At 66.4% G+C, this 105719-nt stretch carries 93 protein-coding genes and 7 pseudogenes; 52 read left to right on the forward strand and 48 right to left on the reverse strand.

Features of this window, described 5'->3' with window-relative positions; all coding sequences use genetic code 11:
- The 8 genes and pseudogenes from G9373_RS12395 to G9373_RS12430 form a co-directional block, all read left to right on the forward strand.
- Positions 1-243: pseudogene (locus G9373_RS12395) on the forward strand (alanine dehydrogenase); the annotation flags it as partial.
- 178 nt (positions 244-421) lie between these two features.
- A complete protein-coding gene (locus tag G9373_RS12400; RefSeq protein WP_167115314.1) occupies positions 422-1897 on the forward strand; it encodes an amino acid permease in 1476 nt (491 codons plus the stop codon).
- 53 nt (positions 1898-1950) lie between these two features.
- Positions 1951-3054 carry an alanine racemase gene (gene alr, locus G9373_RS12405; protein ID WP_346842822.1) on the forward strand — a complete coding sequence of 368 codons (1104 nt, stop codon included), beginning with the start codon at positions 1951-1953 and terminating at the stop codon, positions 3052-3054.
- A 447-nt stretch (positions 3055-3501) separates the two neighbouring features.
- Positions 3502-3984 carry a DUF1931 family protein gene (locus G9373_RS12410; RefSeq protein ID WP_005575215.1) on the forward strand — a complete coding sequence of 161 codons (483 nt, stop codon included), beginning with the start codon at positions 3502-3504 and terminating at the stop codon, positions 3982-3984.
- Between the two features lie 187 nt (positions 3985-4171).
- On the forward strand, positions 4172-4594 hold the full coding sequence (locus G9373_RS12415) for a hypothetical protein (RefSeq protein ID WP_043794287.1): 423 nt from the start codon (positions 4172-4174) through the stop codon (positions 4592-4594).
- Positions 4595-4865: 271 nt separating this feature from the next.
- Positions 4866-6335 (forward strand): amino acid permease, encoded by a 1470-nt coding sequence (locus G9373_RS12420; protein ID WP_133983912.1) that lies wholly within the window; start codon positions 4866-4868, stop codon positions 6333-6335.
- Positions 6319-7758 carry an FAD-binding oxidoreductase gene (locus tag G9373_RS12425; RefSeq protein WP_240960473.1) on the forward strand — a complete coding sequence of 480 codons (1440 nt, stop codon included), beginning with the start codon at positions 6319-6321 and terminating at the stop codon, positions 7756-7758. The genes G9373_RS12420 and G9373_RS12425 overlap by 17 nt, the downstream gene beginning before the upstream one ends.
- A 13-nt stretch (positions 7759-7771) precedes the next feature.
- Complete coding sequence (locus tag G9373_RS12430; RefSeq protein WP_005575223.1) at positions 7772-8113, forward strand: HNH endonuclease signature motif containing protein; 342 nt, start codon at positions 7772-7774, stop codon at positions 8111-8113.
- 28 nt (positions 8114-8141) lie between these two features.
- On the opposite strand, the gene upp is transcribed toward G9373_RS12430, so the two are convergent.
- From upp to G9373_RS12445, 3 genes are read right to left on the reverse strand one after another with little or no spacing between them, the layout of a single operon-like run.
- Complete coding sequence (gene upp / locus G9373_RS12435; protein WP_005253200.1) at positions 8142-8771, reverse strand: uracil phosphoribosyltransferase; 630 nt, start codon at positions 8769-8771, stop codon at positions 8142-8144.
- A gap of 20 nt (positions 8772-8791) precedes the next feature.
- Positions 8792-10057, reverse strand: a complete 1266-nt coding sequence (locus tag G9373_RS12440) for a URC4/urg3 family protein (protein ID WP_133983914.1) — start codon at positions 10055-10057, stop codon at positions 8792-8794.
- Entirely contained in the window at positions 10054-11325 is a 1272-nt protein-coding gene (locus G9373_RS12445; protein ID WP_167115316.1) for a GTP cyclohydrolase II, read from the reverse strand. Before G9373_RS12445 ends, G9373_RS12440 begins: the two co-directional genes overlap by 4 nt.
- A gap of 356 nt (positions 11326-11681) precedes the next feature.
- On the opposite strand from G9373_RS12445, the gene G9373_RS12450 reads away from it, so the two are divergent.
- A complete protein-coding gene (locus G9373_RS12450) occupies positions 11682-13067 on the forward strand; it encodes a DUF2252 domain-containing protein (RefSeq protein ID WP_005253197.1) in 1386 nt (461 codons plus the stop codon).
- Positions 13068-13300: 233 nt separating this feature from the next.
- Here G9373_RS12450 and G9373_RS12455 read toward each other — a convergent pair whose 3' ends face one another.
- Complete coding sequence (locus G9373_RS12455) at positions 13301-13480, reverse strand: hypothetical protein (RefSeq protein ID WP_133983916.1); 180 nt, start codon at positions 13478-13480, stop codon at positions 13301-13303.
- Between the two features lie 545 nt (positions 13481-14025).
- Positions 14026-14331 carry a hypothetical protein gene (locus G9373_RS12460; RefSeq protein ID WP_167115319.1) on the reverse strand — a complete coding sequence of 102 codons (306 nt, stop codon included), beginning with the start codon at positions 14329-14331 and terminating at the stop codon, positions 14026-14028.
- A gap of 214 nt (positions 14332-14545) precedes the next feature.
- Here G9373_RS12460 and G9373_RS12465 point away from each other — a divergent pair, with 214 nt between their 5' ends.
- The 3 genes from G9373_RS12465 (at position 14546) to G9373_RS12475 (ending at position 16950) form a co-directional block, all read left to right on the forward strand.
- A complete protein-coding gene (locus G9373_RS12465; RefSeq protein WP_005253195.1) occupies positions 14546-15184 on the forward strand; it encodes a TetR family transcriptional regulator in 639 nt (212 codons plus the stop codon).
- Positions 15185-15240: 56 nt separating this feature from the next.
- On the forward strand, positions 15241-16341 hold the full coding sequence (locus G9373_RS12470; protein WP_054245818.1) for an ionic transporter y4hA: 1101 nt from the start codon (positions 15241-15243) through the stop codon (positions 16339-16341).
- A gap of 78 nt (positions 16342-16419) precedes the next feature.
- On the forward strand, positions 16420-16950 hold the full coding sequence (locus G9373_RS12475; protein ID WP_005253193.1) for a hypothetical protein: 531 nt from the start codon (positions 16420-16422) through the stop codon (positions 16948-16950).
- A gap of 36 nt (positions 16951-16986) precedes the next feature.
- Here the strand turns inward: G9373_RS12475 and G9373_RS12480 are convergent, their stop codons facing one another.
- A complete protein-coding gene (locus G9373_RS12480) occupies positions 16987-17514 on the reverse strand; it encodes a PadR family transcriptional regulator (protein ID WP_005253192.1) in 528 nt (175 codons plus the stop codon).
- Positions 17515-17617: 103 nt separating this feature from the next.
- Here G9373_RS12480 and G9373_RS12485 point away from each other — a divergent pair, with 103 nt between their 5' ends.
- Entirely contained in the window at positions 17618-18100 is a 483-nt protein-coding gene (locus G9373_RS12485) for a DUF1707 domain-containing protein (protein ID WP_005253191.1), read from the forward strand.
- Between the two features lie 40 nt (positions 18101-18140).
- Here the strand turns inward: G9373_RS12485 and G9373_RS12490 are convergent, their stop codons facing one another.
- On the reverse strand, positions 18141-18851 hold the full coding sequence (locus G9373_RS12490) for a tyrosine-protein phosphatase (RefSeq protein ID WP_120661113.1): 711 nt from the start codon (positions 18849-18851) through the stop codon (positions 18141-18143).
- A 215-nt stretch (positions 18852-19066) separates the two neighbouring features.
- Between G9373_RS12490 and G9373_RS12495 the strand changes: the two genes are divergently transcribed.
- The 4 genes from G9373_RS12495 (at position 19067) to G9373_RS12510 (ending at position 21213) form a co-directional block, all read left to right on the forward strand.
- Positions 19067-19393 carry a hypothetical protein gene (locus G9373_RS12495; RefSeq protein WP_065491265.1) on the forward strand — a complete coding sequence of 109 codons (327 nt, stop codon included), beginning with the start codon at positions 19067-19069 and terminating at the stop codon, positions 19391-19393.
- Positions 19394-19490: 97 nt separating this feature from the next.
- Positions 19491-19685, forward strand: a complete 195-nt coding sequence (locus G9373_RS12500) for a hypothetical protein (RefSeq protein ID WP_005253188.1) — start codon at positions 19491-19493, stop codon at positions 19683-19685.
- Positions 19686-19690: 5 nt separating this feature from the next.
- On the forward strand, positions 19691-19942 hold the full coding sequence (locus G9373_RS12505; RefSeq protein WP_005574284.1) for a hypothetical protein: 252 nt from the start codon (positions 19691-19693) through the stop codon (positions 19940-19942).
- A gap of 548 nt (positions 19943-20490) precedes the next feature.
- Positions 20491-21213 (forward strand): DUF3105 domain-containing protein, encoded by a 723-nt coding sequence (locus G9373_RS12510; protein ID WP_005253186.1) that lies wholly within the window; start codon positions 20491-20493, stop codon positions 21211-21213.
- 292 nt (positions 21214-21505) lie between these two features.
- On the opposite strand, the gene G9373_RS12515 is transcribed toward G9373_RS12510, so the two are convergent.
- Together G9373_RS12515 and G9373_RS12520 are read right to left on the reverse strand one after the other, a co-directional pair.
- Complete coding sequence (locus G9373_RS12515; protein ID WP_005253185.1) at positions 21506-22477, reverse strand: nucleoside hydrolase; 972 nt, start codon at positions 22475-22477, stop codon at positions 21506-21508.
- A 94-nt stretch (positions 22478-22571) separates the two neighbouring features.
- Positions 22572-22937: pseudogene (locus tag G9373_RS12520) on the reverse strand (peroxiredoxin).
- Positions 22938-23341: 404 nt separating this feature from the next.
- Here G9373_RS12520 and G9373_RS12525 point away from each other — a divergent pair.
- The gene (locus tag G9373_RS12525; RefSeq protein WP_241769437.1) at positions 23342-23983 is read left to right on the forward strand and encodes a poly-gamma-glutamate hydrolase family protein; all 642 of its coding nucleotides are present in this window, start codon (positions 23342-23344) and stop codon (positions 23981-23983) included.
- A 4-nt stretch (positions 23984-23987) separates the two neighbouring features.
- On the opposite strand, the gene G9373_RS12530 is transcribed toward G9373_RS12525, so the two are convergent.
- Positions 23988-25244 carry a serine/threonine-protein kinase gene (locus G9373_RS12530; RefSeq protein WP_005253183.1) on the reverse strand — a complete coding sequence of 419 codons (1257 nt, stop codon included), beginning with the start codon at positions 25242-25244 and terminating at the stop codon, positions 23988-23990.
- Positions 25245-25409: 165 nt separating this feature from the next.
- On the opposite strand from G9373_RS12530, the gene G9373_RS12535 reads away from it, so the two are divergent.
- Positions 25410-25598, forward strand: a complete 189-nt coding sequence (locus G9373_RS12535; protein WP_005561621.1) for a hypothetical protein — start codon at positions 25410-25412, stop codon at positions 25596-25598.
- A 23-nt stretch (positions 25599-25621) separates the two neighbouring features.
- Here the strand turns inward: G9373_RS12535 and G9373_RS12540 are convergent, their stop codons facing one another.
- The 6 genes from G9373_RS12540 to G9373_RS12565 all read right to left on the reverse strand — a co-directional run bounded on the left by G9373_RS12540 (position 25622) and on the right by G9373_RS12565 (position 35778).
- Positions 25622-26983, reverse strand: coding sequence for a hypothetical protein (locus G9373_RS12540; protein ID WP_005561622.1), 1362 nt, complete (start codon positions 26981-26983; stop codon positions 25622-25624).
- Positions 26984-27062: 79 nt separating this feature from the next.
- Positions 27063-29144 carry an ATP-binding protein gene (locus G9373_RS12545; RefSeq protein WP_054245822.1) on the reverse strand — a complete coding sequence of 694 codons (2082 nt, stop codon included), beginning with the start codon at positions 29142-29144 and terminating at the stop codon, positions 27063-27065.
- Between the two features lie 95 nt (positions 29145-29239).
- Positions 29240-30355: a CapA family protein gene (locus G9373_RS12550; protein WP_054245843.1), complete on the reverse strand. Its 1116-nt coding sequence runs from the start codon at positions 30353-30355 to the stop codon at positions 29240-29242.
- Between the two features lie 89 nt (positions 30356-30444).
- Positions 30445-30834, reverse strand: coding sequence for a hypothetical protein (locus tag G9373_RS12555; protein WP_005561626.1), 390 nt, complete (start codon positions 30832-30834; stop codon positions 30445-30447).
- A 148-nt stretch (positions 30835-30982) separates the two neighbouring features.
- The gene (locus G9373_RS12560; protein ID WP_054245823.1) at positions 30983-34021 is read right to left on the reverse strand and encodes a serine/threonine-protein kinase; all 3039 of its coding nucleotides are present in this window, start codon (positions 34019-34021) and stop codon (positions 30983-30985) included.
- A 353-nt stretch (positions 34022-34374) separates the two neighbouring features.
- Positions 34375-35778, reverse strand: a complete 1404-nt coding sequence (locus tag G9373_RS12565; protein ID WP_133983929.1) for a sensor domain-containing diguanylate cyclase — start codon at positions 35776-35778, stop codon at positions 34375-34377.
- 135 nt (positions 35779-35913) lie between these two features.
- Between G9373_RS12565 and G9373_RS12570 the strand changes: the two genes are divergently transcribed.
- A complete protein-coding gene (locus G9373_RS12570; RefSeq protein ID WP_169694192.1) occupies positions 35914-36396 on the forward strand; it encodes a hypothetical protein in 483 nt (160 codons plus the stop codon).
- 24 nt (positions 36397-36420) lie between these two features.
- On the opposite strand, the gene G9373_RS12575 is transcribed toward G9373_RS12570, so the two are convergent.
- Genes G9373_RS12575 through G9373_RS46375 form a run of 3 tightly spaced genes read right to left on the reverse strand, consistent with a single transcriptional unit; the run spans position 36421 to position 38378 of the window.
- Positions 36421-37698, reverse strand: coding sequence for an ATP-binding protein (locus G9373_RS12575; protein WP_054245826.1), 1278 nt, complete (start codon positions 37696-37698; stop codon positions 36421-36423).
- Positions 37691-38167 (reverse strand): hypothetical protein, encoded by a 477-nt coding sequence (locus tag G9373_RS46370; protein ID WP_240482701.1) that lies wholly within the window; start codon positions 38165-38167, stop codon positions 37691-37693. Before G9373_RS46370 ends, G9373_RS12575 begins: the two co-directional genes overlap by 8 nt.
- Complete coding sequence (locus tag G9373_RS46375) at positions 38136-38378, reverse strand: hypothetical protein (protein ID WP_240960474.1); 243 nt, start codon at positions 38376-38378, stop codon at positions 38136-38138. The genes G9373_RS46370 and G9373_RS46375 overlap by 32 nt, the downstream gene beginning before the upstream one ends.
- Before the next feature lie 289 nt (positions 38379-38667).
- Between G9373_RS46375 and G9373_RS12585 the strand changes: the two genes are divergently transcribed.
- Positions 38668-39582, forward strand: coding sequence for a hypothetical protein (locus tag G9373_RS12585; RefSeq protein WP_133983932.1), 915 nt, complete (start codon positions 38668-38670; stop codon positions 39580-39582).
- Between the two features lie 45 nt (positions 39583-39627).
- Positions 39628-39945, forward strand: coding sequence for a hypothetical protein (locus G9373_RS12590; protein ID WP_005571758.1), 318 nt, complete (start codon positions 39628-39630; stop codon positions 39943-39945).
- Positions 39946-40023: 78 nt separating this feature from the next.
- On the opposite strand, the gene G9373_RS12595 is transcribed toward G9373_RS12590, so the two are convergent.
- Positions 40024-40938 carry an exodeoxyribonuclease III gene (locus G9373_RS12595; RefSeq protein ID WP_005571759.1) on the reverse strand — a complete coding sequence of 305 codons (915 nt, stop codon included), beginning with the start codon at positions 40936-40938 and terminating at the stop codon, positions 40024-40026.
- A 156-nt stretch (positions 40939-41094) separates the two neighbouring features.
- Here G9373_RS12595 and G9373_RS12600 point away from each other — a divergent pair, with 156 nt between their 5' ends.
- Together G9373_RS12600 and G9373_RS12605 are read left to right on the forward strand one after the other, a co-directional pair.
- A complete protein-coding gene (locus G9373_RS12600) occupies positions 41095-42669 on the forward strand; it encodes a hypothetical protein (protein ID WP_133986700.1) in 1575 nt (524 codons plus the stop codon).
- Positions 42659-43312 (forward strand): DUF305 domain-containing protein, encoded by a 654-nt coding sequence (locus G9373_RS12605; RefSeq protein ID WP_054245827.1) that lies wholly within the window; start codon positions 42659-42661, stop codon positions 43310-43312. Before G9373_RS12600 ends, G9373_RS12605 begins: the two co-directional genes overlap by 11 nt.
- 265 nt (positions 43313-43577) lie before the next feature.
- On the opposite strand, the gene G9373_RS12610 is transcribed toward G9373_RS12605, so the two are convergent.
- The 3 genes from G9373_RS12610 to G9373_RS12620 form a co-directional block, all read right to left on the reverse strand.
- On the reverse strand, positions 43578-44096 hold the full coding sequence (locus G9373_RS12610) for a hypothetical protein (protein ID WP_005253169.1): 519 nt from the start codon (positions 44094-44096) through the stop codon (positions 43578-43580).
- The gene (locus G9373_RS12615; protein WP_005253168.1) at positions 44093-44854 is read right to left on the reverse strand and encodes a ParA family protein; all 762 of its coding nucleotides are present in this window, start codon (positions 44852-44854) and stop codon (positions 44093-44095) included. Before G9373_RS12615 ends, G9373_RS12610 begins: the two co-directional genes overlap by 4 nt.
- Positions 44855-45280: 426 nt before the next feature.
- On the reverse strand, positions 45281-46003 hold the full coding sequence (locus G9373_RS12620; RefSeq protein WP_133983934.1) for an SDR family oxidoreductase: 723 nt from the start codon (positions 46001-46003) through the stop codon (positions 45281-45283).
- Positions 46004-46385: 382 nt separating this feature from the next.
- Here G9373_RS12620 and G9373_RS12625 point away from each other — a divergent pair, with 382 nt between their 5' ends.
- Positions 46386-47888 (forward strand): carboxylesterase family protein, encoded by a 1503-nt coding sequence (locus G9373_RS12625; RefSeq protein ID WP_005253166.1) that lies wholly within the window; start codon positions 46386-46388, stop codon positions 47886-47888.
- 340 nt (positions 47889-48228) lie between these two features.
- Here the strand turns inward: G9373_RS12625 and G9373_RS12630 are convergent, their stop codons facing one another.
- Together G9373_RS12630 and G9373_RS12635 are read right to left on the reverse strand one after the other, a co-directional pair.
- Positions 48229-48609 carry a hypothetical protein gene (locus G9373_RS12630; RefSeq protein WP_182624870.1) on the reverse strand — a complete coding sequence of 127 codons (381 nt, stop codon included), beginning with the start codon at positions 48607-48609 and terminating at the stop codon, positions 48229-48231.
- A gap of 85 nt (positions 48610-48694) precedes the next feature.
- The gene (locus G9373_RS12635; protein ID WP_166680588.1) at positions 48695-48844 is read right to left on the reverse strand and encodes a hypothetical protein; all 150 of its coding nucleotides are present in this window, start codon (positions 48842-48844) and stop codon (positions 48695-48697) included.
- 668 nt (positions 48845-49512) lie between these two features.
- On the opposite strand from G9373_RS12635, the gene G9373_RS12640 reads away from it, so the two are divergent.
- Both G9373_RS12640 and G9373_RS12645 read left to right on the forward strand, forming a co-directional pair.
- Positions 49513-49887 (forward strand): hypothetical protein, encoded by a 375-nt coding sequence (locus tag G9373_RS12640; protein ID WP_005571763.1) that lies wholly within the window; start codon positions 49513-49515, stop codon positions 49885-49887.
- A 151-nt stretch (positions 49888-50038) separates the two neighbouring features.
- Positions 50039-50539: a helicase associated domain-containing protein gene (locus tag G9373_RS12645; protein ID WP_005242081.1), complete on the forward strand. Its 501-nt coding sequence runs from the start codon at positions 50039-50041 to the stop codon at positions 50537-50539.
- 54 nt (positions 50540-50593) lie between these two features.
- Here G9373_RS12645 and G9373_RS12650 read toward each other — a convergent pair.
- Positions 50594-50770 (reverse strand): annotated as a pseudogene (locus G9373_RS12650) (carboxymuconolactone decarboxylase family protein); the annotation flags it as partial.
- A 97-nt stretch (positions 50771-50867) separates the two neighbouring features.
- On the opposite strand from G9373_RS12650, the pseudogene G9373_RS12655 reads away from it, so the two are divergent.
- Positions 50868-51283: pseudogene (locus G9373_RS12655) on the forward strand (diguanylate cyclase); the annotation flags it as partial.
- A 380-nt stretch (positions 51284-51663) separates the two neighbouring features.
- Positions 51664-52677, forward strand: a complete 1014-nt coding sequence (locus G9373_RS12660) for an alcohol dehydrogenase catalytic domain-containing protein (RefSeq protein ID WP_133983936.1) — start codon at positions 51664-51666, stop codon at positions 52675-52677.
- 30 nt (positions 52678-52707) lie between these two features.
- Here the strand turns inward: G9373_RS12660 and G9373_RS12665 are convergent, their stop codons facing one another.
- From G9373_RS12665 to G9373_RS12680, 4 genes and pseudogenes are all read right to left on the reverse strand, one after another.
- The gene (locus G9373_RS12665; RefSeq protein ID WP_037202753.1) at positions 52708-53139 is read right to left on the reverse strand and encodes a DUF5313 family protein; all 432 of its coding nucleotides are present in this window, start codon (positions 53137-53139) and stop codon (positions 52708-52710) included.
- Between the two features lie 50 nt (positions 53140-53189).
- On the reverse strand, positions 53190-53666 hold the full coding sequence (locus tag G9373_RS12670) for a MarR family transcriptional regulator (RefSeq protein WP_005571768.1): 477 nt from the start codon (positions 53664-53666) through the stop codon (positions 53190-53192).
- Positions 53667-53742: 76 nt separating this feature from the next.
- A pseudogene (gene hemQ / locus G9373_RS12675) lies at positions 53743-54387 on the reverse strand (hydrogen peroxide-dependent heme synthase); the annotation flags it as partial.
- 54 nt (positions 54388-54441) lie between these two features.
- Complete coding sequence (locus tag G9373_RS12680) at positions 54442-55269, reverse strand: sulfurtransferase (protein ID WP_005571770.1); 828 nt, start codon at positions 55267-55269, stop codon at positions 54442-54444.
- Between the two features lie 106 nt (positions 55270-55375).
- Between G9373_RS12680 and G9373_RS12685 the strand changes: the two genes are divergently transcribed.
- Positions 55376-57058, forward strand: a complete 1683-nt coding sequence (locus G9373_RS12685; RefSeq protein ID WP_133983938.1) for a nitrite/sulfite reductase — start codon at positions 55376-55378, stop codon at positions 57056-57058.
- A gap of 104 nt (positions 57059-57162) precedes the next feature.
- Here the strand turns inward: G9373_RS12685 and G9373_RS12690 are convergent, their stop codons facing one another.
- A complete protein-coding gene (locus tag G9373_RS12690; RefSeq protein ID WP_005253133.1) occupies positions 57163-57489 on the reverse strand; it encodes an ANTAR domain-containing protein in 327 nt (108 codons plus the stop codon).
- 175 nt (positions 57490-57664) lie between these two features.
- A pseudogene (locus G9373_RS12695) lies at positions 57665-58118 on the reverse strand (methyltransferase).
- Positions 58119-58215: 97 nt separating this feature from the next.
- On the opposite strand from G9373_RS12695, the gene G9373_RS12700 reads away from it, so the two are divergent.
- On the forward strand, positions 58216-58674 hold the full coding sequence (locus tag G9373_RS12700) for a hypothetical protein (protein ID WP_167115322.1): 459 nt from the start codon (positions 58216-58218) through the stop codon (positions 58672-58674).
- Between the two features lie 50 nt (positions 58675-58724).
- On the opposite strand, the gene G9373_RS12705 is transcribed toward G9373_RS12700, so the two are convergent.
- From G9373_RS12705 to G9373_RS12730, 6 genes are all read right to left on the reverse strand, one after another.
- Positions 58725-61262, reverse strand: coding sequence for an excinuclease ABC subunit UvrA (locus tag G9373_RS12705; protein WP_167115325.1), 2538 nt, complete (start codon positions 61260-61262; stop codon positions 58725-58727).
- Between the two features lie 128 nt (positions 61263-61390).
- Positions 61391-63616: a thiamine pyrophosphate-dependent enzyme gene (locus G9373_RS12710; protein WP_133983944.1), complete on the reverse strand. Its 2226-nt coding sequence runs from the start codon at positions 63614-63616 to the stop codon at positions 61391-61393.
- Between the two features lie 58 nt (positions 63617-63674).
- Positions 63675-64841 carry an FAD-binding oxidoreductase gene (locus G9373_RS12715; protein ID WP_005571347.1) on the reverse strand — a complete coding sequence of 389 codons (1167 nt, stop codon included), beginning with the start codon at positions 64839-64841 and terminating at the stop codon, positions 63675-63677.
- Between the two features lie 157 nt (positions 64842-64998).
- Positions 64999-66147: a Glu/Leu/Phe/Val dehydrogenase dimerization domain-containing protein gene (locus G9373_RS12720; protein ID WP_054248523.1), complete on the reverse strand. Its 1149-nt coding sequence runs from the start codon at positions 66145-66147 to the stop codon at positions 64999-65001.
- 36 nt (positions 66148-66183) lie between these two features.
- Positions 66184-67740 (reverse strand): aldehyde dehydrogenase family protein, encoded by a 1557-nt coding sequence (locus G9373_RS12725; protein ID WP_065491298.1) that lies wholly within the window; start codon positions 67738-67740, stop codon positions 66184-66186.
- Entirely contained in the window at positions 67741-69189 is a 1449-nt protein-coding gene (locus G9373_RS12730; RefSeq protein ID WP_005571352.1) for a VOC family protein, read from the reverse strand.
- A gap of 170 nt (positions 69190-69359) precedes the next feature.
- On the opposite strand from G9373_RS12730, the gene G9373_RS12735 reads away from it, so the two are divergent.
- Positions 69360-70277, forward strand: coding sequence for a LysR substrate-binding domain-containing protein (locus tag G9373_RS12735; protein WP_167115328.1), 918 nt, complete (start codon positions 69360-69362; stop codon positions 70275-70277).
- A gap of 29 nt (positions 70278-70306) precedes the next feature.
- On the opposite strand, the gene G9373_RS12740 is transcribed toward G9373_RS12735, so the two are convergent.
- Positions 70307-71437 carry a helix-turn-helix domain-containing protein gene (locus tag G9373_RS12740; RefSeq protein ID WP_167115331.1) on the reverse strand — a complete coding sequence of 377 codons (1131 nt, stop codon included), beginning with the start codon at positions 71435-71437 and terminating at the stop codon, positions 70307-70309.
- A gap of 296 nt (positions 71438-71733) precedes the next feature.
- Here G9373_RS12740 and G9373_RS12745 point away from each other — a divergent pair, with 296 nt between their 5' ends.
- On the forward strand, positions 71734-73158 hold the full coding sequence (locus G9373_RS12745) for an amino acid permease (RefSeq protein WP_005253123.1): 1425 nt from the start codon (positions 71734-71736) through the stop codon (positions 73156-73158).
- 141 nt (positions 73159-73299) lie between these two features.
- Here G9373_RS12745 and G9373_RS12750 read toward each other — a convergent pair whose 3' ends face one another.
- Entirely contained in the window at positions 73300-76149 is a 2850-nt protein-coding gene (locus G9373_RS12750) for an FAD-binding and (Fe-S)-binding domain-containing protein (RefSeq protein WP_167115334.1), read from the reverse strand.
- 51 nt (positions 76150-76200) lie between these two features.
- On the opposite strand from G9373_RS12750, the gene G9373_RS12755 reads away from it, so the two are divergent.
- A complete protein-coding gene (locus G9373_RS12755) occupies positions 76201-76929 on the forward strand; it encodes a GntR family transcriptional regulator (protein WP_167115337.1) in 729 nt (242 codons plus the stop codon).
- 103 nt (positions 76930-77032) lie between these two features.
- On the opposite strand, the pseudogene G9373_RS12760 reads toward G9373_RS12755, so the two are convergent.
- A pseudogene (locus G9373_RS12760) lies at positions 77033-77200 on the reverse strand (YetF domain-containing protein); the annotation flags it as partial.
- A gap of 265 nt (positions 77201-77465) precedes the next feature.
- Here G9373_RS12760 and G9373_RS12765 point away from each other — a divergent pair.
- The 8 genes from G9373_RS12765 to G9373_RS12800 all read left to right on the forward strand — a co-directional run bounded on the left by G9373_RS12765 (position 77466) and on the right by G9373_RS12800 (position 84953).
- Positions 77466-77735, forward strand: coding sequence for a Rho termination factor N-terminal domain-containing protein (locus G9373_RS12765; RefSeq protein ID WP_005253118.1), 270 nt, complete (start codon positions 77466-77468; stop codon positions 77733-77735).
- Between the two features lie 81 nt (positions 77736-77816).
- Complete coding sequence (locus G9373_RS12770; protein WP_167115340.1) at positions 77817-78230, forward strand: VOC family protein; 414 nt, start codon at positions 77817-77819, stop codon at positions 78228-78230.
- Between the two features lie 132 nt (positions 78231-78362).
- On the forward strand, positions 78363-78950 hold the full coding sequence (locus G9373_RS12775; RefSeq protein WP_037202772.1) for a TIGR03086 family metal-binding protein: 588 nt from the start codon (positions 78363-78365) through the stop codon (positions 78948-78950).
- Between the two features lie 122 nt (positions 78951-79072).
- Positions 79073-80554, forward strand: coding sequence for an AMP-binding protein (locus tag G9373_RS12780; RefSeq protein WP_167115343.1), 1482 nt, complete (start codon positions 79073-79075; stop codon positions 80552-80554).
- Positions 80555-80654: 100 nt separating this feature from the next.
- The gene (locus G9373_RS12785; protein WP_054248750.1) at positions 80655-82523 is read left to right on the forward strand and encodes a DUF3556 domain-containing protein; all 1869 of its coding nucleotides are present in this window, start codon (positions 80655-80657) and stop codon (positions 82521-82523) included.
- Complete coding sequence (locus G9373_RS12790; RefSeq protein ID WP_167115346.1) at positions 82520-83953, forward strand: NAD(P)/FAD-dependent oxidoreductase; 1434 nt, start codon at positions 82520-82522, stop codon at positions 83951-83953. Before G9373_RS12785 ends, G9373_RS12790 begins: the two co-directional genes overlap by 4 nt.
- A gap of 2 nt (positions 83954-83955) precedes the next feature.
- Positions 83956-84708: an enoyl-CoA hydratase-related protein gene (locus tag G9373_RS12795; protein WP_307866344.1), complete on the forward strand. Its 753-nt coding sequence runs from the start codon at positions 83956-83958 to the stop codon at positions 84706-84708.
- 98 nt (positions 84709-84806) lie between these two features.
- Entirely contained in the window at positions 84807-84953 is a 147-nt protein-coding gene (locus G9373_RS12800; protein ID WP_155756079.1) for a hypothetical protein, read from the forward strand.
- Here G9373_RS12800 and G9373_RS12805 read toward each other — a convergent pair.
- The gene (locus G9373_RS12805; protein WP_005560865.1) at positions 84931-86241 is read right to left on the reverse strand and encodes a helix-turn-helix domain-containing protein; all 1311 of its coding nucleotides are present in this window, start codon (positions 86239-86241) and stop codon (positions 84931-84933) included. The two genes, G9373_RS12800 and G9373_RS12805, sit on opposite strands and share 23 nt — an antisense overlap.
- Before the next feature lie 346 nt (positions 86242-86587).
- On the opposite strand from G9373_RS12805, the gene G9373_RS12810 reads away from it, so the two are divergent.
- From G9373_RS12810 to G9373_RS12830, 5 genes are all read left to right on the forward strand, one after another.
- Positions 86588-87424: an NAD(P)-dependent oxidoreductase gene (locus G9373_RS12810; protein WP_167115349.1), complete on the forward strand. Its 837-nt coding sequence runs from the start codon at positions 86588-86590 to the stop codon at positions 87422-87424.
- Positions 87421-88224: an enoyl-CoA hydratase gene (locus G9373_RS12815; RefSeq protein WP_167115351.1), complete on the forward strand. Its 804-nt coding sequence runs from the start codon at positions 87421-87423 to the stop codon at positions 88222-88224. The genes G9373_RS12810 and G9373_RS12815 overlap by 4 nt, the downstream gene beginning before the upstream one ends.
- Positions 88225-88519: 295 nt before the next feature.
- Complete coding sequence (locus tag G9373_RS12820) at positions 88520-90028, forward strand: protein adenylyltransferase SelO (RefSeq protein ID WP_167115354.1); 1509 nt, start codon at positions 88520-88522, stop codon at positions 90026-90028.
- A gap of 256 nt (positions 90029-90284) precedes the next feature.
- Entirely contained in the window at positions 90285-91028 is a 744-nt protein-coding gene (locus G9373_RS12825; RefSeq protein ID WP_167115357.1) for an alpha/beta hydrolase, read from the forward strand.
- A gap of 309 nt (positions 91029-91337) precedes the next feature.
- A complete protein-coding gene (locus tag G9373_RS12830) occupies positions 91338-91859 on the forward strand; it encodes a hypothetical protein (protein WP_064080730.1) in 522 nt (173 codons plus the stop codon).
- Positions 91860-92057: 198 nt separating this feature from the next.
- Here G9373_RS12830 and G9373_RS12840 read toward each other — a convergent pair whose 3' ends face one another.
- The gene (locus tag G9373_RS12840) at positions 92058-93278 is read right to left on the reverse strand and encodes an FAD-dependent oxidoreductase (RefSeq protein WP_167115360.1); all 1221 of its coding nucleotides are present in this window, start codon (positions 93276-93278) and stop codon (positions 92058-92060) included.
- A 609-nt stretch (positions 93279-93887) separates the two neighbouring features.
- On the opposite strand from G9373_RS12840, the gene G9373_RS12845 reads away from it, so the two are divergent.
- A complete protein-coding gene (locus G9373_RS12845; protein WP_167115363.1) occupies positions 93888-94421 on the forward strand; it encodes a hypothetical protein in 534 nt (177 codons plus the stop codon).
- Positions 94422-95138: 717 nt separating this feature from the next.
- Here the strand turns inward: G9373_RS12845 and G9373_RS12850 are convergent.
- Positions 95139-96329 carry a PIN domain-containing protein gene (locus G9373_RS12850; protein WP_167115366.1) on the reverse strand — a complete coding sequence of 397 codons (1191 nt, stop codon included), beginning with the start codon at positions 96327-96329 and terminating at the stop codon, positions 95139-95141.
- Positions 96330-96338: 9 nt separating this feature from the next.
- Entirely contained in the window at positions 96339-96794 is a 456-nt protein-coding gene (locus G9373_RS12855; protein WP_169695366.1) for a helix-turn-helix domain-containing protein, read from the reverse strand.
- 627 nt (positions 96795-97421) lie between these two features.
- Here G9373_RS12855 and G9373_RS12860 point away from each other — a divergent pair.
- On the forward strand, positions 97422-98027 hold the full coding sequence (locus G9373_RS12860) for a hypothetical protein (RefSeq protein ID WP_120661090.1): 606 nt from the start codon (positions 97422-97424) through the stop codon (positions 98025-98027).
- 130 nt (positions 98028-98157) lie between these two features.
- Here G9373_RS12860 and G9373_RS12865 read toward each other — a convergent pair whose 3' ends face one another.
- Together G9373_RS12865 and G9373_RS12870 are read right to left on the reverse strand one after the other, a co-directional pair.
- Entirely contained in the window at positions 98158-98991 is an 834-nt protein-coding gene (locus G9373_RS12865; RefSeq protein ID WP_169695365.1) for an NmrA/HSCARG family protein, read from the reverse strand.
- A 272-nt stretch (positions 98992-99263) separates the two neighbouring features.
- Positions 99264-101027, reverse strand: a complete 1764-nt coding sequence (locus G9373_RS12870) for a helix-turn-helix domain-containing protein (RefSeq protein WP_183102263.1) — start codon at positions 101025-101027, stop codon at positions 99264-99266.
- Positions 101028-101146: 119 nt separating this feature from the next.
- Between G9373_RS12870 and pruA the strand changes: the two genes are divergently transcribed.
- The gene (pruA, locus tag G9373_RS12875) at positions 101147-102802 is read left to right on the forward strand and encodes an L-glutamate gamma-semialdehyde dehydrogenase (protein ID WP_120661089.1); all 1656 of its coding nucleotides are present in this window, start codon (positions 101147-101149) and stop codon (positions 102800-102802) included.
- A complete protein-coding gene (locus G9373_RS12880; protein WP_005567766.1) occupies positions 102802-103782 on the forward strand; it encodes a proline dehydrogenase family protein in 981 nt (326 codons plus the stop codon). The genes pruA and G9373_RS12880 overlap by 1 nt, the downstream gene beginning before the upstream one ends.
- Positions 103783-104023: 241 nt before the next feature.
- On the opposite strand, the gene G9373_RS12885 is transcribed toward G9373_RS12880, so the two are convergent.
- On the reverse strand, positions 104024-104326 hold the full coding sequence (locus tag G9373_RS12885; RefSeq protein WP_005265032.1) for a hypothetical protein: 303 nt from the start codon (positions 104324-104326) through the stop codon (positions 104024-104026).
- Positions 104327-105123: 797 nt separating this feature from the next.
- Here G9373_RS12885 and G9373_RS12890 point away from each other — a divergent pair.
- The gene (locus G9373_RS12890) at positions 105124-105585 is read left to right on the forward strand and encodes a MerR family transcriptional regulator (protein ID WP_167115369.1); all 462 of its coding nucleotides are present in this window, start codon (positions 105124-105126) and stop codon (positions 105583-105585) included.
- Positions 105586-105719 lie beyond the last annotated feature (134 nt).

Consider the following 105719-nt stretch of genomic DNA (forward strand, 5'->3'; position numbering starts at 1 on the left):
GTGTATAAGAGACAGGTCTTCTACTGCGTCGCCAACATGCCCGGCGCCGTCCCCCGCACCTCCACCTACGCCCTCACCAACGCCACCCTCCCCTACGTCGCCGCCCTCGCCGACAAGGGCTGGAAGGAGGCCACCGCGACCGTCCCCGGACTCGCCGAGGGACTGTCCACCCACGACGGACAACTGCTCTCCGAAGAGGTGGCCGCCGCCCACGGCTACACCGCTCACACGCCGGCCGCCTAGCCCTCCGCCGGGGTGTGCGGACGCACCGCACCCCTGTACGGCCACAACATCATCGGCCGCTCGCGACGACACCACCGGAATCGATCTGGGCGATGACCCGCGCCGCCTCGGGCCGCCCCCTCGATGTCGACGTCGATGCCGGGGTCCGGTCGCGGCCGCGATCACCGAAGGAGTGCACATGACAATTCCCGACCACCAGCACCTGACGAACACGAGTACGCACCCGAGTCAACTCGCGACTCCCGAGCCGGAGGGCTACGCCCGAGGGTTGAGTTCGCGGACGATTCAAATGATCGCGATCGGCGGGGCGATCGGCACCGGCCTGTTCTACGGATCGGGCGGCGCGATCGCACAGGCGGGTCCCGCGTTGATCCTGTCCTACCTCGCCGCGGGCCTGGCGATTTTCGTGGTCATGCGGGCACTGGGCGAGTTGCTGACCTACCGACCGGTCTCCGGCAGTTTCGCCGAGTACGCCCACGAGTTCCTCGGCCGGTTCGCCGGGTTCGCCACCGGCTGGACCTATTGGGCGGTGTGGGTGAGCACCTGCATGGCCGAGATCACCGTCGCCGGCAAGTACATCGAGTACTGGTTCGACATCCAGCCGTGGATCACCGCCCTGGTCGTGCTGACCGTGCTGTTCGGTGCGAACTTGATCTCGGTGCGGCTGTTCGGGGAGGCCGAGTTCTGGTTCTCCGCAATCAAGATCACCGCGATCGTCGGCATGATCCTGATCGGGATCGGGGTGCTGACCATCGGATTCGGTCACGCCGCCCACCCGTCCGTGACCAACCTGTGGGCCGACGGCGGGGTCTTCCCGCACGGTTTCGGCCAGTCCCTGATGACCCTGCAGATCGTGCTGTTCGCCTACGTCGGCGTCGAACTCGTCGGGGTGACCGCCGGGGAGGCGCGTGACCCCAAGAAGACGCTGCGCAAGGCAATCAACACCCTTCCGGTCCGCATCGGCCTGTTCTACATCGGTGCGCTGCTGGTGATCATGTCCGTCGCCAGTTGGCGCAACTTCCAGTCAGGGAAGAGCCCGTTCGTCGAAGTCTTCGAGCAGATCGGAATCCCGGCAGCGGCGGGCATCATCAATTTCGTGCTGCTCACTGCCGCACTGTCCTCGTGCAACTCGGGGATCTACTCCACCGGCCGGATGCTGCGCAGCCTGTCGCTGCGCGGGGAGGCACCCGCCAGGGTCGGCACCCTCAGCTCCCGCGCGGTGCCGTTCACCGGAATCAGCCTCTCCGCGGGTGTCATGGTCCTCGGCGTCGTCGTCAACGCCGTCCCCCCCGACAAGGCCTTCACCTACATCACCTCGGTGTCCACCGTCGGCATCATCTTCGTCTGGGCCGTCATCCTGGTCTGCCACATGATCTACCGGTCCCGCGTCACCGACGGCACCCTGCCGGCCAGCGACTACCGCCTACCCGGCGCACCGGTCACCACCCCCCTCGCCCTCGGGTTCCTCGGCCTGGTCGTGGTCCTGCTGTTCTTCACCGACAGCGGACGCACCGCGCTGGCGGTCGGCGCCGTCTGGGCGGGGTTGGTCTGCGTCGGCTACGCCGCCCTGACTCGACTGGCACCAGCAGGACGCGGCGGCTCCAGCAGCCAGCATGCCGCCGAACAGGGCACCCGATCCGGGGGCACGCAATGATCCCGGCCCGGCAGGCGGTATCCGGCGTGCCCGCCCCGTAGTCGGAAGCCGTCATCGACCTCGACGCGATCGCCCACAACATCCGGATCCTGCGCGAACACGCCGGTAACGCCGGTCTGATGGCCGTCGTCAAGGCCGACGGATACAACCACGGCGGCGCAGCCGTCGCCGCGGCGGCGCTGGCCGCCGGAGCCCGCGAGATCGGTGTCACCACCATTGCGGAGGCGCTGCAGCTGCGCCGGGCCGGCATTGCGGCGCCAATCCTGTGCTGGCTGAACACCCCCGAGGTCGACTACCGAAGCGCCGTCGAGGCGAACATCGAGATCGGGGTCCCCTCCACCACGCATCTGCTCGCCATCGCCGCGGCCGCCTCCGCGATAGGGAAACCCGCGACGATCGCGATCAAGGTAGACACCGGACTCAACCGCAACGGCGCCTCACCCGAGGAATACCCCTTGCTGCTCGACGAACTCATCCGGCTCACCCGCGAGGGCACGGTCCGGCTGCGCACGATCTTCTCCCATCTCGCCCACGCCGATGAGCCGGGCAACCCGGTCCTCGACAGCCAACGCCAGCGATTCCTCGACGCGATTGCGACGGCGCAGGCGCGCGGACTCGAACCGGAAGTCGTGCACCTGGCGAACTCGGCGGCCACCCTCACCCGACCAGACCTGCATTTCGATCTGGTCCGACCGGGAATCGCCGTCTACGGGCTGACACCGATCCCCGAACTGGGGACCTTCGGGCTGATCCCGGCGATGACGGTCCGGACGCGGGTCGCGTTGGTCAAGGAGGTCGCGGCCGGCGAGGGAGTGTCCTACGGGCACGGCTGGATCGCCCCGCGCGACACCGTCGTTGCCCTGCTGCCCGCCGGCTACGCCGACGGAATCCCGCGCGCTCTCGGCGGGAAGTTCGACGTGCTGCTCGGTGGCGTCCGACGGCCGGGAATCGGCCGGGTGTGCATGGACCAGGTGGTCGTGGACCTCGGCCCGGACGGCGGCGGCGTCCGGGAAGGCGACCACGCCGTGTTCTTCGGCAACGGCCGACGCGGCGAACCCGTCGCACAGGACTGGGCCGACCCACTCGGCACCATTCACTACGAGGTGGTCACCGGACTGCGAGGGCGGATCATGAAGCGATACATCGGCGGTGGCTGAGGCCGGCCACCAGTTGCTGGTTCGGCAGTGTGATCAGGCGTCCAGGTTCACGAGGGCGCTGGACTACCTCTCGGAAGGCCTCGGGGGTGAGGGCGCCGATCGGTGAGCCTGGCTTCCGTGCTGGCGCGGACGCGTTCGATGACGGTCAGCTCGGGCAGGACCACCGGATGCCGAAGTTCCTGGGTTCCTCGACGGCGACGAGAAAGTGCAGGTAGGGGCGGACGTGGTCGGATCCGGTGCCGATGGTGGTGTTCACAGGTTGCCTTTCCGGGTGGCTTGGCGTGGTCGGAGGGGACGCAGGACGTCATGCCGGACAATGAGATTCAAGTATTCTCCGCGGCCCCAAGGCCGCCTGGAGATCCTCCGTCCCGCCCGTCGTTTCCGACCGAGCGCCCTGTGCGCGCGGTTCGTCGGAATTGTGACCGCATCCCGGGGGATGATCACCTCATGGAACGTGCGGAGGCCGGAAGCCACGGGACGCTGATGACGTTCGACCAGTTCGCGGATATCTTCCGGGACGTCGCCAGCCTCGGCGTCGTCAGAGACGATTTTCACCGGTTCGACGACGTCGTCACCGCGAAACTCTACGACCTGATCCTCGTCGCACAGGAGAGCGCGGCAGCCCAGCACCGGCACGTCGTCGAACCCACCGACCTGCCGATCACCCGAGGGTTACAGGAGAACATCGGATTGTTCCGCGAGCTCGGCCCCGGCCTCCGGGTAGACCCGATCGTCAAGCGACTGTCCGACTACCCGCCCCTCGACGGCATCCTCGCAACCGAAACTCGATCGGGGCTCCCCGACATCACCGGCGGACTCAGCGTCGCCCTCGCGCGCACCTTCCGCACCGTCTACCCCGAGTTGAGAACCGTGCGGGCGCGAACCACGCACTGGTCGGTGATCAGTACCCTCGTCGACCTCTATCTCTGACCTCCCAACCACGGCAGGCCACTGTCTCTTCATGCATTCGGAACACACCCCGGGGTGCAGAAATCCACCCCTGGAGGGATGGCCGCCCACCCCTTCAGGGGGCGTTGCCGGCCCCCAGTTCCGGCGAAGACTGGTGTTCGCCCACAAGGGACGCGGAAATTCACACACCACACTCAGGAGCAACGCAATGAACTCGACGAAGACACGCATCGCCGCAGTAGCCGCAACGGGCGCCGCCCTCGGACTGGGAATGTTCATGGCCCAGAGCGCGACTGCCGTCGCCGCACCCGCGCAGTCGACGTTCCCGCAAGTCGTCTCCCCCGAGTCCGGACTCTCTCCCTACAAGGTCGACGTCAGGGACCGTATCGGCTGCGCAAACGCATGGCCCATGGTCGCCTGCGACGCCCCCGACGAGGACGTGCCCCCGCAGGTGACCCTCGTCGAACCCGGCACCACCCTGGTCGAGCCCGGCGGCACATCCCTCTACGGACCCGCCGCCGCTTCCGTGAACTCCCAGCAGGCCGCCACCATCCACCAGGTCAACTACCCTCTCGAGCCCGACGACGGAGTGATCTCCCACTCGCTCGATCCGGACATGCCCTGGATGTGACATACGTTCGTGGCTGATTCACTCAGGATCTCCAGCAGAGTCTCACGGCCGCCGGTGCCATTGGCCCCGGCGGCCGAGACGTGTGCGATGACGTGTGCCTTCCGCATCTCGGAGTATTTAGAGAGACGAACCATCGATGACATCCGAATCCATGAGGTGGAGGATGAAACAGACCGGTCTCGCTCTGATCGTGGAACGGGTCTCGTTGTGACGGGTCGTTTCAAGCGAATCGACTTCTCCGCAGTTCCCGAGTGAACGTGAGGCGGCCGAGATGACGGCAGAAAACGTGATGGGCGCACAGAGCGCCGATCAAGAATGTGAAGACTGCGGCTACAAACCGGAACTGAAGCGAACTCTGGGCTCCTTTCAGGTGTTCGCTGTCTCGTTCGCGTTCATCTCGGTGGCGGTCGGGATCTTCGGCACCTACGACGACGTGCTTCGAGACGCGGGGCCGGTGGGGATCTGGCTCTGGGTCATCGTGGCGTTGGGGCAGACCCTCGTTGCGCTGGTGATCGCCCAGTTCGCTGCCCGAATCCCACTCAGCGGCTCCTCCTACCAATGGGCCTCACGGCTGGCCAACCCGAAAGTCGGCTGGTTGTTCGGTTGGCTGACCTTCTGTTACCTGGCGCTCGGCGTGGTGACGGTCGACAATGCGATGGCAAGCAGCGCCCTCATGCCACTGTTCGGCATGCAGCCCGACGAGGGCACGGCGCGCATGATCACGCTCGTCGTGGTCCTTGTTCAGGCGGTGCTCGTCGTGTTCTCCACGCGCCTCGTCGGCTTGATCACGTCGGGCGCGGTGGGGCTCGAACTGGTGATCGTGGTGGTGCTGGCGATCGGGCTCTTCGTCGCTGTCGCAATCTCGGGCGAGGGCTCGGTCGGCAACCTCACCTCGCGCGGTATCACCGAGGGCGCCCCCAACTATTTCGCTGTCGGCGGCGGGTTGATGGCTGCGATGATCATGGGGCTCGCCACACTCGTCGGCTTCGACTCCGCGGCGAATATGGCTGAGGAGGCCAAGGATCCGTTTCGCAGCGTCCCGCGCGCGATCGTGGGATCGGTCGTGGCGGCGGCGGTGCTGGGACTGGTGTTCCTGATCGCGCTCACGATCGCGATCAAAGATATCCCCCGGGTGAGCGACAGCGACACGCCGGTGGCGGCGATCCTGCGCGATCAGCTGGGTCCGGTGATGGAGAGGTCGCTGCTGGTCGCGATCGCGTTCGCATTCTTCGGCGCCGGGATGGTGACCCTGGCCACCTGCTCGCGGATGGTGTTCGCGATGTCGCGCGACGCACGTTTCCCTGCTCACCGGCTGATGCGCCGAGTCAATCCGCGCACGCAGACACCCATTCCGGCGACCATCCTGATCGTCGTCGTGGGGGTCGTCCTCATGGCCGTGCTGCCGGGTGGCGCCCTGCTGGAGTTGCTCACGGTAGGGACGGTCATCTCGGCAGTTCTCTACGGCGCGATAATCGTCCTCTATCTGGCGGTGCGGAGACGACTGGATCGGAAGGCGGGTGCGTTCGATCTCGGGCGCTTCGAGTTGCCGGTCGCGATCAGCGCGCTGGTGTGGTCGGCTGTCGTGTTGTTCGTGATCGTCTCGCCCTCGACTGCTGTGACCTCGATCCTCATTGCGGTCGGCTTGCTCGTCGCAGGCGGGTTGTACTTCGGCTACCTGTTGATATTCAAACGCGAGGTACTGGACACCGAGCCAGGAGACGCCGATGTCTTCTCACACTGACCGAGAGGTCAAGCCCCTGACTGCCGCGACCACCATGCTCACCGGTGACGTGGTGCGTGCGGGCGACTCCGGTTACGAGGCGGCGCGGGTCGGCTGGAACCGCCTGTATTCCCGCTACCCCGAAGCCATCGTGTTCTGCTGCGACACACAGGACGTGGTCCACGCGGTCCGCTGGGCACGCACGGAGGGCATCGCCCTGCGTGCCCGCAGCGGTCGCCACAGCCTCGAGGGCTGGTCGTCGATCGACGGCGGGCTGGTCGTGGACGTCAGTCGGATGAAGAGCATCGTGATCGACGAAACGGCGCGCACTGCGACGGTCGGGACGGGGCTGACGCAGAAGGAGACGGTCGCGGCGCTCGGGCAACGCGGCTTCGTCGTTCCGACCGGCTCGGAGGGCGGCGTCGGTCTCGGTGGGGTGATTCTCGGGGGTGGCTTCGGCCTACTGACCCGAAGCATGGGTTTGGCCTGCGACAACCTACTCGCAGCGGAGGTCGTGGTAGCCGACGGCTCACGCTCGGCGAAGGTCGTGGAGGCGACCGAGCACAGTAACTCCGACCTGCTGTGGGCGTGCCGTGGTGGAGGCGGCGGCAACTTCGGCATTGCGACGTCCTACACGTTGAGGCTGCACGAGCTCTCGAACGTCACATTCCTGGTCGCGAGGTGGACCGGTCACGGCGAGCTGGGCGCCCTACTTCGCGCGTGGCAGCGCGACGCGCCGGTCGCCGACGAGCGGCTGACCAGCGCGCTCGAGGTGGATTCGACCGCGGTCGAGCTGTCTGCGCTGCTGTACGGCGGTTCATGGCGAGAACTCGAGGACCAACTGCGCCCGCTGCTGACGATCGGCGACCCCGACGTGACTGTGACGGAGGACGCCTGGCCGACCGTGTACGGCGACGTCGACAGGGGCCCGGATGACGTCGCCCTCTGGAAGTTCTACTCGCATTTCGTCACCCAGCCGTTCCCCGACGAGGCGATCGATCTGATCGTCCACTACATGGGCAACACGCCCAGCCCGCCGAGCAACTTCTTCTGCACGAGCTTCGGCGGGGCCGTCCGGCATGCGCCGCCCGGCGGAACCGCGTTCCCTCACCGCGACGCACTGTTCTACTGCGAGCCGGGTGCCGCCTGGAACGACCCCGCCCTGAACTCGACGGCACTGGGCTGGGCGGCCGACTTCTGGCGCGCGTTGCGCCCCTACGGTGACGGCGCCTACGTCAACGTGCCCAACGCCGCCGCGGCGGACTGGGAACGTGAGTACTACGGCGCCCACCGCGAGCGGCTGCGCGAGGTGAAGGCCAACTACGACCCGGAGAACGTGTTCAACTTCGAGCAGAGCGTCCCCCTGTCACCGGCTGACCCGTCCCGCGTCCTACGCTGGGGCGATGGCGGTCAACCGGAGTCGCAGGGCCAGGGGCGCCCGTAAGCGCAAGCGTCGGATGGAGAGTGTCGAGCACGATCTCACCGCCGAGCAGTGGAGTGCACTCACCGAGGCGTGGGGCGGCTGCGCGTACTGCGGCGCGACCGACAAGCCGCTGCAACGCGACTGCGTGCAGGCACTGTCCCGCGGCGGGCGTTACACCCTCGACAACATCGCCCCGGCCTGCGGCTCGTGCAACGCCAGTAAATGCAACGACGAAGTCACCGGCTGGCTGCGGCGCAAGCGGCTTGACGAGCGCGCCTTCCTGTTGCGTCACATCGAAATCAAGACAGCACTCGCGCTGCGGTTCCCCACGCAACCGGGCACCGAACTCGAGGCGCCGGAAATCACCGGCCCGTAATCGCAGACCCGTGTGACGACCGCGTCTACTACTTGGTGCCGAAGAGTCGGTCGCCGGCGTCCCCGATGCCGGGCAGAATGTACCCGTGCTCGTCGAGTTGGCGGTCGACGGCGGCGGTGTAGATCGGGACGTCGGGGTGCGCCTTGTGCAGGGCGGCAACGCCTTCGGGGCAGGTCAGCAGGCAGACGAACTTGATGGATTTGGGACCGCATTCCTTCAGCCGCTCCACCGCCGCGACGGCGGAGTTGCCGGTGGCCAGCATCGGGTCGATCACCACCACGTCGCGCTCCAGCAGATCGCCGGGCATCTTGAAGTAGTACTCCACGGCTCCGAGGGTTTTGGGATCGCGGTAGAGACCGATATGGCCGACGCGCGCACCCGGCACAATTGTCAGCATGCCGTCGAGGATGCCGGTACCCGCGCGCAGGATGGAGACGAAGACCAGTTTCTTGCCGTCGATGACCTTGCCTGTCGTGAATTCCAGCGGTGTCTCGACGTCAATCTCCTGCATCGGGATGTCGCGGAGGACCTCGTACGTCATCAACGCGGAGATCTCGTTTGCCAATCGTCGAAAGCTGTTGGTGGAAGCATCCTTACGGCGCATCATCGTGAGCTTGTGCTGCACCAGCGGGTGGTCGATCACGTGTACCGTGCCCATGTATTCGTCCTCGTTTCGTTCTAGAAGACCGTGCCGTCGCTCACGACGTTCAGCGGCGGCAGCCCACCACGCGAGCGCTGTGCCAGCGCACGGCCCGCCGCCCAGGTGCCGCCCTCCAGGACGCAGGCCAACGGCATCGCTCGGGAATCCACGCCCAGACGTGCGCGCACCAGCGGGGCCAGCTCGTCCAGGAGCGCTACCGTCAACGCGCGCCACTCGACCACCAATTCGTCTCCCGCCGTCCAACTTTGCGCAGCCCACGCCGGATCGTGCAGGCGGAGCACGCCGGTGTCGAGAAGCAGACCGCCGTTCCGGTACTCGGGCAGGCCGGTCAGCTCGTCCAACCCGACCACCTCGACACCGGCCCACTGGAAGGGCTCGAGCAACGAATAGCTCAGCCACTGCGACAGTTTGTGAAACGGCATCCAGCCCTGGGTCAGGCCCGGACCGGCCACCGCGGCGTGGCGCCAGCAGTCGCCCAACGGCTCCGCGCCGATGGCGTTGCCCGCCGGCCAGATGCCCGACAGCGACGTCAGGAGCTGCGACAGGATGTCGTGGGCGGCGACCGTCGCCGGGGCCGCACCCTGCTGGGCGACCAGAAGGTCGAAGAGGCCACCCGGCCGACCCTGCGGACCGAACACCTCGGGCTGTGCGGAGAGCGCCTCGCCCAGCCGTCGCAGCAGCAGCACGCGACCGTCGAGGCCTACCAGCGGATTGGACGGGCCGGCCTGGAACACCTCGGCCAACCGGTCCGTGTCCAGACCACGCAGTCCTGCCGCATCGACCTGCAGCGGGTGCGCCGCGTCGCTCGAGAACAGGCCGCCCAGGAACGCGTGCCAGCTCGCGACGCCCAGCCCCTCGGAACGGGCGAAGCGCTGCCCGCCGGCAACCTCGTGGTAGTGCCAGTCGGGTCCGGCTCCTGCATCGAGCAGCACGCTGACCACGGCCAGGTCGATCATGGCGCGGGCGCGGCCCGGTGCATCCAGCGCGGTCAGCCGTGCATCCAGCTCGGCTTTACGGTCGACGCCGCCGGCTTCGAAATGGCGCCAGCGGCTGTGGTACGGGATCTTCAGGTCTGGATAGCGGGCACGCGTGACGTCGGCGACCTCGGCAGCGGCCGTCTGCAACGCGTAGTCGTCGACGTCGAACCAGAGTGAATCGCCCTCGCGGGCACGGGACAGCAGCTGTCGCGCGCGCTCCCGCACGGCCGACGTGGTACGCAGAGCCGCGACCGCGCCCTCGGCCCGCCCGGTGTCCAGGGCAGGACCGACGCCGATCACGCTCATCCGTCCAGCTCCCGGCCCTTGACCTTCGCCAATTCGTCAGCGTCCGGCACCGCGCCCGGGGTGAAGTAACCGGCGGCCATCTTGGCGTCGATCTCCACTCGCGCGTCGGCCGGGATCAGACCCGCGGGGAGGTCCACCCGCTCCACGACCTCGATACCCGAGCCGGTGATGGCGTCGTACTTCATGTTGCTCATCGACACCAGGCGGTGGATCTTTCTGACGCCCAGCCAGTGCAGCACATCGGGCATCATTTCCTGGAAGCGCATGTCCTGCACGCCGGCCACGCATTCGGTGCGGGCGAAGTACTGATCGGCCGTGTCGCCGCCCACTTGGCGCTTGCGCGCGTTGTAGACCAGGAACTTTGTCACCTCGCCAAGCGCACGGCCCTCCTTGCGGGAGTACGCCACCAAGCCCACGCCACCGCGCTGCGCACCCTGGATGCACTCCTCGATCGCGTGCGTGAGGTACGGGCGGCAGGTACAGATGTCGGAGCCGAAGACGTCCGAGCCGTTGCACTCGTCGTGTACGCGTGCGGTGAGTTCCACGCCAGGATCGGCAAGATCACGAGCGTCGCCGAAGATGTACACGGTCTGACCCCCGATCGGGGGCAGGAACACCTCGAGGTCCGAGCGCGTCACGAGTTCGGGATACATGCCGCCGGTCTCCTCGAACAGCACGCGGCGCAGATCCGTCTCGCTGCAGTGAAAGCGCTCCGCCACACCCGGCAGGTGCCAGACGGGCTCGATGGCCGCCTTGGTGACCAGCGCAGCACCGCTGGGCAGCAGGAAGCGGCCGTCCGGGTGCAGGCGACCCTTCTGGATGGCCTTCATGACCTCCGGCAGGATCACGTGCGCCTTGGTGACTGCGATGCTGGGGCGGATGTCGTGACCGGCCGCCAACTCGGCGGCGAAGACCTCGGCCACCGTGGCACCCCACGGGTCCAGGCTCACGATCTTGCCGGGCTCGCTCCACTGCGGGTACGGGCCGATGATGTTCGTGGGCGCGGTGTTGGTGAGGTCGGCCTTGTGATGGCGCGACAGCGCGCCCGACGCCACCGCCAGTGCCCGGTAGATGCTGTACGAGCCGCTGTGCGTTCCGATCACGTTGCGGTGGGCGCGGTTGGTGGTGGTGCCGACCACCGGTCCGCGCTCGGACGCCGTGGGTGCTCCCCAGTGGATCGGCAGGGCCCCGACACCGCCGCTGTGTGAGGTCAATCGGATGTGGCCGCCGGCAGAGTCGGGCGTGGCGGCGACGGATTCAGCGGACATGGCGTTCCTCCGTTAAGGAAGGCCCGGCGGCACGGCATGCCGCCGGAACGTGTCTCCGGCGCCGGATGCTGCCGACCACCGGAAACCGAAGCATAACCACTCTGTCGCCACAATGTCGTGTGGTGAAGACGGGGACCTGTCCAGGCGATACGGCAGCATGAGCGAACCGAATCGCGAGGCCCATCCTTCGCAGGTCACCGGCGTCATTCGCGCGTTCTGAACTGCCAGGGCCCGACCTCAGGCGGACCGGCCCGCCGTCGTCGCCCAGTACCACCAGCTAGCCGATCCCATCGCGCGCGCGACGGGATGGCGCCGACGAGCGGAAAGCCTCGAGGACCTGGGATAGTGTCGCCGAGGTGACGAAGAATCGAGCGCGAACCGTCGACCTGCGAACCCAGATCGAGGCGGACGACGTCTTCGCGCGTGGCGACGCGTTGCAGGCCACCGTGCCGTCGAGTGCGCACGGGAGCGCCGCGGTCGGCGCTGGACGGCCGGATGTGCTCGATTTCGTCGAGGCCAGTAACCAGGGGAGGCTGGCGAATCTGATTCCGCTGCGAATCGGTCGAATGATCGCCTCCCCGTTCGCGTTCTTCCGCGGCGCAGCCGGCCTGATGGCGGCCGACCTCGCCACCTCTCCGGTCACCGGATTGACAGCGCAGTTGTGCGGTGACGCCCATGCGGCCAACTTCGGCCTGTACGGGACACCGGACGGTCAGATCGTTATGGACATCAACGATTTCGACGAGACCCTCCCCGGCCCGTGGGAGTGGGATCTCAAACGCCTCGCCGCGAGTCTGGTCCTCGCCGGACGTGAAGGCGGTGTGTCCGAGAACGGTTGCATCGAGGCCGCCGAAGATGCCGTCAAATCGTATCGGCGCACCATCCGCGATCTCGCCGAACTGCCATTCCTTCAGTCCTGGAATGCGCTGCCGGACAAGTCGGTGCTCGAGCGGGCCAAGGCCGACGCCCTGCTCGACGACTTCGACAAGGCCGCGCAGAAAGCGCGACGCAATACCAGCGAGAAGGTGGCGGCGAAGTGGACCGCCCACCTCGAAGATCACGAGACCGGGATCCGCCGGCGACGGTTCATCGACGACCCGCCGGTCCTCACCCACGTCGACCGCGCAACCGCCGATGCCGTGACCGATGGTCTGGAACTCTATGTCGAGTCACTGCGCGAGTCCCGCAGGAACCTGATCGCCCGATTCGCCGTGTCCGACGTCGCGTTCCGGATCGTCGGAACCGGCAGCGTCGGTCTGCGCAGCTATATCGCCCTGCTGCACGGTAATCGGGACGAGGTGCTCGTACTTCAACTGAAACAGGCCCGGCCGTCCGCACTGTCGGCGTTCCTACCGGTCGACGAGCCGAAACACGAGGGCAAGCGGATAGTGCACGGCGCTCGGCTGGTGCAAGCGGAATCGGACATCCTGCTGGGCTGGACGACGATCGACGGCCTCCCCTACATCGTGCGGCAGTTCCGAAATCTCAAAGGGGACATCGATCCCACCGGTCTCGAGCAAGACCATCTCGACGACTACGGCCGGCTCGCCGGCGCCCTGCTCGCGCGTGCACACACCCGCTCGCTCGATCCGCGGGTGCTCGCCGGTTACTTCGCCAGCGACACGGAACTGGACGAGGTGATCGGGCGATATGCCGTCAGCTACGCCGATCAGACCGAAGCCGACCACGCAACACTGGTCGCCGCGGTGAAATCGGGGCGAATCGCTGCCGAGCCGGCCTGATTCGGCACGCAAGCACCACGAGCAGCTGGTGGCGAAACCGAGAGAGGCCGCCACTCCCCAAGATACGAGGCGCAGGTGCACCTCGTATCCACCCGAGCCGAAACGCCTCGGATTCGTGAGTGTGAGTGGCGACCTCTTTCGTCGCAACGAGAACGTACCTCGCACCTCTGACATGAATTCCAATGGTGGCCGGCCGCGGCGAGAAAGGAGGGACAAGCAGTTGGTCAACTCCCCTACGGCACGTTGAAGATGCCTCTTGCTCCCACGTACTCGACCAGGTTCCCCATGGCGGAGGCGGTAACAACCCCGGTACCGGTGTGGGCAAACCCAGGCTTGTCCTTGGTCACGGAAGCAACACCCGATGTTCCGTTGGACAGGTTGGTCCAGGCAACCCACAGCACGACGGATTCCATGAGTGCTGGGTCGTGAAACGTCACGACCCCCGGCGCATCAGCCGTAACCGCAAACGGGACGTCGATACAGGCGGGGAAGCAATAGCCGAAAGTCCCTGAAGCCCACACGCGGGGTATCTGAAACGGCGTCGACACCGGCGCCGCTGTGGCCGCACCAGGACACCAGACCAGTGGAGTTGCGGCGAGACCCACAGCGAGAACGGCCCTACGCAGAGACCATCGGCGACGGTTCATTCACACGAGCCTCTCGTCCGTGAAACTACAACTCGGCATCCTCTCCGACGCAAGTACTTGCCTCATCGTAGCGATCGTTCCTGGTCAGCACGCGGAAATACCGGCAAACGCGTTGGTCCGACGCGCCTGGGTTGAGACTGCCGCGTACCTGCTCGCGCAGATGCGCCGGGACGTGCCACGCCCCACTGATTGCAGTGGGACCGGACCGCAATCGGCACTGCGTTCAGGGCGGCGGCCTTGCGACGCACGCTCGATCGCCCCAGATATTCGACCCAGGAAGTGCACCGCATAATCTCCACCTGGTCGGCTCACTACTGATGCGAGTGCGAGCCCTTCGCACGTGCCGCAAGCAGGCTCTCACAGGACTCTGCGGCGGCAGAGCGCCGTCGCCGCCAGATCGTCCACCGGACGGACAGGGCAAGCACACGCGGCACGACGAAATACACCGCCGTGGGAACGACGACACCGGTGAGCGACAAAGCCCGCAACCAGGTCGGCCAGGTGGCCGTGATCGGACCCGACAAGGTCATGACGGTCATGCCCACCGTGACGAGCGGGAAGATCGACACCCAGGTGACGACCACCCGCAAGTGGACGGACGCGGCCCCCACCGGCATGAGATCCCGAGGGCGCCCGTCGGCCCGTTCCGTTCGTGGAGGCCGGCGCTTCGTGGTCGTCGGAGCGAGATATTCGACCACTGTCGATGCGAGAGCAAGAGATTCCATCCTGAGTAGCCCTTCTCGTAACTCCAACTATTCAGTTGCCGTTCGACCGTAGGGGCTGGACATGCGGATTGCAACCAGACAGTTGGAGTTGTCGTAGGATGCAGCCGTGGCGTGGGATACCGAACGAACCAAGCGACTTCTCATCGAGGCCGGAGTTGCAGAATTCAGTTCGTTCGGTCTGGCCGGTGCTCGTGTCGATCGGATCGCCGAGAAAGCAGGCGTGAACAAAGAGCGCATCTACCAGTACTTCGGCAAGAAGGAAGCGTTCTTCAGCGCGGTCCTCGAACATGAACTCGCAACCACGCTGGCCGCTGTCGAACTGTCCGGTCACGGGGTCGCCGCCATCGCCGACTACGCCGGTCGCCGATTCGACTACCAACGCGAGCACCCCACCTTCACCCGTCTGCTGTTCTGGGAGGGACTCGAACTCGAGGCACCCGTCGCGGAAGCATCGCGACAGAAGCACGCTCAGGCGATCGTCGCCAGCGCACGGGAAGCTGTCCCCGAACTTTCCGAGAGCGACGCCCAGGAACTGCTCATCACCGTGATCACGCTCGTCGACGGCTGGGTAGCTCTCCAGACCGCAGACCGGCTGTTTTCGACACCTCTTCCGCGTGGTCGCGACCGGGACGCGCGCCGACGCGATTTCATCGTGATGACGGTTGAGGCCGCCACGCGGGCCGCACTCACCCGAACCCCCGTCGGCCCGGACCCAACTCGCCGCCGGCTCGCCGCGGATGGGTGATGCGCGGGTTCCGCATTGCGGTCCACCCGAGCGGATGGAGCTGGCAAGGTCTAATCATGGCGTTCGGGTGGCGGTCGGTCACTGCGGAGTGGCCGCTGGTGATACCACCGGTCTCCGTCGCGGTACTGGGACTGACGTGGGGCCGAGACATCGGCACCGTTCTGGTGCTCGTCGTGGCGGTGGTGCTGGTCGGTGCGGTGCTGGCTGCCGTTCATCACGCCGAGGTGGTTGCGCACAGAGTCGGCGAGCCGTTCGGATCGCTGATCCTCGCTGTCGCGGTCACCGTCATCGAGGTCGGATTGATCGTGACGTTGATGATCTCGGGTGGCCCGGCGACGGCCTCGCTTGCCCGCGACACGGTATTTGCTGCGGTGATGCTCACCGTCAACGGCATCATGGGGTTGTCGCTGTTCGTCGGCTCACGAAGGTACGGGGTCGCGCTGTTCAATGCGGAAGGTACCGGCGCGGCACTGGCGACCGTGGCGTCACTGGCTACCTTGAGCCTGGTGCTGCCGACCTTCACGACGAGCCGGCCGGGCCCCGAATTCTCCTCGGCTCAATTGATATTCGCGGCAGTGGCGTCGCTGGTTCTGTACGGGATGTTCGTCATCACCCAGACCGGACCGCATCGGCACTTCTTCCTGCCCGTCATCGCCGACGAACCTGTGAGCGTCGACGACCGGAACGCCGCACCCCCGACGGGCAGGATGGCGGGCATGAGCCTCGCCCTGCTGGTGCTGGCTCTGTGCGCAGTCGTGGGATTGGCGAAGGTCGAGTCCCCAGCGATCGAGGACGCGGTCGCAGATGCCGGATTGCCGCAATCCATCGTCGGCGTCGTCATCGCACTGCTCGTACTCCTGCCGGAAACCCTCGCCGCGGTGCGGGCGGCGCAGAGAAACCGGATCCAGATCAGCTTGAATCTCGCCTTGGGATCGGCGATGGCCAGCATCGGGTTGACCATCCCCGCCATTGCCGTCGCCTCGATCTGGCTGGACGGCCCACTCCTGCTCGGTCTCGGTCCCACCCAGGTCGTGTTGCTCGCCATCACCGTGGTGGTGGGCATGCTGACGGTGGTCCCCGGCCGTGCCACCCGACTCCAAGGTGGCGTCCACCTGGTGCTGCTGGCTGCCTACGTGTTCCTTTCCGTCAACCCTTGACCATCGTCCGGCGCGTCACCGCTCGCGGAGTCATCACCAGCGAGCCTTCCCGATATGCGGTCGGGTAAGTTTCCGCGCATGAGAACCGCATCGTGGGTCAGCGCGGCGGCTGCGGTGCTGTTCGGTGCCACCACTGCCGCAGCGTGGCGGAAGGCAACCCTCGCCGATCAGGCCAGGCGCGAGGCCGAGGCTGCGCTGGACGCGGCGCTCGAGCAGGTCACCGTGTTGACCCGGATCGCCGAAGCCGCGCAGCGAGCATTCCCACAGCCGCAGGACGTCCAGTTCGAAGTCCAGCGGATCCGTGGACCCGTCGACCGGTTCCGGCTCCGCAACGTCGGAACCGGCACCGCCACCGACGTGCGGTTCATCGTCGATCCCGCCGAGGAGCAGAACCGCCGGATTCCCACGCCGCAATGGCTGCAGGAAGAACCCGTGACGTTGCTGCCGAAGGAAGGGGCCGACTTCGCCGCGAGCGCGCTGTCTCCCGTGGGCGGCTCGTGGCGAATAGTCTTTCCGGCCTTCGTCACCGTGATCTGCGACGAAGCCGGCCCTCCACGACGGGTGGACCTGCCGACCGCTGTCGTTGCCGAAGACGGCGTGATCGGCTGACTCTCCGAAACCCGCACCCGGCGAACAGCGGGGCCGTCAGCGACTTCCCTGTCCCAGACGGTTCCCGACGCGATCGAACCACTCGAGTACCGCACGTTCGTACACGATCCCGAAGTCCAGTGTGGCCAGCGCAAATCGGTTGGATCCGTGCACCGCGGCGTCACGCTCGTATTCGGCGAGCTGACTCTCGTGCGCTGCACGGTGCGAGTGCAGCATCGCGGCCAACCTCTCGGGCGGAAGGTGCGCGCCGAACGCGACGGTGAGCAGCATCGGATAACGGATGTTCTCCGGGCCGGGGTCGCGCTCGATCCACTCCGCGAACGCCCGGCGACCGTCCTCGGTGAGGGTGTACGGCTTGCGCTCGCGGGCGCCTCGCTCCCCCGCCTCGATCAACCCGGCACGCTCCATCGCGGCCAGCTCCCGGTACACCTGGCTGGTCGTGATCGACCAGAACTTGCCGATGCGTTCCTGTGCGGTCACCACCAGGTCCCATCCGGTCTTGGATCCCTCGTGCAGGAATCCGAGGAGCGATGCCGCAGTGGCGTTGAGGGGGCGTTCGGCCATGGCACGGTCCTTCGCATAGTCGGGGGTTGACATTCCACTGTGGCATATCGATCATGGTAGTAGCGACATTCCACAGTGGAATGTCATCGCTGAGGAGGGTCCGATGCAGAACGCGGACAACATCCGGATATCCGATTCCGAACGCGAGCAGGTCGTCGGTGACCTCGGGCGGCACCTCACCGCCGGGCGACTGACCATCGGCGAGTTCGACCAGCGGGTGGCACAGGTATATCGATCGACCACCCAACAGCAGGCGCATCAGGTGTTGCGTGATCTTCCGCCGGCACCCCAGGCAGTTGCCACCGCCCGGCCCGGGGCACCGACGACCCGCCCCTCGCGTCGCCGCATCCCGGGTCACCAGCGGATCGAGTGGCTCGCCTGGCTCGCCGCCGGTGGGATCAACATCGCGATCTGGGGCATCGTCTCGCTCGCAACCGGCGTCATGATCTACCCCTGGCCGATCTGGGTGATTGGCCCGTGGGGGCTGGTGCTGCTGGGCAGGACACTGCTCGGCCGCGAGGGCGGGTGCAGCAAGATCACCGATGCTCTGCACGACGAGCGGATCAGAGTCGTGGTGGGTCGCTGAACGCACGCGGAACGAAGGGCGTTGGGCCCCGGTCCGTCGGTCACCCGGCGAAGCGCGCGATCCAGAGTCGGATCGTCTCGTTGGTGGCACCGTGCGCCCGTAGCCACGCGCGCACACCACCCGGGCGGGCGTCCCAACTGGCCAGGACACCCTCGATGGCCTCGGGGACGACACCTCGGAGATCACGGTCGTTGGGATGCGCCTGACCCAGCTCGGGAGCGAAACGGGTGATTCGGGTCAGGACGGCGCCCATGTGCTCATTGGTCGCTTCGTTGTCGGCGACGATGTCGTCGGGTTCGACTCCGGCCGTACGCAACAGCAAGGCCACCGCGACGCCGGTGCGGTCCTTGCCTGCGGCGCAGTGCAGCAGCACCGGGCCCGGGGCGGTGGCTGCCACCTGCAGGACGTCCACGAGTCGCTCCCCCGGGTTGGTCAGAATCCCGAGGTAGATGTCGGCGAGCCGGGCACCCTGGTTCGGCGCTGCGACCTCGGCATCGGACAGCAGCGAGATCTGGTGCACGACAGTTTTCTGCGACCGCAGCGGATGCCCCCGTGTCGCGTATTCCCGGGGACTGCGCAGGTCGACGACGGTGCGGGCCGGCCATTCGTCGACCGCAGTCGGGCGGGCGTCGCCCGGTGCCGGCAGAGCGCTGCGGTAGAGCACCCCGGACCGGGTCCGGCGCCCCTCGGCGAGCGGAAGGCCGCCGAGGTCGCGCAGGTTGGGGAGGACATCGAGGTCCGTGACGGTCATGGAGCTTCCTTCCAAGGCGAGAGGCCGTGACCAGGCCAAACGGTCCGTGTCCCCGCCGGACGCGGGCTGCGAGGACCAGAAGATAGGTATACCCCCCGGTGATTCGGCCGATGCGCCATGTCCCCGCAGTGGGCGACGATGTGACCTGTCTCATACCCACGAACCGGGGTCGCCCGTTGGTCCGACGCCGCCACTGACGGAGGGTGCTCGCACCGATGAATGCAGAACCGATTACCTGCGGTAACTACGTCACGGCGACCTTTGCGCGTGATTTCGTCGCCGAGGGATTCGACCACGACGCTGTCGAACGCATCCACAGCGGTCTGTTCGACGAGTGGAGTCACGCCCTTGCTCAATCGGGTCTGTTCACCAACCGAACCGTCGCGGCCGCGCTGCACTCCTGGCAGGACGATCCACACTCCCTCCTCGACGCCCTGCTCGCGAACGCGGACGAGATGACCCTCAAGCGCTACGACCTCGTCTGGGAGGCACTGGAACGCGCCCACGTCGGTTCGGCCGAGCGCCTCTCCGAATACGCATGACGCGGCCGCCGGCGGCCGTGGCGCCGCGAAGTCCACCGCAGCCGTTTTCACCCCCCACTTTCACAGACACCACCGACCACACCGACGAACGAGAACAATGAGCACCAACACGTATCCCACCATCGAAACCATCCGCATCGGGCAGTCCGGTCACGAATGCCGCTACTGCGGGCACGCCGTCGCGAAGGACGGCCCAGGCTACCGGCACACCACTACCGGCCAGTACCGCTGCGATCCCGCCAGTCGAGCATTGAACGAAGCCCGTCTGTCCAACAGCATGGTTCGGAGCTGAGCACGATGAACGTGCAAGCGATGCAGGTGAGCGCGGCACCCGAGGGGCTCGGCCGGTACCGAGACGCGGTCGATGCGCTTCGCGCCTTCGACAGTCCCGGCCACCGAACCGACCCCCACACGGCACTGCTGTTGGACAGTCTCACCGATGATCTGATCGAGGCAGCCCAGACGGCCGCCTGGGGCGACACGGTTCCACAGCACGACATCTTCGCAGTGATCGACACCGCGATCTCCCGCCCACGCCCGTCACTCTGAATCTCCTATGCCACGAGAGTGGGCAGTGACGGTCAACTCGATTCCACTTCCCCGCCTGATGGTGTCGTAGATCGGGCAGGACGTCGCGAACTTCGCGGCCAGTGAGTCGGCCGTCGGCTGGTCACCCCGTGAATCTCGATGCGCACTTCGGTGAAGTCGGAGCGGGAGCGCACCATGAGTCCGTCGCAGGACGCTGCCCGAACGATTCCCGCAGTCCGTCGGCGACTTCGGTTGCAGTGCCGATGAATCCACCCTTCGACACGACCGCCGTAGCCCTTCTCTGCTGGTCATGGCCTTCGACGCCGATCCGTCGGTAAGCCTGGCGCTACACAACGAATGGCACAGCACGCTTCGCAGCGCGGCTCACCAGAGGAAGCACAGGCTTCCTCCAATCTGCAGCAGATCGAAACGGAGCACCGAGATCCTGACCGCCGTGCAGAGCGGCGACGCAGAACCGTCGAGGAACCGGGCGTTACCTCACCTTCTACTACCATGCTTCACAGATGGGGATGCGCGGTCAGGGCGCCCGGTGAGACGAAGGATCGGCAATGACGAACGACCGCAGCGTGGACCCGAAATCTCGACTGTCCCCAGGACTGCGGCGGCGCCTGCCCTGGCTGCTGCTCGCCGCCGTGGTGGTCGTCGTGGGAGCGGTCGCTGTCGTCGCCTACGCGTTGACCTCCGGAGCCGACGAGGGCCGCGAAGCCCACGGGTTCTCGCCGAACGCGGACAATCCTGACCCGTCACTGGGAATCGAAGGGATCGTCACCGTCGACTATCCGCCCGCCGCCCATGTGCAGGCACCGCAACGAGTGGCCTACGACCAGAGTCCACCGTTCGGCGGCGCCCACGACCAGTACTGGGCAACGTGCACCGGCATTGTCTATCCCGAAGCCATCCGCAGCGAGAACGCCGTCCACTCCCTCGAACACGGCGCCGTGTGGGTCACCTACGACCCGGACCGGCTGGACGACGACGACATCGCGGCGCTGGCAGAGAACGTCGACGGCGCACCGTACACCCTGATGTCGCCGTACCCCGGTCTCGATTCGACGGTGTCCCTGCAGTCGTGGGGTCACCAACTGAAACTCGACGACGTCCACGATCGCCGCATCTCCGACTTCCTCACGGCCTTGCGACAGAACCCGAACACCTACCCGGAACCGGGGGCAACTTGCTCGACGGTGCGGGGTGGATTCGATCCGGCCGACCCGCCACCGTTCGATCCGTCCGCACCGGGTGCGGATGCATTTCCGGTCGACGGTAAATAGTCGCTTCAGCGAACGTTTCCACACCACTTCGCACGCGACTGGGATCCTGCGGTCGAAGCCGAAAATTACCTACCCGAAAATGTGCTCCGTGTGTCGATATCGCGATCGCCGATTCGACGTATCAGTAGGAGCACATGAGGAGGTGAGAGCGATGTTGGCGGCACATTTGTTGTCCGGCCTGACCAGTGAAGAGGTCGATCTGATCGTGGCGGAGGAACTGCATCTGCTCGGCGCCTCCGCATGAGGGGCGTCGACGCCGTGTCGAATACCGACCGGTGACGAGCGGGCACTGCTAGACGGTGCCCGGTCGGGGGATATCAGCTTCGAGCGTGGCGGCGATCCGCGTCCTGATCGAACGGTAATCGAGGTCGGTCACGAATCGGTGTGCCGGCCCCCGTACTGGAGTGACGCCCCACACGGCGGCGCGGCCGTCCTCGTGGATCACCCGGGGTCGGGCGTCGGTGGCGGACAGCACGACCGGGGGGTCGAGCATCACAGCGGCTGCGACGGAATCGTGTGCGGTGTAGATCGGATCCTCGGCACGATATGTGCTGGTGCAGTAGCGGTGATAGTCCTCGGTGATGTCACGGACGAAGGTCGCCGTCTTTCCCACCTCCGAACGAGCAACGAGATCGGCCCAGGCCAATCGAAGTCGGCCGGTGACATTCATTCCCACCCACGTAATCTTTCCAGGCGCTGCAGAAACCACCGTCGCCGCGACTGGATCATGATTGGTGTTGGTGTCACCTTTCTCGAGAAACTGTGGTTGTACTGCGGCCTCGACGTCTCTACGAGAGGCGGGTCCCATCCCGCCCATGATGGTCACCGAACGGTAGCGGGTCAGGACACGTGGCTCGCGCGTGACGGCGGCGGCGATGTTGGCCAGCGGACCCAGGCACAGCAGGTCCACCGCACCGGGCCGGTCCGCGGCGACGCGCAGCAGTTGATCGACGGCGGACTCGGGCGCCGGGCCCACGCCGGGTCGTGGCCGGTATCCGCGGTCACCGAGTCCGTCGAGTCCGTGTGGGGAACTGGTGGCAGGTGGTGGCCCGGGACGTGGTTGTCCGATGCACACCGGAACATCGCGTAGGCCGGCGACGGACAGAACGGTGAGGGCGTTCCGCGCGGCCTGCTGTTCGGTGCAGTTCCCGAACACTGTTCCCACACCGATGATCTCGGTTCCGGAGTGCTGCGCGATGGTGAGCATGGCGAGGGCATCGTCGACGCCGGTGTCGGTGTCGACGAGTACGTAGCGGTCGGTCACTCCCGGTCCTGTGTTCCGTGATCCATGATCGGATCGACTCGATTACATTCGCGCGCAGTGTAACCGGACCCCGGCCCCCGGCTCGTTCCGCCGGTCAGTAGCTGAAGGTGACCACCCCTTCGTCGCCGATCCACTTCCACATCGGCACCGTCCCGGCGAGTTCGGCATTGGATACCAGTGCGTCCTTGTCGAGGTGCTTGGCCTCGAAGCAGATCGGACACACCATGTAGATGCCGCCCGCGGTCTCGAATCGTGCCGCCAGATCGGGAAGCGGCGGACAACCTTCGCAGGCCACGCCCTGAATCGTGCCGTCGAGCGCGAGCCGTACCGCTTCCTTCGTGAGAAACATCGGTGTCTCGCGCTATTGTTCTGCCGCACCGACCGCGACCAGAAACGCAACCGTCACCTTCTCGGCGTCCTCGAGACCGGTGGTGAGACTGACCACTGCCTTATTACCCATGGATTCGAGTCTTCGCCGCGCGAGGACTGCCGACAAGGGGGCTCATCGAGTCACAGGACTCGCACGTCGAGATCGGTGGCGGTTGCCTGTTTCGACCGCACCCGCAACTGATTCTCGCCTAACCTGAGAACGTGTTCGAACAGCGTCCGTTTCAGCAGGTTTCGATGACGTTACGCCTCGCAGTCCGTCACGATGGCTCTACCAGCGCATCCGCCGACGAACGTATCGGGATTCACCCGCGGATGCTGACCGGGATCGGAGCCCAGCCGCGTCAGCAAGCTCGTGTGAACCATAGGGGAACGACCGCGCTGTTCACACTGATCCCAGACGACGATACGGAAGACGACACCATCCGGATAACGGAGGGGGGCTGTCGTCGGCTCGGCGCGGAGCCGGGACAGACGGTGATTCTCGACCCTCGGTGCATCGCCACGGCGATGACCGAGGAAGAGGCCGAAAAAGAGGGTGAGTTCATCGAGCGGCTCGAAGACGACGGGCGACATCACCGTCTCGTGGTCCTGGCACCGCACGGTGGCGCCATCGAAACCCGAACGGATCAGCAGGCTGAACAGGTCGTCGCTTCGCTCGGATCGTGCGATTCGACGCTGTGGGCGTGTAAAGGCTGGCGACCGGTGGGCAACGCATATCGGGCTTGGCACATTTCCTCGAGCGATCTCAGCGTGCACAGCTTTCCGCTTCTCCGCTCCCTGTCCGCGAGACGATTCCAGTGGGCGCTGTCGTTTCACGGCTACCGAGGAAACGACGTCCTCATCGGCGGCCTCGCGCCCGCGCCTCGCAAGTCGGACGTCCGGGACGCGATCGCGAAGGCACTCGACGGAAGCGGAATCTGTGTTCGGCTCGCCGAACCCGGAGAACGACATAGCGGTGAATCCCCATCCAACCTGGTCAACCGCCTCACCATCGACGCCGCCGGCGGAATCCAGATCGAACAGTCCCGACCCGCGCGGACAGTGCACGGCCGCGCGATCGCTGCAGCTGTCAGCGAGGTCTACGACACCTGGATCGCCACCGACAACTGTCGGTGAGACTTCACGGGCCCGCGGGAGCCCAGCACGGCCCGTCCGGGGGCGGGGTGTGCTCGTAACCCGGGTAGCACGGCAGCACCTCCGGGGCAGGCGCGGGCGCAGGTGCCGGTGCCGGCGCATTCGCCGGTGGCGAGCCGGGCGGGAGACACGGCCCGTCCGGGGGCGGGGTGTGCTCGTAACCCGGGTAGCACGGCAGCACCTGCGGAGCGGACGCTCCCGGAGGCGGTGCAGGTGTCGGCACTAGCGGTGGTGATTGCGGTGCCGGTGCCGGTGCCGGTGCGACCTCCTCCTGAATGGGAGCCTCCGCCACCGGCGCCTGAGTCGGTGACGGTGCTTGCACCGGCGGCACCTGCTCGGCAGCGGTCGGATTCGCCGTGGCGGTCGGTGACGACGACGGCGATGCCGGCCCGGCCGCGCTCGACGACGGCGTAGGGACGGCGACCTGTGGCGATGACGCTCCCGACCCGATGATCACGCCACCGACAATCGCGGCAGCGATGATCGCGGCGAGCGCAAGTCCCGCGGCCACGAGACGGCGGTTCCGGGCGATCGGCGGGGTCGCGGGAGTGGGATCGGCGGCAGGCTGTTGCGGTGGCACCGCGACGCGAGCGGCAGCGGCCAACTCGCCCGCCGACCGATAGCGCCGCGCGGGGTCGACCGCCGTTCCGCGTGCGATGACGGCGGCCATCCCGACAGGCGGCGTCGGGATCTCCGATGTCGGGAACACCTCGCCGGTGAGGCACTCGTACAACACACAGGTCAGGCCGTAGACGCCCGACGCGGCGCCGAGAATCACGGGGAGCCCGACGTCGGTGAGCTGGATCAGTCCCCCGTCCTGCACGACGACGTTCGCCGACGACACTTCCTGCTCGACCAGCCCGGCCGCGCGCACTGCCTCCAGCGCCGACGCCAGCTGCTCGACGACGCCGACCGCGCGCGATACGTCCATCGGTCCGGTGGACTGAAGGAGCGTCCGCAGGTTCGTGCCCTGGGTCGGCGGCGTTGCGAGAAAGAGTCGGTTGCCGATCTGCCCGAAGTCGTGGATCGGTACCACGTGCGGGTTCCGGATGTGGGCCGCGATGCCGGCTTCCCGTTCGAACCGATCGCAGAATTCGTCGTCCTCGGTTGCGTCCGGCGGCAGTGCCCGCACCACGACATGACGGAACGTGACGGTGTCGAACGCCGCCCACACCTCGCCGCTCACATCGACCGTCAGCGGACGGTCCAGCCGGTACTTGCCGAATAGCGTTCCAGCTTGCATTGCCACTCTCCGCGCTCGAAATTGCCGCGTCTGCGGAACTGTGCACCCGAAATTCTAGGCGGTGCCGGCCACAGGGTCTCGTTGGAGCCGGGTAGTGTGCTCGTATGCGCAGAACGCACCTAGGCTAGCTCCGGTCCGGGGCCGCCCCGACTCAGGAGAAACCTGATGCGTACTGCATTCTGCAATACCCTCTTTCACGTATTCGATCACCGGATCTGTTGTGGCCGGATTCCCGAATGGACCGCACACGTCGGTCAGCCGTGGGACACCTACGACGTCGCACCGTGGAATCTGTACAACGCGATCTGGCGGATCCAGCACTGGATTCGCAGCGGCGTCGACGCTGATCGGTGACCTTGTTCCGCTCTTCGGCGGCGTCAGATTTCGAGTCGGGCGCCGCCCGGGTCTGGGTGCCACACGTTCTGACGCAGGACTCGCAGTAGGGTCCCTGGGCTCATCAGCCGCTCGGGACGATCGATCAGGGCGGCGACGCGGATGAAGGCGGTAGCGAGCACGGGATCGTGCTCGGCGGCTTCGTGCAGGCGCGTGATGTAGGCATTGCCGATCCGCATCTTCGGGCTGCGGTTTCCCATCACTTCCGGGAAAGCCAAGTCCCCCCCGACCGACATCTCCCACGGAACGTCGATCACCTTCGCGACATCGCGAAAGAAGCCGCGTGCGTGTGGCTCGGTGCCTCGCTGCAGGTGACGATGCAGTGTGAGCGCCTCGAGCGCCGCCACGGTCATCCCCTGCGCATAGATCGGGTTGAAGCTGCACAGGCTGTCCCCCGTCACGAGGAAGCCTGCTGGGAGGATCGACAGTCGTTCATACCGTCTGCGGACACTCGCCGGAAACCGGAAGGTCCGGGCTCGCTCGAGCGGTTCTGCGTCGCGGATCACCTCGAAGAGGTCGGGGATCCGCAGCGACCTGGCAAAGTCGAGGTAGCCGAACGGATCGGTTGGCGGATAATCGCCGAGCATCCCCATCAGCGTCACCAGGAAGCGGTTTCCCTCGAGCAGCTGTAGCGCGCCCCCTCGCGGAGAATCGGGTGTCGGACCGATCACGATCCCTCGGTCGTCGCCCAACCCCGGCGCCGGGGCACGGTAGATGCGGGTAGCGTAGCCGAGGCCGACGTGCACCCTGTCCTCGTCCGGGCGTCCGAAGCCGAGATCCGCCAACCACATTGGGGCACGCGAGCCCCGTCCGGTCGCGTCCACCACCAGGTCGGCGTCGAGGATCTCCTCGGTACTGCCGTCGGCCCGCCGGAGAACACGGGCTCCGGTGACGCGAAGGCGGTCGGGTGTCGTGGTGATGCCCGCGGCATCGCAGCGGTCCATGATGGTGACCCCTTCGAGTTCGCTCACCCGGGCACGCACGTAGCCCTCCAAGAATGGCCGGCTGGCGCTCACGACGGTCATTCCGCTCACCGGCTGCGGAAATCGGTGCCCACTCAGGCACCACCGCACGTCACGCAGGTTGTCCAAGGTCGGCACCCCCAGCGCGACCAGGTCGTCGGTGAAGCCCGGGAACAGCTCCTCCAAGATCTGCTGGCCTCGTTCGATCAGCACGTGGGTGTGGCGGCCCTGCGGTACGCAGCGGCGCGGCTCGGCTGTGCCCGGGAGGTGGTCGTGATCGACCACGATCACCTGTGAATACGCTTCGGACAGTACGCGGGCCGCAAGTAAGCCGGCTATGCCGGCACCGAGCACGACCGCTCGGTGTCCGATCTGAATTGTCATGGGAGCCTCCTCGATTGCATACGAGGAGAATGCAAGCAATCGGTGCTCGATCACCAGTCCGAATACTGCTCATTCGTGTTCACTGCGGGTATCCGTAGACGTCCCGGTCCCATAACCACGAGACGATCCGCGCGACACCCTGTGTGAGGTGGCGCCGATACGTGCTGAACGGCACTCCGAGCACCCGGGCGGCGGCCTCCTGGGTTCCGGCCGGGCGCAGGTACGTCCGGTCGACCGCGTGCAGCAGTCTGTCGTCGCGTGGGTTGTCGGCGAGCGAATCCACCGCGTCGCGGAGCACGCTGTCGAGTTCGGCAACGCCCGGCTCCCCATCGCTGCGGTCGCACACGACCCGGGTGCGCATCAGCGGGTTTCGTCGGAGCAGGTCGGGGCGGTGCCAGTCGTGCAAAGCCTGCCGGACCGCCTGCTCGAACTCGGGTTGAGAAAGTACCAGCAGGTCCGGCGTCGGACGCGGAGGTGCGGAAGGACTCTCGGACAATGCGCGCTCGGTGACCCGCTCGAGCCACGCGTCGACCGGGACACGACGGAAGTCGTGTGCGAACAGCCCGTACCTTCGGACGCCCACCTCGAAATCGGCGCCCTCGGCGCGCGGAAGGTCGGCGACCGCGAAGTACTCGTTCCACCGATCCGGTTCGGCAAGTGTGAGGAAGTCCCAGGACAGGCTCGGTGTGCACAGGTACCGCTGCATGGTGATGATCGGAATGGCGTTCATCGTGGGCGACGGGTCCTGATAGGTGTCGAGGTCGACGACGAACCGGGTCTGGGTGACGGTCTCCCCCGTTCGCGGAGGTGAGTGGCCGCAGGCGAACTTCCAGGCCGCCGCAGCACCCGGATCCGACGCCAGATCTTCCGCGGACGCGAGGCTCAGATCGATGAGACCGAAGAACCCGCGGGGCGCACCGTCGGGACGGCGCACGATGTAGAACCCATCGGGCTGGCATTCGTACCAGGCGGCCGCTATGGCCGCCGCCTCCGCACCCTCGTGGAGTCGGGTGAACTCGACGATCGTTTCGCGATCCGCCGGGGAAGCGGGTTCCGGGTAGTGCCGACCCCACGATTCCCACTCCACCGGGGACAGGATCCCGGGCAGATTGCGAAACACGAACTTCAGGTCGAAGATCACGCGCTGCTGTTCGCGCCCGGTACACGACAGAAGCGAGCGGCGAATGTGCCGGCACACGCGGTGGAAGACGTCGGTGTAAGCGTCGAGGTCGCGCCACCGCAGGTCCGCGTCGATGACGTCGCGGGCCATATCGTGCGGGGCCAGGCCCTCCGGGCCTGCGTCGACGAACGACAACTGCCGCAGCCACACGAACATCGCGTGCGCGTCCTCGAGCCCGAGGGCGTCGCGCAGCAGTGCCTCGGAGGTCACCCGCGCGAGGGCGCACACCTCGAGTGCCCGCCGATGCGCGGGGCTCGGCACCACCGCGATGAACCGCTGCATCAGCTCCGCCATGAGGTCGGGGGTCAACGGATCGGCCGACACCTCGCCGCCGCGGGATGCCACGTCGGCCAAGAGCGCCAGCGCCAGCGGATGGCCGTGCGTGGCCCGGCAGATTCGTTCGTGCAGCGGTGGCGGCACCGCCACTGCCCGGAGAAACTCTCTGCTCTCCTGCGGAGTGAGATTTCGGAGGGACACGACCCGCAACAACTCGGACCACGCCGCGTCGGAACGCCATTCGCAGCTGGGCGGTGTCCGGGCCGCGATCACGGTGAGCGCCGTTGCCGGTAGTCGCGGTAGCAATTGCGTGCGCACCCACTCGTCGATCGGCGTCAGAACCTCGTATGTGTCGATGAGGATGCACAGTCGTTCCCCCGCCCGCGCGATCGCGCCCGTGTCAGGCACATCGACGGCCTCGCCCAACGCGGCCAGGACAGCCGACGGAGACGGCGGAATATCGCGCCCGTCGAGCCGGACGACCGACGCGCCCGTTTCCGCCACGATCTCCGCGAACTCGTCCAGCAACGTGGTCTTCCCGATCCCTCCGGGGCCGTGCAGGAACAGCACGGACAACTGCGGATCGGCCGACTCCAGTCCGGCCCGAACCAATTCGCGCTCGACCCGGCGCCCGACGAAGGTCCGCCTGCGCCTCGAATTCAGGACGTCTCCGAGCGGTATCGAGGACTGTGCCGTGCCCTCCATACGTCCAATCTAGGGGCAGTGCCCTTCAGACGAAACCTTGGTGGGATCCGCTCAACGATGTGCGCAGCGCACCCCGCTGCGTACACACCCGCCACTTACCAGTTCGCGTGCCTCGCGCGGGCGACGAGGACGTCGTCGCCGGCATCGATGCGGGTGCCGAAGCCGCGACTGATCCCGTCGAGGACCCGCCGCAGCCATTCGGTGTCACCTGTCGACGCGCGTTGCAGTCGCATCTGCCGGGATTTCATCGGAACCATTCGCAGCTCGCGCAGTTCGTGGGTGGGCGCGTCGAGGGTCACCAGGTAGAGCAGACGCAGATCGTCGCGGAAGCGTTCGTGTCCCCCGATGCCCTCGTAGTCGTTGATCAGGTCGCCGCAGCCGTACAAGATCGGATGGCCTCGGTAGATCTCGACCGGCCGCGGGTGATGAGACGAGTGCCCGAAGACCACGTCGACGCCACCGTCGACGAGCCGATGCGCGAACTCGACATGCGCATCCGGCACGTCGTATCCCCAGTTCGAACCCCAGTGCACAGAGACCACCACCACGTCCGTGTTCCGCCGTACCAGCCGCGTCCGGTCGAGCACACGGTCCGCCTCGGCGCAGGTGGGTTCCGAGAGGTACGCGACACCAGGCCGGCCCCGGCGGGCGGCCCCGTGCGGCGACATCCCGCTCGACGACATACCTGCTGCCCAGATCAGCAGCCGACGCCCCGGCCCGGCCGCCACGACCACGGGACACCACGCCTGCGCCACGGTGCGCCCCGCTCCGACGGTCCGCACGCCGTTGCGGGCCAGCACATCGAGGGTCTCCACGAGCCCATCGGGACCGAAGTCGAGCAGGTGATTGTTCGCCAGTACGCAGACGTCGATCCGCGCAGCGGTGAGCACCCCCACGTTCGACGGATGCATTCTGTAGTTGATTCCTTTGGACGCGAAGCGGGCACACGCGGTGACGGACGTTTCGAGATTGACGATGCGAACGTCCGGCTCCACCGCGTCGAGGACGCGCAACGCCTCACCCCACGGCCACCCGAACCCGACGGGGCGGGGGATCGAACCATTTCGCTTCTCCGCCAACGCCACGTACTCGCGTGCGTCGCGGACGCAACGCTCCCGCAGCTCCGGGTCGCCGGGAAAGGGGAGGATCTGGTCGACTCCCCTACCGGTCATCACGTCGCCGGCGAGGAACATCCTGATGGTGTCGGACATCGAAATCCTCAGCGACAGCACGAGTACCAGGAACATGCGCGGAGACCGACATCACGACTCAGAGAATGCACCCGTCGCTCGCGCTGTCTTCAGGCACGAGCGCCGGCTCGGTCGAGCTGAGAGACCCGTTGCGGACTCAGCTCGAGGATGACACCGATGTCACGCACCGAGAGACCCGATCGGCGCAGATGCGCCACCGCGGCCCGCGAGGCCCGCGCTGCACATTCCTGCGCGTGGGCGGCGGACTCGACCTGCAGGTGGGCCGCTCTGGCCTCCATGAGCGCAGCCGAATCCCCGATCTCGTAATCGAGGAGCACCTCGACGTCCTCGACCGGCACATCCTCGACCAGATGCACGGCATCCGCCACGATCGCAGAAATCTGATCGAGCCGCCGTGCTCGGGCGAGAGCCGCCTCGACTCCCGGGACCTCCACCACCCACCAGCCGCCACAACGGGTGGCCTTCGCCGTCACCTTCATCACGAACCACTTCCTACCCGGCCCGCATCTCGTGCGAAACTCGCCCCTCCAACGACAAGTCTAGTCCCCCTCGACTGAGCAGAACTACACGGACAGAGGACCTTCAGTGTGCATGACCGCTGGTGGAACGACCCGTCGATACCGGCACTCACCAGAAATCCAGTGCCTGTGCAGTCGCGGTGGACTCCGCGTGGGTGGGCCGTAGTGCACCGCCGATGGCGTAGACGGTGTGACCGACCGTCGCGACGGACATCCCGTGAGCCCCGGTGGGCATGGGCGGCAACGGTGACCAGGTCCCCGAGGCCACGTCGTAGGCCTCGACCGTCGACAGCACCTTGGTCGGTTGTTCGCCACCGACCGCGACGATGCGGCCGTCGATGAACGCAGCGCCGAGCCCGCCGCGAGGAGTGGGCATGGCGGGCAACGTCGTCCACGTGTCCGCGGCGGGGTCGTAGCGTTCGACCGCGGCGGTGTTCTGGTCCGACGCCAGATCCCGCCCGCCGATAGCATAGAAGTACGTACCGTCCGACACCGCGGCCAGGTGTTCCCGTGGTGTGGGGATGTCCGAGACGGTCGTCCACTTCGTGCCGTCGAACACTTCGGTCGTCGCCACCAGTTCGCCGTCCGCCTGTCCCCCGGCGACCACGATCCTGTCGCCCACCACGGCTGCGGCACCAGCCGCCCGCGGCTCGTTCATCGGCGCCAGATCCACCCACTTGCCATTCCGAAGCGCGAGCACCCGGTCCGACGTCGTCCCGGTGAGGTTCGGACCTTTCGGCACCCAGCCTCCGAGGATCACCAACTCGCCCCCGTACTCGACGGCCATCGCGTGATTGAGGGGGACCGGAAGGTCGGGACCCGCCTTCCAGGTGTCGATGGCAGGGTCGTTCCCCTCGACCTTCGGGGTCGACCCCGCATTGTCGAGGCCACCGAGCACCCAGATCGTGCCGTCCGCGACCGCCGTCGCCGTCTGCTGACGGGCGATCGGCGCATCCTTCAGCGGACGCCACGCCGGCGCCCATTGAGTCTTGCGTGGCGCGAGTTGCAAGGCCTCGGACACAGCGGTCGATTCGGCGTGTGTCGGTTTGATACCGCCGCCGACGGCATACACCGTGTCGCCGACCGCGCCGACCGCCATCCCGTGCCGCGGTGTGCGCAGAGCCGGCAATTGCGACCACGTTCCCGCGACCACGTCGTAGGCCTCGACCGTCGACAGCACCCGAGTCGGTTCTTCACCACCGACCGCGACGATGCGGCCGTCGATGAACGCCGCACCGAGGCCGCCGCGAGGAGTGGGCATGGCGGGCAACGTCGTCCAGGTTCCCGCAGCGGGATCGAATCGTTCGACCGCGGCGGTGTTCTGGTCCGACGCCAGATCCCGCCCACCGATGGCATAGAAGTACGTGCCGTCCGACACCCCGGCCAGATGCTCCCGTGGTGTGGGGACAGGCGCGACGGTCGTCCACTTCGTTCCGTCGAACACCTCGGCCGTCGCCACCAGTTGGCCGTTCGCCTGTCCGCCCGCGACCACGATCTTGTCGCCGACCACGGCCGCGGCACCGGCCGCCCGCGGTGCGTTCAGCGGCGGCAGGTCCACCCACCGACCGTCGCGCATGGCCATCACCCGATCGGAGTCGACCGCGGTCAGGTTTTGACCTTCCGCCTTCCAGCCGCCGATCAGTACGGGCTCGTCGTTGTAGGTGACAGCCATCGCATGATTGAGCGGGACCGGAAGGTCGGGGCCGGCCTTCCAGGTGTCGATGGCCGGGTCGTAGCCCTCCTGCTGGGTGGAGACGCCGTTGTCGTCCAACCCACCGAAGACCCAGATCGTCCCGTCCGCGACCGTCGTTGCCGTCTGCTGGCGGGCAACACGGGCATCCGCGACCGGTCGCCACGCCGCGGTCGGGTCGACGGAAGGAGACGCGCCGGCGTCCTGAACGGTCGGTCCTGCGGTGCCGGGTCCGGTGGTTTCTCGAAGCACGAGGTACCCGCCGCCGGCCAGCACCAGCGCGACGACCAGTGCGAGCGCGGTCAGGACCGCGCGCCGACCTTTGCGGGATTCTCCGATGCTGCCCGGACCTCCGGCCGGTGGCCAGGGCGGCGGGCCCGTCGGCGGCCAGAGCGGCGGTCCCGAGGGATGAGGATCAGGTTGGAGTTGCTGGGTCGGTTCGACCCACAGACGCCGGCCGCTGTCCGGACCTTCGTACCGGATTCGGCGGTATCCATCGGCACCGGACTCCGACCGGTGTGTCTCGGTCGTCTGCGCGGTCTCCAGGGGTGCAAGCGCCATCGCGTCCGAACGCAAACCGATGTGTCGCTGAGCGGCTTGGAGTTCGTGTCCGAACTCCTCGGCGGACGCCGGCCGAGCAGCGGGATTCGTCGCCATCGCCCTCTCGATCACAGTGCACACGCCGTCCGGGATGCCTTGGGCGCGCAGGTCCGGCACCGGCTGGCTGCTGATCCTCACGAACTGCGCCACGAGTTCCTCACCGGTCTTCCGCTCGAACGCCGCCCTCCCCGCGATCAGCGAGAAGATCGTCGCGCCCAGTCCGTAGACGTCGGATCTCGCCGTCGGCGACTCCCCGTTGAGCACCTCCGGCGCGGTGAACGCCAGTGACCCGGTAAACCCGCCGGTGGCCGTTTCGTACCCGCCGGCGATGTGTGCGATGCCGAAATCGGTGAGCTGCGGCTCGCCGTAGTCGGTGAGAAGGATGTTCGCGGGTTTGATGTCGCGATGCAGCGTGCCGGTCCGGTGCGCCGTCTCCAGGGCTCCCGCCAACTTCACCCCGATGCTGATCGCCTCCGGCCACGGCAGCGGACCTTCCCGGCGTATCTGGACCGCCAGTGAATCGCGCGGGTGATAGTGCATGACGATGTACGGGCGACCGGTGTCGGTCACGCCGACCTGCAGTATGTTGACGATGTTCGGGTGGCCGGAGAGCCCACCCATCGCGTACCCCTCCCGCAGGAAGCGCTCGCGGTTCTCGGGGTCCAGGTCCGACGTCAGCACCTTGATCGCGACGATTCGACCCAGCGAACGCTGCAGGCAGCGGTAGACGACACCGAATCCGCCCCGGCCGACCTCCTCGGCACCGGCGAACCCGGCAGCGTCCAACTCGGCCACGATCCCGCGGCCCACCGCACGGACCGGCGCCGCCTGGGTCGCGTCAGGGTCGAAATCGGCCATCGGGCGCCTCAGTTCCTTTCGACATCCACGACGATGTCGCGGTTGGGCCCGCCGAGTAGGGCAGGCTTCGTGCCGACGTGCACACTCGGGTACATCGCATTCACCTCTGATGCAGGTCCAACCGACACGCCGATGCGGTTACCAGCAGTCGACGACTGCGAATATCTTTCTGTCACAAGGGCGAAGCGCGGTGTCATTTCGTCGGATGTCGACGGGATCCGCCCTGTCCAGAAAGTATTCGACGGGTCGAGGTCCGCGTCAAGATGACAATTTCCCCGCCCTAGGGTGCCTATCGGCAGTCACGACTTCATGTCACGTCGGCGACAGCGCACAAATCGGGTTCTGCGGCAGTCCTAGAAGGGGCCGCCGTAGAACGCGTAACTGCCCGCCCCCGCAGCCTTCGCCCGATACATCGCCGAGTCTGCCCGGCGGACGAGTTCTTCACGGGTGCACTCCGGATCGGAGAGTGCGACACCGATACTCGCACTGATCGGCCAGTCGAGAGATCCTGCCCGGTTCAGGTCGGCGACGCTTCCGGTGATCCGGGCAGCAATCGCCACCGCTTCTGCTGCGCCCGCGACGTGCTCACACACCACCACGAATTCGTCACCGCCGAGGCGGGCAACGGTATCGCCCGGACGCACCGCCGACCGCAGATGCCTGGCGAGAACGACCAACGCGTCGTCGCCGCCGGCATGGCCGAGGCTGTCGTTGACGATCTTGAAGTCGTCGAGATCGACCAACAACAGCGCAACGCGCGTGCCACCGCGCGGCGCGGCGTCCAGGGCGTCGTCGAGCCGGCGTCGGGCCAATGCCCGGTTCGGTAACCCGGTCAGCGGATCGTGCAAGCTCTGGTACACCAATGCGGCTTCGGCCTCGATGCGGCGGATCGCGGCGGACAGCACCGCCGTCACCGAGCGCAGGAAGGTCAGATCACGGTCGGTGTATTCGCGGGGACGACGACTGTGCGCGGTCAGCACTCCCCACACCGCTTCGGCGCCGATCGGAACGCACACCCCACTATGCAGCCCGCGCCTGGTCATCCCGACAGTGGAGAACCGGGTCTCGTGGACCCGATCGGCGCACACGATCACTGCCCCGCTGGCGGTGGCATACCCGGGTTGTGAGCCCCTTCCCGGGGCGAACGTCGTCGGCGAGGGCTCGGGTCCCCGATAGGCCAGCACGGCGAGTTCGCCGTCGTCGGACATCTGCGCGATCGACGAGCACTGCACACCCATCAGTGCGGCGGCCGCACCGGCCGCCGCGAGGAGCTCGTCGAGGTCCCCGCCGACCGCGAGTTGGCTCAAGTCTGCGATCGCCTGCTGCTCGCGGGCCCGGTACGCGGACTCCGCCAGAGCGCGGTGCAAGCGTTGTTCGTCCTCTTCTGCGCCGCGGCGATCCTGCGCAATCGAGGCGATCAGCGACGGCCCGGTGCGCGTGTGCTGCAGCACGAATGTCGAGATCAGCATCGGGATCGGCTCGCCCGTCACGAAATGGCGGAATTCCGTCAGCCCGTTCCACTCCCCCCGCTCGACCAGCGCCGACTCCACCTCACGGGCCTGCACGAGGCCGACATCGGTGAACAGCTCCGCCGTCGTCCGCGCGTACGCGTGCACGGCATCCCCTAATCCGAGCAGACCGACACCGGCGGGATTGACATACACGATTCGCCCGGACACGAATTCGGACACGAACACCAAGGCCGGAGTGTGTTCGAGGACCGCGAGCAACATCCCCGAATCCGGCAGAGCCTCCATGGGTGCTCCCTCCCCTGCGAACCTTCCTCCCACACCCGCCTGTGACCTCCTCCACGATAAGCGGCGTCGGCACCGCCGCGGCGGTGCGGGCGTGGCACGTTGATTCTGCCTCGGTGTAGGTGCACGATCGTGGGCATGCGCAGAGCGCGTTGGCCGGCATTCGCGCCGCCGGCAGCGAGTGGGACCGCAGTGCACGGTCCCACCATCCTCGCGTCCAAAACTCACATCACCCTCGACTTGCTCGGAATCGTCGCCTTCTCGTCCGGAATCCATGTCCGACTCGCGCTGACTGCGACCGGGTGCGCCGCCGAACGTGCGCATCACGAGACACGATCGCTGTCCGATCCCACCGATCCCGACACCCAGTGGTCGTATCTGTCGGTCCTGCTGCAGCTGGGGTCCGTGGCGGGCGAAGCCGACCCCTACCTGCCGCGATCCGGTTCGCCGCTGAACTGGGGTGGGGTGCCCGCGTACCGCACGGAGCCGAATTATTGGCTCGGTACGTGTACACGGCCGCACGACATCATGATCTCGGCGGGGTGGCCGGAGATCGGTCTCGGCCCCACCTGTGTCACGGCCCTCCTCGAAGCCAGTCCGTCCGCTGTCACATCCGACTGATCGTGAAAGCGAAGCCCGGCTCTGCTAGAGCGCCGAGGTCGTGAGGGCATCGGGTGCTGTCACGATCTCGAACGGCATTTCGATGTGCGCAACCGTCCCGGATCGAGGTCCGGGGTGGACGGAGAAGCTGCCTCCGGCCGCGACGACACGGAGTTCGTGCGATGTCAGTCCGATGTGGCCTCTGCTGAGGCTTCGGTCGATCGCCTCACGGGAGATGCCGCACCCGTCGTCGGTGACATCGAGGACCGCATGCTCACCCCACCGCGCCAGCTCGACCCGGACGGTACGGGCGTGCGCGTGTTTCACCACGTTGCTGAGCAATTCGCGTGCCGCACTGAACAGCACATCATCAGCCGTGGTGCGAAGATCGTCGACCCATTCCGAGGTCAGAAGCTCCACGTCGAAACCGCCACGTGCCTGGGCGGATCGGGTGATGTCGCCGAGAGCGCGAGCGAGACCGACACGATCGAGCACAGTGGGATGCAGCTCCGAGACGGTCGCCCTGAGCAGGGTCGCGGATTCGGTGAGTGCGTGGGTGATGCGATCCACCGCCTCCGGGTCGGCACTGCCGGTGAGGTCGTCGAGGTCCATTTTCGCGGCCAGGACGAATTGAAGCGCCCCGTCGTGGAGTTGCTCGGACAACGCACGTCGTTCGCGTTGTTCGAGACCCATCAGCTCTGCGAGCAGGGCGGTGCGGTCGCGCACCAGGTGACCGATGGTCAGCACTCTGGAGCGTTGAATTCTGCTGAGCACGACGGCGCCTGCACCGAGGACGGCGAGGGCCATCGTGCTGAGCAGGATGGAGGTCCAGGGTTCTTCGTTCGAAGCCATCGTGGCCCAGCTGGCGGCCAGGAATACCAAGACCGTAGGCACGACCACAGACGCGCAGACACCTGGGCGCAGCTGCGTGGAGGCCAGTAGCGGGATCACGAACAAACCGTTGCTCAGGATGTCTGCGGTCCAACTCTGTTGTGCTGCAATACCAGTCAACAGGGTGAGGCAGCCGAGTACCGCAAGGTCGACGAACAGTGCGAGCCACATCGCGTTCACCGGCCCCGGACCGCCTCGACGAGTCCACAGCGCGAGCCCGCCGGACCAGAGTGCGTAGCAGATCAGGACCGCCACGCACACGCCCGCATCGTTCATGGGCGGGACGAACCCGAGAGTCAACGCAATGAAGAGCACCAGCACACCGCGAAGCGCGAGTTGTAGATAGGCGCCGCGATAAGCGTGCTCGAGGATGATGCGTTCGAGATCTGGGCTGCCGCCGAGATCCGCGGGTAGTACCGATGACTCAGCCATGGGACGGCCTCCTCGGCCGGGCGACTCCGACAGGAAGATGCGGGGACATCAACTGCTGGACCTGCGACAATGCCCAAGATTCTAGCACCGGACTGTGGGGGACCCCTGGTACTCGACGGTCTGCGCGCGGGCCCTGCGGACCTCCGCGAACTGCGCCTCGCAGTTCACCTTGCAGTCGCTGATTGTCCAGCGCCAGAGTGGTGGCGGCCCGCACGGCCGCCAGCAGCCTCGGCTGGTCGGCGACCGCACGGTCGTACACCACCGCCCCCACCAGGACGCCGTCGCGGATGAGGGCGGTCGCCTCGCGGGGATCGTTCCTGGGTGGCAGAACCTGGGGACGCCCTTGCGCGTCCACATATCCGTCGTCCGCGCGGGAGAACGACGACAACGCCAGGTCCGGGTCGCGCAGTGCCGCGCGCACCGCGTCGATGAAGCGATCACCGAGCGGGGCGGTGCCGATCTCGATCATCGAGGTTACGCACTGCGGCTCGGGCGACGCGGTAGCGCAGAGCGGCGATCCGCAGCGGCGCCACGGCGGCCCGGTAGGCCGGTGAACCCGACCTCCATCGGGCGATCACCACGCCGATCAGGACCACCCCGAGGGCGAGCCCCACTGCACCGAACATCACTTGCAGCGCCGCGAAGACCCTCGGGTCGTCACGCACCAGGAGCAGATTCAACGACGGTGGATCGGCCGGGCTGATGCGTGGGTGTCGAGGAACGCAAGCTCGGACACGACGGCGTAGTACGCGTAGCTTCCGTCGACGAACCACCGCTCCCACCGGTGGATTCGGCACCATCACCACAGGGTGGGGTAATGCGACACCTGGGTGGACCTTCTCGACACCTTCGGCCCCTGTCGCCTGCAGTTGTTCGGCGCGGATCGATCGATGCCACGCGGTACACCGGCATTCGTGGGAACATCTCATCCGATCGGTCCAGCAGACTGAAGAGAAAGGGGTGTGGTTCATGACCAGGATTCGACTTCGGCCCGCGGTGGCACTGGCATCGATCGCCGGTGCGTCGACCCTGTTTCTTGCGGCCTGCACCCAGGACGCATCGTCGACCGAGGGCACCGAATCGGCCGCGCCGAGTGCCTCCGACGAGGCGCCGGCCGCGGAGGCACCCGTCAACGGTGTCGATGCGAAGGTGTACGCCTCCAGCGACCCGGAAACCGATGCCTACGGGTTCGTCACACCGTCAGGGAAATGGCAGTGCGCGATCATTCCCACCAGGAATGTTGCCGGATGTGCGTCTCATCCCACTGCGGGGCCATTGGGAGTCCCGGGGGCTCCGCAGATCGCCTCGCCGGACGGAGGCCCGCCGGCCGAGGCGAACCTCATCGCGGTCGAGGCGGGGAAGGAGCCGAGCTTCCAGAACTGGAACCAGACGGTCTTTCCCGCCAACGCCAAGGTCCTCCCCTACGACACCACGCTGGCGATCGACGGATTCAGATGCAATGTGCAGTTCTCCGGCGTCTCCTGCAGGGAGGATGCAACGGACAAGGGGTTCACCATCTCCACCAGCGGCTACAAGTTCGAGTTCACCCCGATACCCGTGAGCCTCCCCAGCGCGAGCCCGGCACAGATCGCGCCCACGGCGGCCCCGCTTCCCCAGCAGGCGCGCGGGTCGAATCAGTGTGGCCCCGTTGCCTATCCGGAGACGGGAAAGCCTGCGACCGTGGTCATCGTGAAGGGAACACTCCGCTGCGACGAGGCGCACGCGATGCTCACGAAGTATTTCGCCGCACCGGACAAGAACGAACCGGTGTACAGCTTCGACGGGTGGGAATGCCGCCTCGCGGGAGACCCGGGATCCGCGGAGATCGGCTACACGATCAACTGCACCGACGACAACGGGAACACCGTGGTCGCACAGCCGTAGACCGATCACCCGCGACACTCGACGCTCGATGTCTACGCTGGCGCTATGCAACCACCGAATGACCAGGACGGTACTTGGGAGGGTTCGTGGCTCGCGGCAATGACGGTGATCAAGAGTGCTCAGCGGGTTTTCACGCCTCAGAACCGCCCTCCCTCCGAGCTCCTTCCTCTCGTCGAACCCCTGAGCCGGTTGGGTGATGTGCTCCGGGCAGCACCGCCCGACCCCGAAGAGTCCCGCCGTCGCGCGGCCGAGCTGGTGGCCGATCGAGACCTGATCGAATGGGCATGCCGGCCGGATCAGCCCAGCGAGATCCGGGAGTTCGGGGCGACCTTGGCCTTCCTGTCCATGAAACTGACCACCTGAGCCTCGGGCTGTCCACGCCGCACAGGCGTCCGGACCGCTCAGAAGTCGTAGTCCACGCCGCACAGGCGTCCGGACCGCTCAGAAGTCGTAGTCCACGACGACCGGAGCGTGATCGCTCATCCGGCGGTCGGCCGCCGGATCACGGTCGGTGCCGGCCGTGACCGCCGCTCGTGCCAATTGCGGCGTCGCGAGGTGGTAATCGATGCGCCAGCCGATGTCGTTCACGAATGACTGCCCCAGCCACGACCACCACGAGTACGGACCCTCGACGCCCGGATGCTGTCGCCGGACGACGTCGACGAGGGTGCGCGGCGACAGGATGGAGTCGAACCACTCGCGCTCCTCCGGCAGAAACCCCTCGGCCTGGTTGCTACGCCGCCAGTTCCGTACGTCGGAACGGGTGTGCGCGATGTTGAGGTCACCCATCAGCAGAAGCTCCCTGCCGCGTGCGCGCGCCGTGCGCCGCGACCGGGTCAGCTGTCGCGCGAACGCGGAGAGGAAGCGCATCTTGCGGTCGTACCGGGCGCCGCCGTCGGGCGCTTCCCGCATCCGCCCGGGCTTCTGGAGGTGGGCCGGAAGGCCACCCTTCGGCAGGTACATCGATGCCACGGTGATCGGCGCCTCGGCGAGGTCGACCTCGACGTACCGACCCTGGTTCGCGAACTCTCCCAGCCCCCGGGCCAACGGCTCCGGATCCAGTTCGACGCTGTCGGTGTGCATTTCACCTGGCGCCCGCATCAGCGCCGTACCGCTCCACGTCCGAACTGCGACCGGCGCCTGCCGGGTCAGGACCGCGACACCGTTGCGGCCCGCGACGTCCCCCTCGTCGTACGTGAGGTGGTAGTCGCCGAACACCCCCGGCGGGATGGACTCGGCACGAGCCCGCACCTCCTGAAGCGCGACCACATCGGGGCCGCGGTCGCCCAGCCAGTCCTCGAAGCCGCGCCGCTGCGCTGCGCGGATCCCGTTGACGTTGAAGGTCGCGATTCGCACGAGTGACAGTGTAGGGATCCGACCGACGCGTCGAATCTCGCCATACCTTTCACGTGCCGTCCGGCAGTTCTGCGGAGTTGGCCGATTTGTATGTGAACTCGAGTACGCGTTGCTAGCCTTCCCGTGATTGAGACCACACTGCAGGGGGAGATCTCGATGCGGATCGCGCGGACGCGGCCAGGAAGTGCCCGGCGAGGTGTGGCGACCGCGGCCCTGGCGGTATCGGTTGTCCTCGGGGTCGCGACGAGCCCCGTGCCTGCCGTCGCGTCAGCCGAGACGTTCTTCTTCGACGACATCGGCTCGACGGCCGTTCCGAGGGCGAACTGCGGCCCCGGCTCGCTGCCCGAAACGGGCATTCAGGGCGACGTTCCAGCCGAGGACCGAAACAACGGCCGAAGCACCCAGGGCTATCGATGCAATATGTCGCTGGTCGGAGGCTTACAGGATCGCGGTGGTGGCCTGCTGTCGGTGACCTACGACCACTGCTCCTACACCAGCACGTTCTTCCCCGGGAACCTGCTCAACCCCACAACTCCGGGCGTACAGGTGCTCGACGTGTCGAACCCTGCGCAGCCGGTGTTGTCCACGACCCTGAACGAACCCGCGATGCTGGGCGGAACCTGGGAAAGTCTGAAGGTCAACAAGGCACGCAAGTTGCTCGCGGCCACGGCGGTGCCGATCGCTGCCGGCACCGGCTATTTCTCCGTCTACGACATTTCCGACTGCGCCCACCCCCGATTGCTCAACCGTGGTGCCGGTAGCGACGTCACGATGCCGCTGCCGTTCATCTCCCATGAGGGCGGCTTCTCGCCGGACGGCAACACCTACTGGGTGTCCGGCCCCGCACCGGGTTTCCTCACCGCCATCGACATCAGTAACCCCGCCGAGCCGCGGATCATCTGGCAGGGATTACACGGACTCGGCGGGCACGGCTTCGGCATCACCCCCGACGGGAACCGGATGTACCTGTCGAATCTCGGTGGGATCACAGTCCTCGACATCAGCGCGGTGCAACGGGGCGACCCATATCCCACCGTCCCGCAGATCGCCACCTACCTGTGGACCGACGGCTTCTTCAATCAACACAGCATCCCGGTCACCTATGGGGACAAGCCTTACATCTTCACCGTCGACGAAACCGGCGGCGGTGGAATCAAGGTCTTCGATGTCGCCGACCCGGCGCACGCCGAGATCGTGCAGAAGATCAAGCTCGAGATCCAACTTCCGGCCAATACCGCCGCGAACCTTCGGTCGTCGCAAGGCGGCTCGGTGTTCTCCTACGATCCGCACTACTGCGTGGTCGACCGTCCAGCCGACCCGACCGCACTCGCGTGCTCCTGGGAATCGTCCGGGATCCGCGTGTTCGATATCCGCGATCTGAACCGCATCAGTGAGATCGCCTACTACAACCCGCCGGCACAGACCGGCAAGAACGTTCAGCTCACCAACTCTCCACACGCATTGTCCTCGCTGATCGGTGTCTCACTCTTCAACTTCGTTCCGCTCGCCCGCGCCGTCTTCGAGGGCAAGACGGATCCGCGGGTCGCGTTCGGCCCGCGCGCCGGAATGGTGGCGTTCGGCGACCTGTCGGCGGACTGGTGCTTCTCACCTCCGGAGTTCCACGGCAACCAGATCTGGACCTCGTGCAGCGACAACGGCTTCATGGCGTTGCAACTGGACGACACCGTTTATCAACCACCGGCGAATCAGGCTTCGACTTATGGTCAGTGACACCAAGTCTTCGTCGTTCCGCGGTCCCCTCGTCCTGTTGCTGTGCGCCACCGTGCTTGGCGTCGCCGGGGTCGCCGCCGGAATGGGGTTCGAATCGGAACGCGACACCAACCCCGACACGGTGCAACTGTCATCAGCGGACATCGGCTTCGCACAGGACATGTCGGTGCACCACGAGCAGGCCGTGCTGATCGCCCAGACGCTGTCGCAGGACGTCGATCCGCAGACCCGGGTCATCGCCGATCAGATCGTCGTCGCACAGACCTCCGAGATCGCGACGATGCGCGGTTGGCTCACCCTCTTCGACGAACCGTTCACCACACCGCAACCGATGCAGTGGATGCACGGATCGGATCACGCCATGACTGACCACGGCGGCGCACCCATGCCGGGGGCAGCGAGTACCAGCGAGATCACCCGGCTCGCCGGCCTGCGCGGAGCAGATGCCGAGACACTGTTTCTGCAGCTCATGATTCGGCACCATCAGGGGGGAGTCGACATGGCCGAGGCAGCCACCCACGCAGTTGCATCCGAACCGATCCGCCGCATCGCACGCGGGATGATCCGTGACCAGAGCAATGAAATCGCAGTGATGACAGCCATACTCGACACCCGAGACGCGACACCGCTCCCCCACCCTTGAGGCGTTGAGGCTCTCGACCGCCCACACCCGGAAGCCCGACGCATGTCGCGCAGATGCCGGGACTGCGAGGTCCGCTCCCACACCGCGCGACGTTGTAGTCCGGCGCGAGCTCGGGGTCGGGGCCCGTTCGGGGTCGATCTCGACGGTCTCGAGCAGCGTTTACCGGCTTGTCCTCGATGCGTAACAACCGCACCTACCGATAGCCTGCCACGATCGACTGACGAGCCGGTCGTGCTCGATGTCATTGTGACTGCTCCGGGGCGGGCTAGTTGATGCGTGATCCCCGGACGAATTCGGCGTTCCGCGGCGGGAAGGGTTCGCCACTGTTGTATCTGCGTTCGAGAACGGCGAGGTACTGGTCGAGGGCTTCGTCGACGAGGTTGGACCAACTGTTGGGGGCGCCGGCGATGTGGCCGATGGCAGCGATGGCATTCTTACCATTTTCGACCTTGGCGCTGTTGATGTAGACGGATACCTGCTTCTTGTCTGCGGGCACCCGTTTGGTGGTCTTCTTTTCCTCGCCGCGGGCCACCGGCCCCGGTTGAGGTTCGGCGATGGTGGCTGCTCCTTGTGCGAGGTCCACGCCCTGTTCGACGAGGTTCGGCAGTCGTGGCTTGCGGCGTTCGAGGGGGTTGTTTGCGAGTCCGGCTTTACGTGTCACGTTCGTCAGGAGGTCCTTGCGACTCGTTCTCGAGTACGTCCCGTCCTGGTGGGCGCCTGTGCGGGGCTGGTGGCGGCGTTCGAGGGGGTTGTTTGCGAGTCCGGGTTTACGTGTCACGGTCATCGGGGGTCCCTTTCGACGAGTTCTTGGGCGGCGTCGCGGTAGGCGCGAGCTGCGGAGGAGGACGGTGCCCACCTGACGACGGGTTCTTCGGCGCTGTAGCTTTCGCTGACTCGGACGGACTTCGGGATGATGGTGCGCATCGTCTGCTCGGCGTAGGTTTCGCGGAGCGCGGCAAGGACCTGCTGGTCGATGACCTGGCCGAGTTCGACGCGGCCGCACAGAATGTGATTGAGCCGTGCGGTGGGGTTGAGCAGCTCGACCTGCTGGGTGATGTAGTTTTCGATCCGCATGAGCGCTTCGAGTTCCATGGCTCCTGTCATGACAGCGGCGAGCACTTCGGTGCAGGCGACGAGTGCGCTGATGGTCAGGTGGTCGAAGTCTCCGGGGCAGTCGAGGAGGTTGAAGTCGACCTCGGGAGCGCTGGCGAGGGCTTTGCGCAGGATGCCGTGTGCACCGGGCTTCTTGAGGAAGTAGGGCCCGACGGAATCGAGTTCCTTGGTGGCAGGAACGAGGTGGATCCCGGACGCGGTGATGGTGGTGGCGTCTTCGATGCTCGCAACCAGCATGAGTACCGACAGGACATCGTTGTCGACGGCTTCGGGCGTGGCGCCGAGCCAGGTGGTGGCGTTGCATTGTGGGTCGAGGTCGATGACGCGGACGGTGTAGCCGGCTTCGACGAGGGCTTGGGCGAGGTTGACCGTGCTCGTGGTCTTGGTGGAGCCACCTTTATGGTTGACCACTGCGATGGTGCGGGTCATGTGGGCCTGTCCCTTCGTGTAAATATAATGACGCCCCTCAAGATACTTAACTTGGTCGAGGCACGCGGATGACCCGCCGATCTGAGCTGGAACATGTCCGATCCCACCGCTACGACCACGAGTTCGCCACGGTTGATCGGCCCTCACCGCGGTCTCGACGAATCCGATCATCATCCGAGAGTCCGGTGACCGCAGTCCTGTTGGCAGCACCTGCTCATCCCCTCCGCGGGTTGGTCGCTACCCTCTACTTCGACGTGTTCGCGGACAACGATTTTCAACGTCGGGTCCAGTTGGGGACCTTCTCGGAGGATGCGGACCTCGCCATCATCGCCGCCCACGGAACACTCGACACCGAAGCGGCGGCCGTCGACTGGTGTCTCCTCGAGTCGTGTGCCTGTGGGCGTTCGTCCAACCGGCGGCCTCGAGTCAGTCGACTACAGCGCCCCCGGTGAGGTTGATCTCGGTCGCGGTCATCGTAGTGGCCCAGTCGGACGCGGCGAAGACGGCCGCGTTGGCGACATCGACGTAGCTCGGGCGCCGCGGCAGCAGCAGACGGGTGGCGTCCGGGTCGGGCTCGTCCGGTTCCGGGGAGCCCGGCGACAGTAGCCAGGCGACACGGACACCCTGCGACCCGAGCTCGGCGGCCAGCTGTCGGCACAGGCCGGCGAGTGCGGCCCACGCGACGTGGGAGCCACCGAGGTTCGGGATCGCCTCCCGTCCTCCAGCCATGACGAGGATGACGCCGCTGCCGCGTCCCACCATGTGGCGCGCAGCGGCCGTGGCCACGGTGAAGCTCGTCGTGACCGCCTTGGCGACTGGCTGCATGACGTCGCCGACCCGCATGTCGACGAGCGGAGTGCCCTGGATGTCGTCGTTGAAGGTGGCGTTGAAGCAGACATCGATGCCGCCGCTCTGGTCCGCCACCGCTGCGGCATGCCGCTCGACCGCGTCCCGGTCCACCGCATCGAGAACAGCGACGTGCGCAATCCCTCCCTCGTCCCTGATGCTGTGGGCGACATCCTCGAGCGTGGCTCGCGTGCGTCCGGTGAGGTGCACCTCAGCGCCTTCCCGCGCGTACGCCCGCGCGACCGCGGAACCGACGGCGCCACTGCCCCCGTGGACGATCGTGATGCGGTTCTGCAGCAGCATTACTCACCCGCCTTTCCCTCTCGCGTACCAGCGTAAGACCGCGCGATGTGTGACCACGCGAGTTTCCGGACTTCATCGGTACGAGCTCGAGCGGCGTCGAGCGGCAGCTCGGGTGTCGCGCTCGGAGTTCCGGATCAACAGCTGCGCGCATCTCACTCCTGCGGTGAGACGAATCTAGAACAGATTCCGCTAGGTCATGCGCTGCCTCGTGCGGACCGTCGTCCGAGTGGTCTATCACGACCCACAACACGACTTGACGGCAGAGCTCTCAGGCCGGACACCGAAGCCCATGGCAGGCTTGGACCAGGTGGGTACCGATTTCACACACCACCCTCGACCCGACCATCCAGCGTGACGCGCACATACGAAAGGGGCGTCGCTGATGACCGTCCGTACCGTGAGCACGGAGGCAGGGCGACTCTCCGGTGACCACACCGACGGGGTCGCCCGATTCCTGGGAATCCCCTACGCGGCAGCTCCAGCGGGCGAACGCCGATTCGCACCCCCTGCCCCTGCCGAACGATGGGCAGGGACCAGGAACGCCACCGGTTACGGCGCGACCGCACCCCAGCCGCCGTTGCACCCCGCCCACGCGAATCTGGCGCCGCTGATCGGACCCGGATGGGTCGCCGGAGACGGCGAATACCTCAATCTCAACGTCTGGACACCCGACCCCGGCACGAGTGGGCTTCCGGTGATGGTCTACGTCCACGGCGGCGGGTTCGTGATCGGGTCGGGCGCCGCCCCCGCCTTCGACGGCACCTCGTTCGCGCGCGACGGCGTCGTCCTGGTCACCGTCAACTATCGACTCGGGGCGGAGGGCTTCCTCGCACTGTCCGGTGAGATCACGAACATTGGATTGCGCGATCAGATCGCAGCACTGCGCTGGGTTCGCGACAACATCGCCGGGTTCGGCGGGAACCCGGACAACGTCACCGTCTTCGGCGAATCGGCCGGCGGCTCCTCGGTCGCGTTCCTGCTGCACTCCCCGCTGGCCGCCGGACTGTTCCAGCGCGCGATCGTCCAGAGCGGACACGACGAGATGGCCCGCAGGCTCGAGCTCACCGAAGAACTCACGAAGGCACTCGCTGCCAGGCTCGGAACCTCCGCGACCACAGACGCATTCCGAGAAATCTCTGCCCCCGACCTGCTACGCGCGCAGGCAGCGCTGCTCAGAAACGACCCCCACCCAGACCTGCGCGACGACAACGGTTTCGACCCGGGCCACCGTCGTGCGCTGTTCCTCCCCACCACGGGTGACGACGTCCTCCCCGATCCGGTCGGAGTCCCGAGTACACACTCGCGCGGCGTCGACCTGTTGATCGGCACAACGCTCGAGGAAGTCAACCTCGGTTTCGGTGCCGACGAGTTCGCCGCCTTCGACGCGCATGACGCCGTAGCCGAGTTGGCCGCCACCTACCCCGATGCCGAAGCGCTCCTCGAACGACACGGTCTCCACGACCCGGCCGTCACCCCCGCGCACGCACTCACAACCGCCTACACGGACCTGATGTTCAGATCACCGAGCCGCCGCACTGCGCGCCGCCACCCAGGCCCCACCTACGTCTACGAATTCGCCTGGCGATCACCACTGCACGGCGCCGCACACGGCCTCGACGTCCCCTTCGTCTTCGACACGACACAGGCATGCCGCGGCCTCATCGGCGACGCCGCACCCGGCGCCCTCACCCGCGCGATGCACCAAACCTGGCTCGACTTCGCGACCCACGGAGATCCCGGCTGGCCCACCTACGACGACGCCAGAACTGCGATGAGTTTCGATGCCAGTCCCCACCGCTGCGAGGACACCGCTCCCGACGACACCGGCGCGAAATACCTGCCGGGCACCTCCACAATCCGAAGCTCCGCGCACGGACAAGCATGAGAAGCCGATCCCATGCCGGCAACAAATTCCATCGGTCGCCCTCCCGAGGTCGCAGCGGCTGTCGCCGGCGGAGTCGACTTCGTCCGTCACAGGCCAGTGTGCGCAGTGGCACGTCCAACGAACTTCCCGATTGACGAACCTGCACCGGGACGAGATCGGCGCCCAGCGCGCACACCCGCAAGGGTCCACGCGCGTCCCGAAAGCGGATCTCTGTTCGGTCAGCTCTGCGCACGGTCGATGACGCTACGGCCCTCGCCTTGGTGATGCGGTGAAGCCATGACGCGAGAGCCCAACCGAGTACACGGGTTCGGCGAACACGCGGTCGCGTCCCTGTCATCTGTTACTGGCGATAGATCTCCACGCGGGCGTTGGTGATCACGCCGGCATTCAACGAGGGGGCACCCCAATTCGTGCTGCAAGCCCCGGTGGCCTGACCTGTCGGCACGAATGAGGGACTGGACTGACTGAAGGGCCCGATCGCATACAACGGAAAGGCGTTGGGGATGCCGTGAAGGCCCCAACAGTCGACGATCAGCGCGTACTCCCTGCCAGCGGGCGCATCGGTGTCATGGCAGGTCGCCGTCGCGCTGAAGGCATCCTGCTGGATGACGCAGTCCTGGGGGTCCGCCTGGGCGGTGCCGGAGCCGATGATCGCCGTGAAGGCCAGCCCCGATACGACGGCGGCCGTGGCGCGTGCTGCAACGACAATAGCGTTTCTCATTGAGATCCTTTCAGTAGCAAGATGTCTGGTGTCGGGCATCCCCGCTGGCGACGTGTCGAAGCCCGCGGCCTAGCATCTGGCCGGCTCAGATGACGATGGGTGCACCCGTGACGAGGTCCCAGAGTCCCAGGCCGAGAAACAGCACGGTACCCACTGCCGACTGCACCGGATTTCCGTTCAGAAAACCCTCGGCACCCCAGGCGACCAAATCGGTGAAGACTTCAGATGAACCCATAGTTCTCGCTCCTTGTGTCGGTATAAGACCTTGGCATCTTGATCGTCCAGACCGAATGGTCTGTTACGGATCCGGCGCGGAGTGCCACATGTCGGCGAGCAGGTCGTGGACACCACACTCTTGCTACGTGGATGACAACGAGCTCTAGTCCATCGTCCAGTTGGCTGAGCGCAACGCTCAGGCAGTGGCTCGCCTCGACCTGGTCCGCACGCTATGCGATCTCGGGCTGTCTGTGGCCCCCATCCGCAAGGTGCCGGACAATGACGTGTCCCTGAAGCAAGTCCCGGTTACGCACGCTCAGGCACTTGACGTCCAGATCCACACCCTCCGGCTGCGCGAGTCACATCTCGTCGGCGCAGGACGATACCCATACCATGAGGGGCGAAACGCGCACACCGATCCTGTTCGTCGCAATGACGACTTGTATCGCCCTGGCGGCGGGCTGCCAGTCGCCCAGCGAACAAGTGGGATCCGTCGAAGGAACGACGATCCCGTGGAGCATGGTCCCCGCTGCACAATCCGGCGGAGGTGCCGCGCCCCAACCACCGGATCCTCCCCCGCCGACGGACCCGAACGCGGGTCCCGGTATCCCCGACCCTCCCACACCGACAACACCGGGCCCGAGGATACTGGTCGTTCCACCCGTCCCCGGAGTTACGGCCAGTGGCGTGCATATCGAACGTCACGACGGATTCGATCGCATCGTCTACGACTTCGGCGGCACGTACGCACCTCGCTGGCGCGCCGAATACGTCGCCGAGGCAACGCAACGCGGCCAAGAGACCGCGACACGAATCCACGGTCGATCGATCCTGCAGATCTACTTCTTCGACACGGACTCCGCGGCCGAGAGTGGGATCGCCGCGTACAACGGACCGAACCCGTTGTCGGACCCCGCGGCGTACAGCGTCGTCGAGGTGCACCTCACGCCGAACTACGAGAGAGGCACCCAGTCGTTCGTCGGCCTCCGTACCGACTACCCGCAGTTCCAGGTCACGACTCTCACAGAACCGACGAGAATCGCTGTCGACATCCACGACTAGCGCCACATTCGGGCATTCGTCGCCCCGGCAGAGATTGCATTCCCCGGGCGACACGAGCCGACTTTCGTGACAGATCGTCAAACTCGTTGACATACTTGAAGTGATGATTATCCGGATAATGCTCGACGGCTTTCACAAGGATGCGATCTCGATGCGAGATAACAGGCCCGCAACCTCCGCACTGCAGCTCTACCGCGCCTTTCAGCACCAGCACCCCCGAACTCCGGTCCCGGCCGATTACGTCACCGAATGCGGTTTCCGACTGGGACGTTGGCAGGACCGCCAGCGGATTGCCCGCATGCTCGGCACACTGCCGCCCCAGCGCATCGAGCAACTCGACGCGATCGGATTCCTGTGGAGCGATGACGACGTCCCACTTCCGGCCGTGTCACGTACCGACGCGAAGCGGCGACGGATGCTCACCGCCATCGCCGCCTACCGTGAAGAGCACGGCAACGCACTCGTTCCCGCGAACTATGTCACCGCTGACGGTGAACAGGTGGGCCAGTGGCTCTACCGGGCGGTGAAGAAGTGGAGGGCCGACGCCTTGCCGGACAAAGAGCGTCGCACACTCTCCGTGCTCGGCGTCTCCCCCGGTCCACGACCACGAGGCCCCCGAACATCAGCGCACCTTGTCGGACAGGCGACGTAAGGCAGACGACCCGCACCCTGAATACTGTTGCTGTACATATGTTCGAGCATCAGGTCATTCCCCGGACAGGTCGGCCGACAGATCCCGAACTGAGACACCGGCAGGAATCTCGACCTCGGCGACCAACTCGGGCCGGTCGTCGAATTCGAGACGAAGAGCGCGGCACATGGTCACGTGCATGTCGTAGAGCCTCGTGGTGTAGGTCAGTTCCAGAATCTCGGGATCCGTCAGGGGGGTCCTCTCGTCGGTGACCTCGGCGCGGGGCCCTTCACGTAGGCGGGGCGCTGCGGCCTTTCGGACGGCGGGAAGGGTCAGGATGCGGTGCGTACGCGCTGGTCGGCGATTCGAGATCGACGGCGCCGACGAGGCCCGCAACTTCCTCCGCTCCCACGGAATCGGTGAGGACGCACAGACACGGTGTGGACGAGCATCGCACTCCACACCACTCCCGAGATTCCACTGCATAGGGCCCCGGAGATCGCGCTACTTACCCGCGGCGTCGAACTCGACGTGCTCGGAATCGGCTACGACGCCATCACCGACGCGGAACGCGCCGCCGTCGTTGCATCCCACCCGCGGCCGGACTTCAAGGACGAGATCCTCGCTGCCTTCACGGACGGACTCCACGACCGCCCGGACACCACATTCGGCAACGTGAAAGCCGATGTCCTGGCACACTTCGTTCCCGGCTTCGTCCGGGGTGACTTCGTGGATGCGATCCTGAATTCCTCGTGGTCCGAATGACTTCCGTCGCTGCGCGCGACACTCGATGCGCCCGCACAGCCAGGCGCACGCGAACCGTCAGCTTTCGGCGACCCCGATCGCAATGATGAATTGCGCCGACAATCCATAGATTTCACGTGGTCTAGATTTGTCGGTCCGCCGAGGTGCAATGACTGACGAGTCCGCGGCAGCTCGCCTACTCGCTTCGCCTGTCCGTAACGCGCAATGCTCGTTCGACGACTTTCATCGGTCGTGCCGGCAGTTGTCCGATAGTTCAGCTTCGAGTCCGGCAGACTTAGCCGATGGGTCGGACCCCGTCAACCCTTGTCAGGAGCTCAGCCGAGGGGCTTGACTGAAACGTAGGTCTCGATCGCCCAGGATGACAGACAGGGAGGATGCATATGCCAACCCATCAGGCAGTTCACGTCCAGGCCCCCGGCGAACCGCTGACACTCGTCGACGTCGAAACAGGGTCGCCCCCGCGCGACCACGTACGCATCGCGGTGTCGGCGTGCGGAGTATGCGGCACCGACCACGCCTTCGTCAACGGCGCGTTCCCGGACATGTCCTGGCCCCTGACACCTGGACACGAGATTGCCGGAACCATCGCCGAACTCGGCGACGGCGTCGACCACTACGCCGTCGGCGACCGTGTCGCTGTGGGTTGGTTCGGTGGGCACTGCAACCAGTGCATCCCCTGTCGTCAGGGCTCCTTCATTCATTGCGAGAAGTTGCAGGTGCCGAGCTGGCAGTACCCCGGCGGATACGCCGAGTCGGTGATCGTTCCAGCAAATGCGCTGGCCCGGATTCCGAACGAGCTGTCCTTCGCGGAAGCAGCACCCATGAGTTGCGCCGGGGTCACCACGTTCGACGCGCTGCGCAAAACCAGGGCCGTCCCGGGCGACCGCGTCGCCATCCTCGGCATCGGCGGACTCGGCCACCTCGGTGTGCAGTTCGCCCGGGCGATGGGTTTCGAGACGATCGCCATCGCCCGCGGCGCCGACAAAGGCGACGACGCCCGTCAGCTCGGCGCCCACAACTACATCGATTCCACCGCCGGCGACGTCAGCGAAGCGTTGCAGGCTCTCGGTGGCGTGTCCGTGGTTCTGGGGACCGCGGCGAACTCGAAAGCGATGGGTGATGTGGTCGGTGGGCTGCTTCCGCTCGGTGAACTCACGGTCGTCGGTGTCACGCCCGACCCACTGCCGATCAGTCCGCTACAGCTGATCACTCCCGGCGTCGATGTCACCGGCCACCCGTCCGGCACCGCCCGCGACGTCGAAGAGACGATGCACTTCGCGGTCCTGTCAGGCGTGCGCGCCCGAATCGAGGAACGGCCTCTGACTCGAGCGGCGGAGGCCTATGCAGCGATGGAGGAAGGTCGGGCACGCTATCGCATGGTCCTCACCATGTGACCATTCTCGGCATCGGTTGATCGACTGTCTTCAGCGGGGTTCGTTGCCACTCCGCCGTTCGATGCCCCAGGTGCCGGAAGGTCCGTGGAGCTTCTCGTACGCCGCCTTTTCGGCGTCGTGACGGGACGCCTTCCTCGGGTTCTCCAGATCGGGCGGCAGTCCGTGCCTCTCGAGGCGTCGAGATCGGTTCTGCGCCATGTACGACACCGCGTAGAACACGGCGAGTAGCACTCCGAGCAGGACCATGGAGGCGCGCAGTCCGAGCGGTCCCGGGAACAGGAAGAACGCGGCGAAGACCGGAACGAACGGGACCATGCTGCGAATGAGGTGCCGAGGAACCGCCCAGTCACCGACCAGGTCGTTGCGGACCCAGTCCTGCATCGAGTCGGGAAGTTTGCGGCCTACCGCGTAGCCCAGCCACTGTATGGGGCCGGGCCGGGTTCGTTGCGTGTTTCGCGACATGACAACTACCTGTTCACGTTGTGCTGAAGTCGAATTCGACATGATTGTCCTCATTGATCGAGCGCGCCCGCTCTGAGCGCAGCCTGATTGACGCGAGTGAGAACGTCGTGGAGTTCTTCGAGCTCGGCCAGGCCGACCCCGAGCTTCTCGATCACGGCGGGCGGAATCTTCTCGGCTTCCGCACGTAGCGCAGCACCGGCTTCGGTCAGCTCGACATCCAGTTGCCTCTCGTCGGCCCGGCTGCGGGTGCGCGTGATCAGTCCGGACGCCTCGAGGCGCTTCAGGAGCGGCGAGAGGGTGGGCGAATCGAGTTGCAGCGCGGTCCCGATCTCCTTGACCGCCATCGGGGCCTTTCCCCAGAGAGCGAGCATGACCAGATACTGCGGATGCGTCAGCCCCATCGGTTCGAGCAGGGGGCGGTAGACGGCGAGAACCGCCCGGTTCGCGATCGCGAGCGCGAAACATACCTGCCGGTCGAGAGCGAGTAGATCGTCGCCGGCCTTCTCCTGCTCAATGTCTGCGGTCATGCCACCAGGGTACCAGAATGATTCGTGCAATAACTAGTATTGCACGAATGATTCTGGAGATAGTCGGCGATCCTCGAGGCAGACGCGCAACGAGGGCATCGAGGCCGGTTCGCGGGCCGGAGAAGAACGGCGTCTCCAACCGAACGTGCCGACGCGCGTCGGTCGCACGAAGGTCTCGCATCATGTCGACGATCCGGCTCGAGTCCGGAGCCTCGAAGGCGAGGATCCACTCGTAGTCGCTCAACCCGAAGGAACTCACAGTGTTGGCCCGCACGTCCGGGTAGGCGCGAGCCGCTCGGCCGTGTTCGGCGAGCTGCCGTCGCCGTTCGGCGTCCGGCAGCAGATACCACTCGAGCGATCGGCTGAACGGGTACACGCACACGAACTGCCCCGGCTCCTCATCGGCCACGTACGCCGCGATGTGAGTGCGGTTGAATTCGGCCGGCCGGTGGAGCGCGACCGCACTCCACACCGTCGTACACGCCCGCCCGAGTCGGCAGCGACGAAAACCGGAGTAGGCGGCCTGCAATCCCTCGACGGTGTCGGCATGCGTCCACATCATGAAGTCGGCATCTCCACGTAGTCCTGCGACGTCGTAGATTCCGCGGATCGAAACACCGGACTCGGCAACTCGCTCGAGATAGGCGTGCGCATCGTCCACCACCTCGGCGCGCACATCCGGCAGCGCGCCGGGGGCCACCCGGAACACGGTGAACATCATGAACCGCACGCGCTGATTGAGCTCGGTAAAGCGAGACCTGGTCAAGGGCTCGGGCTACCGCTCGACCGGGGCGCCGACCAACGAGCCGTACTCCACCCAGGAGCCGTCGTAGTTCCGAACGTCGGGGTAGCCGAGCAGTTCGTGGAGAACGAACCAACTGTGCGCCGATCTTTCGCCGATCCGGCAATAGACGATGATGTCCTTCGTCTCGTCGAGGCCGGCGCCGCCGTACAGGGCGCGGAGTTCGTCCTCGCTGAGGAAGGTGCCGTCGTCAGCGGCAGCCTTGGACCACGGCACGTTGACCGCAGTCGGGACGTGCCCCGGGACCTGGGGTTGTTCCTGCGGGAACTGCGCGGGAGCGAGGATCGTCCCGGAGAATTCAGCGGGAGACCGGACGTCGACAAGGTTCTTGTTCCCGATCTGCTCGATCACCTCGTCGCGGTGCGCGCGGATTCCCGACACGGGCTCGGACGCCACGTAGTCGGTGACCGGCCGGGTGACCTTCTCGCTCGACAAGGGCCGGCCGTCGAGCTCCCACTTCTTGCGTCCGCCGTCGAGCAGCCGGACGTCGCGGTGGCCGTAGAGCTTGAAGTACCAGTACGCGTAGGCCGCGAACCAGTTGTTGTTCCCGCCGTACAGGATCACCGTGTCGCCGTTGGCGATGCCTCTCTCGGACAGGAGTTTCTCGAACGATCGCCGATCGATGACGTCGCGGCGCACCGGATCTTGAAGATCGCGCTTCCAGTCGATCCGGACGGCACCGTCGATGTGGTTCGTCTCGTACTGCGCGGTGTCCTCGTCCACCTCGACGAGGACGACGTCGGGGTCGTGTCCGTGTTCGACGACCCATTCGGCGTCGACCAGAAAATTGCTTCTACTCATGGTTCGTCCTTCACGTCGTCGGCAACCGGGGTGTGCACATATAATTAATGCACGATCTATTCGCCTACGCTACAGTTTCGGGCACGCAGTTTCGACAGGAGCACCGATGACAACACCGAAGACCCGCCCTGCGCAGGCGAAGACCCCGCGCACGGAGGGGCAATGGGCACAGGGCGACCGTGAGCCACTCAATGTGAACGAGCAGGTCAAACAGGACGACGACGGCCTCAACGTGCGCAAGAGAATCGAAGAGGTGTACTGCCGTACCGGCGTCGCCGGCATCGACCCGACCGATCGGCGAAGCCGATTCCGCTGGTGGGGGCTCTACACCCAGCGCGCACCTGGCATCGAGGGCGGCCGAACCGCCACGTTGCCGCCGGAAGAGCTCGAGGACGAGCACTTCATGCTCCGCATCCGCATCGACGGAGGGGCACTGACCACTGAACAGTTGCGCGTCGTCGGTGAAGTCTCCCGACTGTTCGCCCGCGACACCGCGGATCTCACCGACCGCCAGAACATTCAGCTGCACTGGATCAGGGTCGAGGACCTACCCGAAATCTGGCGGCGACTCGAAGGGGTAGGCCTCACGACCGCCGAATCCGCAGGCGACACCCCGCGCGTGGTCCTCGGCTCGCCGATGGCCGGCATCGCCGTCGACGAGGTTCTCGACGCCACACCCGCTCTGCACGAGATCACCCGCCGATTGATCGCAAACCCCGAGTACTCTAACCTGCCGCGCAAGTTCAAAACCGCCATCTCTGGCCTCCAAGACGTGGTCCACGAGATCAACGATGTGGCGTTCATCGGTGTCGACCATCCGGTTCATGGCCCGGGACTGGATGTCTGGGTCGGCGGCGGCCTGTCGACGAATCCGCGGATCGGCGAGCGCCTCGGCGCATGGGTACCACTGGAAGACGTGCCCGACGTGTGGATCGGAATCGTCTCCCTCTTCCGCGACTACGGGTATCGGCGACTGCGGGCGAAGGCGCGCCTGAAGTTCCTCGTCTCGGACTGGGGTGTCGAGAAGTTCCGCAACGTGCTCGAAAAGGAATACCTCGGACGCGCGATGCTCGATGGACCAGCACCCGAACCGCTCGACGAACCCCGCGATCACGTCGGTATCCAGCGTCAGAAGAACGGTCTCAACGCCGTCGGGATCGCACCCGTCGTGGGCAGGGTCGGCGGCACCGCGCTGACCGACTTGGCACGAGCAGCGGAAGCATCCGGATCCCGGCGGGTCCGCATCACCCCGATGCAGAAACTCGTCATCCTCGATGTGCCCGACGAACAGGTCGGCTCACTTCGATCGAGTCTCGACGCTCTCGGGTTCCCGTCGAGCCCGTCACCGTGGCGACGGAGCACCATGGCCTGCACGGGCATCGAATTCTGCAAGTTCGGGATCGTCGAAACCAAGGCGCGAGCCGCCGCACTCATCACAGACGTCGAGAAGCGATTGGCCGACGTCCAGGATCAGCTCGAGCACCCGATCACAGTGCACCTCAATGGGTGCCCCAACTCGTGCGCCCGCATCCAGGTCGCCGACATCGGCCTCAAGGGCATGATCGTGACCGATGACGATTCCAACCAGGTCGAGGGATTCCAGGTTCATCTCGGCGGCGGCCTCGGGCTGGATACGAGCTTCGGGCGCAAATTGCGCGGCCACAAGCTTCCAGCCACCGAGGTGCCCGACTACGTCGAGCGGATCGTTCGACGGTACGTGGCCGACCGCGAGGGCTCCGAGAAATTCGCGGCCTGGGTCCAACGCGCCACCGAAGCCGATCTCGCATGATCGGCTGGCACCGCCGGCCACCACGTAATCGCGGCTGAGGCCAGACCTTCCGGAGCGCCCGTCAGTCGAGGTCCGCTACTTGCCGGCGTCGGTGAGGGGTCGCGTCAACTCGCCTGCGCGTGTCGGCGGGGAGGAAGCTGGTTGACCAACTGCTCCCACTCTTCGAATCGGGCGGCTTCGGGCGAGCGCCGACGGGGCGAGGGTCCGGCGGCGAGGTCTACCAGGCTCCGGGCAGCGCCGAGGACGGTCAGATGATGACGCCGGGCGACGTCGAGGAGTTCGTCGAAAGCCTGGGCGTCACTGCAGCCGCGACCGGCGATCAGGATTCCCTTCGCCGTGCCGAGTAGTTCACGTCCGTCGGGACGCCTACGAGGGATCAGGCGTGTCGGGCCGGGAGTCGGAGTCAGTAGTTCGGTGCTGTCCTCGATCATTCCGCGATGCTCCTTCGCTCTCGTGCATCGACCGCCGACCCGCCGGTGTGCCGACGATCCAGTCCGGACGCAAAATGTGAGTCACGTCACTGTCGATGCCTCAACAGTTGTAGCCCACGGCGCCGCGCCTGTCATCTAGACGGATGTCCAGCTGTGCCGTCACATGACAAAGCTCTCAGGTAGTGGCCACCAACAGGTCTTCTCCACTCGACGGGCGCAGGCCGTCGGATCGATCGGCGAAGTAGCGCTCGGCGAGTGAAGTTCCCGCCACATGCTGCGCGCCGTCGAAGCCGGCCTCGCGGGCCAGGGTCAGCATTTCCGGCGGGGTGTAGAAACTGACGAACGGTGTTCCGGCCGCCCGCGCACCGCTCTCGGACGCCCGGAATCCGGGGCGATCGGCGTCGTCGAAACGAGCACGCGCGACAATGGGCCGCCCGAAACCCACTGGTGCCGGCCGGGTCCATGTCCGGGCGAGCCCGCCAGCCGTCGCCCGGAGACGCGAGCTGCAGGCCGATCTCGTCGACGAGCACGTGTGGCGGCGCGTCGACCTGTACGTGCATCGCCCGCCACAGGGCAACTCGCTCGGCCGTACCGTCCGGTCCGTCCGTCTGCTCGCCTGCCGTCGCCATGACGTTCTCGCTCCTCACGGTCAGTTCTCGAGCATCCGATGCCACGCCCAGCTAACGCCCGCCGTTCCCAGCGCATATACCTCGTATGAAACGTTCAGTGAAGCGAGCCACCAGCCTGCTCACGGCTACAGCAGCCGCTCTCCTCGCGTTCGCAACACCCGCACAGGCAGACTCCCCCACCCCCGTCTACTTCCGTGTGGGGAACTTCAACTGCTCGATCGCACCCGACGACAGCGTGGGATGCGATCTGCCACAACCATTGCCGATGGACTTCCCGATCCTCGGCGAGTTCGGACTGCCGTGGCTGGGACCCGTCCAGTACGTCGTCATCGACCTTCCCTGGCTTCCCGCTCACCCCACCTTCTCGCCCGGCACCCCGTTCACCCTGCCCGGCGGCAACCCCGACATCTCCGAGGTCGCCACCAGCCAGAGCTTGTACCAGAAAACGATCACCCACGGGGGAACCACCTGTCTCGCAGGGTTCATGGGAGACGTCACCTGCACCGCCAAGGGACACAGCTTCGTCGTCACCGTCTACGGAATCCACGCCCACTGAACCGGTAGCACACGAACCGGATACCGACTTCGTCGCTCACATGCGCACCCTCACACGGCGAGATGCCGAGCGAGATAAGCGGCGGTGGCGGAGCCGGCCGTCTCGGCAACGACCGTCGGTGGTCCCGAGGCGATGATCCGGCCGCCGTTGTCTCCCCCGCCGGGCCCGAGATCGATCATCCAGTCCGCCGCGGCAATGACCGGCATGTCGTGTTCGACGAGTACGACGGTATTTCCCGCCGCGACGAGCCGTCGCAACACCACCATGAGGCGATCGACGTCGGCAGGGTGCAATCCGGTGGTCGGTTCGTCGAGTACGTAGAGCGTGTGCCCGGATCGGAGGCGCTGCAGTTCGCTGGCGAGTTTGACGCGTTGCGCCTCCCCGCCGGACAGGGTGGTGGCGGATTGGCCGAGCCGCAGATATCCGAGACCGACTTCGGCGAGCATGTCAAGGCTTTTCGCCGCCGCCGGGACGTGACTCAGGAAAGCACGGGCGTCGTCGACCGTCATCGCGAGGACGTCGGCGATCGTCCGGCCGTCGACGAGGACCTCGAGGGTCTCCGCGTTGTATCGTGCGCCCGCGCAGGCCGGGCACGGTGCGGAGGCCTCGGGCAGAAACAGCATGCCGATGGTGATCGAACCGGCTCCCTCGCATTCCTCGCAACGGCCGCCACTGACATTGAATGAGAATCGGCCCGGACTGTATCCGCGTTCCCGGGCAACGGGGTGTGCGGCGAAGAGTTTCCGGATCACATCGAAGAGACCGGTGTAGGTCGCGAGATTCGAGCGCGGAGTCCGCCCGATCGGGGTCTGGTCCACGCGCACCAGCCGGTTGATGTGTCCGAGCCCGTGGGCGGCCACGACCGTCAGCTCGGTGTTCTTCTCGCGCTCCTCGGTCAGTACGACCGTGGAGTCGTCGGCGTCGTCTCCCCCGGTGTCGGCGCCGGGTTCGCTGTCGACGCCGAGGTGTTGGGCGACGACGTCGGTGAGAACCCGGCTCACGAGTGTGGATTTGCCCGATCCGGACACGCCGGTGACCGCGGTGAGCACCCCGAGCGGGATTCGCACGGTCAGATCCCGCAGGTTGTGCATCGTGATGCCGGCGAGTTCGATCCACCTGCTCGGCGGTCCGGGCTCGGGGTAACTCTCGGCGGTTCCGAAAAGGTATCGGCGAGTTATGGATTCGGCGACGTGCGCGAGACCGTCCACCTCACCGCTGTAGAGTACCCGCCCGCCGTGCTCCCCGGCTCCGGGACCGACGTCGACGATCCAATCTGCCGCGCGGACGACGTCGAGGTTGTGTTCGATGACGAAGACGGAGTTGCCTGCCGCGCGTAGCCGCCGCACGGCCGTGACCAGCGCCTCGGTGTCGGCGGGATGCAGGCCTGCGGACGGTTCGTCGAGGACGTACAACACTCCGAACAGACCCGATTGCAGCTGGGTGGCCAGCCGCAGGCGCTGAAGTTCTCCCGGCGAGAGAGTGGTGGTCGAACGGGCGAGACTCAGGTAGCCCAGCCCGAGCTCCGTCAGACCCGCGAGGCGGCCGCAAAGGTTGTCGACCAGCGCCGCGGATGCGCGTTCGGTTGCGTCGCTTGCGGCGGAATCGCGGGATACGACGACGGCGTCGAGGACCGAGGCCAGATCGGCCAGTGACAGTTCCGTGGCGTCGGCTATGTCGAGGCCGGCGAACCGGACGGCCAGCGCCTCGGGGCGCAGCCGTTTGCCGTTGCAGGCACTGCAGGGCCGGGACACCAGATATCGGGCGACCTTCGCCCGCTGGGTTGCGCTCTTCGTCGTCGCGTAGGTGTGCAGAATGTAGGTGCGGGCGCTCGAGAACGTTCCCTGGTAGTCGCGCACCATCTTGCCCGGGTCGCGCACGGGTGACACCGTGACCGTGGGTTGCTCCTCGGTCGTGAGGATCCACTCACGCTGGTCTTCCGGGAGCTCGGACCAGGGGCGGTCCACGTCGATACCGAGTGTGTCGAGGATGTCGCGGTAGTTCTTGCCCAGCCAGGCGCCGGGCCATGCGGCGACGGCACCGCCGCGGATACTTCGGCTCGGGTCCGGCACCAGGGCATCGATATCGACGTCGTGGGTGCGTCCGAGGCCGTGGCAGGCTGGGCATCCGCCTTCGGGTGTGTTGGGCGAGAAGGCGTTCGAGTCGAGGACGGGGGCGTCCGGCGGGTAGGTACCGACTCGGGAGAACAGCATCCGCAGCACGTTCGAGATATGGGTGAGGGTGCCGACCGACGATCGGGCGGAGGTGTGACCGCGGGCCTGCTGCAAGGCAACCGCCGGTGGAAGCCCGGTGATGTCCCCAACCCTGGGCGCTCCGATCTGATCCATCAGCCGGCGTGCGTACGGGGTGACGGACTCGAGGAACCGCCGTTGCGCTTCGGCGTAAATGGTGCCGAAGGCCAACGACGACTTGCCCGATCCCGAGACTCCGGTGAACGCGACGATGCAGTCCCGGGGAATGACCACATCGACGTGGGCGAGGTTGTGTTCGCTGGCGTCGAACACTGCGATGCCGTTGAAGTCCTGGGCACGTCGCGTTGCAGCCTGCGGTGCGGGATCGAAGGTGGGCACAACTGCTCCCGGTGTCGGTTCGTGCTCGGACAGGTTACGTCCCAGTCTTACTCGAGGGGTGGAACCATGTGTACTGGCGCCGCTCTCTCGGCGAGAGTCCGCCCCGGATTCCGGCCCGACCAATGCCATCAGCTCACCTGTGCCAACTTGATCGCCGCGGCCTCGATGGTGTCCTCCGAGAGCAGGACCTCGAGGGCGGCGTCGCCGAGCGGGATGAAACTGTCGTCGCTCGTGACGCGTGCGAGCGGCCCGGTGAAGCCGTCGTCGACCAGTGCCGCGACCACGCCTTCGGACACACCCCCCGATGTGCGGGTCTCGTCGACGACGAGCACCCGTCCGGTGGCGTTCGCCTCCCGGAGGATGTCGTGCACGGGTAGCGGTGCGAGCCACCGCATATCCACCACACGCGCGGCGATGTGCGACTTCTCCAGCCGGCGCGCGACCCGCAGACTCATCCGGACCCCGTTGCCGAACGTGACGATCGTCAGGTCGGTACCGTCACCGTACGTGCGGGCGGAGCCGATCGGCACATGGTTCTCGGCCCGCTCCACCGGATCCGGATACGCGGCCAGCCACCGCTCGTCACCGTCCTCGTACAGATCCCGGGTGTGATACAGCGCAATCGGTTCCAGATACACACACAGCGCCCCCGCGGTCCGCGCGGCCGCCGCGCACGTGTGCATCATGGCCGCGGCGTCGTCGGGGCGCGCCGGCGACGCCACGACGATACCGGGGATGTCACGCAATGCGGCGACGGCATTGTCGTTGTGGAAATGACCGCCGAACCCCTTCTGATACCCGTATCCCGCGACCCGCACCACCATCGGATTGCGATACTGACGGTCGGAGAAGAACTGCAACGTCGCACCCTCCCCGCGGATCTGATCGGCGGCATTGTGCAGATACGCCAGGTACTGGATCTCCGGGATCGGCAACAACCCGGACACCCCCGCGCCCAGCGCCAGTCCCAGGATCGCCTGCTCGTCGAGAAGCGTGTCGAACACGCGCGCCGACCCCGCCTTCTTCATCAGACCCCGCGTCACCCCGTAGACCCCGCCCTTGCGGGCCACGTCCTCACCGAACACCAGCGCCTCGGGGTACTCGATGAGAACATCGAGCAGGGCGCGGTTGATCGAGAGGGCGAGAGTCAGTAGGCCCTCGTCTTCGGGCATTGGGCTGCCGACGATCTGGGCTCGGCGGGCCGGGTAGGTCCGTCGTGGTTCGGCGGCCATCGCCTCGTCGAGTCCCTCGGTCAGTGGCCGCATCACTGCGGCGGGACTGTCGAGCTGCGGCAGCTCGCTGACTTCCTGCGCGAGCGCGGCTACCTCGGCGCGCTTGTCGTCGTAGAGCGCGAGGACGTCGTTGGGGCTCAGGTGCCCTCGCTCGATCAGCAGCTTCGCCGTGCACAGCACCGGATCCCGGTCGAAGTCTGCGGTGATCTCGGTCGTGGTGCGATAGGCGGCTTCGAAGTCGGAGCCGGCGTGGCCCATCAACCGCACGGTGCGCAGGTGCAGGAACGCCGGCTTGCGGTGCCTGCGAACCCAGTCGGCGGCATGCTTCGCGGTGGCGTAGGCCATCGGGAGGTCGGATCCATCGACCGTGAAGTACTCGAGACCCTCACGGTTGCCGAAGTTCGCGGAGATCCACCCCTTCGGCGTCCTGGTGCTGATGCCGATCCCGTTGTCTTCGCAGACGAACAACAGCGGAAGCGGAAGTCCCTGGAAGGCCGAGTGGATGGCGGTGTTGATCGCGCCGATCGCGGTCGAGTGATTCGCCGAGGCGTCGCCGAAACTGCATACCGCGATCGCGTCCTCGGGCCACGCGGAGAGCACGTTCAGTTTGGCGGCGCGGGCGATGGAGAAGGCGACGCCGACCGCGCGGGGCAGGTGAGATGCGATCGTCGAGGTCTGGGGAATGATATTGAGGTCGTGGCGGCCGAACACCTTGTGCCGGCCGCCGGACATCGGTTCCTCGGTGGCGGCGACGACGCCGAGAAGCACATCGCGCAGCGGGTTGCTGCCCCGGACCTGCCGGGCGCGTTGGAGGAAGAACGCACCGGAACGGTAGTGCAGCAGCGCCGGGTCGGTGGGTCGGAGGGCTCCCGCGACGACGGCGTTGCCTTCGTGCCCGGACGAGCCGATCGTGTAGAAGCCCTTGCCCTTCGCGCGAAGCCGTCGGGCAACCAGATCCAGGTGCCGACTGCCCAATTGAGAATCGAACAGGTCCAGGGTTTGCTGCACGAACAGGCTCGACGCTGTCTCGACGGGCTGGTCGTGATCGCTCGCTCCCGGACGTGTCGTATCGGCCATCGCGGCGACGGTGGTGGTGAAGTGATCATCGATCTGTTCGGCCATGAGTCCGGCTCCTGAGGGGCAGGTGATCGTCGTCTGCTGGGCGGTGCAACGGGTGGGGTCAGACGATGTTTGTCTCGCCTGCGCCGATACCGGCCTGCGCGAAACGGTCCAGGGTGAACGAGCTGATGTCGTATCCGGGCTCTTTGCTGTGGTAGAGGTCGCGCACGATCTCGCCGGTCGCCGGTCCCATCAGGAAGCCGTGGCCGGAGTAGCCGGTGGCGATGAGCAGGCCCTCGACCTCGGTGGAGCGGTCGATGATCTGGTTGCGGTCGGGGGTGACCTCGTAGAGGCCGGCCCAACCGGTGCTGATGCCGTAGTCCAGTACGGCCGGCACCCGGGTCTCGGCGATGGCGCCCAGTCCCATCAGCCAGTCCTCGAGTTCGAACTTGAGGTTGAACCCTTCGCGCTCGTTCGGGTCGGACCAGCCCAGAAGCAGGCCTTTACCTTCCGGGTGGAAGTAGAAGTTCGACGGGAAGTCGATGGTCAGCGACGGCGAGGATGCGGGCAACTCGGACAGCGGCTCGGTGAAGGCGATCTGTCGGCGGACGGGAACGACGGGGATGTTCACCCCGAGCATGTTGCCGATGCCGGCCGACCAGGCTCCGGCGGCGCAGACCACGGTGTCGGTCTCGATGCGTCCGTGTTCGGTCACGACTGCGGTAATGGTGCCGCCGGTGCTCTCGATGTCGGTGACCGCGCAGTGGCGGACGATGCGGGCGCCGTGTCGACGGGCAGCGGCGGCGTATCCCATCACGACCGATTCTGGGGTGGCCTTGCCGTCCTGGGGTGACCAGGAGGCGGCGAGGAGTCCGTCTGTGCTGATGAGCGGCGAGATCTTCTGTGCTTCTTCGGGGGTGACCATGCGGCTCGGAACGCCGTGGCGGTTCTGCAGTGCGACGCTTTCGGTGAAGATGTCGACGTTGGCCTGGTCCGAGAGGAGATAGAGGTAGCCGTCGCGGCTGAAGTCGATCTCCTGGTGGTACTCCTGCGCGAATCGCGAATACACGTCGAGGCCGCGCAGACCGATCGCGATGTTGGCTTCGTTGCTGAAGGAGGCGCGAACACCGCCGGCGGCCTTGCACGTCGACCCGCAGGCCAACTCGTCCTTTTCCAGGAGGACAACATCGGAGACCCCCGATTCGGCGAGGTGGAACGCAATGCTGGCGCCGATGACGCCGCCGCCGATCACGACGACGGACGCCTGTTCGGGGAGTTCCTTGCTCATGTCGTCCTCTTCTTTCCTTCGAGAGTAGTGATGTAATGCCCTACCGGTTTCGGGGACACCCGACGAACGACCAGGTCGATGCATTTGCCTGAATGAATGGGGCGCGCCCGCTGACCGGAGTGGGTCACACAGTTGCGCGTGGTTGGTGTCGAACCTTCTAGAACGCGGCGGTGTGCGGGGCACGACCGCGGAGCACCATGGCTTCGCGCACGCGCTCCTGGGCGGTGGTGCGGGCTACCTCGTGGGTGGTCCGCCCCTGCACCTTCGACGCATCGAGGGTGTCGATGGTGCTGGCGCGCAGCTTGTTCGAGATGTTGTCGAACACGGCTGCCGGTTCCGGACGGATTCCGGAGTAGCGGGCGTCCATCGCCACGGCTGCGGCAACCACGCCGCCGGCGTTGGCGATGAAATCCGGAACCACGGTCACGCCGCGGTCGAACAGCACCGACTGTGCTTCGGGGTTGCTCGGCAGGTTCGCGCCTTCGACAACGATCTTGGCCGGCAACGTCCGGGCGAGATCGACGTCGATGACGTCCTGCAACGCTGCCGGGATCAGGACGTCCGCGGTCACCGAGAGTTCTTCCCCGGCAGCGAGAGGCTTCGCGTCGGAGTACTGGTCGACGAGACCGTCACCGTACTGATCACGCAGGTCGAGCAAGGTGGCGACGTCGAGCCCGTCCGGGTTGTGGAGGCCACCCTGCGAGGTGGACACAGCGACGACGGTGGCCCCGAGTTCGGCGAGGCGCTTCGCGCTCGCCGCTCCGACCGCTCCGAAGCCCTGGATGGACACGCTCAGCGAACCGGTGGACAGGCCGAGGGTCTGCGCGGCGGCGTCCGCCGACTCCGCGACACCGTGGCCGGTGACCCCGAGCTGGTCGTACGGGAGCCCGCCGAGCGCGTGAGGGGTGCCCACCGCGCCGCCGCGACCGTCGACCTCGTCGAGCATGATCGCGGCGTCCTTCTCGGTCAATCCCACGTCGAGCCCGAAGACGTACTCCTCGGGGACCTCGTTGCGCAGTGCCCGGACGAAGGCACGCAGCACCGCTTCCTTGGAGGAGGCAGTCGGGTCGGCCCAGATACCGGCCTTGGCGCCGCCGTAGAAGAGGTCGACCCCCGCCCATTTCCAGGTCATGTTGCGGGCCAGCCTGGCGACCTCGCCGACACTGACCGTGGTGGACATGCGGGTGCCGCCCTTGCCCATTCCGCGGGCAGTGTTGTCGATGACCAGAACGCCGCGCATGCCGGTGCGTGCGTCGGAGACACACACGACCTTCTCCGGGCCCCATTCGTCGATCAATTCGAACATCGTCGTTGCTCCTCGTGCGATTCGAAAGCGGGGATGTCAGCCGAAGTTGACGCCCTGAGCCAGGGGCAGCTCGCGGGAGTAGTTGATGGTGTTGGTTGCCCGGCGCATGTAGGCGCGCCAAGCATCCGAGCCGGATTCGCGGCCGCCGCCGGTGGTCTTCTCGCCGCCGAATGCGCCGCCGATCTCGGCGCCGGACGTGCCGATGTTGACGTTGACGATGCCGCAGTCCGAACCGTCGGCGGCGATGAACCGCTCGGCCTCACGCTGGTCGGTGGTGAAGATCGAGGACGACAGGCCCTGCGGGACGTCGTTGTGCAGGGCGATCGCCTCCTCGAACGTGTTGTAGGTCAGCACGTAGAGGATCGGGGCGAAGGTTTCGTCCTTGACGATCTCGCTCTGGGCCGGCATCCGCACGATCGCCGGCTCGACGTAGTACGAGTCTTCGCTGCTCGGGCGGCGTTTTCCGCCGACGAGGATCTCGCCGCCTTGCGCGACCGCCTTCTCGAGGGCCGCGGTCATGTTGGCGTGGGACTTGCCGTCGATCAGCGGGCCCACGAGGGTGCCGTCGGCGAACGGGTCACCGATCGGGAGGCGGCCGTAGACCTGGGAGATCCGGTCGATCAGCGCGTCGGCGATGTCCTGGTGGACGATGATGCGGCGCATCGAGGTGCAGCGCTGGCCGGCGGTTCCGGCAGCGGCGAAAACGATTCCGCGGGTAGCGATGTCGAGGTCCGCCGACGGTGTGACGATCGCAGCGTTGTTTCCGCCGAGCTCGAGGATCGCGCGGCCGAAGCGGGCGGCGACGCGGGGAGCGATCTGCTCACCCATCCGCTCGGAACCGGTAGCGCTGATCAACGGCACCTTCGGGCTGTCGATCAGGGCCTGGGTGTCGGCGGCACTCGCCGAGACGAGGACATTCAGGTTGGCCGGGGCGCCGGATTCTTCTGCGGCACGGTCGAACAGCGCCGAGCATGCGGCGGCGGTGAGGGTGGTCAACTGAGCCGGCTTCCAGACCACCGAATCCCCGCAGACGATGGCAAGAGCCAGGTTCCAGGACCACACCGCGGCCGGGAAGTTGAACGCCGAGACGACACCGACGACACCGAGCGGGTGCCAGGTCTCCATCAGTCGGTGTCCGGGACGCTCCGAGGGCATGGTGCGGCCGTCGAGCTGCCGGGACAGACCAACCGCGAAGTCGCAGATGTCGATCATCTCCTGGACCTCGCCAAGGGCCTCCGAGCGGATCTTGCCGACCTCGATGCTGATCAGGTTGGCGACGTCTTCCTTGTGCTCGGTGAGCAGTTCACCGAGGCGTTTGATCAGGAATCCGCGGACCGGGCCGGGAACGGTGCGCCACTGCAGAAACGCCTCGTGGGCGGCATCGATCGCGGCCTCGACGTCGGCGGCGCCGGCCGCGGGATAGTCGAACAGGCGCTCCCCCGTGACCGGGGTGCGGGTGGTGATGGTGTTCTCGACCCCAGCGGTGTCGAGTACGGCCGGGTCGACCCCACATCGCTGCAGGCTGGTGCGTGCGAGCGTGCGCAGTTCGTCGGTGGTGGGCAGGGCGATGGTCTCGGCGACAGCGGTGCTCATTTACTTGACTCCTTGGGTAGCGATGGGTGCCGGTTCTTCGATGGGTCCGCAAATTTCCAATTGGTTGGCAACGTGATCGAGGGATGCGCGGCGGATCCCGTCGTAGAGCGTGTACGGGTCGTGCAGTGGGCGGCCCAGAACTCCTTCCATCCAGGCGGCGTCGATATCGGTCGTCGACTGTGTGGTGTCCTTGTGTCCGTCCGAGGTCAGGTTGGACTGGAAGATCCCGGCCGCGGATCTCGGCAGGAAATCCTCGTAGACGATCGGCTCCGGGCGGACCCAGCCCTGATCGATCAGATCCTGGAGTGATCGCCCGGGCACCGTGCCGTTGCGCTGCTTGTCGGTGTCGACCCGGTAGGTGAAGTACGCCAGATCGTGCAGGGCAAGCCCCTGCTCGGTGGCGGGCACCTGCTGGTTCCACAGCTCGGCGGCGATCTCGTTGCGTACCTCGGCCGACACCGGAGCGGTCGCGGCCGCCTCTCGGACCGCCTGCTCGACCTCGACGGTCAATCGGTCGTAGACCTCGCGGCCGCGGACGGTGGCGGCGATACCGCGGGCCTCCACCTCACCGAAACGCACCCGCAGTGAACCCTTCTCGACGCTGCCGTCGGGTTCGCGGAACACCCGCGGTTCGGCGAGAGCCCGGAACGAGGTCTGCCGCAGCAGCAGATCCGGACCGGCCCACCGCGGCGGACCCTGGATCGTGTCGATCATGTCGATCCGGCGACGCTCCATGCGGGCGTAGAGATCGTCGATGTCGAGCACGCGAGGGGTCAGGTGGTTGATGTGTGTGCTGGTGACGCCACCGATATCGGCGGCCACCGAGGAGACCTGCTCGAGTTCGCGGTACCAGGCGCGGTCGACGGCCTCGGTGGACAGCTTGAATGCCGCGGTGGCCAACGTCAGGAACATCTCGGCGTCACCGGAATTCAGCCCCCGGTACTCGGTCGCCCGGTCGGCGAGGACCAGCAGTTCGGTGGTGAACAGCCTGCGCTTGGCGAGGAAGCTTTCCAGGCGTTGCTGCAGATCGGCGCTGAAGAAGCGGCGATCCGAGGGCACCAGCATGGAGGTGAACACCCGGAAGGGGTTGCGCGCCAGTTCGTCCGGGTCCGTCGGACGGAAAGCCGTCGAGACGACCGGAACCGAACTGGCAGCGGCCTCGCGCAGGTCGTAGAACCCGACCGGGTACATGCCCATAGCCGCGAACACGCGGGCGACCTGGGCCATCTCCTGCGGGGTGCCCACTCGGATGGCCCCGTGACGTTCGGCGGTGACCCGGGCGATGGAACCCAGACGTTCTGCGCCCGCACCGAGATCCGACAGCACGGTGTCGTTGACGGCCTGCGATACCTCGAGCAACGTGGTGTATGCGGGAACTTCCTTCCCGTACAGATGCGAGAGACGGCGAGCGAACTCGGCGCGCAGTTCCCACTGCTGGGTGATCGGCATGGCGTGCAACTCCAGGGTCGATGAGGATCGGGTGAGATCGCGATCGTGGTCGCCGGCCGGCTACGAAGAGCTCCGACGTGTCCGACGTTTCGTTCCGCACGTTCATCGTGGTCCGCGGAAATGAATAGCACCAGCGAAGAAAGTTTGCCACCACCGTTTAGAATCTCTATATGAATATGAGCTTGGCGCACCTCGTGGCACTCCGAGAGCTGGCCCGGCGTGGAACGATGGTCGCGGTCGCCGAGGAACTCGGGTACACCGCGGGCGCCGTATCACAGCAGATCGCAGCCTTGGAGAAAGCCGTCGGCTCCCGGCTCGTCACCAAGGTGGGTCGCAACGTCGTGCTCACCGATTCCGGGACCGTTCTGGCCGAGCACGCGGTGAAGATCTTGAGCGCGGAGCAGCGGGCCCTCGACGCGCTTCGCGCGGTGCACGACGACGTCGCTGCGCCTCTTCTTCTCGGCACCTTCGGCAGTACCGCTGCGGCGTTGTTGCCACCGGTGGTGGCCGCAGCGCAGCGCAAGTACCCGCATCTCGCCCTGAGCAGCCGTGAACTCGACGTCGACGAGGCCGCCACCGCGGTCCAACGCGGTCAGGTCGACGTCGCCTTCGGGCTGGACTACCCCAATTCACCGATGCCCCGCACACCGGATATCGAGATGATCACCCTGCGCAGCGAGCGATTCGGACTCGCCGTCTCCTCCGGTGCCTACGGCATCCGCACCGAAGGCACCATCGATCTGCGCGAGGCCGCGGAGTGGAACTGGATCCTGCCGCCCGCGGAAACCCAGTTCGGTCGCGCTGTTCGTATCGCCTGCCGCCAGGAGGGTTTCGAGCCGATCGTGCGGCACGAAATCGTCGACACCGCCGTGTCTCTGGCGCTGGCCGGAAAGGGGTTGGGGGCGGCGCCGGTCACCGACCTGATGATGAGGCTCAACAGTTCGGTGCCGATCATCCGCGTCGACCTGGAGCAGGAGATCGGTCGGCGAATCGTCCTCATACGCCTCGCCGGCTCGGATACCAGGCCTACGGTGCGGGCCGTCACCGACATCGTGCGCGCCGCGGTCGACCCGGCGGCGGCCGAGTAGATCTGATCGCCTGATCGGAGAAACAGCAGTCAGGCCTGCTCGCCGTTGCGCCCCTCTTCGGTGCCGAGATGCTCGAAGATGAAGCGCCCGAGGGTGAGGCCGACATGCAACTCGAGGCGCTGCGCACCCACCGAAAGATCGAGGCCGGTGATTTCCTCGATCTTCGCGAGGCGGTAGTACAGGGTCTGGCGGTGAATGCCGAGTACACCGGCCGTGGCGCCGGTGTCACCCGCCTGGTCCAGGTAGGTCCGCGCGGTGACGAGCAGGTCGATGTTGCGGTGGTCGAGCAGGGCCCGCACGGACGGGGTGAGGACTGCATCGGCGAGGACGCTGGTGGGTCCGCATGAGGACAGCCGGTAGATGCCGAGTTCTTCCCAGTAGGCGATCGGTCCCATCGATTCGTCGTGCCGGGCGACCCGGACGCCGAGTTTGGCCTGCTGCCAGCTTCGGCGCGCAGATCGCAACCCCTGATACGAACCCCCCACACCGACCAGAGCGCCGGCACCCGCGCCGCTCTCGGCAATGGACCGAACGGGGTCGACGGCGCCGTCGCCGGCGGGAACCATGACCGCGGTCAGCGATCCGATCGGTGCCAGCAGGGTGCGGGTGCCGGGGGCGGGCAGGAGACCGTCGACGGCCAGCACGGTCAACGCACTGCCGTCCGGGAAGAGTCCGGAGTCTTCGATGCGAGTAATCGCACGGGCGAAAGCCTTTCGGTCACCCTCGAGGAGGTCTGCGACGGCGACCGCCATATCGTCCCGGCCCCGGGAGGTGTGTGCGAGTTGTGCGCCCGCCTGCCCGGCCAGGGACATCGCGGCGGTGAGATCGCCGTCGGACACGGCGCCGTTCTCATCCGGAAGGACGAACAGATATCCGTACGCCGTGCCTGCGCAGCGGGCCGGAAGGCAGATCCGCGACGACGCCTCGATGTCTGGATTCTCTGGCGTAATTACTGGGCGCGTGGTATCCGCAATCCCGAAACTTTCGTACCACGCACGCGCCTCCGGCGGGCAACTGCGGGCGAGGATCGACTGCACCCGATCTTTGTCGACGTCCGGCGACTGGGTGCTGTAGGCGATCAGCGAAAAGGCCCGGTCGACCAGGACCACCGATGACGACAGGCGTTCGGCCACCTCGGTGACCACTTCATCGAGATTCACTCCACCATCTCCGTGAACAGCGTATTTCGTGAGCGATAACTATGGCGATCATTCCGAGTCGGCCATACAAGTGTCTGACTGTCGGGGCGGAAAGTTCTGACACCTGTCCCTAGCATGCTACGTGATCGGCCGTTACGTTGATCACACACGAACGGAAGTCCGCCATCTGGCTGGGCCCTGGACGGCATTTCCGTCCTCGGCCCGTCACGGTATCTCGGCGTCCGATCGCGCCTGCGACCACCGGGGCACAGCTCGCGCTTTCGATCTCGTGTCCGACTCGACCTTTGGAGCGTTTGATGTCCACTCTCGAACAACCGCCCGAGACGTTGCAGAAGTCTCTGAAACAACGACACCTCACCATGATCGCGATCGGAGGTGTCATCGGCGCAGGCCTCTTCGTGGGATCGAGCGCCCTGCTGCACACCTCCGGGCCCGCAGCATTCGTGTCCTACGCGATCACCGGTGTCGTCATCGTCCTCGTGATGCGCATGCTCGGCGAAATGGCCACCACCAACCCGTCGACCGGATCGTTCGCCGGCTATGCACGCAAGGCCTTCGGGGGGTGGGCAGGCTTCACCACCGGCTGGCTGTACTGGTTCTTCTGGGTCGTCGCGGTCGGCGCCGAAGCCGTCATCGGCGGCAAATTGCTGCAACGCTGGATCGACCTGCCCTCCTGGGTGATGGCGGTCGTCCTGTTGCTGGCCATGGTCGCCACGAACCTCCGCTCGGTCCGCAACTTCGGCGAGTTCGAGTACTGGTTCGCAGGTATCAAGGTCGCCGCGATCCTGCTGTTCCTCGGCCTCGGTGCCGCCTACGTCTTCGGGCTGTGGCCCAGCCATTCCGCTGACTTCTCCAACCTCACCGATCACGGCGGCTTCACCCCCAACGGTTGGACCGTCATACTCTCCGGCGTCGTCGTCGCCGTCTTCTCCATGGTCGGCCCCGAAATCGCCACCATCGCCGCAGCCGAATCCGCCGAACCGGAGAAGGCCGTCGCCAAGGCCACCAATTCCGTGATCGCCCGCATCGGGTTCTTCTACATCGGCTCCGTGCTGCTGCTCGCCATCATCGTGCCCTGGACCGACGTCAAGGTCGGCCAGTCGCCGTTCGTCGACGCCCTCACCCACATGGGCATCCCCGGCGGACCCGACATCATGAACGCTGTGGTGCTCGTCGCCGTACTCTCCTGCCTGAACTCCGGCCTCTACACCTCCTCGCGGATGCTCTTCACCCTCGCGCACAAAGGCGATGCGCCACAGAGCATCGCAAAGCTGGACAAGCACGGCGTTCCCCGCAACTCGCTGCTCCTTGCGACCCTCGTCGGCTTCGCCTGCATCGGCCTCGACTACCTCTCCCCCGAAACCGTCTTCGCCTTCCTGCTCAACGCCTCCGGCGCCACCATCCTGATGGTCTACCTGATGATCGCGATGTCGCAGATCAAACTGCGCGGCCTGATGACCCGAGAAGAAGTCGCCCGACTCCGCCTGAAGATGTGGCTGTTCCCCTACCTGTCTATCCTCGCCGCCGGCGGCATCCTCGCCGTGCTGGTGTCGATGTTCTACGTCGAATCGTCGCGCTCGCAGATCTCCCTGAGCGTCGGAGCCCTTGTCGCGACGTTGATCGCCTACCGGCTTCGCCGTCGCATCAACCCCCAGCGTCCGCTCGCGGACAACATCTCCGTTCCCGCTCCTGGGCCGATCACCAGGCCCGCCTCGAAGTAGCACCCGGGGTGGCGGCGAGTGAGACCCACGGTCTCCCGCCGTCACCCCCTTTGTTTGTGTGCACGCCCGAGAGGGGTGCTCCCGCACATGGTGTGCTGGAGCACCCCTCTCGACGTTTCCGATCCGAGGGACCACCGATGGTCAGTCCCGTCGACGCACAGCATCGGCGTCGAGCTGAGCGGCGAGCAACTGCGCCAAGTGGTCACCGCGACGATCGGTCAGATCCGACAACTGGGTCCGGCAGGAGTAGCCGTCGGCCAGGATCGTCGTGTCCGCATCGGCCCCCACCACGGCGGGCAGCAATTGCTGTTCGGCGACAGCCACCGACACCTCGTAATGCCCCTTCTCCACGCCGAAGTTGCCGGCCAACCCGCAGCATCCGCCCAGTCGCTGAACCTGCGCACCGGCCTTCTCGAGAAGCTGCGCGTCCGGACTCCACCCCATCACCGAATGATGATGGCAGTGCGGCTGCGCGACAACGGACTTGCCTTGGAGAGACGGCGGTTCCCACCCTCGGTCCGTCAACAGTTCCGCGAGGGTGCGAGTTGCCTCGGCGACCGGTTCTGCCGCCGACGTACCCAGCAGTTCCGCGGCGTCCGAGCGCAACACACCCGTGCAGGACGGCTCCATTCCGACGATCGGAATTCCGGCCGCGGCACTACCGGACAGTGCGTCCACGGTGCGGCCGAGGATCTTCTTCGCCGCGGTGAGCTGCCCGGTGGAGATCCAGGTGAGCCCGCAGCACTGCTGCTTGTCGGTCAGTTGCGGCCGGTAACCGGCGGCCTCGAGCACCTGCACCGTGGCGTGCCCGACTTCGGGGGTGAAGTAGTTGGTGAACGAATCCACGAACAGCAATACCGGGTCACCGGTAGTGGCACGGTCGTTTTCCGTGGTCTTGAACCAGGACCGGAACGTCTGCTTCGCGAACGGTGGGATGGTGCGGCGCTTGTCCACCCCGGCCGACGACAACGCCAGCGGTCCGATGCCGGGAACGCGCATCGTGGCGTTGACCAGACCGGGCGCGCGGCTGGCGATCTTCGCCCAGCGCGGGAGCCACCCCAGCGAGTAGTGCGAGGCGGGCCGGACGCGGCCCTTGTAGCTCTGGTGCAGCACTTCGGATTTGAACGCGGCCATGTCGACACCGGTCGGGCAGTCCGAGGAGCACCCCTTGCAGGACAGACACAGGTCGAGGGCGTCGTGAACTTCGGGTGATCGCCAGCCACCCTCGATGCCGGTGCCGTTGATCATCTCCTGCAGCACGCGCGCGCGGCCGCGGGTGGAGTCCTTCTCCTCCCGGGTCGCCTGATACGACGGGCACATCACTCCCCCGGTGGCGGTGTTGTCGGCCCGGCATTTTCCGACGCCGGTGCAGCGGTGCACCGCCTGGGTGAAGTCGCCGTCGTCGTGGTGGTAGGCCAGGGCCAGGTTGCGGCGCAGGAGTGGGGCTGCGGGGATGCGCAGGTCCGCGTCGACCGGACGGGGGTCGACCACGACACCGGGGTTGAGGATGTTGTCTGGGTCGAAGACGTGCTTGACGGCAGCGAAGAGATTCATTGCGTCCGGTGAGTACATCAGCGGTAAGAGTTCGCTGCGGGCGCGACCGTCCCCGTGCTCCCCGGACAGGGATCCGCCGTAGCCGGCGACGAGTGTGCTCGCCGAGACCAGGAAGTCGCGGAAGATGCCGCTGCCGCCGGGCTTGTCCAGCGGCCAATCTATGCGCACGTGCAGACATCCGTCACCGAAGTGCCCGTACGGCAGGCCGGTGACGTGGAATTCGTCCATCAGGGCGTCGAAGTCGCGTAGGTAGTCGCCGAGCATGGCCGGCGGTACTGCCGCGTCCTCCCAGCCCGCGTGTGCGGGCAGGCCGGCGGGACTGCCGCCGGCGAGTCCGGCACCATCGGCGCGGATCCGCCACAGCTGGGCGGTACGGCCCGCGTCGGTGACCACGAGGCTGTCCACGGCTCCGCAGTCGCGTCCGACCTGCTGGGCCCTGGCGATCGTCTCGTCCAGGTCGTCGCCGACGACCTCGACGAACAACCAGGCCGCCCCGGTGGGCAACGGCGGAACCGCGTCCGGGCCGCGGCGCTCACGCACGACCTCGACGATCCGGGAATCGATACCCTCGCAGGCGGTCGGATCGAACTTCAGCACCAGCGGGGTCGCGTCGCCCGCCGACGCGATGTCGGCGTATCCCAGCACGACCAGGACACGGTGGGCGGGCTCGGACACCAAGCGGACTGTCGCACGAGTTGCCACCGCGAGGGTGCCCTCCGTGCCGACCAGCATGCGGGTCACGTCGAACCGATTCTCCGGCAGGAGGTGTTCGAGGGCGTATCCGGACACCTGACGGCCGAATTGCCCGAGTTCGGTACGAATGGTCGCCAAACCGGCGCGGGTGACCTGCTGCAATGCACTCAGTGCCGGGGAAGCCGTCACCTCGCCGGCCGAACCCAGGTGCAACGACTCCCCGGTTCCGGTCAGCACGTGCAAACCCGTCACATTGTCCGAGGTCCGGCCGTATCCGAGCGTGCGTGAACCGCAGGCATTGTTTCCGATCATGCCGCCGATGGTGCAGCGGGTGAACGTCGACGGGTCGGGCCCGAATCGCAGGCCGTGCGGTGCAACGGCCTGCTGCAGCACCGTCTGAATCGTCCCCGGCTCGACGGTGGCGGTCTGTGCGTCCCTGTCGATCGAGAGCACCCGGTTCATGTGTCGGCTGAAGTCGAGAATCAGTCCCGTCCCGACAGCGTTACCGGCAACGGACGTGCCGCCACCTCGCGAGGTCAGCGGCACGCCCTCTCGGCGGCACACCTCGAGGGCGGCAGCGACCTCGTCGGCATGGCGTGGCCGCGCGACGACCAGTGGCCGCACCCGGTACAGGGACGCATCGGACGAGTAGGCAGCGCGGGTGGTGCCGTCGGAGAGAACATCGCTCACTCCCGAACTGCGCAGCTCAGCGGCCAGTGATTCAGCGGAGATCATTCGTAGCATGCTACAACCTCTAGCATGCTACGAACAGCCCTGAGTTGTTACAGTGATCGGGTGGCAGACGAAGCGCTCGAACTCGAACCGCTCACCCCGTTCACGGGCCGACGGATGGAGCAGGCGATCGCGGCGGTACGGGCGGCCATCGACGACGGCCGCATGAAACCAGGAGTGAAGTACTCGGTCTACCAACTCGCCGAGGGCCTGGGCATCTCCCGAACCCCGGTGCGGGACGCTTTGCTGCGCCTGGAAGAAGTGGGACTCATCAAGTTCGAAGCACGCCAGGGCTTCCGCATTCTCCTCCCCCGGCCGAAGGAGATCGCGGAGATCTTCGCAGTCCGGTTGGCCCTGGAACTTCCCGCGGTCCGCAAGGCCGCAACCGTGGCCGACTCCACGCTCTCGGACGCACTGCTCCGGCAACGACGCCTGATGCAGGACGCCGCCGCGGGCGGCGACGAACACGAGTTCGCCCACCACGATCTCGGGCTTCACGACCTGATCCTCGACGCCGCCGACAACGCCCGTGCCCGTGCGATCGTCAAGACCCTGCGTGAGACCACCCGGCTACTCGGGGCCAACACCGCCGACAGGACCCGAACTCTCACCGACATCGACGACGAGCATGCGCCCATCATCGATGCCATCATCGCCGGGGACCCCGACCGAGCCGAAGCCGCGATGCGCGTTCACCTCGTCAACACCGGGAAACTTCTTGTCACCCAAGCTGTTCTCAGCGACGACTCAGGCCTCTCCGTCGACGAGATCTGGTCGGCCGTCATCGCCTGACCAACGCGTCAGCTCGGCGGCGGCTTCTCCGGTGTCGTGCGCCGGCGCACGCCAAGCGCTGGCCAGGGACGGGACGCCGGGCAGGCACGACTCCCACCGCATCTCACGCGATGCCCGGTTGCTCCGGCGCGCCTTCGCCCGCGCCACCCGCCCGGGTGAATAACGAGACGCGGCGGTTGGTCTCGAGCACGGCAAGCTCGATTTCGTCGAACCGGCGGATGCCCTTCTGCCGGGCATCCGACATCAGGTCGTCCAACGACATTCGCTCGGTACCGCACCTCTTCGGAGCCAGGCGACGGCCGGTGTGCGAGCACGCTCCCGGACACCGTCGAGCACCGAATCCGGGACATGGGCGGTGGAGATCATCGTCCCAACGTCTCACGAACTGGCGGTCCGCGAAGTCCTATCTGCGTGTGCTGCGACATCAATTCGATAACTGCGCGACCGCACGGCACACGAGTCGTTGTTTGACTCACCTGCGGCACGGGTAGGCGGAATACGCAGCACCGTCAATGTTTCGGAGGGAGGAACACGAGATGGCACGCAAAGATTCGCAACCCCAGCTCAAAGACCAGGACATGTACGAGGAACTCCGCGAGAAGGGCGATTCCAAGGAGAAGGCGGCACGAATCTCCAACGCCGCGGCCAGTCGTGGTCGCAAGAACGTCGGAAAGTCGGGCGGGAAGTCGCCGTCATACGAGGACTGGACCGTCGACGAGCTCCAGAAACGTGCCAAAGAGCTGGGTTTGCACGGCTATTCGAAACTGAACAAGAAGGAGCTCATCGACGAGCTTCGCAATCACTAGCCCGGCGCCCGTTCTGCGGGGCCACACGGTCCTGCGTGATCGCGGCCTCGCCAGTTGCAACCAGGAGGACAGGAGAACAACGTGCTGCTCGATGGGATCAACCACATTGCCTGGATCTCCATGGACGCCGCCCGGTTGGGCCGGTTCTACGCCGACGTGTTCGACGCCGACGTCGGACCCACACGCACCCACGGCGACGACGGCAAAGAAACGATGACCATCATCCGCATCGGCCCGCACACCGAGCTGAACATCTTCGTGATCGAAGGCAACACCGAACCCGAGCGCCAAACACCCATGTGGGGACGGGGACGCATCGATCATGTCGGCCTGCAGGCCGCCTCCCACGAGGCATTCGCCACGATTCGGCAACGCCTCATCGACGAGGCGGCCAGCGACGGAACCGTCAACGACTTCGGCGCCGTCCAGAGCATCTTCTTCCGCGACCCCGACGGACTCGAAGGGGAAGTACTGATCGCCAAGTCCTCCCGGTAACACCGCCGTGGACGGTCACCGGGAGCTCGACCCCTCATGCCGATGACCCGGATTCCGACCTCGACCGGTGCCGCCCGTCGTAACGTAGGACCTCCATCGACCTTCCAGTGACCGATGCGAGGAGTGCTGAAGATGTTCGATCTCCGACCCGCCGCCGACGTGATGGCCGCTCTCGTCGAGTCCGTGCGCGACGACCAACTCACCGCACCGACACCGTGCCCGGAGCTCACGGTCGGTGAACTCCTCGACCACATCGACGGGCTGTCACTCGCGTTCACCGCCGCCGCGACGAAGACCCCGCCGGCCGGGGGCAGCCAACCGCCCTTCGCCGACGCCGCTCGCCTCGGCACCGACTGGCGCACCCGGATCCCGCAGCGTCTGGCCGCCCTGGCCGGAGCTTGGCGCGAGGAGCCGGCATGGCACGGGATGACCCAGGCAGGCGGACTCGACCTACCGGCCGACATCGCGGGCGCGGTCGCGGTGGACGAGATCGTCGTGCACGGCTGGGACCTCGCCGTCGCCACCGGCCAGAACTTCCACTGCACACCGGAACTACTCGGCGCCGCATACGAGTTCGCGAAGTCGTCAGCCGACCAGAACCCCCACGGCACACCTGGACTGTTCGGGCCACCGGTGAGCGTTCCAGACTCCGCGCCACTGCTCGAACAACTGCTCGGCCTGACCGGCCGCGACCCACGGTGGGTGCCCACCGCCACGTAGCAGTCCGCACTGTCCGCCGCGGACAAAGACCGGGGCGAACTCGAGCCCGGCGGAATATTTCGGACCGCACTCCCCCCGCATAGTGTCGTGGATCACACGGCAAAGCGAAGGGGATCGAAACAGTGTCCGACATCGGCTATTTCACCTGGGACCTCGCGACCGAGCACGGTGACGCACCGTGCCTGCGCGACGACCACCTCGACCTCACGTACCGGCAGTTCGCCGATCGCGTGGATGCGTTCGCGGCACAACTGAGCGAACACGGGGTCGGCAAGGGTGACGTCGTCGCGGTGATGCTGCCGAACCGGGTGGAGCTGCTCGTCGTGCTGATGGCGGCCTGGCGGCTCGGCGCGGCCGCGACACCGGTCAATCCCACCTTCACCGCCGTGGAAGCGGAGTACCAGATCGCCGACGCCGGCGCCGTCCTCGTCGTGAACGAGGGACCTGACGCCCCTACCGCCGGTCGTCCGTCGATCGCGGTCGACGAGATGGCCGCGTCTCAGCCTTCGGGGCCGACCCCAGGCCTCCGCCCGGCGGGAAGTGACGTCGCACTACTGATCTACACGTCGGGGTCGACGGGGCGCCCCAAGGGAGTCATGCTCACCCACGACAACCTGCAGTTCATGAGTTCTTCTCTGGCCGAGCACCTTTCACTGACCACCGATGACCACTGCCTACTCGTCCTGCCGCTGTTCCACGTCAACGCGATCTGTGTCAGCTTTCTCGCGCCGACGCTGGCGGGAGGGCAATTGAGCGTCACCGGACGATTTTCCCCGGCCCGATTCTTCGACGACGTCGCCCGGCTGCGGCCGACCTACTTCTCCGCGGTCCCGACAATCTATGCACTGCTCGCGTCGCAACCCGAGGAGATTGTCACCGACACGTCCTCGTTGCGGTTCGCCGTCTGCGGCGCCGCGCCGATCTCCAAGGAACTACTCGACCGCGCCGAACAACGCTTCGGCCTGGTGATCGTCGAAGGGTACGGGCTCACCGAGGGCACCTGCGCATCGGCGTGCAACCCGCCTGCCGGCGTCCGGAAACTCGGCTCCGTGGGGCCCGCACTGCCGGGGCAGACCATCGCGATCATGGACGATTCCGGCGCTCTGCTCCCCCCTGGAGCGGTCGGCGAGGTCGTCGTCCGCGGCGCCAACGTGATGCACGGCTATCTGGGGCGTCCCGAGGAGACCGACCGGACGATTGTCGACGGATGGCTCCACACCGGCGACGTCGGCCGACTCGACGAGGACGGCTATCTCACCCTCGTCGACCGCATCAAGGACATGATCATCCGGGGCGGCGAGAACATCTACCCCAAGGAGATCGAGAACGCACTCGCCACTCACGACGGCGTACTCGAGGCGGCCGTGGTGGGAGCACCCCACGACGTGTACGGCGAGGTGCCCGTCGCCTACGTCGTCACCTACCCCGACAGTCCGGTCACCGAGGACCAACTCACCGAGCACCTGCGCGACCGGCTCACGAAAGTGAAACTGCCCGTAGCCATACACATCGTCGACGCCTTGCCGCGCAACCCCGTCGGCAAGATCGACAAGCCGGGACTGCGCAGCCGTCACCGCCCGCAACCCGCCGCCACGAGGGGATGAGCAACAGGCTCTCACCGCTCACCACAACACCCTGCCGCAACTCGGGACACCCCCGAGGCGATGACACCTACCCTCCACCCGCCCTATCCAGGAGCATCCGATGGGATTCAAAACCGGGAACTTCCCCGAAGTAGACCCCGCAACATTCCTCGACCGCCCCTTCTTCGACCGGATCCGAGCCATGTCGACCCACTGGGTCGACTACGGCTTCGGCACCCCGAAGATGGTGCACACCATCTACATTCTCAAGCTGCTCGTCCTGTACATCGCCGCCGGACTGTCGATCGCGACATTCACGTCCGGATACAACGTGCTCGACGTCGGCGCGTGGTGGAACGCACCCATCGTCTACCAGAAGCTCATCCTGTGGACGCTGCTCGTCGAAACCCTCGGCCTGGGCGGTTCCTGGGGTCCGCTCGCCGGCCACTTCAAACCGATGATGGGCGGCGCGCTGTTCTGGCTCCGGCCGGGAACCATTCGCCTGCCACCCTGGCCAGGGAAGGTGCCGCTGACATCAGGCGACACTCGCACGGTCTTCGACGTCCTCGTCTATGCCGCAATTTTGGTCAATATCGTCCTCGCGCTCGGATTTGCCGGGGTGCACACACCGTCTGTCGACGCGGCGTTGCCCGGCAACCACGGCCTGGTGAACCCCACGCTTCTGTTGCCGCTGATCGCGCTGCTGATCGTGATCGGGCTGCGTGACAAGGTCATTTTCATCGCCGCCCGCGGCGAGCAGTACTTCCCGGCCATTGTCTTCTTCGGTGTCCTTCCGTTCGTGGACATGATCGTCGCGCTGAAGCTGCTCATCGTGTCGGTGTGGGTCGGTGCCGGCATCTCGAAGCTCGGCCACCACTTCTCGATGGTCGTGCCGCCGATGCTGTCCAACACCCCCTGGTTGCCGTCGAAGACGATCAAGCGCGCCCACTACCGCAGCTTCCCGAACGACCTGCGGCCGTCCATCGTCGCCGGCGGCGTCGCCCACGTCCTGGGCACCGTCGTCGAGGTGGTCACTCCACTGGTGTTGCTGTTCACCACGAATGGCACCATCACCCTGCTCGCGGTTGCGTTGATGGTGGCGTTCCACCTGTTCATCCTGTCCACGTTCCCGCTCGCGGTCCCCCTCGAATGGAACCTGCTGTTCGCGTATGCGGCAGTATTCCTGTTCCTCGGTTTCCCGAACGCCGCCGGCTTCGGGCTGGGGGACATCTCCTCACCGCTGCTGCTCGCCGCGATCGTCGCCGCGCTGGTGTTCTTCCCCGTCCTCGGCAATCTGCGCCCCGACCTCGTGTCGTTCCTGCCCTCGATGCGGCAGTACGCAGGAAACTGGGCCTCGGCGACCTGGGCATTCGCACCGGGTGCGGAGGACAAGCTGGACGAGTTCATCACGCGGCCCAGTCAGAACACCCGCACCCAGTTGCTGGCGACGTATCCGCCCGAGGTAGCCGACGTCGTGATGCACCAGCTGCTCGGTTGGAGGTCGATGCACAGCCAGGGCCGCGCCCTGTTGTCGCTGATGAGTCGGCATCTCGGGGACGACATCGACACCTACTCCCTCCGGGAGGCCGAGTTCAGCTGCAACTCACTGGTGGCGTTCAACTTCGGTGACGGCCACTTGCACAACGAGCACCTCATAGCTGCCATTCAGCGGCGCTGCAACTTCGCGCCCGGAGAGTTCCTGATCGCGTGGATCGAATCGCAGCCCATCCACAAGGGCATTCAGGAGTACAAGGTGATCGACGCCGCCCTCGGTGTCATCGAGCGAGGCACCTACAAGGTGTCCGACGCCATCGCCGAACAGCCGTGGCTGCCGAACGGTCCCATCCCGTTCGATGTGCGGTGGACGTTGGACATCGACGCCGACCGGGCGATCACCGATCCCGGCTCGCTGTCGGAACCGAGGATGCGCAGCAAGCACGCCACCAATTCGTCCCTCCATGGTGACGAGGGCAGCGGAGTGCTGCGGTGACCACCGCAGTCGTGGTCGGCAGCGGGCCCAACGGGCTCGCCGCCGCGGTCCACCTCGCCCGGCACGGCGTCGACGTCCAGGTCCTCGAGGCCGCCGACACCATCGGCGGCGGCACCCGCTCCGGCGAACTCACCGTCCCCGGACTGCTGCACGACGAGTGCTCGGCGTTCCACCCGATGGGTGCCGGGTCGCCGTATCTGCAGACCCTCGACCTCGGCCGGTACGGGTTGACGTGGAAGTGGCCGGAGATCGACTGCGCCCACCCCCTCGACTCCGGTGAGGCGGGGTTGCTGCACCGGTCGATCGCGGCCACCGCCGCCGGACTCGGCGAGGACGGCGCCCGCTGGCAGCGCATGTTCGGCGGACTCGCCGACGGATTCGACGACCTGGCCGCCGACCTCATGCGTCCGATCGCGAACGTGCCCCGGCACCCGCTTCGGCTCGCCAGCTTCGGACCCCGGGCCCTGCTGCCGGCCGCGGTGACGGCCCGCTGGTGGCGCACCGACAAGGCCCGCGCACTGTTCGGCGGCGCCGCCGCGCACGCCTACTACCGCCTCGACCGGCCCGCGACGTCCGCGGTCGGGATGATGATCGTCGCCGCCGGGCACCGCTACGGCTGGCCGGTCGCCGAGGGCGGATCGCAGTCGATCACCGGTGCACTCGCCGCCCTGCTCACCGACCGGGGCGGCAAGATCACCACCGGTGTCCACGTCCGCGATTGGAACGAACTTCCGCCCGCCGACGTCGTCCTGCTGGACGTCGCGCCGTCCGCCGCGCTCGGCATCCTGGGCGCTCGCCTGCCCGACCGGGTGGCCCGTGCGTACCGGCGGTTCAAGCACGCGCCCGCCGCCTTCAAGGTCGACTTCGCCATCCAGGGCGGGGTGCCGTGGGCCGATCCCGAATGTGGACGCGCCGGGACCGTCCACCTGGGTGGCAGCTTCGCCGAGATCGCGGCCGCCGAACGCGACGTCGCTGCGGGCCGGATGCCGCAGCGGCCGTTCGTCCTCCTCGGTCAGCAATACCTCGCCGATCGCAGTCGTTCGAACGGCGATCTGCATCCGCTGTACGCGTACGCCCATGTCCCGCACGGCTACACGGGCGATGCGACGAAGGCGATCACCGCGCAGATCGAACGGTTCGCGCCCGGGTTCCGGGACCGGGTCGTCGCCACGGTCAGCAGTGGGCCCGTGAAGCTCGCCGAGTCGAACGCCAACTACATCGGCGGTGACATCATCGGCGGAGCCAACAGCGAAACCCAGGTGGTGCTGCGTCCGCGCATCGCCCTCGACCCGTACAGCACCGGGGTACCGGGAACCTATCTGTGCTCGGCGTCCACGCCGCCGGGAGCCGGCGCCCACGGGATGAGCGGATTCAACGCCGCCCAATCCGCACTGCGCCACCTGCGCAGACACGGCGGCGATGTGCTGTGACCGTGGAGAGGTCTGGGAAACGGAATCGCCGTGGTGCGGCGTTCCTGGAGCGGCACGGTCCGATCGCAGTGATAACCCTCAATCGTCCCGAGGTCCGCAACGTCGTCAACTCGGACGTCTCCGCCGCGGTCGGCGCGGCAATGGAAACACTGGCCCACTCTCCCGACCTTCGGGTCGGAATCCTCACAGGTGCGGGAGATACCTTCTGTGCCGGTGCGGATCTGGCCGCCCTGACCGCCGGGCACAGCATCGACGCACCCGGACACCCGGAATGGGGGTTCGGCGGCTTCGTCCGACATGACATCGGCAAACCGCTGATTGCAGCCGTGAACGGCTCGGCCTCGGGTGGAGGCCTCGATCTCATCTTGGCGTGTGACGCAGCCATCGTCAGTTCTCACGCCTCGCTCGGGTCGCCGGGAATGGGACGATATGCGGACTGCGATCCCGACGCGAGGGCACTCGGCGGTCGACTCCAGGCCAGGTCGGTGTTCCTTGGCGACGCGCTCGAGCCGGAGACGGCACTGCGTTGCGGAATGGTCGACAGGGTCGTCCATCCCCATGAGGTACTGCCGGAGGCCCTGCGGCTGGCACGTGCGCTGGCAACGACAATCCCGCCCTTGGAAGGGATCGGCGCCGCGGTCATGCGTCGTCGCGCCGGGAGGAACACAATCGGGCACTGCGAGCGCGACGCGCCACGTCATCCTCATCAGTACCGGCACGGAGCCCAGCGCGTGCTCCGCACCAGTACGATTTGAGGGACGATTCCCCTACCCGACAGCGTTTCCCGGCACCGCAGCGATCCTGCGGTGCCGGGCGCGCGACCCACTCCACGACGCACACGAACTGAGGAACGATGCTGGATCGACTGTACGCAGCCCTCCTGGCGGCAGCCGGATTGTCCTTCGGCGACTACATCGCCCTCGAGGACGCGGTGAGCGATCCCGATGATCCGCCGCGGACGGTCACCGACCCCACCCTTACCGCCCACCCACTCCTTTGACCGTCGGCTCGCCCTTCGCCTGATCCGGCGTCAGGACCACAGGTCCCAGCCATTGGCACACGAGCAGGGCGAGCTCGACGGCGAGGCGATCCCCGGTGAAGTCTTCGCCCCGTTCCTCCGCGGCCCGCTTCACCCGATATTTCACTGAATTATAGTGCAGATCAAGCTGTTTCGCCGCGGCGACATTGCTGAGGTTGCTTGCGAGGTAGACCTGTACGGTCTCGCGCAGGCGGGCGGCGTTCTCATTGTCGGCCGCCAGACCACGCAAGACGCTGCGCACCCACGCCCGGGTCGACGCGACGTCCTCTATCAGCAGTGCGACTGTCGACACTCCCGGTTCGTCGTACGCGGTCACGACGGGGGCATTCTTTCCTGCAGCGATCGCGAGCGCTCGTGCGCGCTGAGCACGCGTGTACGACTGCCGGAATCCCTCCGGGCCGTTGGTGACCCCGCCGACGGCCATGACCAGCCCCGGATGGCGGGCCTCGAGGAAATCGCGCAATTCACCGTAACCTCGCCGGGGAGCCGCGCGCGTACCGAGCGGGACCCATACCCATCCGGTGACGCGGTCGGCCGCCACGAACAACGGATCGGTCATTGCACCCATGAACCCTGCGACGTCGTGCGCCGCCGATTCGATTCTGGCCAGCATGTCTCCCGAACCGGTATCGGGAACCCAGATGATTGCCGCCAGGTGATTCTGTTGCAGAACATAGTTGAGGGCGGCGCTGGCCCCGGCGTCCGGGCGTTCGTTGCCCGCCAGGATTTCCTGGACTCGGACGGCACGAACACTGCTCTGGTGGGCCAGCCACCGCTCCCGTTCACGCTCGTAGACTTCGACCACCTGCTGCGACACCCTGTCGATATACACCGACATCACGGTGATGATGCGCTCGAGCACCGGCACACCGAGTTCCGGCTCGACCGCTTCCCCACCCAACTCGTCAAATACCAGCTTGAGGAGGTTGGTCTGCCCGAGTCGGTATGCGCGTACGAGCGCGTTGACGGGAACCCTTTGCTGAGCAAGACGTCTCGCGTATTCCATCGCCGCAGCGGGCGCCTCCAGATTTTCTGGTGCGATGTTGTGCTGCAGTGTGTGGAAGATGGTGTCGAGGTTTCCTTCGACACTCGCACCGAGTAGGTCGAACAGCTGCCGATCGGCGCGCAGATCGGGAATCTCGCTGTACAGCACATCCGTGATATCGGCGGTCAACGTCACCAGCCGCTGGTTGAGCGAGCCCGCGATTCGTGCGACCAACAGCGCGGCGCGCTCGTCGTGTGAAGCCATGCGAAGACAATAGAGCAGTCGACACCCGCGCATGACGATTTACCCGGAACGCCATCCTCAGCATCCCTACCTGCACATTTCCGCCCAGCCGGCCGTCCAGGTCTCCACTGGCACGAACCGGGCATGTCCCGACAGGACAAAGGGCATCTGTTTCTTGATGCTTCGCGGACGTGGTCACCATTACAGGATTCTCCTATCGTCAAGAGCGCTCGGCCAGCGCCTGCGGACTGCACGATGAGCGACGCACGGCCCCCCGAGACACCGTCGTACGGGGTTGTTTTCGAGCGATCCCGTCCAGTTCGACAGGCGCGAAAGGCGTCTCAGCGTCCACAACGAAGGGATCACAGTGAACACCACAAGCTTCCGCGGGAGAACCGCCGTCATGTCCGGGGGAAGTCGTGGCATCGGACTTGCCATTGCCCGCGCGATCGCGAGCCGCGGTGGAAACGTCGTCCTGCTCGCCAAGACCGATACCCCCGACCCTCGACTGCCCGGGACGATTCATACCGCCGTCGCAGAATTGAACGAGCTGGGCGGACACGCCGTACCCGTTGTCGGTGACGTCCGGAACGACGACGACATCGCCGGGGTGGTCGATGCCGCCGTCGACAACTTCGGCGGCATCGACATCGTCATCAACAACGCAAGCGTGCTGGATGTCTCGAAGACCGCGGACCTGCCGCTCAAGAGGTTCGATCTGATGCAACAGGTCAACGTGCGCGGCACTTTCGCCCTGACCCAGGCGTGTCTTCCGTACCTGCAGAAATCCTCCGCCCCGCACGTACTGACACTCTCACCACCACTGAACATGTCGCAGCACTGGCTGGGCGCCCATCCGGGCTACATGCTGGCCAAGTACGGGATGACGCTGGCGGCGTTGGGCATCGCCGCCGAACACGCGAATCTACCCATTTCCAGCAACTGCCTGTGGCCGCAGACGATGATCGCGACGGCAGCGGTCGGGAACCTGCTCGGCGGCCACGACAGCCTGGAGCACTCCCGCTCCCCCGAGATCATGGCCGACGCCGCGATCGAACTGCTCGGCCGTCCCGCAGGCACCGACAACGGTCGCACCGTCCTCGACGTCGAAATTCTCACCGAAGCCGGCATCACCGATTTCACGACATATGGTGGAACCGCCCCGTTGACGATCGACATCTTCGTCGACGCTGCTGCGGGATGACATCGCACTCTTCGACGTCAGGCGTCGTAACCGCCCTCGACGCTGACCTCCTCCGTGTCACCCTCGACCGGCCGGCGCGCATGAATGCAGTGCGGATCGAAACGCTCGACGCGATCACAGACGCCCTCGAGTCGCGTGCCGGCGATTCGGCGGTCCGCGCGGCCGTCCTCACCGGCGCCGGGGGCGCGTTCTGCACCGGTGCCGACCTGTCGACCACGACGACGAACGACCGGCCGACAGCGGCCACCATCGATGCCGCGACCATCGACGCCGCAAACCGAACCGTGGCCGCGATCCGCGCGTTTCCCCGTCCCGTCGTCGGTGCAGTCAACGGACCCGCCGCGGGTGTCGGCGTATCCCTGGCACTCGCATGCGACCTCACTGTCGCTACGAAGTCCAGCTACTTCCTTGTTGCGCTCACCAAGGTCGGTCTCATGCCGGACGGCGGAACCACCGCCCTCGTCGCCGCGTCGATCGGCCGCGCCCGTGCCATGAAGATGGCTCTCCTCGCAGAACGACTCCCGGCGCGTGAAGCGCTTACCGCCGGGCTCATCGCCGATGTCTACTCCGACGACGAATTCGCTTCTGCCGTAGAGAATCTCACGCGCCGGCTCACGAACGGCCCCGGCGACGCCTTCCGCTGGACGAAAGACGCCGTCAACGACGCCACACTCACCGAACTCGACAATGCGTTCGCACGGGAACGGAACGGGCAACTCGAGCTACTCGCCTCCCCCGACTTCGAGGAAGGCGTCACCGCGTTCCGGAAGAAGCGTCCCGCCGCGTTTCGCCGGACCTGAGAACCATCGGGACCGCCACAACATCCATCACGAAGAAGGCCGAAGTGACCTGTCGGCGAGCGAGGGCCTCGAGGATCAACGCCCGTGATGCCGGGGTAGCCGAGAGTTTTCGAAGCGCTCCCGGGTAGAGCGGTTGCGGCCGCGCAGGGCGCCGACCAGTCCGCCGGAGATCACCACCACGCTCTGTATGCGGCCATCGACGGGCGGCGGCGGCAGATGGTCGACCATCTTGGTTTTCGGACGTTCTGTTGGTCGTGAGCGGCGAGACAGGCCGTGCGGTGGTTACCCTCGGGTGATGAATGCATTCCCGAACTCCACGGTGGGCACGAACACAGCGGTGGCCGGCCTCGAGAGCACCTTTGCCGACGAGCTGGGCGCCTTGACGGTCCCCTGGCAGGGTGCGCATGCGCCGGACCCCACGTTGCTGGTGCTCAACGAGCAGCTCGCGGCGTCGCTGCGGTTGGAAGTCCGGGCACTGCGAAGCGAGGACGGAGTCGGCGTGCTGTCCGGATCGACGGCGCCCGCCGGGACCAAGCCGGTGGCGATGGCATATTCGGGCCATCAGTTCGGCGGATACGCACCGCTCCTCGGGGATGGTCGGGCGTTACTGCTCGGCGAACTGGTGAACAGTGATGGGCAGCGGGTCGATCTGCACCTCAAGGGCTCGGGGCCCACGCCATTCTCCCGGGGCGGCGACGGGTTCGCGGTGGTCGGCCCGATGCTGCGCGAATATCTGGTCAGTGAGGCCATGTACGCCCTGGGCATCCCCACGACGCGCGCGCTCTCGGTGGTCGCGACGGGCCAGCACGTTCGCCGATACGGCGCCGAGCCCGGTGCCGTGCTCGCACGGGTCGCGGCCAGTCACCTGCGGGTGGGCACCTTTGAATACGCGGTGCGGCAGGGTGATGTCTTGCAGCCGCTCGCCGACTACGCGATCGCCCGCCACTACCCGCAGCTGACCGAACTACCGGCGGAGCGTGAAAATAATCGCTACCTGACGTTCTTCGAGGCGGTGGTGGAGGCGCAGGCCTACCTGATGGCGAAATGGATGCTCACCGGTTTCGTGCACGGGGTGATGAACACCGACAACACGACCATTTCGGGTCAGACCATCGACTACGGTCCGTGCGCCTTTCTCGACGCGTTCGACCCGGCCGCAGTGTTCAGTTCGATCGACCACGGCGGCCGCTATGCGTTCGGCAACCAGCCCGCTGTCCTGAAGTGGAATCTGGCGCGCCTCGCGGAAACGCTACTGACCCTGATCGATTCCACGCCGGATGACGCGATCACCGCGGTCTCGGCGGTCCTCGACACCTTCGACGAGCGTTACGACGGCCACTACGCGACCGGTATGGCGGCAAAGCTCGGTTTGGCCGGCACGCTCGTCGAGCGAGCGCTGATCGACGACCTGCTGACGTTATTGGAGGAACACGGTGCCGACTGGACGGGCACCTTCCGTGCTCTCGCGGACGAACTACGCGGAAACTCGACGCCGCTCGACGGCCTCGTACCGCGCGAGCACATCGGGCCATGGCTGGAACGCTGGCGCGGCGCCCTGACCAACCATGGGCGCGGGGCGGCGGAGACCGCGAACACAATGGACCGCGTCAACCCGCTGTACATCCCCCGCAATCATCAGCTCGATGCGGCTCTGCGCGCCGCGACCGACGGGGACCTCGCTCCGTTCGAGAACCTACTCGAGGTCGTCACGCATCCGTTCGACCGCCGCGACGAGTGGTCCGACTACACCACGCCCGCTCCACAGTCGTTCAACCAGACCTTCCAAACCTTCTGCGGCACTTAACTTCCAAGTGGCCATAGGCTACGTTCGCGTCGAGTGAATTCGGGGCGGCTGTCACTGAGCTGAAGAAGGCTGTCCAGCTACCCCAGCGAATGACACCTAAATGCACAGGAACGCAGCGGGCAGTCTGCGTAGGCGAGATCCGCCCGGAGGCGTGGACTCAGCCCGGGCCAACCAACCACCCTTGCGCGCCATCGGATGGCGGTCAGCGCCGGCTCCGGAGGGTTATGTACGACCACGGCGCTGCGGTGGGCAGGGCGTGGACGCGACGAGGGAAGGCGACCGCACCCTCAACTCCGCCATCCATGGCGTCGCGATGAGCCAAGCCAGGGTCCACGGCAACGAGGGCGAGCCCGGACTGTCGGTGCGGTGCCGGTATACGCGAAACGCGGGCTCGGGGATGCCCGAGAAGACTCGGGGAGTCGTCTTGGTGGCCCCGGCGCTGCCGAGGCGCCGGACGTCACCAGCCGAGGCGCTCGAGTGGCAGACACTGGGACGCCTCGTCGTCGCGGCTGGCCCGCCAATGACACGCGCGGTGCTGCGACTGGCGGGCCGGCGAATACTGGACGCCAAGCGAACCGCGATCAACGACGCGGGCTCCATCTCGGGTAGCCGGACCGACCTCATCGGTGGAGACCCGGGCCGTGTCTCACGAGCGCAGGTCGACCTGTGGCTCGATGCCCTCGAGGCGGCCCGCGAGCACCCGGAACGGCTCGCGGGCACGGCTGCCGCGTTCGCGTCGATCGTCAAGGCCATGTTCATCACGCAGAGACCGACGAACGAGGCACTCGATTCCGTGCGGGTGCCCGTCTTTGTGCTGTGGGGAAGGGACGATCACGTTGTCGACCCCACGTCGCTCACGCAGCACGCCCGACGGCCGGGCTGGACACCCCGGCCCATCGATGACGTTGGCCACCTGCTTCCCGTCGAGGCGCCCGACCTCTACACGCAGGCAGTCTGCCAGTGGCTCGCCGTGATTCCCGGATTCGGACGCCCTACGTAGATGGCATCTTCCCGACCCCAGCAGATGGGCCCAGCGGAGGCCAGTTCCTCGCCGCTCGGGGATCCCCCAGTGGGACGGCCGGATGACGTCATCGCCCCAGATTCCGCCTGATTTCACCGGCGAGGTGCGCCGGTACCCGGACGAAAGGTGCGGGTCTGCGGATAGCCGCCGCAGCGAGCCGAGAGTGTCCAGGAAATCGGATGTTCTGCCCTCGATGAAGTGCTCAGTGCGCGGTCGCCCCACCGCACGCGCGTCAACGCGGTGCGCGCGGCGGCGAAGCCGCATAATTGAGGGTGCGAGGTGAGACCGTTGCGGCAGACACCCTGGTTGACGACGACGATATTCGTCGGGTCGGTTGTTCTCCTGCTCGCAGTCCACACCGGCGGTGGTGCGTCGAGCGAACCCGATACGGAAGCGACGCGCAGGCTCGACCCCGCCGGGCCGGTACTCACCCTCACTCCGCCTCGCGGGCAGCCGGGCGACCGCATCCAGTACCACGCGGCGAATCTTCCGACCTGCGGCGGACCGTGGGCGGTGGAGTTCGGCGATCGTGTCCTGGGTGAGACCCGGCAGGTCGGCAGCGTCGCCGACTTCCGCGCCGCGGTGCCGAACCGCGGCAGTCGCGGTTTCCAGGTGGCCGGGCTGCGGTGCCTGCCGATCCCGTCGATGGTGGTGCAGACGACGTTCGAGGTACTCCCGGTGACACGTTCGTCGGAGCCGACCACTACCTGGATACTGCCGCCACCACCAGAGCTACCGACGCGGACGAAGAGACCCACACCGACTACCCCCACCACCACGCCCACAGCTCCTGCTGACGCGGGGCGGTAGCGGCGGCGGCCGGAGAAAGAACGGCGGCGCCTGCGGAAGCTGCGCCGCTCGAACCGACGTCGTTCACGGGTCCCTTACAGCGGCGGGGCCGCGTGCTCGTCCGCACCAGCCCAGGTCGAACTTCACCCACCGCTGCCAGGTCTCCTGAAGGACGTCCTCGGCGTCAGTTGGCGAGCCCAGCAACATCCACCTCCCCGCTCATGCCAGTCTGCTCGGCTTGGACAGCGATCGACCGTGCTCAGCCTGGACCCGCTGCCACCGGGAGGCGTCGTTGACCGGCCACGTGTGCGACCCGGGCTTTCGCGCCTCGTCCGCCAGCTGCTTGACGGGACTCGCTGCCGCGGCTTCCTTGAGCTTCGCACCGAGGCGGCCCCGCAGGTGAAGCCGCATCGCGGTGTCATCCCTGTGTGCGAGCTGGAAAACGCCGTCCTTACGCCCCAGGCTGACGCACATGGCGGCGATCCCCTTGCCGAAGTCTGCGGGCCGTTCCCCCGTTATCCGGCTGAGCACCGTGTCAGCGGCATGCGAGCCAAGAGGAAGCGCCGCTTGGCAACTCATTCGCAACGGCAGGTTCGACGGGGCCGCGGCATCACCGGTCGCGACGATGCGTTCGTCGTCCACGCTGGTCAGCGTCTCGTCGGTGAGGAGACGGCCCATGGCGTCGGTGCTCAGCCCGCTGCGGGCGGCCAAGTCCGGAACGCAGAAGCCGGCGGTCCAGATCGTCACCGTGCTCGGGAGCACACGGCCGCCGCTGAGCTCCACGGCGTCACGTGTCACCGCGGCCACCGTCGCGCCGGGGCCGTCGATCACGGCCACACCAAGATTGGACAACCCCCTGGCCACCGAGCGTCGGCCCCGCGGGTGCAGGTACGGGCCGAGCCGGTCGCCGCAGACCAGAGTCACAGTGCGCCCGAGCTCCGCGAGCTCGGCGGCCGTCTCGATGCCGAGCGGACCGCCACCGACGACCGTCACCGGCGCCGTCATGGGGGCGTCCTCGAGGACCGACCGAAGCCGCTGCGCCTCCTCCAGGCTGGCGGTCGGATGGGCGAACTCGGCCGCTCCGGGTACGCCGGCCGGGTCGGCGCTGCCACTGCCGACGGCGTAGATCAGGTAGTCGTATCCGACGGTCTCGCCGGTCTCCAGCTTCACGCCGCGCTCGGCAGCATCGATCCTCGTCACGCTGTCCACCAACAACCGGATGCCTCCGGCCAGCACGTCGGAGTAGTCGACCACCGCGTCGTCGGACCCGCCCACCAACTGGTGCAGACGGACCCGCTCGACGAAACACGGACGTGGATTGATCACCGTCACCGCCACATCGTCGCGCTTGGTGAGGCGATTCGCCGCCATCACGCCGGCGTAACCGCCGCCAACCACGACCACATCGATCTTTCCGGGGCGCACAGAGTTCGCATTCATGATGTCTCCTCGAGATTGGGGTCGCACATAAGACACCGCCCGCTCCACCGTTGTGACAGCACAGGACCCACGCCCCCCACATCAGGCGTCGGCGCTCCCCGAAAACCAGATGTGACCTGTCCACCGATCAGTTAAATTAACGACAAGGCTCTGGGGCGGCGGAGGGGATCGTCGGCGTGCGTAGTTGGACAGCGCGCCCACGTCCCCTGTCCGACAGATAGCGGCCTGCAATCGGCCGTGCCGTCAAGGGACAGAAACCTCGGGGCCGCCGGACGCCGAGCTCCCACGAGGTCGCGCCTCGTCCGTGGTCCGGCTCCGGCCGGTGCACGCCGAGACGGCAAGCGCACGCCCAGTTCACAATCGACGCGTCGGCATGACACTGCGGGGGGCGGTCCGGACAGACCCGAACCGGACTCCAGCGCACCGTCATACACCAGCCGGCGCCACCGCCCGAGATCACAGCCCTTCCACTCAGGGCGTGCCCTCATGAAGCACGCGGAGCCCTCGAGGCAGAAGTTCGACCCAGTGTCACCAAAACAATGCCAATCAGTCGGTTTCTCCTGCACGATTCCACCCAGCACCACCCACACCCACGAACAGGACCACCACATGCGCATGATCGCCCGAACCACACTTCTCGCCGCAGCGGCCCTCCCACTCGCCATCGCAGCCACCGCGCCCGCATCAGCGACCGCGCCCTCCGACGTCACCTACGCCTTCGGCGTCACCGGATCGACCGTGACCAACACGATCACCAACAACACCGGCGACACCATCTGCTGCACTACCTCCCTCGCCCCCGCGCCCGGCGGCGTGCTCCCACCAATTGACGACCTCATGCGTAACGGGCAGTCCCTTTATCAGCAGGACGACATACCGCAGGGAACCACAACCCAGTCGGTCACCGATGTCCCCGACGGTTCCTACGTCGCCCTCGCCTCCTGCGGGCGTGAGGGCACCGACCCCGCCATGTGGGTCTCCGACTACCCCGGCATCGAGCAATACCTGGTCCAGTTCCCGATGACCGCCTACACCGTGCGACAAGCCTCCACCGTCGTCATCGTGCCCAGCGTCGCCCCCGCACCACCCGCCGCCGCCAATACCCCCGATCTTGACGATCTGGGCACCCTCTTCGGCAGCTAACCGCCATCGGCACAACAAGACGCCTGGCCCCCCGAACCCGGGTTTGGGTGCCGGGCGGGTCGCACCCGGGAAATCCCACCTCTGCCACGACCACACATTCACCGATCCGGCGCACCGTTCCGTCCGTCACGTCACACTCGGCGCCGCATAGGCGACAGTGGGTTCAGTCAAGCTTCAGAGCGGGTTCCACCAACGGACGAAGTTGTTCCACTCGAGAATCAGAGGCCACACGCCTTCCTCGAGAGGATTCGCGAAGAACAGGTCCGGCAGCAATCCCATCATCACCACATCCGCTCTAGAATTGATTCCACCAGGTCGCGAACGAGTTCCACCACGTCAGAACGTCGCATCCCCGATACCTGCCGGCAGGTCGAACCAACACCGATCATGACTGCACCTTTCGGGATATAGCTCCCCGACCATCCTGTGTATCGGTGCCGCGGCCCTCAGCGCTACCGGCGGCACTCAGCCACAAGTACAGAAGCAGCGACCCGACGCGGCCGGGTGTCGTCATACGGGGCGTTGACCTGCGATAACGGCCTTCGAGGTAAGCGTTGGTCGCGAAAACCGCACTGCCTACAGGCGTGAGGGTCCCGATTGACGGCCTGCCACGCGCGGACCCACCCATGGGCGGGGCTACCCCGCAGGCCGATGCGCCAGTGATGAAGCTGAGATCAACTGCGTCGGAGGTACGGGCGAGGTTCGTGTGCGAAGGAATCAGGCCCTGGCGGCAGGGTCCTCCTCAGACCCCAGGTTCCGCACCAGCCACCGATCGCCGACGAGATGCATCAGGATCGGAAACACCGGTCGGGGAATGTTCGGCTCCCACACACCGCTCTCGAGGGTCGACATCTCGTGCACATAGAGCACCTCCACACCGGGGCCGACGATCCTTGTGCCGGTACCGATCCCCCACCTCGCCGGATCCGGCAACATCGCCCGGAACGACCGCACGTGCACACGCTCGAAATGCACCCACAGCGGATGCTCCGGCGCCGGCACCGCGAGGGCCGAAGCGACCGCCTCTCCCTCCCAACCGTCAATCGTCATCTGATAATGGTTGTCCTGCACCCACCGCCAGGCGAGGACCGCCCGGAAGTCCGGATCCACGTTCGGCCACACCGACAGCAGATCCCCGTCCACGCATACCGACATCAAGAACGCCCACGCCGCACTCACCAGCCGCGTATGCCCGAGGAACCGCAACAATTCCGCCGGATCCATTGCACGAAGCTCGAGGTAGGCCTCCCGCATCTCGGCCGGCGCGGCTCTGATCTGTTCGTCGGTCAACTCCGGAAGGGAGGACGCCGCCCGCACCGTACCAGCGTCGGGAACCTCGCCCCGGGCGACGAGCAATGCCCGGACGGCGTCGACGAACCGCGGCGTCAGCCGCTCCAGCGACGCCAACAACTCCCCGACCGTGCGCGGCGGGAACATAGTGCGGTTCACCAGTACGTGCAGGCACTCGAACACCGCGTCCGGGTCCAGATCGAGTTGATCGCAGAGGAATTCGTCGGGATGGATCGCTTCGACGTCGAACGGATCGAGGGCCGCCTGCGGGAAATCCGCCAGGGTGGCGGTCACGATCACACCCGCACCGGAGCGTACAGCCGCAGCCAGGACGTGCCGGTCCTTCGGCTCGGTGGTCATCGCCGGGATCAGTTCCCGGTAGCCACGTGACTCCTCCTCCGCGAAGGGAAATGCTCTGCGCATCTGCTGCACTCGCCGCGCCGCCTGCTCCGGCGGCTTCCCGAACCGCTCGCCGGACAGGTTGCGCTCGACCTCGTCGAGCAGATCCGGCGTCCACACCGGCCGGAACACCTCGGCATCGGCCAGGGTGAGCAGCAGATTGCTCAGGGTCTGGGGAAGCATGACGCATCCGTCCAGAACCACCCGAAAGACAGCCATGGGGCGACCTCACCCCGGATCGGCGGGTCGAGACACGAAGCCGTCAGTGGCGTCGCCGGGGTCGGGGGTTTCCTCGTGCGCCATCTCCTCGAGCACCTGGCCGCGGCGCGCACGCTCGCGCTGTCGGAATTCGAGCACGTCCGCCAACTCCACCCGCCGATGACGGCCGGGCGAGGTGTACGGGATCTTCCCCGCCTCCAGCAGCCGCACCAAGGTCGGCCGGGTGATGCCCAACAGTTCCGCGGCCTCTTGCGTCGTCAACACGGTGCGATGTGGCTCCACCGTCACAGCCTGCCCCTGATCCAGGGCGGTGACCGCGTCGACGAGCAACCCCCGAACACTGTCCGGCAGCGGCACGGACTCCTCCGGGGTCGAGATCGACACCTGCTCTTGACCAGCGAGAACGGCCCTCAGCGCGGCGAGAAGATCCCGATCGTCGGCGACCGGCAACACCGTGTGGCTCATCCCAGCACCCATACCCCACCATAAAACGAAAAAAACGAACACACAATGTCGGCACCGTGGACCCGTGCAGCTAGATCGACGGATTCCGTCATCGTGTTTGTTTCACAGCAGGGCTGACGCCGGGCCGCCATCGGCGTCCTGGCGTGGGTAGTCGGACGCTGTTTCGGGTAACCGGACCGCAGGCGACGACGCGGGTAGCCGGTGACGGTGGCTGACGTCGAACCAGCAGAAGGATCGTGGTGCATTCGACCGACCGGATGCGTCTGACCGAGAGGGTGTACAGATCGTGCCTCGCATCGAAGAAGAAGGCCCCTGTAGCGGCAGCGACCCTGAGTTCGGATCGGAAGACGATCCGATTCGGTGGCCGGATCCGAGTCCGTTGGACCTGTGGTGGCAACGGGTGATGTCCGAAAGCCTCCGCCGGTCCCGGGGACCGGGGACCCGGCCGGTGGTCCCGCCCCTGTCGAGGGACTCCCGGAATCGACATCTCCGTCCGCACGCGAGTTAGACCGATCGGACCCGACCCCAGATCAAGTCCGTGGGAGGGGCGTTCGGCAGCGCCGGTATAGAACTCCTCAGCGGCAGCAGCCCAGTCTCCTGACCCTTCCACCCGAACATAGAGGCCTCATGAACATCATCACCGCACTCCCCCTGGCCATACTGCGCGCGCAGTACACCATCGTGCGCTACCCGCTGCGCCTGGTCGACGAACAGGTAATCGCACACCTGGCACCCGCAGCACCGGCCCGACGGCTGTACCGGGGCAGCCTCAGCCTGCTCGATTGTGCCGTCGGCACCGTTCTCGGTCACCAGGACCGAGCCCACGATGCCGCCGACACCGCACCCCGCGTCACCCTGGTCTCCGGTACTGCATCCGACACCGATCACGATCCCAGCGCACCGGATACCGCTGCAGCTGACGCCGAGACCGCCCCTCGGTCCGCGACCGTCGAGAACGCCGAACTGAACGAGAAGGCGGCCCACCAACTCGACACCGACTTACTCGCCGAGCACCTCGAAGACATCGAGACGCAATATCAACTCGAGCACCCCCCGACCACCGGCACCGCCGAGCCGACGACCGACACCGTCATCACCCAGCTCGAGGACGCCGCGAGCACCGAACCCGACACGACACTGTCCGGAGAACTGGCCGACCGCGTAGCCGAACTCGCTCGCGCCAAGACCCCGCCGCCGGGCACCCGAACAACACCGACCGGCAAACGTCACTAATGAGCGCGATTGCCACCAGCAGCGACGACCCACTCGTCTTCGGGGTTCGGATGCCGGCACCGTCCCGAACTGCACCCGATGGTCGACCACTTCGACACCGATCTCGTCGACCACTTGCTTTCCGCAGACGTCACGCCAACTGGGCGGCCCAATCGGCGAAGCTCTGCCACGCCACCTCGGGGTAGAGCCGACCCAGTTCGCCGATCTTCGCGTCGTACCCGGTGTCGGTAAGGAAGCGGAACATAGCGCGCATGTCCGGCGATGCGATGGCGTCCGCGTCGGACGAATGGGCGTGAACCGGCGTGCCCAGCACGTTACTGAGCACCTCGGCCATCCGACGTGGCGTCGGATCATCCGACGCCAGGTCGATTCTTGTCCGGACGAACCGATCCGGATCGTCGAACACGAGCGCGACGAACCGACCGAGGTCCCGGCGCGACAACTGCTGCAGCGGGGTATCGACTGGCAGAGGCAGATCGAGCCGGCCTCGGCGGATGTCATCGAGTCCACCGAGCAGGTTGTCATAAAAGTAGGTCGGCCCGACGATCGTGTACGGAAGGGACGATTCTCGCAGCAACGACTCGGTTGCAGCCTTCGTGTCGAAATGTGGGATCCCAGTGCTCTTGTCTGCGTCCGCCACCGAAGAAAACACCACGTGTGGAACACCGGAATCACTGAACGCGCCGACAAGCGCGGCACCCTGAGCGATCTCCGCTTCCGGGCCGTCTTCGAAAGGTGTGGTCATGGCAAACACGCCCGCGCACCCATCTACGGCAGACGCGATCGCCGCCCGATCGGTGATATCGGCCACGGCAATGTCGACGCCTCGCAGGCGCAACGCGTCTGAGCGAGAAGAGCTTCGACGGACAAGCGCTCGGACTTCCCGCCCTCGTTCGAGCAGCGCGTCGACGACGGCGCCTCCTTGACCACCCGTCGCTCCGACGACTGCATACGGCTCACTCATGGGCACAACACCTCTCCTTGTCGACCGCGCCAGCGTACTCGCAGGCTCCGTCCGCTCACCAAGACGTGTGTCCCTCTGCGCGGCCATCAGTGGGCCGACAGATGACAGCGAGCGACCCTCGGATGGGAGACGAAACGGCACGATCACGAGATCGCATGGAACCAGACGATGAAACTCGACAGATGTCGAAAACTCTCGTTACGGAAATCCGTTCGGGACTCCGCCATGTTCGCTGCACGACCCGTCGAGGACTTCGACGATCTACACTGCGATCAGCGGAGGGTGGGGCGGTTCTGTCCGGCGGGACGTCGCAAGAGCGCAAGCTGGATTTCGATGAGCAGCCGATCGGATGCGTCCTGCAGATTGACGCCAACGATCTCTTCGACGCGCCGGATACGGTAGCGCAACGTATTTGGATGAACCTGCAGGACGGCGGCAGCGTTGCGCACGTCCCCGTGCTCGGCAAGGTACGCCTCGGCACTCTCGCGCAGATTCGAAGCGTGCTTGTCGTCGTATTCGACGAGGGCATCGAGCCGCGGATCACGCAGCTCGCTGTTTCCCCCGACGAGGTCGAGGATCTCGCCGAGCAACACCGCAGTACGGGATTCGGCGAGCGTGGTGACCCGTCCCTCGGGGTAAGTCGCGGCGGTCCCGTCAAGGACCCGATCGACCTCGGTCCGGGCTCCCGCAACCTGCCCGAGACCCGAAACGGGCATAGCGATGGCGGCACGCAGGAGTATCAACCGCTTCTGCTCGAGTTGCTCGACCAACTGGCGGGTCCACGTCGCGATGATGTTCGCCGACTTGTAACGAGGAAACAGGACGTAGGCGCGGTTGCCGATGATCGTGGACACCGAGTCACGTCGGAGCGCGCTCGCATGCAGACTGATCATGCTGCCTACACTGGTGACAATCTCCGACGGCGGTTCGGGCTCTCCTGCGGTCACGGCAAATCCGACCACGGCGGCCGAGCCTGAATCCGGCAGGTTCAGGGCGCTGGCCACCGATGGAGCATCCACCCCTCCCCCGCGCGCACCGAACAGCCGTTGAATCAGCACGCCCTCCGTCGAAGGAGCATTGAGACTGCGGGAAATGATCCGCGCAGCGATCGCGGAGGCGCCCCGCAGTACGTCGGCGGCGCTATCGGTGAACGGGGCATACCCTTGTTGCACCCAGATCGATCCGAGCAGCCGGGGCGCGGCCGAGCCGTGCTCAACGGTTTGACGGATGCTCACCACTAATCGTCGCTTCGTGCCGAGCTCGTCGTGTGCCGGGACGTCGACGACCTCATCGCTCTCACGCAGCCGGTCGTAGACACCCCATTCCTGCATCGCCTTCAGGTAGTCGCGCGGGCCGATCCTGCCGAGGATCGACAGCGTCCGCAATTCGTCGGCCGCTTCGTCCGACGCCGAGTACGCGAGCACGCGCGCTTGCGCATCTTCGATCGAAACCATCCCGCCGGCGTTCTGCGCGATGGCCTGCGCGAGGCCGAACAGGTCCGTGTCCACGGCCAGCAACTCTGGGTCACCCAGCCTGTACTGCTGCCGGGAGCGGTCGAGCATGCGCTGAATGAGGGGGAAAACGTGGTCCCACCGGGCCTTCGGGTGTACGGCGACCAGTGCGACGCCGGCGCTGCGCGCCGCGGACTGCAGAGCGGTCGACGATGCCGCCGACTTCGACATCACCGCGCGCGGCCTGTGGTCGGGGGCTCGTAGCGCGACCTCCTCGAACCACCGCACGGCCTCGGCCTTCCTCACGCCGACGTGTAGGTAGAGATCTGGCGACGGTGACTCGACCTCTACCGACAAATCGGAGCTGTCGACCAGGGCGACGGAAGAGATGGCGACCGAATCCCCCGCGGGTGCCTCTATCAACTCGACCACGGACGTATCAAGTGCGGCGAGAAGTTCACGCAGGGTAATAGTTTCGCTCGATTCCGCTTCTCGGCCTGCTTTGGCGACGGCACGTTTACGAGACGACACGGCTGGTCTCCCTGTCCCGATAGTTTGATCCGAAGGATGCGATTGGCCGATCATACAATCTCAAGCCTGATTATTCGTCTGACTGGCTGATAGTTTTCCGTGGGTGTTGGTGTTGACTACGGGTAGTGCTTTGCAGCGGCTCCGTCGCCGCCACACCCCTTGTAGGAGGTTTCATGGACGCCATCACCACCACCCCGCAGCCAGTCAACGAGCCGGTGGGCTCCTTCGCCCCGGGCAGCCCGGAGCGGGTGCGACTGCAGGCGAAGCTGGCAGAGCTGGGGTCCAACCCCACCGAGATCCACAACGTCATCGGCGGTGCGCACCGGCGAAACAACGGCCCCGCGATCGACGTCGTCCAGCCGCACCGGCATGCCGCCGTGCTGGGCACCTTCACCAACGCCGGCCCCCAGGACATCCAGGACGCCGTCACCGCCGCCACCGCCGCCGGCCCGGGCTGGCGGGCACTATCATTCGAGGACCGCGCCGCGGTGTTCCTCCGTGCGGCCGACCTGCTGTCCGGACCGTGGCGTGAAACAATTGCCGCCGCAACGATGCTCGGCCAGTCGAAGACCGCGTACCAGGCGGAGATCGACAGTCCGTGCGAGCTGATCGACTTCTGGCGCTTCAACGTCCAGTTCGCCCGGCAGATCCTCGCCGACCAGCCGATCTCCTCCCCCGGCGTGTGGAACAAGCTCGAATACCGCTCTCTCGAGGGCTTCGTCTACGCGATCACCCCGTTCAACTTCACCGCCATCGCCGGCAACCTGCCCACCGCCCCCGCCCTGATGGGCAACACCGTGGTGTGGAAGCCGTCGCAGACCCAGGCCGTCGCCGCGTATTGGACGATGAAACTGCTCGAGGCCGCGGGCCTGCCCCAGGGTGTGATCAACCTCGTCAACGGCGCCGGCGCCGCGGTCTCCGACGTCGTTCTCGCCGACCCCCGCCTGGCCGGGATCCACTTCACCGGGTCCACCGCCACGTTCCAGCACCTGTGGCGTCAGGTCGGCAACAACATCGCCAACTACAACAGCTACCCGCGCTTGGTCGGCGAGACCGGCGGCAAGGACTTCGTCCTCGCCCACAGCTCCGCGAACCCCGACACCCTGACCACCGCCCTGCTGCGCGGCGCGTTCGACTACCAGGGTCAGAAGTGCTCCGCGGCCTCCCGCGCGTTCGTCCCGAAGTCGGTGTGGGCGAAGATGGGCGACGACTTCATCGAGAAGGCGTCGACGCTGAAATACGGGGATGTCACCGATTTCTCGAACTTCGGTGGCGCCGTCATCGACCGGCGGGCCTTCGACCGCAACGCCGACGCCATCGCCCGCGCGAAGGCCACCTCGAGCCTGACCATCGCCGCCGGCGGCCACGTCGACGACAGCATCGGGTACTTCGTCGACCCCACCGTGCTGCTCGGCGACGACCCCACCGACGAGGCCTTCCGCACCGAATACTTCGGACCGATCCTGTCGGTGCACGTCTACGACGACTCCGCAGCCGGGTCGTTCGAGAAGGTCCTCGACCTGGTCGACAAGGGGTCCGCGTACGCGCTGACCGGGTCGATCATCGCCGACGACCGCACCGCGATCGCCCAGGCGACCGACGACCTGCGATTCGCGGCCGGCAACTTCTACATCAACGACAAGCCCACCGGCGCCGTCGTCGGACAACAGCCCTTCGGTGGCGCCCGGGCGTCGGGCACCAACGACAAGGCCGGCTCCCCGCAGAACCTGCTCCGCTGGGCCTCCGCCCGCACCATCAAGGAAACGTTCGTCCCGGCCACCGACCACCGCTACCCGCACCAGGGCGCCGACACCTCCGAGAACATCTGATGGCGGCCGCCGACCTGCTGCGGCCCGCCCTGCTCGCCGCAGCCCGCTCCCCTCGCATGGAACGGACCATCAGCAAGGTCCCGGTGACCCGCAATCTCGTCGACCGGTTCGTCGCCGGTGAAACCGAGAGCCAAGCGATCACCGCGACCACCGGAATCCTCGACTCCGGCCGATACATCACCATCGACTACCTCGGTGAGGACACCACCGATCTCACGCAAGCGAACAACACGGTGTCCCACTACCTGGTTCTGCTGTCGAACCTGTCAGCGCTCGCGACCAGCGGGGGCACTCCGGCGACCTTCCCGCCGTCGCCGGTGCGCACCATCGAGGTATCGCTGAAACTGTCTGCCCTGGGCCAATCCCTGGCCCGAGACGGGCACAAGGTTGCCCTCGAGAACGCGCACAAGATCTGCACCGCTGCGGAAGAAGCCGGCGCGTGGGTGACCGTCGACGCCGAGGACCACACCACCACCGACTCGACCCTGTCGATCGTGCGCGAACTGCGCGAGGACTTCCCCACCCTCGGCACCGTGCTGCAGGCGTACCTGAAGCGCACCGAGGCGGACTGCAAGGATCTGTCCGGCCCCGGATCGCGAATCCGGCTGTGCAAGGGCGCGTACAAGGAACCCGCATCTGTTGCCCATCAAGAAAAGACCGCGGTCGACGACGCATACCTGCGGTGCCTGCGGATCCTGATGAACGGTCAGGGCTACCCGATGGTCGCCTCCCACGATCCGGCCATGATCAGTGCGGCGATGCAATACGCCGAAGCGAAGGGCCGGGCGGCAGACGAGTTCGAACTGCAGATGCTCTACGGCATCCGCGATTCCGAACAACTTCGGCTGGTCGGCGAACAGAAGCACGTACGTACCTACCTGCCCTACGGTGAACAGTGGTACGGCTACTTCATGCGCCGCCTCGCCGAACGCCCCGCCAACCTCGCCTTCTTCCTCCGCTCGCTGGCATCACGCAACTAGCCGTGAAGGACACAGGATCCCGGCTCGACCCCCGGTCAGGCCGGGATCCCCACTCGCCCCCGCCCACAACCAGGTACGGACACCGCCCGATCGTCGGCTGACCGCGCAGGCGGGGGGCACCGTCGGTATCCACTATCAGGAATGAACACACGACGACGTCCCTCTCGACGGCAGTGTCCCGCACCGGCATCGATGCGGGACACTCGCTCTCCCGGGAGCAGGGGAAGGGAAGACCTGTGGCCTATCCGCGTGACAGTCCGGGCTGAGTCTGGATCTGTCCGGGGCCACCCTTGAATCCGCCGGCCTTGCCCACGGTCCATTCACCGTCCGCACCGCAGACCAGGGCACCATTGCGATCACCGGGCTTGCCGTACGTCACTGTCTCGTTTCCGTTCGAGTCCGTGTTCACGATCGGACACTGCCCACCGGTGGGACCGTTCGGGCCGATCGGCTCGGCATGAGCGACGGACGCCGCCCCGAAGGCGCTCAGGATCGGAAGAGCGGCGAAAGCGGCGGTGGCAAAGGTTCGTCGGGCGTTGATCATTCAGTTTCTCCAGAGTGTCGGGGAAGTGTTTCGGTGACAGGTACAACTCTGCCCACTCCCGTGCCCGATCTGAAGCAACCCCAGGGGTCCGTTCGCCCACCCCAGGAGGGGACACACTCCACCCCGACGTTCGCACCGGGCGCACACCGGACCACGCCCTCAGCACGATTCGCGCCCGGCGCCCGCCCGCCTTCAGCCCGCCGCAATCCCCTCTCCGGCGGTGTTGCCACAGGAAGAGGCCCCACCAATCGGTGAGGGCCTCAAACCTTGGTTGCAAGTAGTCAATCTCGTCCGAGCTCCTCGTGCGAGTCACCGTTGATCGATGCCTGGTAGCGAGGACGGGTGGCCGCCACGCTCCTCGATGACTGCGGGCCTCCGTGCGTCCCCGCTGCCGTCTTCAGGCATGGGCCCACCTTCGACGTCCCCGCACACAGGTCTCCCCGAGCGGGTCGTCCTGGACATGCCCGAAGGTGCAGTTCCAGGCGGTCAGCTCGGCCATCCGACCGTGCGTGCTCGAGCAGAAACTTCTCGGGGAGCGGTCGCGGGCCGACGTCTCAACCGCACCTCCTGCACCATCCGGCTGACCTCCGGTTGCGTGACGGCCAGGTTTCGCGATCACCCGCTGCGGCACCTGATTGTCCGTCGCGTGCGCCACCGCACGAAGAACGAAGGTCGCGAGGGCGTGACGTGGAGCGGTCTAGTGAGCGTGTTCGTCGGGGGTGCGCTGATCTGCGGTGCAACGGTGTGACTCAGCTAACCTTTGACTTCAAGTACTTGAAGTTCATAGCGTCGATGACGTGAGTGCACACACCACCCGACACGTCTACACGATCAAGGACGCCGCCGCCCTGACCGGACTTCCGGCCAGCACGCTGCGCTACTACGAGTCGGTCGGGGTGATCGCGCCGATCAGCCGTGGGGAGAGCAATAAGCACCGCGTCTACGACGAGGACGACCTGGGCCAGCTGTTGGCAATCGCGTGCCTGGCAGCGACCGGGATGTCGGTCAACGACATGAAGGAGTACGTCGCCAACGGACAACTCGGGGCCGCGGCCGCCCCCGCGCAGATCGAGTTGCTGACCGAACGCCGGCAGCAACTTGCGCGCGAGGCCCAGCAGATCGCACTCCGTCAACGCTACGTCGACCTCAAGATCGACTACTGGCACGCGATCGACGCCGGCGACGAGCCCCGTGCCGCGCTCCTCGCGGCCGAGGCGAGCGCGCTGGCCGACGAACTCCACAACGCCAAGAAGCGATAACCCTCACCCACCACACCCCGGTGCGCTCACCGACTCGACCGATGCGGCACCTGTCACTCAGCCCTGTCCTGCTCACCACCACTGTGACCATCACAGAAGTAAGGAAGTACTGCCATGCGCGTCAACGCGTACGC

Source organism: Rhodococcus sp. A14 (assembly GCF_011603105.1).
Classification (GTDB): domain Bacteria; phylum Actinomycetota; class Actinomycetes; order Mycobacteriales; family Mycobacteriaceae; genus Rhodococcus_F; species Rhodococcus_F opacus.

Coding starts and splice junctions, on each gene's coding strand:
- G9373_RS12400 (WP_167115314.1), top strand. CDS start 422: ATGACAATTCCCGACCACCAGCACCTGACGAACACGAGTACGCACCCG.
- G9373_RS12410 (WP_005575215.1), top strand. CDS start 3,502: ATGGAACGTGCGGAGGCCGGAAGCCACGGGACGCTGATGACGTTCGAC.
- G9373_RS12415 (WP_043794287.1), top strand. CDS start 4,172: ATGAACTCGACGAAGACACGCATCGCCGCAGTAGCCGCAACGGGCGCC.
- G9373_RS12420 (WP_133983912.1), top strand. CDS start 4,866: ATGACGGCAGAAAACGTGATGGGCGCACAGAGCGCCGATCAAGAATGT.
- G9373_RS12425 (WP_240960473.1), top strand. CDS start 6,319: ATGTCTTCTCACACTGACCGAGAGGTCAAGCCCCTGACTGCCGCGACC.
- G9373_RS12430 (WP_005575223.1), top strand. CDS start 7,772: ATGGAGAGTGTCGAGCACGATCTCACCGCCGAGCAGTGGAGTGCACTC.
- upp (WP_005253200.1), bottom strand. CDS start 8,771: ATGGGCACGGTACACGTGATCGACCACCCGCTGGTGCAGCACAAGCTC.
- G9373_RS12440 (WP_133983914.1), bottom strand. CDS start 10,057: ATGAGCGTGATCGGCGTCGGTCCTGCCCTGGACACCGGGCGGGCCGAG.
- G9373_RS12445 (WP_167115316.1), bottom strand. CDS start 11,325: ATGTCCGCTGAATCCGTCGCCGCCACGCCCGACTCTGCCGGCGGCCAC.
- G9373_RS12455 (WP_133983916.1), bottom strand. CDS start 13,480: ATGGAATCCGTCGTGCTGTGGGTTGCCTGGACCAACCTGTCCAACGGA.
- G9373_RS12460 (WP_167115319.1), bottom strand. CDS start 14,331: ATGCCGGTGGGGGCCGCGTCCGTCCACTTGCGGGTGGTCGTCACCTGG.
- G9373_RS12470 (WP_054245818.1), top strand. CDS start 15,241: ATGGCGTTCGGGTGGCGGTCGGTCACTGCGGAGTGGCCGCTGGTGATA.
- G9373_RS12475 (WP_005253193.1), top strand. CDS start 16,420: ATGAGAACCGCATCGTGGGTCAGCGCGGCGGCTGCGGTGCTGTTCGGT.
- G9373_RS12480 (WP_005253192.1), bottom strand. CDS start 17,514: ATGGCCGAACGCCCCCTCAACGCCACTGCGGCATCGCTCCTCGGATTC.
- G9373_RS12485 (WP_005253191.1), top strand. CDS start 17,618: ATGCAGAACGCGGACAACATCCGGATATCCGATTCCGAACGCGAGCAG.
- G9373_RS12490 (WP_120661113.1), bottom strand. CDS start 18,851: ATGACCGTCACGGACCTCGATGTCCTCCCCAACCTGCGCGACCTCGGC.
- G9373_RS12495 (WP_065491265.1), top strand. CDS start 19,067: ATGAATGCAGAACCGATTACCTGCGGTAACTACGTCACGGCGACCTTT.
- G9373_RS12500 (WP_005253188.1), top strand. CDS start 19,491: ATGAGCACCAACACGTATCCCACCATCGAAACCATCCGCATCGGGCAG.
- G9373_RS12505 (WP_005574284.1), top strand. CDS start 19,691: ATGAACGTGCAAGCGATGCAGGTGAGCGCGGCACCCGAGGGGCTCGGC.
- G9373_RS12510 (WP_005253186.1), top strand. CDS start 20,491: ATGACGAACGACCGCAGCGTGGACCCGAAATCTCGACTGTCCCCAGGA.
- G9373_RS12530 (WP_005253183.1), bottom strand. CDS start 25,244: ATGCAAGCTGGAACGCTATTCGGCAAGTACCGGCTGGACCGTCCGCTG.
- G9373_RS12535 (WP_005561621.1), top strand. CDS start 25,410: ATGCGTACTGCATTCTGCAATACCCTCTTTCACGTATTCGATCACCGG.
- G9373_RS12540 (WP_005561622.1), bottom strand. CDS start 26,983: ATGACAATTCAGATCGGACACCGAGCGGTCGTGCTCGGTGCCGGCATA.
- G9373_RS12545 (WP_054245822.1), bottom strand. CDS start 29,144: ATGGAGGGCACGGCACAGTCCTCGATACCGCTCGGAGACGTCCTGAAT.
- G9373_RS12550 (WP_054245843.1), bottom strand. CDS start 30,355: ATGTCCGACACCATCAGGATGTTCCTCGCCGGCGACGTGATGACCGGT.
- G9373_RS12555 (WP_005561626.1), bottom strand. CDS start 30,834: ATGAAGGTGACGGCGAAGGCCACCCGTTGTGGCGGCTGGTGGGTGGTG.
- G9373_RS12560 (WP_054245823.1), bottom strand. CDS start 34,021: ATGGCCGATTTCGACCCTGACGCGACCCAGGCGGCGCCGGTCCGTGCG.
- G9373_RS12565 (WP_133983929.1), bottom strand. CDS start 35,778: ATGGAGGCTCTGCCGGATTCGGGGATGTTGCTCGCGGTCCTCGAACAC.
- G9373_RS12570 (WP_169694192.1), top strand. CDS start 35,914: ATGCGCAGAGCGCGTTGGCCGGCATTCGCGCCGCCGGCAGCGAGTGGG.
- G9373_RS12575 (WP_054245826.1), bottom strand. CDS start 37,698: ATGGCTGAGTCATCGGTACTACCCGCGGATCTCGGCGGCAGCCCAGAT.
- G9373_RS46370 (WP_240482701.1), bottom strand. CDS start 38,167: ATGATCGAGATCGGCACCGCCCCGCTCGGTGATCGCTTCATCGACGCG.
- G9373_RS12585 (WP_133983932.1), top strand. CDS start 38,668: ATGACCAGGATTCGACTTCGGCCCGCGGTGGCACTGGCATCGATCGCC.
- G9373_RS12590 (WP_005571758.1), top strand. CDS start 39,628: ATGCAACCACCGAATGACCAGGACGGTACTTGGGAGGGTTCGTGGCTC.
- G9373_RS12600 (WP_133986700.1), top strand. CDS start 41,095: ATGCGGATCGCGCGGACGCGGCCAGGAAGTGCCCGGCGAGGTGTGGCG.
- G9373_RS12605 (WP_054245827.1), top strand. CDS start 42,659: ATGGTCAGTGACACCAAGTCTTCGTCGTTCCGCGGTCCCCTCGTCCTG.
- G9373_RS12610 (WP_005253169.1), bottom strand. CDS start 44,096: ATGACCGTGACACGTAAACCCGGACTCGCAAACAACCCCCTCGAACGC.
- G9373_RS12615 (WP_005253168.1), bottom strand. CDS start 44,854: ATGACCCGCACCATCGCAGTGGTCAACCATAAAGGTGGCTCCACCAAG.
- G9373_RS12620 (WP_133983934.1), bottom strand. CDS start 46,003: ATGCTGCTGCAGAACCGCATCACGATCGTCCACGGGGGCAGTGGCGCC.
- G9373_RS12625 (WP_005253166.1), top strand. CDS start 46,386: ATGACCGTCCGTACCGTGAGCACGGAGGCAGGGCGACTCTCCGGTGAC.
- G9373_RS12630 (WP_182624870.1), bottom strand. CDS start 48,609: ATGAGAAACGCTATTGTCGTTGCAGCACGCGCCACGGCCGCCGTCGTA.
- G9373_RS12635 (WP_166680588.1), bottom strand. CDS start 48,844: ATGGGTTCATCTGAAGTCTTCACCGATTTGGTCGCCTGGGGTGCCGAG.
- G9373_RS12645 (WP_005242081.1), top strand. CDS start 50,039: ATGCGAGATAACAGGCCCGCAACCTCCGCACTGCAGCTCTACCGCGCC.
- G9373_RS12660 (WP_133983936.1), top strand. CDS start 51,664: ATGCCAACCCATCAGGCAGTTCACGTCCAGGCCCCCGGCGAACCGCTG.
- G9373_RS12665 (WP_037202753.1), bottom strand. CDS start 53,139: ATGTCGCGAAACACGCAACGAACCCGGCCCGGCCCCATACAGTGGCTG.
- G9373_RS12670 (WP_005571768.1), bottom strand. CDS start 53,666: ATGACCGCAGACATTGAGCAGGAGAAGGCCGGCGACGATCTACTCGCT.
- G9373_RS12680 (WP_005571770.1), bottom strand. CDS start 55,269: ATGAGTAGAAGCAATTTTCTGGTCGACGCCGAATGGGTCGTCGAACAC.
- G9373_RS12685 (WP_133983938.1), top strand. CDS start 55,376: ATGACAACACCGAAGACCCGCCCTGCGCAGGCGAAGACCCCGCGCACG.
- G9373_RS12690 (WP_005253133.1), bottom strand. CDS start 57,489: ATGATCGAGGACAGCACCGAACTACTGACTCCGACTCCCGGCCCGACA.
- G9373_RS12710 (WP_133983944.1), bottom strand. CDS start 63,616: ATGGCCGAACAGATCGATGATCACTTCACCACCACCGTCGCCGCGATG.
- G9373_RS12715 (WP_005571347.1), bottom strand. CDS start 64,841: ATGAGCAAGGAACTCCCCGAACAGGCGTCCGTCGTCGTGATCGGCGGC.
- G9373_RS12720 (WP_054248523.1), bottom strand. CDS start 66,147: ATGTTCGAATTGATCGACGAATGGGGCCCGGAGAAGGTCGTGTGTGTC.
- G9373_RS12725 (WP_065491298.1), bottom strand. CDS start 67,740: ATGAGCACCGCTGTCGCCGAGACCATCGCCCTGCCCACCACCGACGAA.
- G9373_RS12730 (WP_005571352.1), bottom strand. CDS start 69,189: ATGCCGATCACCCAGCAGTGGGAACTGCGCGCCGAGTTCGCTCGCCGT.
- G9373_RS12735 (WP_167115328.1), top strand. CDS start 69,360: ATGAATATGAGCTTGGCGCACCTCGTGGCACTCCGAGAGCTGGCCCGG.
- G9373_RS12745 (WP_005253123.1), top strand. CDS start 71,734: ATGTCCACTCTCGAACAACCGCCCGAGACGTTGCAGAAGTCTCTGAAA.
- G9373_RS12750 (WP_167115334.1), bottom strand. CDS start 76,149: ATGCTACGAATGATCTCCGCTGAATCACTGGCCGCTGAGCTGCGCAGT.
- G9373_RS12765 (WP_005253118.1), top strand. CDS start 77,466: ATGGCACGCAAAGATTCGCAACCCCAGCTCAAAGACCAGGACATGTAC.
- G9373_RS12775 (WP_037202772.1), top strand. CDS start 78,363: ATGTTCGATCTCCGACCCGCCGCCGACGTGATGGCCGCTCTCGTCGAG.
- G9373_RS12785 (WP_054248750.1), top strand. CDS start 80,655: ATGGGATTCAAAACCGGGAACTTCCCCGAAGTAGACCCCGCAACATTC.
- G9373_RS12800 (WP_155756079.1), top strand. CDS start 84,807: ATGCTGGATCGACTGTACGCAGCCCTCCTGGCGGCAGCCGGATTGTCC.
- G9373_RS12805 (WP_005560865.1), bottom strand. CDS start 86,241: ATGGCTTCACACGACGAGCGCGCCGCGCTGTTGGTCGCACGAATCGCG.
- G9373_RS12815 (WP_167115351.1), top strand. CDS start 87,421: ATGACATCGCACTCTTCGACGTCAGGCGTCGTAACCGCCCTCGACGCT.
- G9373_RS12820 (WP_167115354.1), top strand. CDS start 88,520: ATGAATGCATTCCCGAACTCCACGGTGGGCACGAACACAGCGGTGGCC.
- G9373_RS12840 (WP_167115360.1), bottom strand. CDS start 93,278: ATGAATGCGAACTCTGTGCGCCCCGGAAAGATCGATGTGGTCGTGGTT.
- G9373_RS12845 (WP_167115363.1), top strand. CDS start 93,888: ATGCGCATGATCGCCCGAACCACACTTCTCGCCGCAGCGGCCCTCCCA.
- G9373_RS12850 (WP_167115366.1), bottom strand. CDS start 96,329: ATGGCTGTCTTTCGGGTGGTTCTGGACGGATGCGTCATGCTTCCCCAG.
- G9373_RS12855 (WP_169695366.1), bottom strand. CDS start 96,794: ATGAGCCACACGGTGTTGCCGGTCGCCGACGATCGGGATCTTCTCGCC.
- G9373_RS12860 (WP_120661090.1), top strand. CDS start 97,422: ATGAACATCATCACCGCACTCCCCCTGGCCATACTGCGCGCGCAGTAC.
- G9373_RS12865 (WP_169695365.1), bottom strand. CDS start 98,991: ATGAGTGAGCCGTATGCAGTCGTCGGAGCGACGGGTGGTCAAGGAGGC.
- G9373_RS12870 (WP_183102263.1), bottom strand. CDS start 101,027: ATGATCGGCCAATCGCATCCTTCGGATCAAACTATCGGGACAGGGAGA.
- pruA (WP_120661089.1), top strand. CDS start 101,147: ATGGACGCCATCACCACCACCCCGCAGCCAGTCAACGAGCCGGTGGGC.
- G9373_RS12880 (WP_005567766.1), top strand. CDS start 102,802: ATGGCGGCCGCCGACCTGCTGCGGCCCGCCCTGCTCGCCGCAGCCCGC.
- G9373_RS12885 (WP_005265032.1), bottom strand. CDS start 104,326: ATGATCAACGCCCGACGAACCTTTGCCACCGCCGCTTTCGCCGCTCTT.